Here is a 101,294-nt window from a genome sequence, read left to right as displayed (position 1 = left end):
ATTTAATCTCTTTTGTATATACAGTTTTTTTGCCCACGCAAAAACACCTCCGAATAATGTCACAATACTTATCTCAAGTATTGCCATTTTGGAGGTGTTTTATATTGTCTCACTATTTTAGGTTAGTCCAAAAATCAAAAAACTTTCTCTTCCTTTTTTCTATGTTATAGCTTTTCTCCATTCGATTGAATAACCTCTTTATACCAATAAAAGGAGTCCTTTTTCGAACGATTCATCGAACCGTTTCCTTTATTATCACGATCAACATAAATCATTCCATAACGCTTTTTCATTTCTCCTGTTGTAAAGGAAACAATATCAATAATTCCCCATGGTGTGTAGCCAATCAAATCGACCCCATCATATAATACAGCCTTTTCTAAAGCTTCAATATGAGCCTTTAAGTATTCAATTCTTTCTTGGTCATGGATAGCTCCATCTTCTTCAATCGTATCGATTGCTCCAAACCCATTTTCTACTATAAACAATGGGATTTGATAGCGATCATATAGACGATTTAATACATATCGAAGACCTGTCGGATCAATCGACCAGCCCCAGTCACTTGCTTTGATAAAGGGATTTTCTACCGCATTCGGCAATGCTCCATTTACAATATCCCCTGCATTATCATTTGCCACATCACTCTTAACTGTTGTAGACATATAGTAACTAAAACCTAAATAATCCACTGTCCCATTTTTTAAAATATCTTCATCACCAGGCTCAATTTTAATAGAATAGCCTTCTCTCTCAAATTCTTTTAAAGCATATTTAGGATAATATCCTCGAACTTGAACATCTGGGAAAAAATATCTTTGTCTCATTTCCTCTTCAGCTAGCATAACATCCGCCGGATTGGAAGAATATGGATATATAGGAATATGAGAAACCATTGCACCAATGTGAAATTCTGGATTTATTTTTTTCCCAACGGACACAGCTAATGCACTTGCAACTAGCTCATGATGGGCGGTTTGATACATTACCTCTTTTGCATTTTCCCCTTCTTGTATGGTTACTCCAGAATTTGTCCATAAAAATAACGGGCCAGAGACATCCATTTGATTATTAATTTCATTAAATGTCATCCAGTATTTCACCTTATCTTTGTAGCGATGGAAGCATGCTTCTGCAAATCGCACGAAACAGTCTATTACTTTCCTATTTCTGAAACCTCCATATTCTCTCGCAAGATGTAACGGCATTTCAAAATGAGATAGCGTAATAACTGGCTGAATGCCATACTTTAATAATTCGTCAAATACTTGATCATAAAAGCGTAACCCTTCTTCATTTGGCTCTAGCTCATCCCCTTTTGGAAAAATTCTGCTCCATCCAATCGAGGTTCGTAAACACTTTAAGCCCATTTCTGCGAATAAAGCAATATCTTCCTTGTATCGATGATAAAAATCAATCGCTTCATGGTTCGGATAAAATTGTGCTTCTTCAATGGTGTCTGTTATTTTTCTTGGCACTCCATGAGCACCTGCTGTCATAACATCTACAACACTTGGGCCTTTTCCTCCCTTGTTCCATCCCCCTTCAAATTGATGGGCGGCTAAAGCACCACCCCATAGGAAATCCTTTGGCATTTTACTCATCGCTTCTTCCTCCTTCTAATTTATCATGCATTATTCGTATGTTTGTTACTCTTCTGTATCACATTCAAAACACCATACCTCAACACTATAATTGTACCGGTATAATATTATAAATACAATATTATATTTTTATACCCTGTTAATTTTAATGAGTTTTTATAACAGATATGCTATAATCCAGCTATAAAGTTTAAAGATATTGAGGTATGTACATGTTAAAATACCAGCAAATTGCAGAAAAAATAGAAAGATATATTGAAGAAAATGGACTTAAACAAGGCAGCAAGCTACCAGTCATTGAGGCTTTAATGAAACAGTTTGGGGTTAGTAAAAGCACCATTATAAAAACCTTGGAGCTTTTAGAAAAAAAAGGGATTATTTTTCAGGTAAGGGGCAGCGGTATATTTGTAAGAAGGCAAAATCGAAAAGGCTATATTAGCTTACTTTCAAATCAAGGATTTAAAAAGGATTTAGAAGATTATGTACTAACTTCGACGATAATTGAATTAGAGGTAAGAAAACCAACAGAAGAAGTCTCTATAAATTTAAATATGGAGCTTAACGAGGATGTTTATTATGTGAAAAGAATCCGCTATATAAACGGACAAACCCTTTGCTTAGAGGAGTCTTGGTATAATAAATCGATCATTACCTATCTAAATAAAGAAATCGTTTCTGAATCCATTTTCCATTACATAACAGAAGGATTGGGATTAAAAGTTGGTTTTTCTGATGTCTATTTACAAGTGGATAAGTTAAATGAGGAAGAAGCAACTTTTTTAGGATTAGAAAAAGATGCTCCTAAATTATTAGTAGAAAGCATCTTTCATTTAACGAATGGCCAGCCATTTGACTTTTCAAAAGTCACTTATAATTATCAGCAGTCCCAGTTTTTTATTCAGGCAAATAGCCATTTCTTTTAATTAAATTCGGCTGTTTTCGTAAAGTTTGTTGCTATGACCCACAGCCTGAATACACTTTTCTTTCCATGGGGCTACGCTTGAGCCTCCTCAGCTTCGCCTGTGTGGTCATACCTTCCTCGCTAACCCATGGGAGTCTACATGTATTCAGGCTGCTAAGTATTTTCTAATTAATTAATTTATTTTTCTTATTAAAAAAGCAACAATCTTTTAGAAAACAGCCTTAAATTTAAATTAATAAATGAGAAGTCACAAAAAGTGCTCTTCTTTTATTTCTAAAAAAAGTTACTTTTAAAATAAAAAGTGTTCTTCCTTAAATTTTAAATCGAGAGACTAATTGCTGAAGTTCTTCTGACATTTTAGATAATGCAATACTTGAGCTTGATATTTCTTGGAAGGAAGCGGTTTGCTCTTCTGTTGCTGCAGCAACACTCTCTGTTTTTTCTAACGTTTCACGAGAAGTATGAGCAATTTCCCCAACAGACTCTTGTACCTCTTGAACTTCTGCCGTAATTTCTTGCGTTGTTTCAGCCATCTTTTTAATATGATCTGCGATGGATTCTACACGATCTAGGATTTCCTTTATATGTTCATTTGTAGTATCAGATAATTTCGTTCCAGCATCTACATTTTCTTTTACTAATGACATATTTTTTTCCGTCGTATTGGAATGATTATGAATCGAGCTAATAAGTGAATGAATTTGACCAACTGAAGTACCTGTCATTTCTGAAAGTTTTCGGACTTCTTCTGCAACAATTGCAAAGCCTTTTCCATGTTCTCCTGCTCTTGCTGCTTCAATCGATGCATTTAATGCTAGCAAATTCGTTTGATTTGATATATCTTCAATGCTTGCTAGTACCTGATCGATTTCATTTGTACTTAAAACAAGGGACTTTAACCCATCGCCAGCCAAGTCAACAGATGCATGAATTGCCTCCATCTGTGTTTGCATTTCTACCAACGCTAATTCCCCATCTTTTGCTTTTTCTTTAATAAGTAGGGACTCAGTGGCAACTTCACTAGCGGTATTTGCTACATGCTTAATATTTTCCAAGGAATTATTAACCTCTATTAAACTGTTTTGAGTAAGTGAATCTTGCTTATTTCCATTCTCTGCAATGGTTTGTATAGCATACGCCACCTGCTCTGCAGCTACAGTTGATTGTTCCATACTAGAAGCTAATTCATCTGATGCAAGTGCCACGTTTTTAGAAGTTTGACCTACACTGCCTATCATCATCTGAAGCGATCCAACAAATGTGTTAAACGAATTTGCTAAATGACCGAATTCATTTTTCCCATTTACGTACACTCTTTGTGTTAAGTCACCTTCACCGGATGCGATATTTTGCAATTGACTATTTATTTTATTTAATGGACCCAAAATAGATTTGAGTAAAATAAAGCCTAAAACGATACTTAAACTAGTTGCAATAATAATAATAACGATCAATATCATTTTTGTTATTTCACTATTTTTTTGATTTTGTTCTTCAAGTAGAATGACATCTTGATTGATATGTTCTACTAATTCATTCACAGCTGGATCCAGTATTTCTTTTCTCAATGTACGTAAATCCTCAAAATGGAGCTTTTCTGCTGAAGCTTTATCCTCGCTATAAGCCGCGGGGACCTGATCACTTGTCGTTAAATACGATTGAAGACTAGAAGAAATAGCCTGGATACCTTCTTCATATACACGATAATTCGAGAGATTTTCCATTGTTTTTAACGTCTGATTTATATCCGATTTTTTGCTATTAATTCCATCGATATATTCATTATTTCCTGTAAGAAGAAATCCACGTTCATCATTAGAAATACCAGCAATACGATATTGCAAATGCGTAACGAGACGCTGCATCTCTTTTGCATCTGTAAGCTCTTTACTGTTTATTATTAAAGCTTGCAGGCTAGTATTGGTATATATGCCTATTCCTAACATAGATATAATTAAAATGAAGAAAATTAATGCTAATTGATATTTTATTTTCATTTTATCCCCCTGAGTTTTACTTGTCTTTCACAAAGCTATTTTATTTATCAATTATTTCTTAGCTATGTCCCTACTATATATCGGAGACATTTATTATTTATATAGTTTGTATACGATACCAATTTTCTTAAATAATTATTTTTTATAAAAGGTGTTCCAATACTTTTCTGAACATACAAAAATAAAAAATTGTTGAAGTCAGCCATTCGTTTGGGGTATCAGTCGAAGGAGAATTAGGGACAATTGGTAATACAGGTACCTCGGTCGAGGGAGGGGTATCTGAGGTAATTTATACAAGACCAGAAGATGCCCAAGAATTTGTAGAAAAAACGGGGGTAGATACATTGGCTATTGCAATTGGAACTTGTTATGGTATTTATCCAAAAGATATGAAGCCAAAGTTAAGAATGGATATTTTGAAAGAAATTAAAGAAATTGTCGACATTCCGTTAGTATTGCATGGGGGTTCAGCTAATCCAGATGAAGAGATTGCAGAAGCTGTTCAAATTGGAATTAAAAAGTGAATATTTCGTCGGATTATAAGTACGCTTTTTATAAAAAATGCCGTGAAATTTTGGCCGAAACAGAACTGTGGGATCCAAACGCTATATATCCAGCGGCGTGTATTGATGCAGCTAAAGAAATAGTAAAATATAAAATGAACTTGTTTAAATCCATTGGAAAAGAAGAAACTTACAGAGAAGAAAACGTGACAGCTTGGCGTAGAGATTGGTTATAGGTTAAAAAAGGGGAGGGAATGTTTCTCTCCTTTTTTTCTATATAGCTAAATTTACTCCAAAATGTTAATGCTACCGTTATCGACTTGGACAACAAAAGTGACATTTGTCGGCTCATTTTCTGTTTCAATTTCGATTCATCCATTATTCGTTTCTAATTGAATGGGTTGATTTAATGTAGTTGTTTTCATGGATATTCTTCCATTATTGGACTTTCCTTCAATGGTACCACTCACATGCTCCCATCAGACCATCGCTACTGGGAAAGATTTAGTTAAATATTATATTCAAGTGGCAGGATCTGAAGGGAAATCTTTATAAAATTAAGGAAAAGAGGAGTATATTATGTTATTAAATATGAAGCAATTATTAGAAGTTGCGCAAAAACATCAATTTGCTGTTGGAGCATTCAATGTAGCGGATAGTAATTTTCTTAGAGTAGTAGTAGAAGAGGCAGAAAGTAATAATTCTCCAGCTATTATTGCTGTACATCCAACTGAATTGGATTTTGTAAAGGATGAGTTCTTTGCTTATGTGTTATCAAGAATAAAGAATAGTCATGTCCCATTTGTGCTACATTTAGATCACGGTGGGAATTTGGACGATATTATGCGGGCTATTCATGTAGGATTTAGTTCGAACCTTATGTCCCATTTCTTGACCAGCTTTTATCAATTTTTCTTTAGCTATATACGTATGGGCAATTCCAGAAGTGCACGCAGATATTCCAACAATATTCATCCTAATCCTCCTCCAATAAAAAAGTATTTATCAAGATTTTCCCTTATTATTAATTTTTAGTTAATACCTTTAAAAATTTACTCTTCGTTTGAAGTGTTTGAAACTTTGCAATTGTCTCTTCTTCAGCTAACAAGACAGCGACCTTTTGCAATAATTTTATATGAATAGTTGTTCTATCAGTGTCTTTGACTGCAAATAAGATAATAATATTAATAGGATTCCCATCTAGTGATTCCCATTCTATTAATGTTTTTGTTCTACCAATTGCAATGGATGTCTTTAATACATGCTCAGATTTGCCATGGGGGATGGCTCCCCCCTTTTCTAGACCTGTTACTCCTTCATTTTCGCGAAACATCACATCCTTTATAAATCCTTCTTTATTAGAAATACAACCGTTTTTAAATAATAACTCGGCTAACTCGTTAAGTACTTCTTCCTTCGTATTGCCTTGTAAATTTAAGTCTATAAGGTCTTCAGTTACAACCCTATTAAAATCCAATTCTTCTATTCTCATGTCCACTTTACACTCTCCTATCTTTCCATTTTCAACCGTTATTACTTTGTTGGTTGTAATAGTCCTTAATGAATTGATCTATTTTAAATTTATCTTCTTGGTTTAAAATAGGACTCACAAGAATGGTTGGTTTATCAATAATACTATGTGTTTTCACAGTCGAAATCACTAGTTCTACATCTTCGTAGTCTGTCTGTTTTATTCGTTGTTGAGCTATAATTTTCTTTATATGGATATCAGGAAAAGTTCTTCTTATTTTTTCACTTAACAAATGAGAAGTACCAATTCCACTTGTACATTCTATTAATAAAGGAATCTGGTTAGCAAAATGATCATCATAAGATATCTGAAAATATAAAGTAATATAGCCGATTTCTTCATCCGTTATATACCTCACCCAATGCCCTTCTTCTATTAACTCATTTATGCTAACCTTTATTAAGCCAAATATATTGGTAAAGTTAGATTTAATCGACTTTAAAATTGGATTAATAATATTTATCCGATGACTTAGTCTATATATCATTGCATGCATGTGCAAATTTAATCTTTCTAATAAAATAACTCATCATCTGTATCAAATTGGTACCCACTATTCTCTGTAACTCTCGCTATTAACCTATTTGCTAAAAGAATTACCTGTTCATTTTGGTAATGTTCTGTATCTTGATTCAATAAAAAGCGTGAATTAAGTTTATGCGCTTTCAAAATATAGTATAGAGAATAAATATCATATGCTTTTAATTGGATAGAAAAGCACTTTTCTATATCATCAACCAAATCTTTACATACATAATAGATACTAGCGTTATTATCTATCTCTTCAAATACTACTTCTTCGTTTAATATAAGCTTATTCCTTTGTTTTTCTATGATCGAGAGAAGGGAACAAAATAATGTTAAATAATAGGGCTGATCTAAACTTAAATCATGCTGTACTTGTATATCATGTAGTAATTTCTTAATTTTTAATAAATTATTATTTTTCACTTTTACTTTTTTTATAGAATCAGGAATATCATATTGACTAAAAGGATCTCCCATTTGAGTTAAGTATTTTTCAATAATCACCGCCATTAACCGATAAATCGATAGTTTATCTCCCTTTATAAATGTTCCTTCATTTGTTCTTATTAGTCTTAAGTTATATGGCATTAATTCTTTTTCAATATGTTTAAAGTCATTGAGGATAGAACTTTGGCTTACGATGTATTTCTCTGATATTTTCTGAATTGAGGTTTTACAGGGTGCAATCGACAGAAGGAATAATAATAGATTCAAACGACGTTCATCTGGATAATCAAATACTGTAGTTTCACTTTCTAGTATTTTCTTATTATTTTCTAAATAATAACCAAAATTTTCTTTTTTTATTATCCGAAACGGCATTGAATTTGCATCAATTATTTGTTGGATATCTCTATAAATTGTTTTTTTGGAAACTTCTAGTACTTCCGCTAACTCAGCAGCTGTTACATAACATTTCTCCTTTCTTAAGATATTAAGAATCATTTGATGACGCTCATTCATGACCTCACTCACGAATTACTTCACCTCTTTTCTAATCTCTATGCTACTATCTTATTCGATTGAAAACGGATACACAATTACAAAATTATGATGGATTTTGTGTCCCTATTAAGACGGGATTTTTTGTTTTAAGCTACTACATTGTATCTATCGGAATACTTAGGGAAACATTCTTCCTCTTTTTACGTATTGAAAAAAGTTTCCATTCTATCAAAAAAAAAGCAAGGAAACATAAAATCCCCCTGCTTCATTGCTTTTTAAACCATCACTTTCATCGCCTCACTATAATGACAAGCAACCCATCTACCTTCCTTTACCTCTCTCCACTCCGGTACTTCCTGACACTTTTCTGTAGCAATCGGACATCGAGTCCGAAATCGGCACCCTGTTGGGGGAGCAATCGCACTTGGAAGATCACTATTTAATACAATACGCTCTCTCCGTCGTTCCACTTTAGGATTTGGGATTGGGATTGCAGATAATAATGCCTTTGTATATGGATGGAATGGTTCAGTATATAACTCCTCTGCAGGAGCAAGCTCTACAAGGCCCCCTAAATACATCACGCCTATTCGGTCACTGATATATTTCACCATTGATAAATCATGGGCAATAAACAAGTAAGTTAATCCTTTTTCCATTTGGAGCTTTTTCAATAAATTGACTACTTGTGCTTGAATAGATACATCCAAGGCAGAAATAGGTTCATCTAATATTAGAAATTCTGGATCTACTGCTAAGGCACGAGCAATTCCAATCCGTTGTCGTTGTCCACCTGAAAATTCATGGGGATATCTACTCGCATGCTCTTTTGGAAGACCAACCAATTCCAGTAACTCTTTCACCTTTTCCGTTCTTTCCTCTTTCGTCTGATATAATTGATGAATATCCATTCCTTCAGCAATTATATCTTCCACCGTTTTTCGAGAATCAAGAGATGCATATGGATCTTGGAATACCATTTGCATTTTCCGATGAATTGCCTTTTTTTCTTCATTCCTTACATTACCATTAATTTTCTTTTTTTGAAAAATAACCTCTCCATATGTTGCCTCATATAACTTTAATATGGTTCTGCCTGTTGTAGACTTTCCACAGCCTGATTCACCGACAAGCCCAAGTGTCTCCCCTTTCATAATATGGAAGCTAACATCATCTACTGCTTTTAGTGTTTGATTTTTATCTATTTGGAAATACTTTTTAAGATTATTCACTTCCATAATTGGTTCACTAGAAAGAAAACGCTTCTCCCTACTTTCTTCTATTTCCACAGATTTCTGAACTAACGAAATTCCCTTTTCATTTACACTAACAGGAGGAGCAATTTTAGGAGCTTTTTCATGCAGTAACCAACTTTCTGCATAATGTGTATCAGTAATTTGATACATTGGCGGTTCTAATTGATAATCAATAGCCATAGCGTATTCATTTCTTGCAGCAAATGGATCACCCTTTGGAGGGTTCATTAAGTTAGGTGGTGATCCTGGAATAGAGATTAATTCTCCTTTTGTATCTAAGTTTGGCATTGAACTTAACAACCCCCAATTATAAGGGTGCCTTGGGTCGTAAAATATTTCATCAACCGTTCCTTTTTCAACAATTTTCCCGGCATACATAATAGCAACAGAGTCTGCAATATTAGCAACAACTCCTAAATCATGTGTAATTAATATGATTGCAGTACCTGTTTTCTTCTGTATATCTTTTAATAGATCAAGAATTTGTGCTTGAATAGTAACATCTAGTGCAGTAGTCGGCTCATCTGCAATTAAAATTTTCGGATTACAAGCTAATGCCAATGCAATCATTATCCTTTGTCGCATACCGCCTGAAAATTGATGTGGATATTGATTATATCTAAGCTCAACATTGGGGATTCCAACTAGCTCAAATAGTTCTAATGCAATTTTCTTTGCTTCCTTTTGGGCTATTTTCCGATGCTTTCTGACGCTTTCTACTACTTGTAATCCAACTTTCATCGTTGGATTAAGGGCAGTCATTGGATCCTGAAAAATCATCGAAATTTCCGAACCACGTATGTTTTGCATTTTTCTTTCAGATAAGGAAACTAAATCTTGCCCATAGAATAAAATCTCTCCTTTACTGATATTCGAGATTCCTTCTGGTAACAATTTCATTATCGCTCTTGACGTCACAGATTTTCCTGATCCAGATTCTCCTACAATTGCTAATGTTTCCCCCTTCTTTAAAGTGAAATCAACTCCTCTAATTGCTTGAACTATCCCGGCATATGTTTTAAAGGAAATATGTAAATCCTTCACTTCTAAAATTGTCTCCATTTTCTATGCCTCCCCAAAAAGTCTATCTTCTTCATTATGTACTGCGCTCTGAAACTACTTTCTCAATTTGGGATCAAAAGCATCTCTTAATCCATCTGCTAAAAGATTAAAGCTCACCATTAATCCGGTGATGACAATAGCCGGATATATCAATAAATAAAATTGATTCCGCATGGAGTGGAAACCATCATTTATCAAAACTCCAAGGGAAGCTGCCGGTTCTTGTAATCCTAGTCCAATAAAACTTAAAAATGCTTCAGTAAAAATAGCACTCGGAATGGTAAACATCATATTAATAATAATTAAGCCAATCGTATTAGGAATCATGTGATTGACAATAATACGTTTATTGCCTGCTCCTAAAGAACGGGCAGCAAGAACGAACTCTTGATTTTTATATTTTAAAATCTGTGCTCTTACAATCCTAGCCATATTAACCCAACCTGTAATAACCATCGCAACCGTGATGGTAAAAATCCCCGGTTTCATCATCATGATTAATAGGATGACAATAACTAAGTGGGGAATTCCCATAAGAATTTCAATAACTCGCTGCATGAAGCTATCCACTTTCCCACCGATTAATGCAGAAATCGAACCAAAGGTTACTCCAATTGCTAAGTCAAGAACACTAGCTAAAAGGGCAATATATAAAGATATTCTGGTCCCTTCCCAAATTCTTGTCCATTGATCTCTTCCAAACTTATCTGTCCCAAGCCAATGTTCTCCATTAGGAGGTTGATAGGTTTTATCATAATCCGTTTGATAATAGGTATAGCCGTTCAGATAGGGGCCAAAAATCGCAAGCAAAAGAATTAGTAATAAAACAACTAAGCTAGCAATAGCCGCCTTGTTCTTTTTTATACGAATCCAAGCATCTTTCATAAAAGAAAAAGAGTGCTGCGATATTTGTTCTAGCTCCTCCTGTTTCCTTCCAACGACTTCGAAAAGTTCATCGGGCAGCTGATCTATTTTACGATTTGGTTCTGCCATTTATCTTCACCCCTTTAATCCGCTAATTCGAATTCTTGGATCTATCACACTATATAATAGATCGATAACAAGCATTGTTAGAATAAAAAAGGCACTGTAAAATAGTGTTACTCCCATAATGGTTGTATAATCATTAAACTTAATAGAGTCCACAAAGAGACTACCAATACCAGGAATACTAAAGATATTTTCAATAACCAATGAACCAGTTAAAATACTAACCGCAACCGGCCCGAGAATCGTGATAACTGGAATCATCGCATTTCGAACAGCATGTTTGATAATAACTCCCCATTGGCTGAGCCCTTTCGACTTAGCAGTTAAAATATAATCTTGCTGCAGAACATCTAGCATTTCTGTTCGCGTAAACCTGGAAACAAGTGCGATAATCATTAAAGATAAGGCGATCGATGGAAGAATAGAACTATCGTATCCTTCCCAAAACGCCACTGGAAACAACCCCCATTTCAAGGCAACTACATATTGCAATAGGGCAGCAAATACAAAGTTGGGAACAGAAACACCAATTACTGCAACGAACATCGTGACATAATCCCAAACCGTATTATGCTTTAAAGCTGCAATCATCCCTAGAATTAACCCAATAGATAATCCAAGTATGATAGCTTGCACACCAAGGAATGCAGAAGGGAGAATACGACTAGATAAAAGCTCGTTAACCGACTGTCCTTTGTAATAATAGGAAATTCCTAAATCCCCTTTTACTAGATTCACTAAGTATTTTCCATATTGTACATAAACAGGCTTATCTAATTCATATTTTGCAAGAAACTCCATTCTTGCTTCATCAGTGAGACTCGATAATTTTTCTTCATTAAAAGGAGAGCCCGGCAACAGCTTCATCAGAAAAAAAGTGATTGTTGCAATAATCCATAATGTAATGATTATATTTAAGATTTTTATGCCAATAAATTTCCCCATAAAAACACCTCTTCCCATGAAAAGATACTTAGTTTCTTCTAAAGAAGTTCCTCCTTAACTAGTTGGAGAACAATCTAATAGATTAGGAGGGAAAAAATTCTCCCTCCTATCTCCATTTTTATTTTTCAATTGTTACATACTTCAATTCTAATGAACCACCAGGCGGCAATTCTAACCCTTTTACTTTCGGATTGATCATAAACGCTCTACCATCAAAATAAAGTGGGCCAACAATCCCTTTATCAATCAGAATTTTCTCTGCTTCGATAAATAAATCAATACGTTTATCTACATCTGTTTCTTTTTGAGCAGCTAGTACTAATTCTTGATACTTGCTGTCTTCAAAATAGCCGCGGGATGCGGAAGCTGGCTGTCCAAGCCATTCATAGATAAACGTCATCGGATCATTATAATCTGCTCCCCATCTATTTACTGCAATCATGAAATCTCCGTCACGCATTGCTTCCAATCTTCCACTAAACGGTTTTGTTACGATAGATACATCCACACCTAAATTCTTCTTAAATTCACTTTGTAAAAATGTTGCCGTGTCCTTTGAAACAGAATCGTCTGATGCTAATAATTCAATTGGAGGTAACTCCCCGCCCTCTTTAATTCCTTCTTTAAGCAACTCTTTTGCTTTAGCTGGATCTGGTGTAAATACATCTCCTGCTAGTTCACGATAAGTGGAGGAGCTGTTTCCGCTAATACCAGCTGGTACTACTCCAGTACCTGGAAGGGAACCATTATTTAAAATAGTTTCGGTTAAAATTTTCGGATCAAATGCTAATTGAAATGCTTTTCTAATTTTCTCATTATCAAATGGTTTTTCTTGTAAATTTACTTGTGTAAAATAAGTACGGAACATCGTTTCTGTTCCATAGCCTTCTTTATCTTTATAACTATTTACATCCGATGATTGTAAATAGACTTTATCCAGTTTCCCAGAATCATATAAATTTAGTGCCGTACTTGCTTCTTTAATAACATCTAAATTTACTTTATCTACTGCGACATTATCCTTGTCCCAATATTCTTTATTTTTTTCTAAGGAAACGCCTTTTCCTTGATCATAAGAGGTTAATACATAGGGGCCATTATAAAGAATGCTGTCTGCTGTCAGTGCATATTTGTCATATCCTACTTCCTCCACAAACTTTTGATTTAGTGGGAAATAAGTTACAAATGTAGTTAAATCAAGAAAGAATGGCGTAGGCTGGTTTAATGTCACAACCAGTGTTTTATCATCTGGTGCATCTACCGCAACAGCTGATTCATCTGCTTCGCCAGCATTATATTCTGCTGCTCCTTTTACAAACTGAGCAATAATGAAAGCATACTCGCTTGCTGTATCAGGATCTAACGTTTTTAACCAAGCATATTTGAAATCTGCTGCTGTAACAGGTTCTCCATTACTCCATTTAATTCCCTCTCTTAAATGGAAGGTATAGGTTAATGCATCCTCTGATATATCTACACTTTCAGCCATAGCAGGTTGAGGTTTATTATCCTTATCAAGTCGATAAAGCCCTTCAAGTACATTATTTAAGATGGTAAAAGATGTTCCATCCGTTGATTTCGTTTGATTTAAATCTGGTATATCTGATTCTAATGCCAGATTCAATGAACTAACTTCTTCGTTGCTAGATTTTTCTTCTTCACTTGAGCTAAAGCCTGCACAACCACTAAGCAATAGCACTAATACTACAAGTACTGACACATTTAACATCCACCATTTTCGCATTGTTTTCCCCCTTATTATGTATATAGCATGTACACAACAAAAAAATGTTATATTTTCTGACAAAAACAAAATCAAAAAATGGATGAAAGTCATTAGATGTTACTTCTTATAACATAAAGTTATTATACTGCCCCTCATTATGGAGGTCAATTATAATTTGTAATATTTTGAAAATTAAAACTTCAGTCTAAGTAACCATACATTCTCCCCTATACACACCTAAATATTTGTCTCTATAACAAACCTCAGGATTTTACTCATAAGAAAAAAGGCGATTTACCAATGCTCGCCTTTTTAACCTGATAACTATTCATTTTTCCTACTAAGAGATATATGAATCTCTAAAACTACTTGTGGGGTACAACCACTGTATAAAAATATAAGGGGGCAATAATAACTTTTTCTCTTGGTGTTCTGATACAAAATCCGCTATTGCAATAGTAGATTCTACTCCTCCATGCAAGGATAGGAAGTAATTTAGCTGTTTCATTACCTTAATTAAGGTATCCAATGTCTCTTTATCTTTTCTTAAAAGTTTATAAGAAATTCCTAAATTAGACTTGATACCAAGCTGCTTTTGATGGACTGCAACCTCTTGAAATTGATTACTCTCAATCTGGTCTAGTTGCACAAAAATTTCATTATCTGCGTCTAACTTATAAACTCCATTATTAGGTATTCCTGTAACAACATCTTGGTTCAATTTAATAATCAAGGGCGATATAGCTTGAATAAATTCTGGTTCAAACTTGTCAAATACCTCAAATAAAATCTGCGCAAGCGTATTTTTGTGAAAAAGGGAATTTTGTGTTTTCCCTATGTTTTTATGATGTTTTTCAATGGAACACGAGACAATATGAGAAGTTGATGGTTGTAAATAATCTCGATTCATTTGATCTTGATAGGTTCCAAATATCCGTTGCATTAATTGATTATTCATCTCCATCATTAATCTGTTACTCCGTTTCTTGGTTTCCAATACTAAGTGCCCCAGGTTGGCATTCATGTCCTGCTAATGCATTGCCAAGATTTACTCCCAATGTTAAAGTAACGAGAACAACTATAGATACTATCATTTTTTTCATTCTTTGAAACACTCCTTTTCTTTTATCTATTTGTATTTGTTAATGAAAGTTTATCTCAAATAACCTATTTATAAAAATAGGTAAAATTATACTATTTTTTCTATCATTTAATAAGTAATTTTAACCTGCAATTTTACTACTTATCTGCTAAATCATTCCTCATATTCTAGCGCCTTCATTAAATAGTCGGCAGCCTTTTTATATGCTTTCTTATCATAAAAATGATTACCAAGCTCTTTCGTAATTCTTTTAATCAAAATTCCTTGATTTAAATGAATAGCAGAATCTAGCATTTTTTGCATTCCTTTTTCATATAAACTTTCATTTCCCTGTAATTTCTTCACTGATAACCTTAATAAACATAATAAAATATTGTCATGCTTAAGCTGAAATTTTTCTGTAATCGTTAATGCTTTTTCTAAATATTTATCCACTAGTACCCAATCTTTTAGTTCAATATAGATTTCCACTAATCTTCTTAGTGGGTGAACAATTTGTAAATCTAATGAAGGGTCTTCAAAAATATTAATACTATTTAAATAATAGTTAATCGCTGACCCATATTCCTTTTTTCTTTCATAGACTCTCCCTATATTATGCTGTATCATCCCTTTGAAGCTAGTAAGTTTTTCATGTCCTTCCATTTCTATGATAATACGCTCTGCTTTTTTTAAACATTCCATTGAATTATCTAAATCATTATTTAGTTGATACTGAACGCCTAATGTAATTAATGCAGTAATGATATATTCTTTTTCCTCATATTTTTCAAAAATCTCATATGCTTTATTAGAATAATACATACTAATTTCTTGATTTGCGTGAGTTCTTTGCTTTATCAAACTAATATTATAATAAAGCTTTGCAGCATCCAGACTATCCCTTTCTTTTAATAAATGATCTGCCTTTGTATAATAATGAACCGAATAATTAAAATCTTGAAGATAGTAAAAGAAGTTTCCACACGCCAGAAAATAGTAAAAGTATTCATCCTCTAACCCTTCACTCATTTCTCCTGAAATAAATCGTTTGGATAGGCTATAAATACTTCTTGCCTGCTCTATTTCACCTTTTGTCGTATAGTACCGTAACAGTACACCATAAAGGTGAAGGTTTACTTTTGTAGAGTTCAATTCTAGCGTTTGTATATGTAAATAAGAGAGATCTTCTTCTGTTATTTCTCCTTTCTGCTTATAACTTTCTACAATTCCCAACGTTTTTTCGTCTCTATTCGGGCTACTTAACTCGGTTAAATCATACCCTAGTCTTTTCGAAACTTTTCTTAGAAACTCTGCAGAAGGATTAATTTGTCCATTTTCAATTCGACTTAAATAAGTGATGGAACATATCCCTTCCGTAAGCTCTTTTTGCGTTAACTGTTTATGTATTCGCAGCTGCCTTATTCTTTCACCTACCATTTTGACCCCTTCTCTCCAAAGATCTATCTCTATTTTTCTATTATATATTATATCGCGCTTATACCATTCTTTTGAAATATAATAGCGTATGGACATTTTTTAATTTAGCTATACATTATGACGCTTTAAATTGGTTATTTCTATTAAAAATAACCAACCATCCATACGAAACTATTCGTGTGAATGGTTGGCTTTCTTCGGCTGGAATACTTATTATGTCCTCAGCATTTTTTTATCGTGTTTTCAATTTTACGCTATTGTAGACAGATGAGAAGTACTATTCCCTTTCCACATATGAACTATAAGCGCAAGTATCGGAAAGGCAATAGCAAAAAGCAGGGAAATTTCTGGACTAAATTGATAATAGCTATAGCTTCCAATCCAGGAACCAAAGGCTCCTCCTAAAAAGAAGATTGTCATATATAAACCGTTCAATCGATTCCTGATTGATGGGTTTAAGCTATAAATAACCTTTTGTCCTAATAGCATATTACCTGATACACCGATGTCTAGCACAATTCCTGAGATTACGATAAGACCTATACTTATATAAGAATGGTCCTTTACAAAAAAGAGGAGAAGGATAGAAAAAATAACTAGCCCCATTGAAACATTTGTCATTATATAAATATATCCTTTATCTGCTAACTTCCCAATATAAGGTGTCAATAATGCACCTGCAATGGCAACAAAACCAATGAGTGCAATTTCATTATTGGAATAATGCAAAGACTCAGATCGTAAGAGTATCGGCATCACTGTCCAATATAGACTGAATGTAGCAAATACACAGGCATGATAAAATGCTCGTTGCTGTAGAGGTGCTGTATCAAGTAATACTCTTACCATCGAACGCAATAAACCCGGATAGGTTATAGCAAGGCTGGATTCTACTTCAAAGTCTGGTAAAAATTTTAATAGTAATAATAAAATAGTAACTAAGAGCAGAAAAGAAAATAGATAGACCATTCTCCATCCTAGCCAATCTGTAATAGCAATAGAAAATGGGCGCGCAATCATAATTCCGATTAAAAGCCCACTCATTACTTTCCCGATATAATTTCCTGCTTCTTCTCTTGGTACAATTTTCATCGTTAACGGAACCAACATTTGTGCTGCACTTGCACCAATCCCAATAATGGTAACAACGAACAAAAAGAGAAAGCCATTTGTTGAGAATAAAGCGCCAATTAATGAAAGGATTGTCACTCCTAATAGTAAGATGATTATTTTCTTACTTTTGTATAAATCTGCCATTGGGACTAAAAAAAATAAACCAGCACCATATCCTATTTGGGTTAAAGTTGTTAAAAGTCCGGAAGAATTAGAAGATATATGTAGATCTGCAGAAATAAATTGGATAATTGGCTGAGCATAATAAATATTAGCGACAACCGCTCCACAGCTAATCGCTAAAAGAAAGATGAGAAAGTTTGTTTTATTATTCATTTACCATAATTCCTTTCATTAGAATAGATGGTATATAATATAATTATTTTAAAAGGAAAAGTCTAGAAAAACAACTTCACTTTCTTCATTCTATGCTCAGTAATTTCTAATTAGAGATCAGCCTTTTCTTCAGGGCTAGCATCACCAAAGGAGCTTTACAAGTACATATCCTAAGATAGATAATACTATTGAACCAATCAAACCAGCTATAAACGGTTTTATACCGAGTTTTTTAAAGGTTTTTATATCTACATAGAGCCCCAATCCAGCCATTGCCATCCCAATAAAAATATATGCTGAATCGACTAAGTTTGCAGTAATTGTTTTGGTAACAATACCAAGCGTATTTATTCCACTCATAAATAGAAATCCAAAAATAAACCAAGGGAAAACAGAAAGAGATATTTTTTTCGATGTGCTTCCTTCTTTTTTATCAGAGAAGATCATTCCAATAATAATCGCTACTGGTACTAATAAGGCGACACGTGTTAATTTTACAATAACCGCTATATCCACCGTCGTTTTCCCCCCGATGGAAGCTGCAGCGATAACATGAGCTACCTCATGAAGTGTACTGCCTGCGAATATTCCATATTCTGTTGGAGTCAAAGGTAAAACAGAATAAAGAGCCGTATAGATTAATGTAAAAATGGTACCTAAAATAGCTACAGTAGCTGCTGCAACAGACGTCTCCTCCTCTTTCGCTTTTAATGGAGCAGCAATCGCAACTACAGCTGCTGCCCCACAAATAGCGGTACCACAGGCGGTTAATATTCCTAATTTTTTATCCACTTTAAAAAATCGAGTCAAACCATATACAAAACATAGGGTAAAGATAATTACAACTACTGCTACAATAACAACATTTACTCCAGAGTGATAAATATCAACTAAGTTAAGTCGCATTCCCAAAAGAATGATTCCTAGCCGCAGTAACTGCTTATTCGAAAATGCTATCCCTTTTTCGAATTTTACCTTTAACCCAAAGATTGCCCGCCAACCCATGCCTATCAATATCGCAAGCACTAATGGTCCCATAATAGATAGGATTGGCAGTGCATCTGCTAAATATTTTGCAAAAATAGCAATGACAAAGGTGATTCCAACCCCCATTATCCATCCACTTGGTTTTACTTGTGCCTTTTCGTTCGTCTCCATATGGACCCTTCCTTCTAAATTAGTTCCTTCATACTTACCTTATAAGAATTTTTATTATTAGTAAAATATATATTAATGATAACTATTATTATAAATACTAATTATAAAACAAGGAAAAGACCTGCTATTTGGATTACACATTAGCAGGTCTTCTGTTACTAAGATTTATTTGCAATTGCCTTACATCACTTTTTGGTGGTAGTCCAAAAAGCTTGCTATATTCTCTACTAAACTGAGATGGACTTTCATAGCCAACCTGAAAGGCTGCTTCTGCAGCTTCTAATCCTTCAGAAAGCAATAACCTACGCGCTTCCTGTAATCGAATCACTTTTTGAAACTGCAAAGGAGACATTCCTGTAATTAATTTAAAATAATGATGAAAAGAAGAAACGCTCATATTAGCAGATTTAGCTAATTCCTCTATGCGAAGGGGCTTCGCATAATTATGATTAATCACTTGTATTACCTCTTTTATGGATTGTGAATGACTTCCTAAAATCGCATATTGCTTCATCTGATAACCATCCTCTGTTTGCAAAATACGATATAATATTTCCTTTTGATAGAGTGGTGCAAGCACAGAAATATCTTTTGGGGAGTCGAGAAGCTTCAGCAATCTACTTAAGGCATCTGTCATATCTGGGGTAGTTTTATTTACTAGCATTGCCCTTTTAGGTAGAAGGGAGTCTCCTTCCTTTTGAGTGACTGCTTCTAAAATCTGTTCCGTCGTAAATCCAAGCCTTATACAATAATATGGATTATCTTTCGAAGCGTCTGTAATTTTCCCACTAATAGGCAAATGAACAGATGTGATAAGATATTGACTGGAATTATAACGAAATATCTCCTCACCGAGCATGACTATTTTGGCCCCTTGTACGATGAAACAAACCGATGGATCTATTATAGAATGCAGTGGCTCTGTTAAGGTAGAAGCTCGAATAATACTTAAATGGTCAATCTTTGTTTCATGTGTGCCATCTATTTTAATATGCTTTTCTATTAATTGTAATAGCTGGCTTTGTGGATTTTCCATAAATCCTCCTTCGATTTTTCATTCATTTTACATCTTATTTGGAGAATTAGGCAAAGATGAAACATGAATCTTCTATCCATCTTGTCTCATGCCTATATATAATTAACTCACATCAGCCTAAAGGATGAAAGAAATAACTAATGGAGGAATCATATGAATCAGTTAAAAGACAAAGTTGCCATTATTACTGGTGCATCTAGAGGAATCGGTAGGAGTCTTGCAGAAGAACTTGCTCAATCAGGGGCTAAGGTAATTATCAACTATGCAAATAGTGATGAGAAAGCAAGAGAAGTTGTTGCAACAATCGTGGAAAAAGGGGGAGAAGCAGTAGCAGTTCAAGCAGATGTCAGCAAAATCAAAGAAGTGGAACGTTTATTTACAGAAAGTCTTCATCATTTTGGAAAAATAGACATTTTAGTTAATAACGCAGGGGTTATGCATACAATTCCTTTAAGCGATGTTACAGAAGAAGAGTTTGATCTCCATTTCTCCATCAATGTGAAAGGAACTTATTTTGCATGCCAGCAAGCACTTAAACATATGGAGCCAAATGGAAAAATCGTCAATTTCTCTACCTCTGTAGCTGGAATGATGTTCCCTGGATATAGCCTGTATGCTGCAACAAAGGGGGCTGTTGAACAGATTACAAGACAATTATCAAAGGAATTTGGGCAAAAAAATATTACGATAAATACCGTTTCTCCCGGCCCTACAAACACTGAGCTGTTTATGAATGGCAAAAGTCCTGAACAACTAGAAAATCTAAAAAGACTCAATGCATTTGGTCGCTTTGGAGAAACAGAAGATATTGCCAAAGTTGTTGCCTTTCTAGTAAGCGACGACGCTCGCTGGATTACTGGACAGACAATTCGAGTAAATGGTGGAATGGTTTAATAGATAAAAAATCGATTGAAAGAATAGGATTCACACTGAATGGTGTAAATCGATTCTTCCAATCGATTTTTTTCTTTGGCCGCTTTCATAAAGATTGTTGCTATGAATACACTTCATATTCTATGGAACGTGGGACGTGCCGCTTCTCGTTCACTTCTGCAGTCTCGGACTTTCTCACCTTCTAGGTTGTGGTGCTTTTTCCTATTGAAAAACAACAATCTTTAAAAACAGCTTTTATTTAAATCATTGTTGTATTAATGTGATGGATGATCTACTTTCACTCGTTTGATAAAGAATGATAGAACAAGACCAATGATGGCCACAATAATAGCAAAACTAAATGATTTTTGGACACCTGCTGTAAAAGCAAGCAATGGATTTAACGGATTTGTTAAATTTGTTGTACTACTTAAATATTCAGCAGAACCTGAAGCTAAAAGAGAAATAGCAATTGCTGTTCCGATTGCACCACCAACTTGCTGCAAAGTATTCATAATTGCTGTTCCGTGTGGATATAATTCAGGCGGCAATTGGTTTAAACCATTTGTTTGTGCCGGCATCATTACCATGGAGACACCAATCATTAATACAATCAGAAGAACAATGATAAAGCCTGATGATGTATCAATATCAATCTTTGAGAATCCGAATAATGCAAGTGTCGCTAGCGCAAGACCTGGAATAACTAGCCATTTTGGCCCGAATTTATCAAAAAGACTGCCCATAATTGGTGAAAGCAATCCATTGATTAGACCACCTGGCAGAAGTAGCAATCCTGCAGTGAACGTGCTTAATGCTAGAACATTTTGTAAATACAGTGGCAATAAAATCATGGATGAAAGCATCACCATCATAATCATGATTACAAGCACTAATCCTATAACAAACATTGGATATTTAAATGCACTTAAATTCATCATAGGCTGCTCCATTCTTACTTGGCGAATAGCAAACAAAATTAATGCTATTAGTCCGATAGCAATAGAAGTAATCACTTCTATGCTTCCCCATCCACCGCCTTCTCCTGCATTACTAAATCCATAAACAATGCCACCGAATCCAATTGTTGACAATACAATAGATAAAATATCGATCTTCGGCTTCGTTAATGTTGTTACATTTTGCATAAATATACTACCAAAAACAAGAGCAACCAAGAGAAGTGGCAATGAAATCCAGAAAATCCAATGCCAAGTAAGGGAGCGCAGAATTAGTCCAGAGATAGTTGGTCCCACTGCCGGAGCAAAACTAATAACTAACCCCATCATTCCCATTACTTTTCCGCGCTTATGCGGTGGGATTAATACAAGAATTGTATTAAACATAAGAGGTAATAATAGCGCTGTGCCAATTGCCTGAACAATACGTGCAATCATTAAAATCGTAAAGGTTGGCGCGATTGCCCCGATTATCGTTCCTGAAATCGAGAAAATAAGAGATGTAATAAATAACTGCCTTGTCGTAAACCATTGTAGAATAAGACCAGATACAGGAACTAAAATTCCAAGTGTTAATAAATAACCTGTTGTTAGCCATTGTACGGTTGTTTCGTTAATACTAAAATCCGTAATGATTGTTTTTAATGCCATATTCAGTGCCGTTTCACTAAATAAACCAATAAAGCCCGCAATTAAAAATGATGCAATAATTGGAACCGTTCTAAACTCCGATTTCCCAATTGTATTGCCTTTAGCAGGAATATCCATTGTCATATTGCTTTTCCTCCTTTAAATCTAAAAAATTACTGTTTTAACAGCACTGCTATTTGATTCGAAATACAACGCAGAGGGATACTACTCTTATTTGTTAATGATAGCATGCATCCGCCTTCTATCATTGCATTTAGCGTAATGCCCAGCTCTTTTGCCAGACCTTTTTCAAAGCCAAACTCCTCTAACCTATCTGTATAAAGCGCCTGCCAATTAGTAAAGGTAGCATCACATGCCAAGCGCAGCGTTTCGTGAGTTAACGCCGTTTCCGAGGCAATCAGACTAATTTGCAATCCTTCTAGTGCGCTACAGCCCATTTGATCAAATTCATTCGCAACGGCATTGACATGTAGCTGAAAAGCAGACACAGGTGTATCGCCACCATATAAGTCTTCTTTCATTTTTTCCACTACTAGCTCTCTCATCCGATTGATTGCCTCTAAAGCTATTTCTTCCTTCCCATTCGGAAAATGATAGTACAAGGATCCCTTTGGTGCACCACTCTCATCAATAATTTGATTGAGTCCTGTAGCATGGAATCCTTGCAACTGAAATAATTTCGTTGCAGTAGTTAGAATTGCTTCTTTTTTATTGTTGCCTTTTTTCATTTAGAATCATCTCTTCTTAAAAAAATTATAACAACTGGTCTACATAATATTAATGTGGGACTCTAGAAGTGTCAAGAAAATAATATGTGATTTTTACTCGTTTTTATACAAAAATTACTGATTCTTTATCTATTTTTAAAAGTAAGTGTTTTCAAACATATAGGAAAAGTTCTTATTAAAAATCATCAAACAAATTCTTAGAAAGTATTCTTAGCTTTTGATATACTCTTTCCTAAATTGGTTATCTTAAAAGAGGAAAAGGTAGGTAATCAAAGTAGGTATATTGGAAGGAGTACTAGAATGCGTAATAAAGAAGAGCTAAAACAAGAAATTCTTGACGCTTATCATTTTCGTCATGCTACAAAGGAGTTTGATCCAACGAAGAAAATTCCAGAAGATGACATGCACTTTATATTAGAAACAGGCCGTCTTTCCCCAAGCTCATTTGGTACAGAGCCATGGAAGTTTCTCGTGATTGAGAAACCGGAACTACTAGAAAAAATCAAACAATCCGCTTGGGGAGCTTATACAAAAATTCCAGCGGCAAGTGCGTTTGTTATCTTATTAGCACGTACAAAAATCGATACAGTATATGATTCTGCCTATTTAAAAGATCAATTGACAAATGTATCAAAGCTTCCTGCAGAAATAATTCCTAAAATGATTGAACGAATTGCAGAATTTCAAAAAGATGATTTTCATTTATTAGACGGAGATCGGGCATTATTCGATTGGGCTTCTAAACAAACATATATTGCGCTTGGGAATATGATGACTGCAGCTGCTCAAATCGGTATCGACTCATGTCCAATTGAAGGGTTTAATATCGAAAAAATGAATCAATTATTAGATGCAGAAGGGCTTTTAGAAGACGGGCATTTTGGAATATCTGTTATGGTAGCATTTGGCTATCGTGCAAAAGAGCCTTATCCAAAAACACGTAGAGCGTTTGATGATGTGGTGAAATGGATTTAAAGGCTTAGTTTAGATTATTCTACTAAAAATACCACTGCTTTATTGTCATAAATCCAATACAACAGTGGTATTTAGCTTTTCTAAGCTGACCTAATAGATGGAGTTCTTTAAGGTAGATTTTATATCATTTGGTAGTTGGGGAGTTTGGTCATTATTCATTATCCTATAAAGACACCTTTTCTATAGCTAAGTTCTAATCATTCTTCCTATATTGATGACTATACCGGTTAAAAGGAGTGAAATAGGAAACAGAGTAATCTAAGTTTATCATTTCACTATATTCGAAAACGGTGCCATTTTGTAGAATTCCTCTATTAAAAATTTTCATCGCGGCGACACCTTTTTTGCAGTTTAGTAGCTCTGCATCTTCCTTACTGACATTTATTGCACTGTAAGTAGTAATAAAATGAGAGATTTGATAACCACATTGCTGAACGTATTCATGAACGGAATTTTTAACTGCTTCTTCCTCTAAATCTGGAAAATACGCACAAGGAAGTCTTGTTGTTTCTATTTGCATTTTTTGAAAATCTACAATCCGAACTCGTTTGTATTCCCACACTTTTGTTTTTCTTCCGCTTATATCAAATATTTTCTCTAAAGCATGATCTGCCTCTATCTTTTTAAAATAGACAATTTTAGATTGGATATCCTTAAACTTTCTTTCTGTAAGTGAATTATAAATTAAGGGGCTTTTATATCGTGTTTCATTTACAAATATACCTGAACCTTGAATGATTTTTACACACCCTATGTTCACAAGCTTTTTTAGTGCTTCACGAATGGTATATCTTGATACCTCATAATGTTTTGCAAGCTCCCTTTCCGTTGGAATTTTTTCGCCTGCTTTATATTTATTTTGATAAATCTTACTTAAAATATCCTCTGCTATAAAGTCTTTTTTTTTCATCATATTACCCCTCAAACAGAATAGGTTTAACCTCCTCCTCATTCTAACACATATTTAAATTTTCAAAATTAAAGAAAGAGATCTTTTCTTCCTAGACCTCTCTCTTCTCTCCTATTAAGGTGTATGAATAGAACCATTTGGTATTCGCGCTTGTGTCCATTCATGTTTGCGATAGATAACAGGATATGTTTTTGCCATCTCCTCATCAAATTCTACACCAATCCCTACTTTTTCGATTGGATAGATATAGCCATCAAGCACTTCAACAGAATGTGGAAACATTTTCTTTGTTGTTTCATCTGCTTCTTGAATTTCCTGAATAGCTGCACTATGAAGATGAATATTTAGGTGCGTATTTACCGCTACCCCAATCGGTGTCATATCGGAAGGACCGTGCCAAGCAATGCGTACACCAAAATTATCACAAAGGGCTGCTAGCTTAAGTGCTGGGGTGATTCCGCCAATTTGCGAAACATGACAGCGTATATAATCAATTTGTCTATTAACGATGAGATTTCTCCACTCCATTGGATTATTGAAAAGTTCTCCCGTTGCTATTGGTGTCGTACATTGTCCCTTTAAATGGGAAAGCCATTCATTTTGATCAGGTGGCAAAATATCTTCTAAGAAATAAAGCTTATATGGCTCCAGTTCTTTTGCTAACTGAAGTGCTTGATTAGGAAATAACCGTTCATGAACATCATGTAAGAAATGAATAGAATACCCATATTTTTCACGGAGTGCTTTAAACATGGTAATAACATCATTCATATAAATATCTGGATCGAAATATTCCCCTTCACTTACCTCATTTGTCAAATGCATTTTTTGATTTTTCCCACCATATTTCCCTAACTGACAACGAATATGCCGATAACCTTTTTTTATTAAATCGTCAACATTAGTAAAAAGTTCATCGAGTGTTAATCCGTCTGCATGTGTATATGCTGCAATTGCATTTTTAGACTTTCCACCAAACAACTGATAAAGGGGCATATTGGCAAGCTTAGCCTTTATATCCCATAACGCCATATCGATACCAGCAATCGCGTTATTCATTACTGGCCCATTTCGCCAGTAAGAATTCACCATCATCATCTGCCATAAGTCTTCAATATGATTTGCATCTTTATTTAGTAATAATGGTTTTAAATACTCATCAACGATGGATTGGACAGCTAAAGGTCGCTGCTGAAAGGTTGCACAGCCATATCCAAAAATTCCTTTATTCGTTTCCACTTTAACAACTACTAGATTGTGCCTATGTGGATTAGTTACAAAAGATTTTATATCTGTTATTATCGTCGGTTCCACCAGTGAATCTCCTTCTCTCTTTACTTCTTCTTGTCAAATCAAAGCAAACCAATACCTAAATTTAAACATAGGAAAAATACACCGTCAATTTGGTTAGGCAAGTTATAATATATCGTTAATTTACCATACCAATTTCTCAACTAAATCATATAAAACCCTTATTTTATAAGGATTAATTCATCATTTTGGTTATATTTAAATCGTTTTCAAAAATGAAAAAGCTGTGCTATTATTTCCTTGTCAAATCAAAGTGCAATTATACGTTTTCCGGATTTATTAAAAAATGGAAAGGATGCTATTATACTATGAGGGAAAAAGAAACGATTTCAAAAATCATTGAATATGTTGGTGGCAAAAATAATATCAAAAAAGTTTGGCATTGCATGACTCGTTTACGTTTCGATTTATATGATCATTCATTAATAAAAAGAGAGCAAATAAAAGGACTGGATGGAGTGATTGGAGAACAGTTACAAAGTGATCAATACCAAATTATTATTGGTACACACGTCCAAAAATTTTATACAGCAATTATCGAAGAGTTAGGAATAGATGAGGATAAACAAGAAGCACATGAGAGTGACAAGAAAAAAGGTGTTTTCGGAAGATTACTAGATGTTGTTTCAGGGGTTTTCGGTCCAATTGTTCCTGCCATTGCTGGGGCTGGAATGATTAAGGGGATATTAGCCGGATTAATTGCGTTAAATATTCTTTCCAAAGAAAGTGAAACAGTAACCATTTTAGATTTAATTGCAAGCGGTGTCTTTTACTTTCTTCCCTTCTTTTTAGCAGTATCAGCAGCAAAAATATTTAAAACAAATCAATATCTTGCCATTGCAATTGCTGGTGGACTGATGTATCCAACCTTATTGGATGCAGCTAAATTAGGAGAAATAAGTCAGTTTCAATTTATTGGGTTACCGATTCCAGTTATTAATTATTCTGGTACAGTCATTCCTGTCATCCTTTCAGTTTGGGCGTTAAGTCATATTCACAAATGGGTAGACCGCTTTATGCCTACTGTTTTGAGAACGGTATTCACACCTACATTAGCGTTATTTATTGCTATTCCGTTCTCCTTAATTGTTACTGGTCCATTGGGAGGCTATGTTGGAAAGGCATTGGCTTATGTAATCGAACTTTTATTTGATATTTCGCCTATAGTAGCTGGTGTAGTAATGGGGGGAGCAAGGCCAATTGAAATTGTATTTGGAGTGCACCATGCCATCACACCAATCGCCCTGCAAAACTTCGCCGATAAAGGCTATGATATGTTAATGCCAATGATGTTCATGACTAATATGGCAATTGCCGGAGCAACCTTTGCTATGTTCTTTAAAGCAAAAAATAAAACGGAGAAATCCATTATCATATCTGCAACCATTTCAGCCTTACTTGGCATTACAGAACCTGCTTTATTCGGTGTACTAATTAAAAATAAAAAAGCATTTATTGCGTGTACAATTGGAAGTGCCATTGCTGCAACCTTCTTCGCTGCTACAGGAGTAAAAATATATGGCTATATCCTATCCAGCATCGTAAGCCTAGTTGCCTATGTTGGACCTTACTTCCCTTATGCCATTGCTGGAATTATTATTGCCATTGGATCATCTTTCTTGATTGCTTACTTTACGATTAAGAAGAATGGTTCTAGTGAATTAAATGAGCATGTTTCTAATGCGCAGAAGATTTAAGTAAATAATTTTTCGATGGGACCTCTCAAAAAGTATGTAATCCTAGCTTATTGGAGGTCCCTATTATTTTTTTAAACTCTCAAGTCACTTACTTTTTTTGTTATGGATTTATTTTTTTAGTTCCCATGAGGCTCAACAACTTTAGGGTGTAAAAGGAGTTCTTCCCAAATATGAAGTATCATTAAGATAGAATGATGTCCTACTTGCTTGGTTTATACTTTTTTCATTATGCCTCCTTAACCTTCCTGCCCTGAAGACGATACTTTCGAGGCGTTACCTTCTTAACTTGTAGAAATTTTTTTATAAAGTAATCTGGATTTTGGAAGCCTATATTAGTTGCTATTTGATAAATCCGATCATCTGTTTGTTCTAATAGCTGACATGCCTTTTCTATTCTATATTCATTTAGATAGTCTTTAAACGCTATCCCATACTTCTTACTAAATAATTGACCTAAATATACACTGTTTATATTATATTTATCTCCTAATTTCCTCAAACTTAACTTTTCCATATAACACGCTTCAATATCCTGTTCGATTTTCACTAAGATATCTTTAGAAGAGTAATTCTTGATACTATATAAATAATTGGCAAAAGTTAAGGAGTAAGTTAAAAACTCATCCATCGAAACTCTCCCAGATAACAGATTTTTCTGATTATGAATAAACAGGGAGTATTCATCATCAGAAAAATGCTTATTACTATTCTTATTCCATAAGTCTGATAGTTGGTAAATTAATAGAGTTAGATTGTTTTTTATCAATTGAGGATGTAAACATTTCTGATGAAATTTATCGTATATTTGCTCAATAACACTTTTTATTTTTTGTTCGTTATTTTCAGTAATGCTATTAATATATTGATTTATCCATTTTTGGGACAAGTGATATTGCTCTAAAGAGAAGGTAGGTAATTTCTTGCAATCGATAATTTCTTTATCTGCACAATAAAAATATTCATATTCTTTTCCTAAAACTACATTATTATAGGAAGCGTTGATGTCTTCTATGTTTTCTACCGTACTCCCAATATATATTTTCACCTTGAATGGCACTTCACTCATTAATTTTTTTTGAAGTTTTGCTAAATAATTCGTTCTATAGACCTCTGAACGTAAGCATTGCCATATAACACTTACCGAGAATTCCATATTCGTATTTTCTATATCATAAAGAATAAGAAAATTCTCTTCCTGTACTGTATTTTCTATTACACTATATAACCTATCTTTCCATTTCTTTTTTTGTTCTACTGTAACACGTTCCTGTTTATTTTCAGGCACGACATCCATATTAATAAAGGTGTAGTTTTTAAATTCCCCATGTCTACCCTTGATAAATTCAATATCCTTCGATGTAAATTTATCATATAAGATATTTTTCATATGATAATCAACGATTGCTTTATTCTTTTTCTCTTCCTCTTTTTCTTTTCTCTTTAGTAACATAAATCCTTTATTAATCGTTTCTAGTAAATCAATTAACTCTTTTTCCTGAATTGGCTTTAGCAAGTAATCTGTGACCTTATATTGAATCGCTTTCTTTGCATATTCAAATTCATAAAATCCACTTAAGATTACAAATCGTATCTCCTTATCAACGCTTTTCTTTACCTGTTTAATTAATTCTATCCCACTCATAACAGGCATTTTTATGTCAGTCAAAACAATGTCAACTTCATGGCCTAAAATAATTTGAAGAGCATCTTCTCCATTTCCTGCTTCATAACAAATTTCAAAACCATAGTTCCCCCAGTCAATCATGACTTTAATTCCTTCTCGAATATATGGTTCATCATCAACAATAAGGACTTTTAACATTATTCATTCCTCCTAAAATGATCTTTCGCATGCCAACTGGATTGTGAAAGAAACAATGAATCCCTAAAAGCTCCAATACCATACCTTCCAATTCATTATTAGAGATTTTTCTATATAATTGGTAGCTTAATGCATACTTCGGTACCATTATGCATCTGACTTTCCATTACTAATTCTACCTCCTGTTGATAATGCATTTTCAAGCGTAAATACGCATTTAAAATTCCCGTGCTTTCTTCCCAATTGGATGTTGTTATATCATTTTTCTCCAGACTTTCTTTTATTTTCATTAATCTCTTTTCATCCATTCCAATTCCACTATCTAAAATTTCTATATAAATAGCTTCGTCTTGTTTAGAGACGATAATACTAATTTCCCCGCCATCTTTCTTTTTCTCAATTCCATGAATACAAGCATTCTCCACAAACGTTACTATCAGCATCTTTGGAATATAATAGGCCTTACACTCTTCTTCCACATAGATAGAAAAATTCAATCTATCTACAAAACGATACTTTTGAATATTCAAGTATCTTTGTACATATGCTATTTCTTCCTCTACAGTAACAAAATAAGAATCGCTCCATTTCGTCATTCTTCTAAAAAGTAGTGCTAATTCATTAATAACCGTTGCACTTTCTTTATCACCATTTAATAAATTCCTCATGCGAATACTATCTAGTGTGTTATACAGAAAATGTGGGTTTACTTGGCTTTGAAGAGCATTCAACTCCGCTTTCGTTTTGGCCAGTTCTATTTTCTGCTGTTCTCTTTCTTTCTTATATACTTCACCTAATAATTCATCAATCTTCACCACCATGAAATTATAACTCCGTATTAAATCACCTATTTCGTCCTTTCCTTCATTGATATTTATTCTTTCGAATATCCCTTTTTCTACTTTTAATAAATGTTGTTCCGTGAGAGCAATTCTATCTTGAAACGATTTATTAATAAGCAAAATAATAAGTGTAGGAAACAAAAAATTGAAGATGATTAACACAAGGAGTACTGTTTTCTTATTTTCTATTAAATCCAAAATATTGGTTTGATTGTTAGATATATAGATATCCCACCGATCATTAATTGCTAGAAAAGAATCGGATAGATTAAAGGCACGCTTTTCATTTGATTCTAATGGACGAAACATTGCATTTTTATTCTCATAACCATGATTGCTAAATATAATCTGATCCTTATAGGCTATTACAATAGTATTACTTAGATCTTCATTTTTAATATTTGCCAATAATCGATAATAATTAATATTTATTTTTACAATACTTTTATATCCATTGTTCCCATTTGGTAATTCTCTAATAAAACTGATCGTTCGACTTGATTCTAACTTTGGAGGGAACTGCTTATTTTCCTCATAATAAGGATATAAAATCATGTTTTGATTATTTTCTTTGTATATTTTATACCAATCCGTGTTCTCGACCGCTCGCAAATCCCAAAAAACACCACCGTTAACAATAGTTGGATTATTAGTATATATTTCTATACTTTCCAAAGCTTGAGATACATAAAAACTATTAATTATATTTTCTTGAATAAGAGATATATAGTCACTATAATAATCTACATTATCCTTATATTTTTTCTGAAGAAATTCATTAATCTTCATGTCTCTACTAATATAATTCGAAACTTCCGTAATCTCATTTAGGCTTTCGTTAAGATGATATTTCATCCGTTCTATCGTAATTTCCATTAATTTATTTTGTTGGATATTCTCATTTTCTCGAATGGAATGAATAATGATTAAATTGGTAAGAACGATAGGAATAACGACAGCTAATAGATAAATTAAAAACATCTTTTTACTTATTTTAATGTTATTCAGTAGCAAAGCAAGCAAGCTCTTTTCCCATCCTTCCAAACCAAGCTCCACACATCATGCAAAGCAAAAAGGCTACTATCTATTGCAATCAAAAGTAATAATGAACAATAGCATCTATTATATTTATACCTCAATCGCAAACGCTTTCTACAATCCACATTCTACCATTATTTCCCATTAAAATATAGAGATTTTTCAATAAAAATCATCTTTTACTATGAATCCATGATATTTAGTTATATCATCACTTCTTTTACCTTTTTTTTGCATCAATCTCTTATTATTTTTCTTGCAAATAGCTAGAAAATATTTTTTCCATATAGCAACCGACATTATATGCGAAGAAAGCAGGAAGGATTACAATTAAGATTGGTAATAACCATATACTAAATACAAAAATCACAAATAGTATTAAAAAAAATAGTGATCTAGGCAAATTGCTAATAGCTAATATAGCTGCATTTTTCCAAATAATTTTTAATGGGGAGTGAAACCTTGCTATATAGGAAATAGCATAGATAAAACAACAACATAAAAATGGAATAAGAAGAAGAAAAAATGTTTGCCCTATTATAGCTACTATACCGCCATTTGCCTGTGCTCCTAAAAATAGGCTATTGAAATAAAACACAGAAATAGCAGTAGCAAACAATAGCCAAGTAATAGTAGCCTGTTTAAAGCTACTTTTCATCGCTTTCCAAAATTGCGGAAATATATATCCCTCTTCCTCTCTAACAGCATGATGGGCTGCATAATACAATGCAGCCGTTGATGCCCCAATCGTAATGATAGGTAAGGAGAAAACTGCCCAAAGAATGCTTAAATATAATAAATTGGCTATCTTCGTCAATCTTCTCATATATATTCCATTCGTTAATCTATTCATGTAGTTTCACCTTTTCTGTTTTCTGTGATTCCGATTCCATGTTTACTTGCTTCAACCATTGAAAGTCTGCATAACAACTGTTTGTTACATCCACTTTACTAGTAACATAGACTCCCATGGTACATCCAACAAACCCTCCTGCTATCTCCGTGCTTAGGAAGTGTGCATCTATATTTTTTGCTACTTCTATATCTTTTCCATCCTTAGAATAATAGAAATGTAGATTTTGACAATCACCTTGTATGTTTAAGATTAGACTATTAGAGTCCTCTACTACTCGTGCCCCCAGCCTATCTTCCCCGTCATAATTTGTTATGACTCTTAATTCTCTTTGTCCATCAAATAACCCCGCTACAAAGCGAATAGAGTAACGATCATTTTGAAGAATCACAAGCCCAGCTTCATCTCCATTATGCTGCGGGACAAAATCAAATTTAGTTGTAAGTGTATACAACATTGATTGTTGTCTAACACCTATATACGAAGGAGACGCAATATCAGCAATCGTATGTTGTGAAGCATATATTCTTAACCAGCCATCTCTTTCATCAAAAGCGTACTTTTCCATATTCGGATTTCTTAAAAATAATAATCGCTTATCTAAAGGTTGTTCCAATTGAATTTGTGGATTTAGCGATTCTACTGGAGAAAGTGGAAGTTTGTGTTCCTGCTCTTGCTTGAGCCTTCCTATTCCTGGATTAACTACTGGCCAATCATTTTCCCAAATCACCTCTGCTAAAAAGGTTTCTCTTCCTAAATTGCTATATCCTTCAAAAACACGACTAGCAAGACAAGTCATATACCAGCTTCCATCAGATGTCTCAACCAAGTCGCCATGTCCGACATTCCTTACAGGATAATTACTTCCTAGGTGCCTATGGGTAAGAATTGGGTTACATGGATTCCCTATATACGGACCATCAACTTTCTTACTTCTTGCAATCGTAACACAGTGATCAAATCCAGTGCCGCCTTCCGCAATCATTAAGTAATAATAACCGTTCCGTTTATATAAATGGGGTCCTTCTGGCCAAATTGCATCCCGCAATGCGCCTTTCCAAAGTTTTGTACTGACTCCTACTAATTTCATGGAAGATAGATCTAATTCCTGTTGCCATACCTCCCAATCCCCATTATAGCGAACTCCCTTAGGATTAGGTCTAGTTCCCACATAATAGCATTTTCCATCTGTATCAAAAAACAAACTTGGATCGATTCCCTCTGCTCCATCTAAATAATATGGATCTGACCATGACCCTCTTGGATCAGTGGCAGTTACAATAAAGTTACCGCCTTTTGGGACATTTGTTGTTATCATATAGAAAGTACCATTATTGTATCTGATGGATGGAGCAAAAATACCTTGAGAATGCGTAACATCTGCTAAAGGAAGCTGTGATTCTCGCTCTAAGATATTTCCAATCAGTTCCCAATTAACAAGATCCTTACTATGATAGATTGGAACACCTGGAAAATAAGAAAAAGTAGAAGTTACTAAATAATAATCTTCTCCAACAACACAAATAGATGGATCTGGCGAAAATCCTTTTACAATCGGATTCTGAAAAGCCGGCACTACTAATCATCCCTTCTTATTAAATAAATTTACCAAATTCTAAAATTTCCACTTAACGCTAAAAATGCAAAGCTGTAAAGAAAGTTATCATAATATCTGCGATTTCCTGTTCTAAGAGGTGTGTTCCATAGCTTTTCTACACATTCTCTTGCATAGTCGTATTTCCCCTCTGTCGCAAGTGAGGCCATAGCATTTGTTGCCAATAACCCTACAGGATGTAATACCTTCTGTTCTACTTTTGTTCCATCTATGGCGTAGACATAATCTACTTCTCCTTTAACTGTTTCACAAAAGAACTTTTGGATATTTGCCACACAAATTCTTAGCTTTTCCTCTTTTCCAAACCATTCATAATCAAGACCAATATTAGCCGCCACTCGATACGAATCGCTGTAAAAATGAAAATGCTCACTGTCATAATAAGGATTCCCATCATAATCAGCATACTCTGCTGTAAGTCCTGTGGCTGGATGGCACGCCTTTAATAAATAGTTTCTACTAGCTTCAGCAGCTTCCTTCCAAAAGTCGCAGTCCTCATCATTTGCCCAGATGGAAAAGAGTTCGTAAAAGTGAGGCAAATGATAGGATGGATCAGAGTATTCCACTTCTGGAATAAATTTAATGAGTTTATTTTCAGGATTCCACATAGGAAAACCATCATTGTTTTCTCCTTTATGAATACAATGGTGTAAAATATCTTTTGCTTGCTCAGAGTATTGAAAAATTCCTCTGCCATCTCCCCAACGATGGGAAGCAAAGAATAAAGCCATTGCAAAATATTCCTCTCCATCTGGAGCAGGACCGTAAGCATTTTTTACTCCTTCAGGTGAAACAGACCAAGCAAAATAGTTTGCATGAACTCCCGAATCCATCCACATATACGTTTTCGTCCATTTCCACAATCGATCAAATACTTCCTTTTGATCTAATTGCACACTTAGCATCATTGCATAGGACATTCCTTCTGTTCTAACATCATTATTCCCTGTGTCCACAACATATCCCATCTCGTTATCCGTCTCATAATAAATACGTTCATCATCTTTTCCAAAAAATAATGTTTGCCAAATCAGTGCTAAACGATCATTAATTTCCTGTTCCTGATAACCATATTTTGCAAATAAATTTGTATATTCCCCAGTTTGAAATGCTTTTCCCATACTAATCTACCGAACTATCACTCCCTGATAGTCAAGTAGTGTCACCTCCACTATTTCTTTTTTTAGCTATTATTCTTTTACTCCACCTATTGTTAATCCACTCATAAAATACTTTTGTAAGAATGGATAAAGACAGACAATCGGCAATGCGGTAATAATTGTAGTAGCTGCTCGGATCGATGTAGGAGTAACCATTGAAGACGAGTTTTTCATAGAATCTACATTTGCACCTTGACTCGTCACAGATGAAAGCAGTTTCATTAATTCATATTGTAATGTGGTCAATCTGTCATTAAATCCGTTATATAACATGGCATCGAACCAAGCATTCCATTGATATACTGCTATAAATAATGCAACAGTTGCTAAAACTGGTTTGCACAGTGGCATTATAATACTTATGAATATTCTAAAATGCGATGCCCCATCCATTTTGGCAGATTCCACCAAACTCTCTGGTAATCCATTAATATACGTACGGATGACCAACATGTTAAATGCACTGATCATTCCTGGGATGATATATACCCAAAAACTATTTAACAATCCTAATTTACCCATCAATAAATAATTGGGAATCAAACCTGCATTTAAATACATGGTAAAGATATAAAGCAATGTGATAGATTTTCTAAATACAAATTCCTTTCTACTTAAAATATAAGCTAAAAGAGCTGTTAGAAATAATTGGACGATGGTGGCAATTACTGTTCGGGAAACAGTAATTATAGAAGCTTGAATAAGCGAATCTTTTTGGAATACAGTGATATAGTTATCAAGTGTTAATTCTCTTGGAAAGAGGTAAATTCCTCCTTTAATCGAATCTAATCCGTCATTAAAGGACACTGCTAGCGTGTTTAAAATTGGGTAAAGTGTTGCAAGAATAAAAAATAGTAAAAAAATCCATTTGAGTATATCAAAAAGAACATCAGAATAATAGACCTTTTTCATCGCTTCGAGCCTCCTTTAGAATAGTCTTTCTTCTCCTGCCATTTTCGCTAAATGGTTGGCAATAAAGATTAAGGTAAGACTAATTATCCCATTAAATATTCCAGCAGCTGTAGCTAAAGAATAGTTATTTAAGCTAATTCCATATTTTAAAACAAAGATATCAATTGTTTGCGATACTCCTTGAACTAATCCATTTCCTAATAGATATTGAACTTCAAATCCAGCATTCAATATATTTCCAATATTAATTAATAAGAGTATAAAGATAGTTGGTTTAATACCTGGCAAAGTAACATGCCAAATTTTTCTTAAGCGATTCGCTCCATCAATAGATGCAGCTTCATATAATTCATCATTAATGGATGCCATTGCTGCTAAATAAATGATACTTCCCCATCCAGTTGATTTCCACACATTCGCAAAGCCTACAATCCACCAGAAGTATTTAGGGTCTGCAAAAAAGTTAATTGGTGTATCAATTACTCCAAATAGTAATAATAGTTGATTGATAATTCCTGTTTCAGGAGATAATACTTCCATTACAATTCCTGTAACGATAATCCAAGATAAAAAGTGAGGAAGATATGACACGGTTTGCATAAACTTTTTGACCGTTTTATTTCTTACTTCATTTAATAGAATGGCAAATCCAATTGAAAAAACAAATCCTAGCACAAGGTTTATAATACTCATTGCTAACGTATTACGAACTACATGAATGAATGTTGGATCGGAAAAAAGAAATTTAAAGTTGCTTAACCCCACCCATTCTTGATCCAATATCCCTCTTCCTGGCCGATAATTTTGAAAAGCCATTAACCAACCACTGAGGGGGGCGTAATAAAAAATTAATGCATAAATAACAAAAGGGATAGACAGTAACACTAATTCCTTTTGTTCTCGACATTTCTTAAATAGTTTTTTTAATGAACTTACCTTTTTGGGAGATGGCTGAACGACAGATTCTAACATCACCGGTTTCTCCTGCTGCAACGTTAACACACACCTTTCATTAAAACGAAAAGGAATGGGAAAACGCCCTAAATTCTAGGCCGTATCCCCAAATAATTCGTTATCTAATATTTTTATTTGTTAATTAGTAGATTCAGCCACTTCGATTCTTCGCTGTACTTCCTTCGTTAAGGCATCTTCATATGCCTTTACATCTACTTGAGAATCATAAGCATCCATATAATCATTCCATGCACTTTCAAACTTATCTGGTGATGTCATAATAACTTTCGGTAACCACTGTTGCTTTACTTCCGTCATTTTTTCTTTTGAAATTCCTTCTGGTGTGCTTGCAGTCCAACCATTAGTTGCAGAATAGATCGGATACCAAGGTGCATTTTCCTCCACTGGTGTTAAGAAATCCGTCCATTTTTTATAGCCATAAGCATCTAGAATCTTTCTATCCAAATCAGATAAGGTGGCATAGAATTCATCCGGTTGCTCCCCAGGTGAAACAGCATTGATTCCGTCTTCCATCATTCCACCGTAAGTTGGGAAATAATTATAATCAGAAAAATTATTTGTTACATAATTTTGATCTTTTGCGTTATTACGTTGCTCTTCTGTACGATAGAATACTCCCTTATCATCTACTTCATAATCAACACCTTCTTCTCCCCAAGTTCTCATAACCATTACTTCTGGATCAAGTAAGTCATTTAAGAACTTCAGAGAGCCTTCCACATCCTTATTACTAATGCTAATACCAAGGCCATTTGCAACATTTAATGTTGGTGGGCTAAAATATTGTGGTGTAACACTTTCATCTAAAACTAAATCAAGGGGAACATAAGTAAGCTCATCTAACCCTTGTGACTTAAGTGAATTTTCAGCATCCTGGAATTGCCAATGTTGATCAACCATTCCCAATACACGTCCAGAAGAAATTTTAGCAATATATTGGTCATAAGACATCGTAAAAGTCTCTGGATCAATTATTCCATTCGCAAATTTCTCACTAAGAATTTTGTAATATTCTTTTGCTTCAGGAATCTTATCATAAACTTTTGCTTCCTTTGTTACAGGATCAATAACGGCAGCTCCATCATTCGGATATCCAGCTAAAAATTGCGGTGGGTTTTCTAAACAGAAATATCTCCAGTCATCAGACAAAATAGAAAAGCCAATATTCTTCTGTCCATCATCCAAAGTAGGATTTTCTTTCAAATAGCTCTCAATAAGGTCAAAATATTCATCTAAAGTGGTGATTTCTGGATAATCAGCCCATTCCAAAATACGCTTTTGGATCCAAAATGCTTCATCATTATGTTGTACAGCCATATTTTCCCCTTTGACGATACCGAATTGAGGAATAATGTAGATATGACCATCCTCATTTCTAATTTGATTCCATTGAGCATCTGTATACAAATTTTTAATATTTGGATAATCGTCTAGATAGTCTTCTAATGGAATTAATGCACCAGCATTAATTAACGCAGCTGTTCCATCCGAACCATCAATGAAATCAGGATATTCTCCTCCTGCAATCATTACACCGATTCGTTCAGAAGCTGTTTGTCCTGTTAACCAGGTAACATCTGCTTTTGCTCCTATTTTTTCAGCAATTTTATTCATCATTCTATTATCATCAGGCAATTCCTTACCAGGAACAGCCATAAATGCAGTAAAGGTCTTTATTCCATTTTCGTCCACATTAGATGATGTTTCTTTATCAGATTCGCATCCTGAGAGCACTAATAAACCTATTAAAAATACAGATAAAACGGATATTATCTTCTTCATTTTTACACCCCCATATAAAATTTCAGACAATAAAATTAATAAAGGCTTTCATTCAGATAAAATAAAAAATAGGACTTTCTTATCCTCCTCCTTTTCCTAATCACAAAGAAAACGCTTTCTTTACATTCTTACCATAACAAATGTAAGCGCTATTTTCATCCATACATTCTATAGAGATTTTACTAATTTTGGGGGATATATTTAATTTGTCTTATTTTTTTGAACTCCAACTAGTAATAGTTCCCATCATTCTAATAATATTTCTCTTTAGTTTGATTGTATAATGGTTAAAATGATGAATGATTCATTATCTAAAAAGGCAATATTTGTATTTTTACCCACATCAAATTCCTATATTACCATTGAAAAAGATAATGATACGTTTATAAAGAGCTAAAAAAAGACACAATTCCCACTAAGAATTGTGTCTTAAATTGCAATCATATTAAGTATATTAACTAAAGCTTCTCTCTATAGAACACTCACTTATTTATTCCAGAACTCAGAAATACTTTTATATCGACCACCTAAACCTAAAACAATAGCCAACTAATTATGCCAATTAACACAAGTAATAGGATGCTATATTTTATGGTGATATTAAATAATTTACTTTCTTGTCCTGAAAGTCCTACTGCTGCAGCTGCAACGGCAATAGACTGTGGAGAAATCATTTTTGCCATTGTACCGCCCATTACATTCACTGCAACCATTTTTTCAGAAATTATCCCAATTTGAGATGCTGTTACGGCTTGCAATGGTGCAAATAACGAACCACTATTTACAACCGAACCAGTTAAAAATACACCTAACCATCCTAAAACAGGAGAAAATAATGGGAAGATATTTCCAGTAGAAGCAAACGCCAAACCAAGAGTGGAAGACATACCCGAATAAGTACAAATATAAGCAAAAGCTAACACACTACATATTGTTAGTACAGGAGAAAATAATTCTTTTGCAGTTTCTGTCAATGTTTCTCCCAATAGCTGTTTACTACATTTAAAAAGAAAGCATGCAACTATAATAGTTATAAGGATTGCCGTAGTTGTTGATGAAAATAAATCAAATTTAAATACTGCAGGATATGGTGTTTCCACAGGAACAATAGGAGGTAACTTTATAACATTATTATTTAAAAATGGAATGGGAAGTAAAAAAACCAGTTTTTCTAATGGACCTCCCGGACTAAATAAGTCTTTTACAATGGATAGATTAAATAACGTAACAATAATCGTTAAAAAAATAAAAGGCAACCACGCGTAAGCAATGGAACCGAAAGAATAGCTCTTTTTTTGCGAATCCCCTTCTTCTTTTATTCGATATATTTCTTTTGGCTGCCAGACTTGTAAAAATAATGCAAGAGCTATCAAACTGACAATCGCAGCAAAAATATCGGCTAAAGCAGCACCAACAAAGTAAAGCACCACTGCCTGTGTGAAAGCAAATGACATACTACTGACTAAAATAGCAGGAAAAGTTTGCTTCATTCCTTTCCATCCATCGATTATACCTATTAATAAGAACGCAACAAGTATACTAATAGCCGGAATAACCATTGCAGTGTATCTACCAACCATTAAGCTATCTAGCCCTGTTAGTATAGAAGGGACGGTAACTGGGATTCCCATTGCTCCAAATGCACCACCAGCTATATTTGCGATTAAACAGAGACTTGCTGCATATACAGGACTAAAGCCTAAACCTACTAAAATTGCTGCTGTAATAGCTACTGGAGCTCCAAAACCAGCAGCCCCTTCTAAAAATGCTCCAAAAGAGAAAGCTACAATAAGTACTTGTAATCGTTGATCAGAAGTGATAAAAGAAATACTATTTTCAATTATTTTGAATTTTCCTGTTTTAACCGTTATTTTATAAAGAAATATTGCAGCAAATACGATAGAAGCTACCGGCCATATGCCAGCTATGATTCCATAAAAAGCTGCCATTATCACAAGGATTATTGGCATCTTATAAAGAAAAATAGCCACTAATGCAGCAATAACCATACTATATGCACCAGCGATATATCCTTTTAGTTTCATCACCGTCAATAATAAGATAAAGCTTATGATGGGAATTGCAGCAACCAATGCTGAAATCCATAAATTATTTAATGGGTGATATACTTGATTCCATGGTGTCATTTTACTTTTTCTCCTCCTTCACGATTAACTACAGTTTGCAAGGCAACTAGAGTAAATACTCTTACTAAAAATTTATATCTTCCTTCTTTTTCCCTTATCGCTTCCTAATTATTCGTTACAATTAGCAAAAAGGACTGTTTCATATTTCCTAATTGGAAATATGAAACAGTCCTTACGCATTTTTTGTCCTCTAACCCAGTATTATATTTTGTTATATTATTAATGAATAATCTCGCTTGCTTTTGCCTTTTCTGTCATTTTTTTCGTTCCTTTTTCCAATGGCTTTTTTAAAAAGAGAGCAATAATGAAGGCAATTGCACTAAAAACGAGAAGCATACTAATTGAAAATAGTACTGTTTCTTTCACCATGCCGCCTACTGTTTCTCTTAACAGATTAATAGCATGTGTAAAGGGCAGGAAGGGATTAATGGTCTGGAAAAATGGTGGTGCAACTTGAATAGGGAATGTACCGCCAGAACCAGATAACTGCAACACAAGAAAAATAATCGCTAATCCTTTGCCAAGATTGCCAAAAACAGAAACCAATGTGTAAACAATAGTCATAAATATTATGCTAATAAACATGCTGAACAACACAAATGCAACTGGTTCTGCTACATATGCCTTTAAGATAAATATATCTCCTAGTGTAACAATCAAACTCTGACATAATCCGATTGTTACAAAAGTGAGCCATCTTCCAAAGTATATTTGATTAGACGTGTACATGCCTTCAGGATTTCGAACATCCACTCTTAATAAAGAAATGAGCAATAAGGCACCAACCCATAAACTTAAGGTTGTATAAAAAGGAGAATTCGCTGAACCATAATTAGGAATTGGAAACAGAGAATTTTCATTTAATACAATAGGGTCAGATATAAAGTCACTTTCTTGCTGTATATCATTTTTCAACAAAGAAATAATCTCACTTAGATCGTATTCATCTTCAAAAGTCCGAATAGAATCTGCTGTTTTAGTCAATGTAGCTTCTAAATTTGGCAGTTCATTTTGGACCATATCTGCTGCTTTATGAACAGCATCTTCTACTCTTGGCAAATCATTCTCAATAAATGCAGCCACTTTAGAAATATCTTCTTCAGCCGCAGGAAGGTCATCACGAACAAAGTCTGCTGCTGCATGAAGCTTTTCCTTTAAAGCTGGAAAGGAATCTTTATAAAAATTTGCTGCGTCATTAATACCTTCCATAACTTTATCCATATTTTCCTGTATTAGATTTGTCGCTTCATGAATTTCTTTTTCTATTTTAGGTAAATTAGCGTTTAGCTTGGATAATTCTTCCTTTGCGAAAGTTAGTGACTCTTCTGTATTTTTTATTATCTCTTCTAGCTTTGGTATATTCTCTTGTGCACTTTCTAAATCATTCATTGCATTTTGCGCAGAATCCTTTATCCCTTCTAATGTACGATTAATCGCTGGTTCTGTTTGCTGATCATATCGATCTATGAGGGTAGTACTAAGCTCTATTGCTTCTTGTGATAATGCCATTAAAGTGCTTGCTTCTTCCTCATCATCTGCCTTAATCGTCTGAAGCTTCTCTTTTTCTTGCTGAAAATTTACTTGCAATGCTTGTAAGTCTTCTATTTCTGTTAATAAAGCTTCCTCTCCATTTGAGGTTGCACTGTTTAGAGTAGTAAATAATGAAATCGACCGTGTTAAACTATCGATGCTTGTTTGCACTTGTGCCTGTAAAGTCAATGCCGTTTTTGAAACTTCTTCTTCTGTTAGTGCTCCTGCCTTTACTGACGCTGCAAATTGATGAACAGCATCAGCTGTTTTTTGATAAAGCAGAAGATTTTGCTTATAAACTGGACCAACAGCATCAAGTGCTTGCCCATTTGCTTCCATAAACGCTGGGAGTACGTCTGCAATTTGCTTACCATTATTTATCCCTTGCTCTATTTGCTCTAATGAACCACTTGCTGTTTCAAGAAAGGATTGCATATCTTCTACATTCGATAATGCACTTGTTACCATTTCACTAATATCAGCAAAGTGAGCATCTAGCTCCGTTACTCGATCACCTAGTTTTTGTATCTCTGGCGCCTTTTCCTGTAATAGAAGTACACCTTCTCCTACCTTTTCTAGTTCCGGAATCTTCTCTTCTAATAACAGGATATTTTTACTGGCTTCATTAATTTCCGGAAATGCAGCTTCTAACGCTAAGATTTTTTGCGCTTGTCTATTGATTTCCGGCAATTTACTTTCAAGCTTTACCACCTTTTCTCCCAGTTCATTTATTTTAGGAACTTCTTTTTCTAACGCAAAAATTTTCTCTTCTATATTTCGAATCGTCGGCAATTCTTCTTCCAGTTTAATTCCAGCGTCATTAAAAACACTCAAAACAGACTCACTTACGGTATGTATAAAGTTTTCTTTCACTTGTTGTACAATGGTAGAAGCACCAGTTGATGTCATTTTTGGCGCGATTGCGTTTAATTTTTCGTTAACACTATAGTCAATTTCAGGCTTTACTTGTTTGTCATCTAAAATCGTGGCAATTTTAGCAGAAAAATCATCTGGTATGTATAGGCTTGCATAATAGTCTCCTTGCCTAACCCCCTGCTTCGCTTTTTCTTTACTTACAAATTCCCAGCCAAGCTTATTATTTTCCTTTAAGCTCGCTACAATTTCATCACCAATATTGACAGAATTATCGCGAATAACCGCTCCATCATCTTCACTTGTCACAGCAATTTTAATCCCACTCGTATTGGAATATGGATCCCATGAAGCTTTCAAATTAAACCATGCGTAAAGAGAAGGCAAAATCATAAGAGCCACTATTAAAAAAGCAGCTACTGGAGCTTTAAAAATACGAATCCAATCATTTCGATAAATAGTAAATGCATTCTTCAAAAAACAGACCACCTTTGTTAAAACTTAATTTATTGTATGGAAATGATTATAATACCATTCATAATTAAATAGAAGAATAATTCGATACATTTGAAATTTGACCGGCTTAAAATAAATTGCTCTTTTGTTTTCTGCTACTGCATGAATCTCTAAAACAAGCTTGCCAGGTCCCCTCTTTTCTGCCTTGTCACCATAAGTTCTTTTGCCTCACAAAAAATAATTAGAAAGTATCATCCCTTTGTTTTTATTTTGGTATTTTTTTCTACATTCCCTTTTAAATAATGCTATATTTCTTCTTGGCATAAAGAGGAATAGAATGTATATGGAAAAACTAAAATCATTATTGCCAGTATTTATCTTACTTCTATCTACTGTTTTTGTATCACCTGCATCTGCTGCTAATAAGCTGCAGGTACACCTTATTAATGTAGGACAAGGAGATAGTACGATATTATTTTCAATGGAGGGAATAGCGATGGAAGTGATGTTTCAACAGGGACTAAAAGATATGGAGACAAGGCACGATTATCGTGCTTGGGAAGATTAATAGCAAGGCGGTTCTTTTGCATCCATTTTGGGAGCAGGAGAATTGCCTTTTTCTATTATAATAGAAGAAAATAGCATTTCATTTGAACTCGCTTCCGCTCCAGCTGTTCTCTCACTCTTCTAATTCTCCTTCCCTAGTTTTTTTGAAACTTTTCCCAATAAAATCCGTAAACATCGTTAAAAGGAGTGATAGGGCAATGTTGGAAGTTAAGGTAAAAAACACAACGACCATTTACACATAAAATGGCAACTAAGCACCATTGAAATTCCCTTATCAGACATTACAGCAGTAGCAAATGACGAAACATATGCTGGGAAAGAAATAACCGGAATAAGAATTGGTTTTCCTTATGGAAACACAGACAGGTTCATCATACATACCAAAACAGATAATTATATTATTTATACAAGTATCGGAAATTTGCAGAACAAGATTACGAATTTCATTAAGGAAAAATAAATTTCTTTGACACCACAAAATTAGCCGATTTGTGGGTTTTTTTGACTAAAGTCATTTACTCGAACTTAATCAAACAAGTGATTAAAATATACTACCATTTTTAAGGAGAAACTAATCTCTTTTAAAAATACTATCTATCTCACGACTTCATTTATATAATGATCATATAGTAAATTCAAACAATTCTATCAATAGAAATAAATGGAAGGAGTTTTATTACAGTGGATAAAATAAAGAAAATAGCCATTCCAAATCACCAGCGTATCATCGTTATTTCCGATATACATGGAGAAGTCGGTCTATTAAAAAAGCTCCTACATAAAGTGAATTATCGTCAAGACGATTACTTAATGATTAATGGAGATATGTGTGAAAAAGGACCTAATAGTAAAGAAGTAATTCGTTATATTATGGACCTTTCTAGTAATCATCCAAATGTCTATGTAACAGAGGGGAACTGCGATGCGTTGATAGAGGAACTTTTGAATGAGAATCCTGCTCTATTAAAATATCTTGCAAGACAAAAACATTCTCTCGTAAATGAGTGGTTGGAAGAACTAGATTTTATTATTACAGAGCAAACAACAGTTCAAGAAATAAAACAGCTACTAATGAAACATTTTAGCCATGAAATCGATTGGCTGGTAAATCTCCACACCGCTATTGAAACAGAACAATTTATCTTTGTTCATGCAGGCTTAGAGAATATCAAGAATTGGCAGGAAACAGATAGAGAACTCGCCATTTCGATTCCTTCTTTTTTAGAAAAGAACCATCAAGCGAATAAATACGTTGTTGTTGGACATTGGCCAGTTGTAAACTATTCAACTGAGTTTCCTTCTGACAATCCAATTATTAATGAGGACAAAAAAATAATCGCCATTGACGGTGGAAATATGGTGAAACCAACAGGACAGCTAAATGCATTAATGATAGAAGGAGATACACTTTCTTATACATATGTTGACCATTTCCCTACTAGGAAAGTCCGCCAAGACTTTTATGCCGATTCTACTAAGTTTGGTGCGATTAATTATCCCTATTACTCTATTCAGCCATTAGCAAAAAATGATTACTTTACACAATGCAAGCAGTTAGAGACAAATCGCGTCATTTTTGTGAAAAACGAATACATTCACCTACTTAACGATGGAAAATACCAAGTAAAAACGGACGTATCCTGTGCTCAGCTTACCGTACATAAAGATGATCATGTATCCATTATTGATGACACTTGCACAGGATATACATTGATTAAAAAAGATGGCATGCTAGGATGGATAACGAAAGATAGTTTATAAGGGGCGGATATCCGCTCTCTTTTTTATTTTGAAAAACGCAGTAGATTTTATCGAGAACCCAATGCATTATCAGAAAAGGTTTTTTAGGGGATGTTCCATTTCCGATAATTGAATACGCTATCAATTAATGGTATAGTTTAATTATATCAAAAGTCTATACAATAAAGGCGGAATTTATTTATGCTAGTGATTCGAGAACTACCTATTGAAGCAATTACTATTTATCCATCCAATAGCTTTGACGGAATGGAGATATTATTTCGCGTTAGCAATCATAATTATCAATTTCTAATTGGTTATTCCAAAAATCCTTTTCCTATAAACGAAAAACATGTATTTAAGGAAAAGGCTATCTGTCCATTTTGCCAGAAAAAGATTTTACCCGTACCATTAGGCCAGCAGCTTTGCATAGCATTTCAAAAAAATCAGTCTGCCCTTTTGCAATATTTCCAAGAAGAATATCCGGATGCTTTTTGATGGACAGGTAGGGACAATTCTCCCCCCTTCCAGTTTTTCAAAAAGCAAAGTCGTCCCTCTAATTAATTTCTGAATATTAGAAATATAATTATTTATGAATGCGTTTTCATTATTAAAGTGCTGGGAATCATCGCCATTTTTCAGTTTGGCTAGATGCCTATTCTTCCTTGCAAGCTTTTTCAATTGTTGTTAAGGTAGGTAAATGTATCAGATACAAGAATACAAAAGACAGCTGTCAACACTTTAGTATTCAAGACTTATAATTTGTAAGGGAGAGATTTGGTGCAGGTAGAAGTATTTATTTCTTTAGGAATTTATTTAGTAGGTATGTTGTTAATCGGTTATTATTCGTATAAAAAAACATCTGATTTGAATGATTATATGTTAGGAGGGCGTGGTCTTGGGCCGGCTGTAACTGCATTGTCTGCAGGCGCTTCTGATATGAGTGGTTGGATGTTAATGGGATTACCAGGTGCGATGTACGCTTCTGGAATTTCAAGCTTATGGTTAGCAATCGGATTAACAATTGGTGCTTATTTAAACTATCTAATCATTGCCCCACGACTTCGCACTTATACAGAAGTGGCGAACGATTCTATTACCATTCCAGATTTTTTAGAAAATCGCTTTAATGATTATTCGAAAATACTCCGTTCTGTTTCAGCGCTCGTTATTTTAATCTTTTTTACTCTTTATACATCATCAGGCCTTGTGGCTGGTGGCCGATTGTTTGAAAGCTCTTTTAATACCGACTATAAAGTAGGCTTATTTATAACAGCTGGGGTTGTTGTTGCCTATACTTTATTCGGCGGATTTTTAGCAGTAAGCATGACTGATTTTATTCAAGGTGTCATTATGTTTATTGCGCTCATATTAGTTCCTGTTGTAGCTTTTACAGATATAGGTGGCGTACAGGATACCTTTCAAGAAATTAAAAATGTGGATCCTTCCCTCTTAGACTTTTTTAAAGGAACCTCCTTTTTAGGAATACTATCTTTATTAGCATGGGGTTTAGGTTACTTTGGGCAACCACATATCATTGTTCGATTTATGGCTATAGGTAGTATTAAACAATTAAAGACAGCACGTCGAATTGGTATGGGATGGATGATTGTTTCTATCATTGGTGCCATGTTGACTGGTCTTATTGGGATTGCCTATTACTCTATTCAAGGACAGGAGTTAGCCGATCCTGAAACAGTTTTTATTGCTTTTTCTACTACTCTATTTCATCCATTGATTACTGGATTTTTATTAGCTGCAATTCTAGCTGCTATCATGAGTACCATTTCTTCTCAGCTACTGGTAACTGCTAGTTCGTTAACAGAAGATTTTTACAAGACATTTTTCCGTCGAGATGCTAGCAATAAGGAACTTGTTCTTATTGGACGTATAACTGTATTGATTGTAGCATTGGTTGGAATCTCTCTTTCTATCAACCCAAATGATACGATTTTAGGACTGGTTGGTTACGCATGGGCAGGCTTCGGTTCAGCATTTGGTCCTGTAATCTTGTTAAGTTTACATTGGAAGAGGATGACAAAATGGGGAGCTTTAGCAGGAATGCTTGTGGGAGCTGTAACGGTTCTCATCTGGGCAAATATTTCCGTCTTACAAGAAACACTTTATGAAATGATTCCCGGCTTCCTATTAAGCACCATTGCAGTCATACTAGTCAGCTTAGCAACTGAAAAGCCATCAAAAGAAATAGAAGAGCAATATCATCAGATGGAAGATGTGATGAAAAAGTAAGCATTGTGACGGTTCTTCCTCTTTGGAAGAACCGTCCATTTATTTCCCCTACTGAAAAAATGTTAAAAAACCTTACAAAACACTAGTAATATCAAAGATAATATAATAAGGTTATGAATATATATAATTTTAGCAATATTCCATTAGCCCTCCATCACTTCCCTTATTAATATTCCTCCATAAATCAAAAGTTCGTTTTTTACTATCCAATTCTTACAATATACGACAAATTAATATTTTTTTCGTCAAAATCCGCACATTCTATTGAAATAACAAAAAATAATATGTATAATAACCAATATCAATAGTTTGGCAGGTGATTTATCATCGATGCAAATGAAATGAAGAAATTTTTATCTCATGTGTATAACAAGATTTCTAAGGAGTTATTTGGTGCTGGTACAACATTATTAAAGGTAACAATCGAACAAAATGTTATCACCCTTCACGCAAAGCATCCTCGTGCATCACGCTCTGCTGCTCTGGAAGGAGAAGTACCCAGCCTTAAACAAGAAGTTGACTTTCATCTGTCCTTACTTTTTAAGAAAAAGCTTAAAGAACAACTAGAAGAAACAACAAATTGGAATATCGAAGCGATTCTTAGGGATTATGATTCTTTCACACAGCTTGCTTTTACAAACATTGTATTATCTAAAAATTAAACTTGGATTTCTTCTTGGATTTATCTAAGCAGAACGCCGACATATACAAAAGATAAGTTTAATCTTTGTTTACAAAGAAAAGACAATCTTAAGTAGAAGGATAATTCTATTTAAGATTGTCTTTTTTTATTAGGCTGTTTTCTAAAAGATTGTTGTTTTATCAATGGGAAAAAAGAATTAGTTGGAAACAATTAGCAGTCGGAATACACGTAGACTCCTGTGGGATTAGCGAGACAGTCTTAAGACCCTGCAGGAGCGTAGCGACGAAGCGGCTCAGCGCGAGCCCCACGGAAAGCGAAGTGCATTCCGGCTGCGGGCCCAATCTTTAGAAAATAGCCTTTTATTATTATCAACGCTAGCAAAAAAGATAGTCTTTTAACCATTAACAAACAAAATCATTTGGAGGGTTCAAAAATGAAAATGAAAAAATTAGTTAGTGCAGTTACAGCTTCATCCTTCTTACTATTAGCCGCTTGTAGTTCAGATGACACAGCAAACAGCAGCAAAGAAACAAAAGAAAAATTAGTTATCTCCACTTGGGGATTTAACGAAGATTTCTTCCGCAACGAAATATATGCACCATTCGAAGAAGAAAATAATGTAGAAATCGTTTTAGATACTGGCAATAATGCAGATCGATTAAATAAAGTAAGACAAGGAAATTCAGATATAGATGTCATTTTCCTATCTGACTATTATGCACAACATGGAATTGAAGATGATTTATTTGAAACAATTGATCGCAGCAAGCTTTCTAATCTAGATAATATTTACGAAGCAGCAAAAGCTCCACTAGGCGAAGATTATGGCCCAGCCTATACCATTGCTCAGTTTGGAATTGCTTATAATCCTGATGAAGTAGCACAGCCAATTACTTCTTGGAAAGACCTATGGAGTGAGGATTTAAAAGGAAAAATAACCATTCCTAGCATTACATCCACAACAGGACCAATGATTGTAGATGCTGCATCCCTAGTTAGCGGCGAACAAGCTTTTAACGAAGATAAGGCTTTTGAACAATTAAAGGCATTAATGCCAAGCATCGTGAAAGAATATGGACAAACTTCTGAATATGTAAATATGTTTGCTCAAGGTGAAATAGCTGCAGGACCAATCATGGAAATGTATTTTGCTGATTTACAGGAAGCAGTGCCTAATGCTGAATTTGTTACACCAGCTGAAGGCGGGTATGCTGTTATGAACACAATGAACGTAGTAAAAGATACCGATCAAAAAGAACTTTCCGAAAAATTCATCAACTATATTTTAGGAAAAGAAGCACAAGAAAAATCTGCAAAGAACAAAGTCGATTCACCTGTTAATACACAAGTTGAATTAACCGAAGAAGAAGCAGAAGGTTTAACATATGGAGAAGATGTTATCGCAAGCTTACACACATTAGATATGAAATTTATCAACGACAATTTAAAAGATTGGATCGATCGCTGGAATCGTGAGCTAGTTCAATAATAGAAAAGAGGGTCATCATGAAAGAGAAGCTAATATTGGATGTAGACACTGGCATTGATGATGCAATTGGTATTCTACTAGCAGTAAAGAGCAACGCATTTGATATTTTAGGGATTACAACCGTTAACGGCAATGTCTCTCTAGACCAAGCAACAACAAACACATGCAAAATACTAGATTTATTAAAAGCAGATCATATTCCTGTTATCAAAGGTGCCGCCACTCCTCTACTTCGGGAGCCCTTCTTCGAACACCGCATCCATGGAGAAGATGGTTTAGGCGGAGCACTAAAGGAGGCAGCTGTCACTCATCCTGTGAGTGATGGCTTCGCTCCAGATTTTTTGATTAATTCAATTCTTAGCTTTTCCGGCGAGGTGACATTAGTGTTCACTGGACCATTAACAAATTTAGCATTAGCTGTTAAAAAATGTCCGCAAATTACGAAACACGTAAAAGAGGTTATTTTCATGGGTGGTGTAGTAAAAGGACCAGGCAATGTTACCCCAACAGCTGAATTTAACAGTTATGTGGATCCAGAAGCTGCCAAAATCGTTTTACATGCAGGCTTTCCTTCTATCACGCAAGTTGGTTTAGATGTAACAAGAAAAGCATTATTGACGAAAGAACATCTCGAATTCATTAAAGATGACACATTAAGAGAATATATTAGTCAAAGCACAAACGATTATCAACAGAAGTATTTTGGCCGTTATGGTATTCATGCTTGTGCTATGCATGATCCACTAGCTGTTGGAATTGCGATAAATAAAAAAATCGTGGAAACGGAAAAGTATTTCGTCGATATAGAAACCAAAAGCGAATTATGTGATGGTCAGCTTATTTGTGACTTTCAAAATCGCCTTAATAAAAAAGCAAATTTACTAGTTTCCTTAAAAGTGGATGATCATGCCTTCTTCCAGATGTTTATAGACATTTTAAATGGTCACTTTGAGGAAAGGGAGTGACGTCTTGAAGAAACGATATTTATACTTACTCTTACTACCGGGTGTATTATTTTTAACAATATTTTTAGTGATTCCTATTCTTTCGATGATTGGTACAACCTTTCACGACGAAGGAACCTTTAGTTTACAAGGATATATCGATTTCTTTAAAGATAAATATTTTATCGATATCCTTCTTACTACTTTGCGAGTAAGTCTACTAACTACCTTTATCTGTATATTAATTGGCTTTCCAGTTTCCTATTATATCGCTAAGCTTCCTAGCAAAAGAAAAGCCATACTCTTGTTGTTTACCATTTTTCCATTGCTGACAAGCCCTGTCGTCCGCTCCTTTAGCTGGATGATTATCATTGGAAAAAATGGTGTGTTAAATAAAACGTTATTGAGCCTAGGGCTTATCCAGGAGCCTTTAAACATTTTATATACACCAAATGCCATTATTATCGGATTAATTCACCTTTTTCTTCCATTAATTATCGTAACACTTGTTGGTGTAATGGAGAATATCGACGGTGATTTATTACGCGCATCGGAAAGTCTAGGCGCTTCAAAGATTGCGACCTTTATGAAAATTATTGTGCCATTATGTGTTCCAGGTCTTGTTATTGGGAGTATTTTAGTATTTGTTGGCAGCTTTACCGCATATACAACACCAGCCTTACTAGGTGGTAAGCAACGAGTGATTTCCACTTTTCTTTACCAAAATGCCATTACACTAAATGATTGGAAACTTGCCTCTATTGTGGCAACGATAATGATTGTTGTTACCTTTATCATTATCTCTATCATGAATGGTGTTGCAAAAAAACTAAATCCAAAGGGGTAAACGTGTATGCAAGAGAAACATAGAGGATTGGCCCTCTTTACAATCCTCGTCTTTATTTTTTTACTTGGGCCACTTGTAATAATATCGATTACCTCTTTTGAGAGTGGAAGCATTCTGAAATTCCCTCCAGAAGAGTATTCCTTTAGATGGTATGAAAATATTTTTAAGGTAGAGATGTTTTTAAGCACTTTTAAGACATCTATTATCGTATCTATAGCAGGAAACATTCTAGCATTATTGCTTGGCGTCCCAGCAGCTTATGCGCTTAGTCGTTTCCACTTTGCTGGCAAGGGCATTATCAATGCTATCTTTGTATCTCCAATTCTTATTCCAGGAATTGTTCTAGGTTTTTCCTTTTTACGCTATATTGTTGTGACCTACAACCTTCCTATTTATTTATCCCTATTTATCGGGCATACGGTCATCATGCTACCATTTATTATTCGCGTTATTTCTTCTAGTCTGGCAAACTTTGATTTTTCTATAGAAGAAGCAGCACTCAGCCTTGGCGCGACTAGAATTGGGACATTCTTTAGCGTAGTATTGCCAAATATTAAATCAGGCATTATTGCAGCAGTCATGATTGCCTTTTTAGAGTCCTTCAATAATGTGGATATTTCTGTTTATATGACTGGACCTGGTGTAAGTACGTTTCCAATTCAAATGCTGCTATATGTAGAAAATTACTTTGATCCTACTGTTGCAGCAATCTCTGTTCTATTAATGTTCCTTACTGCCATCTTTATGTTTGCAGTCGAAAGATTAATGGGCCTGTCTTATTTCACGAAAAGATAATGGAGGATAAAAATGGCATTATTTACTTTAGAAAATGTATCTGTCGCTTATGAGAAGAAAAATATATTAGAAGATTTTAATTTAAGTATCGAAAAAGGGCAGCTTGTTTCCTTATTAGGTCCCAGTGGCTGTGGAAAAACAACAACCCTTCGCTTGATTGCTGGGTTTTTAGAAGCAAGTAATGGAAAATTTATTTTCCAAGATAAAGATTATACGAAGGTTCCTGTGAACAAACGGAACTTTGGCTTTGTTTTTCAAAACTATGCCCTATTCCCCCATCTTTCCATCTTTGACAACATTGCGTACGGCTTGCGCTTACGTAAAATTAGCAAAAAGGAAATCGAGAAACGTGTTCTTACTATGCTGGAAATCGTTAATCTAAGAGGATTCGAACAACGGTTTCCTGGAGAGCTATCTGGCGGACAAAGACAACGCGTGGCAATTGCGAGAGCTTTAGTTATCGAACCCGACATTCTATTATTTGATGAGCCATTAAGTAATCTAGATGCAAATCTAAGAGTCAATATGAGAGTCGAAATACGCAGAATTCAACAAGAACTAGGAATTACGACTGTTTACGTATCCCATGATCAAGAGGAATGCTTCTCTATTTCCGATCAAGTTGCAATTATGAATAAAGGGATTATTGAACAATTAAGCGACCCTGCGACCATTTATAAATATCCAGAAACGAAATTCGTCGCTGACTTTATTGGCTTTAAAAACTTTATTTCTTTTGATAAGCGAATAGATCACAAAGATTATATCGAACTTGAAAAAGCTGGATTGGTATTTACGATAGACCGTCATGAACATATGGAAAATCTAAATAAAATGATTGGTGCAATCCGTCCCGATGATTTCATCATGGAGCAAAGCACAACAGCTATTCCTACAAATGGGATGACTGGAACAATCAAAATCACAACATTCCTCGGTAGAAGCTATCAATATGTTGTGCAAACCGCTCTAGGTGATTTTACAATCAATAAAGAAATGGTCCAGCCATTTAAAAATGGACAAGAAGTAACGGTGATTATTCCAAAGAATCAAATGGTCCTTGTGGAATAGAGGAGGGTTTTTCATGCAAGTAGATACACTTGTATTAAATGGAACGGTGTATAACAGTTATTTTAAACAATTTAGAAAAGAAAATATTGCCATCAAAGATGGAAAGTTCTTTTATATCGGAAAAAAAGGCAAAGACTATTTCCAAGCAAACGAGATTGTTGATGCGAATGGAAAATTTATTGTACCAGGCTTAATTGATATTCACTTGCATATCGAAAGTACAATGGTAAGCCCTGCGACTTTTTCCTATGCTTTAATTAAAAATGGGGTAACAACGATTGTTCCAGAACCACATGAAATGGCCAATGTGTTTGGCATTGATGGTGTAAAAGAAATGATAAAGGCAAGCAAAACGGAAAAAGTCGATATGTTTTATGGTATCCCTAGCTCCGTTCCTGCAACTTCTATGGAAACAACGGGAGGCGCAATTGAAATAGAGGATATTGAAGAATTACTGCAGACAGAATCAATTAAATGCTTAGGAGAAATCATGAATTACTATGATGTTCTCACAAAGCCTGATTGCAAAACCAATCAAATCCTCGCATATGTTCGCAAGCACTATCCAGAACTAATTATCGAAGGACATGTACCAAAGCTATTGGATGATGAGCTACAAGGAATCGCATTTGCCGGAGTAGGCTCTGATCACACGCACCAAACAGTCGAAGGAATGAAAGAAAGAATCGCAATCGGCATGTTTTTAGAAATCCAAGAGAAATCAATGACTCCAGAGGTAATCGATTATCTCATTGCAAATCCAGTAAAAGAGCATTTTTGTTTTGTGACAGATGATGTGATGGCAGATTCACTTCAAAGAAGAGGTCATTTAAATGTATTGCTAAAGAAGGCTATTTCAATGGGAATGTCTTATGAAGATGCGATTTATGCATGTACTTATACTCCTGCCAAGCGAATGAGAATGTACGACAGAGGTGTCATTTCACCAAGTAAAACAGCTGATTTTGTAATAGTTAGCAATTTGGATGAATTTTCTATTGATGCTGTTTATAAAAACGGCCAGAAGGTCTTTGATCAAAAACTACCATATGTACAGGATACAGTTTCTAAACAATTCCCTGCATCCTTCTATGAAAGTGTGAAGCTATCTCCATTAAATGCAGAAAACTTCGAGATTCAAATGGATACAGACAAAAAGAATGTGACCGTTCGCACCATTCATGTACAAAACGGCTCCACTTTTACAGAAGAAAAACAAGACACACTGCCTGTCCATGCTGGTAGATTACAATGGGCAGATAGCGTTTATAGTTTAGTAAAAACCTTTGAGCGCTATGGGAAAAATGGAAATGAAGCATCTGCATTAATCGGTGGAGACATCCTAAAACGAGGTGCTGTCGCGACTACCTACTCCCATGACAATCATAACCTATTAGTTGTAGGGAAAAATAAAAAGGACATGCAGATTGCTGCAAATGAAGTCATTAAAAACCAAGGTGGTATCTGCTGTGTGCATAATGGAGAGATCCTTTCGATGGTCCCATTACCAGTCGGCGGCATCCTCTCTGAAGAACCATTAGAAGTGATTGCAGGGCAAGTTGAAGAATTAACACTCTCTTTAAAATCGCTAGGCTACGAGCATTACAATGTAATCATGTCCCTCAGCACCCTTTCCCTTCCAGTAAGCCCAGCCTTAAAGATTACAGATTATGGGTTAATTGCAGTAAATGAAGGAAAAGTTGTTTCATTTGAGGTTTAAGGGAATTGGAGTTATTGTGACAAAGGATAACTTCTGTTGTACTTTTGTGATTTTACCCCATATCAATTTTCAAGAGAGTTCTCATGACTTTGAGAACTCTTTTTTGCGGTCTTTTTTCTGTAGAGATTTAGATGATTCTATATTAATTCAGCTATCCTTCTCTTCTTACATTCATGAATAATTACTCTTTCGTACTAAGACAAACTTCAGATTACATATATTGTTAGAAAATACATGGAGGGATGCGAATGCAAGTTGATGGGATTCTTCTGGACAACGTGCAATTTACTTCAATACAACCTATTTATTTAGAAGAAATTTCAAAAAGTAAATTAAATAAGCTAGTACGCATTCTTAATGCTGGTGATTCCTTAACTAGTTATATGATTCTCGAAAAAGATCCAGTAGAAAATTTTTATTGGCTAGTAGGAGGATATCCAGAATATCTAGCATACAAATCTCTAATGAATAACAAAAAAACTTCTAGCTACATCCCTTGTATTATTCGCAATTATACTGATACAACCGAACAAAGAATAACATTACTCAAAAGAATGTTCCATCACCAGGTCACCAAATGGATGGATAAACATCAATTAATCGCAGAATTAATAGATCAAAATAAATCTACTAAAACAATTGCCAACAAACTAGGAATTAGTGAATCTCTTGTAAAATCATATTTCATACATCCTGATATTCCAAAGGATATTATTCAGCTAGCAAAAAAGAATCATAGAAGCTTTATTAATCTAGAAAAAATTCGGAGACTTCCTCTTAGCTCCTGTATTCAATACAATTTATTTAAACAAGCTGTATTAAAAACTCGCCATCCAAACCGACTAACTACGGATAAACTTGAAAAAATAAAATGGTTAATTCAACTTGATGACTTTTTTGAGCTAGCAATAGATGCCCAGTGGAAACTTATTCAAAAGGCAATGAAGTATAAAGATCTTCTAAAGCATTACTGGAGAAACGATATTGAAAGAATTCTAGATAAGAATAGAGAGAACCTTTCATCAAATCTAGCACTCTACAATGCTACAATTTTTATTAACGATTCAACTGTATCTAATTTCGTATCTTAAAATGTATGGGTTAGGAAATAAGATTCAAAATGAATATAAACCCGAGAACAATTATACGGAGATGTTAATAAAAATCCCTATAATTGTTTGCGTTTATAAATTATTAAGAAAAGACGATTTTAGGATATCACCTGCAAACAGAATGCACTTCACTTTCCATAGGGCTTCCCTTATGCCTCCCACTTGAAATTATTGGAATATCAACTTTCAAGCCGTTTTATGACTCCTTATTGCGACTATGGAGGTCACTGAAAAAGTATAGATTTTCCAAATTAAATAAGGATTTATTTATATGAGAGCAAATATTAAGTTGGTTTGGAGAGGCGATAGCTCGACTCCTATGGGAGCAGCGAGAAAGTCCGAGACCCTGCAGGAACGCAGTGACGAAGCGGCTCGGCGCTCGCCCCATGGAAAGCGAGCTGTCGCCTCGGAAAACAAATGAAATACCTAAATTTAAAAGTCAGCCACCAACAATTATAATGATATTGCAGTTTTTCAGTGGTCTCCTTTTAGTCGAGAATGCTTAGGTTGCTCCTCTACTCATCTAGTGTCTGTATCGCAATGGAACGAATTGGTTTCTCGACTTGTTTTTTTAAACAAAAATAACCATATCTAAATATCTAAAAATTAGCCATTATTTATATAGAGATTGTTCGACTTTAACCATTCTATATTTTGTTTTATCCCAGCCTTTTACTCTTATGTATAAATTCATTTTTCTTCTTACCAGTAAATACCCAATAAAGTTAACAACTCGTCCAAAGAATCAATAATAGTTCCCCGTCACTATAGCCTTCCAATAATATAAGACAGTACTTTCTCGTTCTTCTATAAAAAGTAGAATAACCTTCCTATGTTTCCATCCAATTAATTGCTATAATGGAAATAAAGTTAAATATTACTTAAATTACATATATGTATTGGTGATGATCTAATGAACAGAATATTATGGGCTACTTTTATATTTATTGTATTATTTTCAGGATTGGCAATAATTGGTGCAGCAGAAATGTTAAATCAATCCGCTGTCAAAGGCATTTTCTCGATTTTACTTTCCATTTTTATTATTTTTCTATTAGATAGCTTTTTACATTTACTCTCTAATAGAGAAACTAGTTGGAAAAAAAAGCATTATAAAAGCCTTTTAGAATGGATGGATAATGGAGGAATTGGGGATAAGAGGCTAGAACAAAGTCTTTTTAAGGACATCAAGCCAAAGTTTAATCTAATCGATAATCTCGAGCTTATCCAAGAGACATTTACAAAAATTGATAAGGAAAAAAGAGAACTATTACTAGCATACTTCAAGGCACAAAGAAACGCGGTCACTCTTAACACTACCTTTATGGCTATCTTTTCTACGATATTTAGTGGAATCCTTTTATACCTTATTCAAAATCCGGGACTATTTAACACAGAAGTAATGGGAAATGAAACATTCGATTTTATTGTAAAACTATTTACGTGGTTATTCTTTTTTATTATTGTGATGTATCATCTAGTCAAAATGAATGAGGGTACATCCACTAAAAATGAGCTATATATTGAAATATTAGAAAAACTATAAAAAACCTACCCATCAGTGGAGGGACCTTTAATCTCAATGATGGGTAGGTAATCCAATCAGACCTCTATGGACAATTAATTTCCCACCAATCTTCCTCGAATTTTCATTAGCAAAAGAGATTATTAACAGGAAAAAAAGCAAAGATACTATTTTACTATAAAAAAGCTACTTTCATTTTAAAACGGGGGAAATATGGATACTATCACACATACTTTATTCGGTGTCGGAATTTACCAAAGTGTTAATAAGGAACAAATGAGTAAAAAAGAAAAATATGCTCTTCTCCTTACCTCCATAGGAGCAAGTCAAATTCCTGATATTGACGTTATTTCACAACTATGGGATACCACTGGTCAATACCAATTGTGGCATAGAGGAATTACGCACTCTGTTTTTCTAGCTCCAATATGGGCATTATTGTTTTACATCATCAATCGTTATATTTTTAAAATCAAAGGAATCCAATCGTTCTTTATCGCACTTCTTGCCGTATTCATCCATAATACTAGTGATGTGTTTAATGCATGGGGAACAGGCTACCTTGAACCCTTTTCTACTGTTCGACTAACCTTTGGAACAATTCCAATCGTTGATTTAGTTATCTGGTTTATCTTTTTACTTGCTTTTGTCGCGACTAAGATTTATCCAAAAGTAAAGACACATCTATTATTCCGCATCGGTTGGATATTAATTGTGCTCCATATCGCCCTTCAATCTATACAAGGCTCTATTTTATACAAATATTATCAAGAAGATTATCAAGATCTAGCACTTTCCGCCAGCTTTATCCCATGGCACTTTACTATTGTTGGCAAAAATGGTGATACAGTAGATATAATTAATGATTCTCTTCTATCAAATGCTGAATTTGTGGAGCGAATTACCTCTAGCAATAATGTTGATCTTGATTTGTTATTTGCAGAAAATCCTGCTGCAGCTACTCTATATCAATGGTCACCATTTGTTGTAGTAGTAGAGGATAATAATAGAATTGGTATATATGACCCACGATTTTACCGTAACGGTGAATCTTTTTTAGGGGAGTATTTGGAAAAGTAGTTTCTTTTTTCTCTCTGACATTGTTTTCTGCCCAAAGACCAATCAGTAATAGAAGTTCCGAGTTCCTCACTGATTGATCTGATTTTACCATTATTATGCTTCTATTAAAAATATATCAAAATAATTAAAATATTATTGACGTATACAAGAACTGCTGAATCAACATCTATCAAATTATCAGAATGCAAAAAAAGGGGACAGCTCTTTCATTCTGATTCCCTTTGTCTATAACTTTGAGGCTTTTTATCTGTTTCTTATTTTCTAATTAATAGTGCTCCATGAGCGTTTACTATTTGTTCTTCCAATCGAATATCTTTTTTTCCCCACAAATCTCGCACTACTTTACTCTCCCCTATAAATCTATCAGATAAATCTCTGGGGATATCCAGATTAGCCTCACCTATATTAAAGAAAGCGACGTATTCCTCTTTGTCACTACGCCCTTCCCAAACAACCCAATTATCATCACGATAAATTTGTCGACGATAATTTAAGGTATGATACATATTTAATACTTCTTCATTTGTAAATAAGCTTAAAGTAAAACCATCAATATCTGGCAATGTTCCTCCATACATTAATGGAGATTGAAAATGGTCCATAAACTCATTAACAAATACTGTTCGTCCTTTGTAAACCTTGTCCAGTTATCTCCCCCGCCTCCATCAACAGCACGAATCCCAATATGACCTAATGGCAACATATCACAATCTGGCCAATTTCCTTTTCGAACATAGGAAACCCACTCTGCTGCTCGATCAAACATACAATATAAAGCATCCCAGTGATCCCAAAAGTCATCCGTTAATCTCCACATATTAGCATGATCTTGCAAAAATGTTCCATTTTTTACTTGTGCTGGACCAGGTGATAAAGAAAGAACAATCGGTCGTTTTGTTTTGTCTATTGCTTTACGAATAGCCGCGATCTCTTTTTTATGGGCATCATCATATAATCTTGAATAAGCAATATCATCCACTTTAATGAAATCCACTCCCCAAGAGGCATAAAGCTCCATTAAAGAGTCATAATAAAGCTGTCCTTCTGGCAAATCAACGTTAACCCCATACATATCCGAGTTCCAAGGACAAATATTGTTCATGGCAATATCTCTAGCCCGTTTATCTGTTCCCTTAATAGCAGTATTTTGATGAACAGCTTGCCGAGGAATTCCACGCATGATATGAATCCCAAATTTCAATCCTAATTGATGAATATATTCCCCTAAAGCCTTAAAGTCCTGACCCTGCTTAGAGGAAGGAAATCGATTCTCTGCAGGAATTAACCTTGAATATTCGTCCATATTTAACGGGAAAAATTGATTATACTTAGTCGATTTAGCTTCTGGCTCTGCCCATTGGATATCAACTACGATATACTCCCACCCAAACGGTTTCAAATGCTTGCTCATAAATAAAGCATGTTCTCTCACTTCTTCTTCTCTAACAGAAGCACCATAACAATCCCAACTATTCCAGCCCATAGGCGGAGTCTTAGCAAAATCTAAAAATGTCATATGTTTTTCACCCCAAAATATTTTGATAACGATTTCATTAACAATGATATTATAATAGAAGAAAAAAGGCTTAACCTATTTTTTAAATAAACGCTAAAAGAAAGATATTGTCGCATTTTTTATTTAGAAAGGTGATCATATGAGTATCTATAGAAAAGATTGTCGTTACGCAAGACTGACTGCATTTTATGCTCTTAATTTATCAAGTTTTAATATGGACACACATCAGCATTCTTCCTGCGAAATTATGTATGTAACGACTGGTAGTTGTGAAATAACAGTAAATGATCAAACATTTTTATTAAAGGAAAAAGAGTTTATTTTCCTTGATTCCTTCATTCCTCATAAATTATTAGTTACCCAACCCTGTACTGTACTAAATATTGAGTTCTCAATTGGATCTGAGGTTAGTGACTTTGATTTAGAGCCACTAAAGAATGCCTCTGAACCATATAAAGAAATTTCATTAACAAAGCCAATATGTATAGTATCGAACGATTCTCGAAGTTTAGGCTATGCTATTAAAGATTTAATTAATCTCATGACCAATACTCATGCTAAAACATCTGAATTTACTTTTTTAACAAATATTCTCTTTCAAAGAATGATACTGGAGCTATTTCACGCACTTACCATAGATAATAATGCAAAAGGAATGCGCTACATTAATAAGGCAATTACATTCATTCATGCTAATTTAGAAGACGACCTCAATGTTCCTAAAATAGCCGAAGAAGTGGGGATTAATAAGTCTTATCTCCACAAGCTTTTCAAAGATTATACAGGCTATTCTATTAATGAATTTATATCTAAAAAAAGACTTGAACGAGCCTGCTTTTTACTAATCAACTCAAATAAAAGGATAACGGAAATCGCCTTTCAAGCTGGTTTTAATAGCAGACAGTATTTCAGCAATACTTTTGAGAAACATTTTTCTATGTCTCCTCGAGATTACAGAAAGCTTCATGGACAGACTATTGAAAGTTCAACCATTAGCGGTCAATTAAGATTAGATGGTAATAACAACTGGTTATTGTCTAAAATGAAGTAGGAAATGAATCATCTAAAAATATATTTGAGTTTAAATCATCACAAAATAAAAACAGTAGAAATAGCCTGGTCGCTTTTCTACTGTTTTTATTAAGAGAAAAGATTATTATCGGAACTGTCTCATCTCTCTTCTTATTTCACTAAGCTTTCGACAACATCGTCAATAATTTGCTTATTCGCAATTGGTCCAGAGTATAGCCAGCTTGTATCTGGTCCATATTCGTAGATATTTCCATTTTTCACAGCCGGGATATTAGACCATAAGGAATCTTTAAGTAATTCTGCTCCTTCTCCGTCACTGTTAATTAAGAATAAGTGATCTGCATCAAGTTGTGCTAATTTTTCTAATGAAATGGCAGACCAGTTACCTGTAGCTGTAGCTGAAATTTCTTTTACTACTTCTGGTACCTTCAATCCCAAATCTCCATATAGTACAGCGCCACTAGATACATTTTCTCCAACAATAAATAATTGATTAGAGACAAGCCAGATTGCTGCAGCTGATTCATCCTTAATAGATTCTTGAATTTTTGTTTTTGCCTCTTCAGCTTTTTGGTTATAGTCTGATAATACCTTCTCTGCTTCTTCTTCTTTCCCTACAACTTCACCAATTGTTTGTAATCTTGTGCGCCAATCATTATTATTTTCTTTGGCAACTACATACGTTGGAGCAATCTTCGCATATTGATCATATTTCGCCCCTTCCACTGCTGATGCGGAAGACATTAATACTAAATCAGGCGTAAAGCTAGATACTGCTTCATATGGTAGAGTTGAGTCAATTGTTGGAACTTCCTTTAAGTATTCTTGTAGGTAATCTTGAACTCCATTACCTTCTTGAATAGACCATTGAGCTACAGGTGTCACACCTAATGCTACTAAATCATCTTCCAAATAGGAGCCGATAATACTTTTAGGCTCTGCTGGAACCGTCACTTCATTTCCAATCGCGTCAGTTAGTGTACGTTCCGAAGATCCGTTCTCTGTATTGTCATTTTCTTCTTGACTATTATTATTTCCACATGCTGCTAGAACAGTGAAAACCAGTAGTAAACAAATAAATAATATTGATTTCATGTTGCGATTTTTCATTATGTATCCTCCTAATTGGTTATAACTTGATTATAATTGAAAACGATTATCACTTTCAATATTAACATCGATTTCCAACTAATTTTATAGTAAAATTAGTTGATAAGTTTACCACAGTTATTTATTATTCAACAATTTACATATTTTATTATCTCTATTTATCGGAAAGTGGGTTCTTCATGACTAAAAGCCATTCTTTAGAAAGTGACAAAGCGACAATATATAGACCAAAATCTGCAGCATTAGTTCTCGTAATCGGCATCCTTTTCCTTTTAATTTCTATTTGCTTGTCCATTATTTTAGGCGTAGCAGACATTAATCTATCAACCGTTTTACAAGGAATTTTTCATTTTGATAGCACTTCAACTGCCCATCAAATCATTTATCGTTTGCGTTTACCGAGAGCACTTGCAGCCACTTTTATCGGTGCAAGTCTTGCTGTTTCTGGTGCAATCATGCAAGGGATGACGAGAAACGCACTTGCTTCCCCTTCTATTATGGGGGTTACTTCTGGTGCTATGTTCACGGTATCTATCGCATTTGCCTTTATCCCTGTTGTTTCAAATACGGTTATTATGCTATTTGCTTTTGTCGGTGCAGGTTTAGGCGCAGCCTTAGTTTTTTTAATTGGTGCTCTTTCAAAAAGAGGATTAACGCCTATGAAATTAGCTCTTGCAGGTACAGCCATTAGTGCACTTCTTGGGTCTATTTCAACAGGAATTGCCCTTCGTTTTGATGTCGCAAAAGATATTAGTTTTTGGTATGCAGGAGGAGTGGCAGGAGTACAATGGATTAATGTCCAATTGCTTATCCCTGTAGCAATTATAGGATTGATCTTGGCGTTTTTCATTAGCAAATCGATTACAATCTTAAGCTTAGGAGAGGACGTTGCTTCTGGTTTAGGGCAAAAGGTCGGTTTTGTAAAGCTATTAGGCACCATTGTAGTCTTGCTTTTAACTGGAGCTGCCGTTGCAGTCGGCGGAACCATCGGTTTTGTTGGACTTGTTGTCCCCCATATCGTTCGTTTTATTGTAGGATCAGATTATCGATTAATCATTCCTTGTTCTGCAGTCGTAGGTGCTCTTCTATTAGTATTGTCCGATGTAGTCGCCCGTTTGGTTCACCCACCTTTTGAAACACCTTTAGGGGCAATCACCGCAATAATTGGAGTTCCTTTCTTTCTTTATTTAGCACGTCGAGAAGGGAGAGGTCTATAATGCTTTCTTCCAAATCAAGTAAGACTAAATTATTTATCGTTAGTACGATTCTTATTGTGGCGATTATTTGCGTATTCTTTCTTAGTCTAAATATCGGCACGATTAAAATTAGTCCGATTGAGATTATCGATGCCTTTACAGGCACAGGCTCCACCCAAACTTTTAATATTTTATATAATTTTAGGCTACCCCGATCAGTAATCGCGATTTTAATTGGAATCGGAATGGCTATTGCTGGGGCAATTTTGCAAGGAGTATCGAGAAATAGTTTAGCGGATCCAGGGATTATTGGTATTAATTCTGGAGCCGGTTTTGCCGTTATTCTTTATATCTTCTTTATTCAAGGAAGTGTTTTTCAATCAGGACCTTTATCTGTTTATATTATGCCATTTTTCGCCCTTGTTGGAGCATTAATTGCTGCTGCATTAATTTATGTGATCGCTTGGAAGGATGGGGTTACACCAGTTCGATTAGTATTGGTTGGTATAGGAATTAACGCTGCATTTGGTGCCTTGATTATTATTTTTCAATTGATGATGGATCCTCGCGATTTTACACAAGCGACTATTTGGCTATCGGGGAGTATATGGAGTGCTAGTTGGAGCTATGTTCTTGCTCTTTTACCTTGGATACTAATTCTTGTTCCGATTGCTATAAGTAAATTTCAATCCATCAATTTATTGCAGCTAGGAGATAATCTCGCCAAAGGGCTTGGTGTATCCATTGAAAGAGAACGAGGATTACTTTTACTAATTGCTGTAGGACTTTCAGGCGCTTGTGTTTCTGTTGGTGGTGGGATATCCTTTTTAGGACTCCTTGCCCCACATTTAGCAAGAATGCTGGTTGGCCCAAAAAACCAACGTCTCCTGCCAGTTGCAGCTTTAATAGGAGCCCTTCTCTTATTAACATCAGATATAATCGCAAAAAGCCTAATGGTTGGCTCAGAAATCCCTGTCGGCCTTGTGCTCTCCTGCTTAGGAGCACCTTATTTTATCTATCTTCTTATTAAGGAGTAATAGTTATTAACTCTTTTTGGAAAAAATTATAGTTTGGTACAAATACTAGAGGTCGTTATCATTACACGTTGAATATGTTATACTATTTTTGTCCTTTATAGGATATGCCTCCTTCCTTGGTGAGATATTGTGGTCGGGAAACCAACTTTATCCTACCATGGAGTGAGGCATTTTTTGATCGATACTACATGCTTTTGGAATCCTCTGGAGTTTCTAGAGTTAGATTCGTCCTTTTTTACACCTCAAGCCCCTCTCTTTTTCTGTAGTTCACGGATAATTTGTTGTTCTTGTTTGTCAAATTTATAAAATAGTAGTGCGATAATGGCTAGAGTACTACAGATTGCTGGTAGCCATATAAAGTTAAATTCTATGGCATGTAGAGAGGTCGCTGTTTGTTGTTGATTAGCAACATAACCACTTGCAGAAAGGACTGCTGCAGTTATAGCACCGCCTATTTCCATGCCAAATTTAGTACCAAAGCTCGATGCAGATGTTAACAGTCCTGCTGCGCGCACATTATTTTTCCACTCACCAAGGTCTACAGTATCTGCTAGCATCACGGAAATTAATCCTAAGATGAATCCGGTTCCAAACTGATAGAAAAATTATCGATATCTCAATGGAAGTTGGCTTTGACACCCCAAGCTATTTCATCAAAATGTTTAAACGCCAAAAAAAATACACACCTTCCAAATTCCGCAAAGGCGGGGAGATAGAGGGACGTCTTTTGTAAGAACTATTTATCCAAATCTTTTGACCTTTTACATAGTTTGGATCACTTATTTCAACGTCGTAGAAGAAAATATATATTAGAAGGGATTAGTTGAACAACGTTCCTCAGTAGAACCGTCTCTCTGTGGATATCCTAACCCTTACCTAATCAAAAGCGCATGAACTTTGCGGATTTTTAATTTTGAAATGCCTGCTGACTTATTGGTTCCTTTGAAATAGCTTAGGTAGGATTCACCAAATAATTCGATGCGTTCGACTTTTTTTAGGTTTATCAGGAAGGAGCGATGGGTACGGTAAAAATACCATGGCAATCGGTCTACAAAGGATTGGAGGGTATCAGTTGTTTCATACATATTATTGACTGTATGTATGATCGTTTTCCTTGCTATTATTTCTATGAATAATATATCTTCCAACTGTATGTAGACAAAACCATTGTTTAATTTAATCAGGATTCTATTATCCGTTGCATTCTGTAAATTCATAGAAAGAAAGTCTTTTGCTTTATATAAGCAGGAAATTAATCGGGAAAAGTCAATTGGTCTTGGTAAATAACCAATTGCCGAGTAATTAAATGCTTCAATTGCAAGGCTCTTATCCCTTCCTATTAGGATTAGTTGAAAAGCGGGAAGAAACTCTTTATATTCGCTGTTAAAAAGAGTGGAATGGATGGATGGCAAGTCATAGTCGACAATAACTACATTCGGTTGTTTTAAAAAAATCAATTCTACTAAATCTTCACCAGTTTTTTCTTCACCTATTATTTCAAAATTAGAATGTATAGCAATAGATTCCCTTATAGAAACAATTATATCGGAATCCTTATCAGCTACCGCTATCGTTAGCGTTTCCATTCTCTCTCCTTTCTATAAAAGAACACTTCCCATTCATCTTGTACTTAATGTTTAGGTAAGGAATTACTAATGGAGCAAACCATCTTTACATCATAAATCCTTATTCCAATTCACAAGAAACAGGATGCGTTTCCAATCCTCCTCTCTTGTAAATCCACTAAATGAATTATAACTAATTTTGTAACTTTTCCAATGACGATAGAATAAATCGCTAGTTTCTCCCATATATAATATAATATTTTCTTTTGTTCCATCCCAAAACTTAGCTAGTTGATAGTCTGATCATTCTTCTGTTTTATTTCTAAACCAGTATATTAAACAAGAATTTCTGGTTTCCCCAACAAAAAACCTTGTGCAAAAGGAACCCTTAACACCTTTGTCATTGCTAGATCTGTTTCTTCTTCAATTCCTTCTAAGATAATTTTCGTCTTTTCATCTGCAATATTTAATAAATGATTAATAAATTTTTGCTTTTCCGGTGAAAATGCTAAATTATTTGAAAAATAGCGATCTATTTTAATAATGTCAGGAGTTATCTCCATAATACATTGGAAATTTGCCACCCCTTTTCCAAAGTCATCAATAGCTATTTGAAATTGATTAGCCTTTAGAATCGAGAGTCCTTCCTTAAATAATGGCATATCCCATAATGCTCTTTCTAAAATGGTTTCATTTATTTCAAAGACTATCTTTCCTTTCATCGTTGGAAAATTCCTTATTAAAGTTGAAACAAACATATTAAATCCTTTATTTAAAATGGTAGATGGAAAAATATTTACAAATAGGGGCCTTTTTCTTCTTGGTGAAAGAGATTGGAAGTTTTCAATTGTATTATTGATTAGAAAGGTATCTAATTCAAATAGATGATTTTCTTCTCTCGCCTCTTCAAAAAATGTTTCAATCGACATTTCTTGATTTGCAATTCGAAATAATGATTCATATCCAATTATTTCCCACTTTTTAATATTCCAGATCGGTTGATACACATGATAATAGTTTTTATCCTTTAATACGGTTAATTCATCCACGTAGGTTTCCTCCAAAATAGGGCAAAAATCATGATTATTTCCATTTTTCTATCCTATCTGTAAATTTACCTACTTTGTCATTAATTGTCTATTTAATATGTAGCATTTCAGACATAAATAGAGCCATTTTGGAATCCAATAAGTACTTTTTAAACAGGATAATAAACATTTTAAACCTTCTGCAAAATATGCTATTTTTCGACATAAATGTCCACGATTTGTCATATCATAACTAGATTCGATTCCTATTTAATAGGCAAAAGGAATTACATTTTTAATTGTATGCCCATTCTTCTTTTTACTTCATTAATTTTTAGCTTTGATATTTTCGCACCTCTTTTTACCCCATTAAAAGATGCGATAAAAGATTCTTTGGAAGAACGAACCTCGGCTACTTTTTCTAGATTAATAATATAAGAACGATGTGATAGTAAAAAGGTGTCATTTAATTGATATAGCAAATCACCGATGTTTTCCTGTGTTTGAAATACTTTATCTGTTGTGTATATATAAGATTTCCTTTCTATCTTCTCAATAAAAAGAATGTCCTCCTTTTTTATATAATGCATCCCTTTACTAAATTTAACTGGTAAATTATTAAAAGAAACCAGTTCCTTATTCTTATTTTTCCAAGCTATTTTTCGCTTGGCTTTTTCAGTTGCTTTATATAATCGGGATTTCTTTATTGGTTTTACAAGATAGTCCGTTGCTCCTAATTCAAATGCAGAAAATGCAAATTCTTCAGAATCTGCAAGAAAAATAAAAGGAATATTCAAGTTTTGTACACTACATCGTTTCATCACTTCAAGTCCATTTAATAATGGTAAATCTATTTCTGTAATAACTAAATCTGGCTGCCACTGCAAAAGCTTATCCACTAACTCCATTCCATTGTCACATTCATCAATGACTTCTATTTGTTTATAAGCCTTTAGATAATAACGAATACATGCTTTCATTCGGTTGTCTTCATCAGCTATAATCGTCCTTATTGACATAATTTCTCCCTTCATAAAGTGCAGCATTGTACTAGCAAAATGCTACATCAAATGAGACGAGCATCCTCTCTAGATATTTTACTTTTATGAATAATTTAGCTAATATTAATATAACGTAATTCTTGCATTTAGTTAAGTGACTGAACTATTTTATCATCTTCCTTTGCTTTGAACCAGTTAAATGCCTTTCTCCATACTTTTCTTCATGAAAAGCAGTTTACCGGGAAAATCTTTGACAAAAAAGTTAATTGATATAAAAACTTGTGATGAATAGTACTCATTGGTTAAACCTCCTTACACAAAAACTAATACCATTTGTTTTTGCAAGTTCTATTTAATATAAAAAGAGCCAGACCCATATAGAGTCTTGCTCTGTCAAAAAATATTATCCAATAGCTGATTCAACATTTAAACTTTTCTTTTTTTTCCGCATCGTACACATTTATTGGAGTAATAGCTAAATTTATGGTGTCTTTTAAAAAAACAAATAATAGCACCAAATTTCATTTCCTCATCTCCATTCCAATAATCTGGTAATCCAGCCATCATAGCTGTTGCCTTAGATCTGTGACTTTGCGTCCCTCCTTTTCAGGAAAGTTTGCCTTTATACTGACTATTTTATATTCTTTGTACTATTTTATTATAAAAATATGGATGAAGAAAGAAAGTATGTTCAACAAATTCCGATTATTTTTGAAAAATTTTTAATTTTTTGAACATATTTATATTTTAATCTATCTTACAAAACTCTTTTGCCGCGAAAAACTATATATTATGAAAAGACATCATCTATTTCCTAACATTCTAGCTGCTTATTTACTATCCTTAACAACATTTTTCCTTCTAAATATCATTATAAATTCTGAAAAAACATCGCTTCTCTACTAACACTAACGGAATAAATCCATTTAATATTAATTGCATATATCCAGTGTTTGGTTTGGTTGTTCTCTTCCAATATCCCAGTGTACTATTATTACCTGGGAAATTTCTTTGTATTTCGACAAACACTCATCTAGAACGGATCAACTATAATAAAGATTGGTCACTTGTTCTCAATCACTATTTTCCATTTGCAAAGCTTGTTTATTACTTCGGTTGGTTTTTACCTACTTGGTAATACTACTATTCTATCTTTCTAATTCTTTTTGGATATTCCCTTCATTTGTTATAGTAAAAGGATTTATACCTCTCTCTTAATGTTGGTAGCTGATAAAAGCAATGTAATAAAAATGATGGTTGTCGACTGTTAAACGAATTTGTTACATTTTTTTGTACATAATAGTTCTGTAAAAACATCATCTAAAAGCATAATAGTTGAAATACGCTCTAGCTGGTGGTACCGTTTTAGACAAACAATATAATTTTCAATGAAAGAAGGCTTGGTTATGAAGGATTTATTTACTCCTTTTTCATATAAAGGACTAGAATTAAAAAACCGTGTTGTAATGCCTCCAATGTGTCAATATTCAGTGGAGAAAAAGGACGGAATCGCAACAGATTGGCACTATGTTCACTATGTAAGTCGTGCAATCGGTGGTGCTGGGTTAATCATTATTGAAATGACAGATGTAGAACCGGATGGTCGCATTACAGATAACGATTTAGGTTTATGGTCTGACGAGCATATTGCTCCATTAAAACGAATTGTTGATGCTTGTCATCAATACGGTGCAAAAGTGGGTATCCAAATTGCTCATGCTGGCAGAAAGGCAGAAGATGCACCACAGCCAGTCTCTGCATCAGCTATTCCATTTGATGATAAATCGAAAACACCAAGAGAATTAACTACTGCAGAAATTGAAGAAATGGTAGAAAAATTCCGCCAAGCGACTGTTCGTGCGATTAAAGCTGGTTTTGATACAATCGAGTTGCATGGGGCTCATGGGTACTTAATTCATCAGTTCCAGTCTGCATACACTAACAAGCGTGAAGATGAATATGGCCAAGATTTAACGAAGTTTGGTGTGGAAATCATTAAAGCAGTTAAAGAAGAAATGCCAGCTGATATGCCGTTAATCATGCGAGTTTCTGGAAAAGAGTACGTTGAAGGCGGATATGATATGGAAGAAAGTGTTGCATTTTCTAAAAAATATGAAGAAGCTGGCGTAGATATTTTCCATGTTAGTGCAGGTGGAGAAGGTCCAATTGCTGCAGCGGGACGACCTGGCACACACGTTGCCTATCAGGTTCCTTTAGCTCGTGCCTTTAAACAAGAGTTAAGTGTACCAGTTATCGCTGTTGGAAGATTAGACTCAGCAGAATTAGCAAACTCTGTCATTGGCAATGAAGATGCTGATCTTGTTGCAGTGGGAAGAGGCATGCTTCGTAATCCATATTGGACAATTGAAGCTGCTGCACAGCTACGCAAAGAAACAGAAATGCCTAAGCAATATGCTGTTGCATTTCCAAAGAGATAATTAATTAGTGTACTCTCGCCAAAAGATAAAGTGCCAAAAAGCGTTCATGCAAGCGGCACTTTTTCCTTTGGCAATCATTTACCGAACCGACAACGTCATCCCCCTATTATTGTTCGTCTTTTACCATGACTTCCCCTAAGGTTGTTGAATAGATATAGGCCAATCTTTTCGCCATTTCCTCTGGTGTACTTTGAAAATCTGTTTTTATCCAATAAATAAATAATCCTAAAAGCGCATATGTTTCATACAAATTTAATGCCTCTATATCAAACCATATTTCTTCTTTTAAAACTAAGTCTCTACGACTGATATTCGCAATGGTTTCACAAAAAATATTTTGAGAACCAGGGATAACTTCGCCCATTAGCATTAATGAGAAAACAAAGGAATTATCATAGATAAATTTAAATATGGCAATATTACGAGACGGATCCGATAGCGAGAAAGTCTTTTTACCAGCAAAACTCTGTTTATAATTCATGGTCAATTGCTCTAAATAATCTCGAAAAATATCTTCCAATAACTGTGTACTACTTTCATAATGAGAATAAAATGTTACTCTATTACAGTTTGCTGCTTTCGCTATTTCCGTAATGGATATATCTTTAAATTCCTTTTCCTTTACTAATTCAAGCATAGCCCTCTTCAAATTATTACGTGTTCTCACAATTCTCCGATCAGCTTTTATCACTATTTATTACCACCCTACAATTTTTTTAAATTATACCATACATAATTTTCGGAGTATCTCTCTTAATTATAGTTAAAACTATTAATAGCGTATTATCTTTGACAACACTATAAATTTCTGTTAATTTACATATGTAGTTTAAATGTTTTGCCATATTACCATCGTTTTTCTTTGCTGCTGATTTTTTAATAGATTGTTGTTTTCCTTAGAAAAATAGATATCCAAAATTATCGGGAGACTAAATAAACGAAGAATCCTGTGGTATTAGCGGAAATAAAGTAGTATCTCCACAGAAGCAAGTATATTCAGACTCCGTTAAACAACAATCCATACAGAAACAGCCTTCTTAAACCAAATTTATCACTTTAGGAGGAATTTTTATGTCTCGATTGGAAGGAAAAATTGCTATTATCACTGGGGCAGCTCAAGGAATGGGAGCTTCTCACGCCCGTCGCTTTATTAAGGAGGGTGCAAAAGTTATTTTGACCGACCTAAATGAAGAAAAAGGACAAGCATTAGCTATGGAATTAGGTGAAAACGCTTTATTTTTTAAACAGGACGTTACAAAAGCCGAGGAGTGGGAATCAGTAATTGCTATAGCAGAAGAAAAATTTGGTTCTGTGAATATTTTAGTAAATAATGCTGGAATTACAGCTGCTAAATCAATCTTGCAAATGACAGAGAGTGATTATCGTCGAATTGTCGATATTAACCAAGTATCTGTTTTTCTCGGTATAAAAGCCGTAATCCCTTCTATGCAACAAGCTGGTGGTGGGTCGATTATTAATATTTCTTCTATCAACGGAATAGTCGGTGGAGCAGTAGGATATACAGATACCAAGTTTGCTGTTCGAGGAATTACAAAAGCTGCTGCAGTAGAATGCACTCATTATGGGATTCGCGTAAATTCCGTACATCCTGGAGTTATTGCGACACCAATGGTTATTCAAGAAGATACGAAAGCTGCTGTAGAAGAATTTTCGAAGCATATACCACTAAAGAGAGTTGCCCAACCAGAAGAAGTAACTAATATAGTCCTATACCTAGCATCTGATGAATCTAGTTACTCAACAGGTTCAGAGTTTATTGTTGATGGTGGCTTGACAGCAATATAAGTGATTTAATATTAAGGGACGGGACTAGGTAGCAGGAGAACCGTCCCTCTGCATTACATGCCTGTCTTATACTTTTTTTCACTCGAAGATGTATTTTTTGTATCATGTTTCGCCTTTTCTTCTCGAAGTTCTTCTTTTAAATCTTCCATAGGAATTGGATCAACTGTTTGTTCTATTTCAAATTTATCAAACAAGCTTTCATTCTCAGTGGGGTATTGCTCTGGATTATCCATATTCATCTGTTTATTATTCGAAGTCGCCTTTCCTATGTCTTCAACCATTCACAATCACCTCCATACTATTATTTATACCCGATTTTCAGCAAAGTACTCGAGGGGACGATTCTTCTGTTTCCTTTACAAAGTATAAAAAAAGAAAGCAGGAGGATCTCCCCCTGCTAGTGGTTCACTAGATTTAAAGCAGTTTCTGCTGTATTTAAATCCATTTGTGCTTGTTTTTCTGTGTCGTATGGATGGTAATAGCCTTTATTAATCATATAAGTTGAAATTTGCTCATGAAGTGTAATGGCTTCCTCCAATTGCTGTTTTAATAAATTTCTAACCTCAGGTGTCGCCGTTTCTGTAATTGCTAAAGCATAGCTTTTAATCCCTGACTTTGCAGCTATTAATAGGTCTGTTGCAATCACTTGATCTGATAAAGGAGCCATTCCTGTTAGTTTTCCAATAAATCCATTCACTCTTATATACCACCTTTAAGAAATATAATTTTTCAAAGCTTCAATATGTTTAGATGAAACTTCCACATCCTGCTGCATAATTGTTTTTAATTCTTCATCAGAAACTAACAATTGCATAATTGATGCCTTTGTAACACATAGACTCTTAAACGTAATTAATTCATGAAGCTCTAATCCTTCATGCGTACCTAGGTTTTCCTGCATCTTATACACCTACTTTCCAAAGATATATGTAACTTTATTGATTTAAGGAACGTTCTGCGTAAGCCAAATCCTTTTCTAACTGTTGGGGGACATTATAAGCATTGTATATTCCTCTGTCCTGTAAAAAGCTATAGATTTGTTCATGCTGATCAATTGCATTTCTTAATTCTTGTTTGAGAAAAGTACGTATCTCTGATGTAGTTGACTCCGTTAATGCAGCTGCTATATCTTTAACAGCCGCTTTTGTTTCAAATAACATATCAGTTGCAATAACATGATCAGAAAAGCTTAATTCTTTTTCAATCATATGAACCCCTCCTAGTTACTGAGTAATTTGTGTAGACGCTTTGCTTAAAAGATTCTTCATTTGATTTAAAGAAGTTGTTCCTAACTGAGCACTTTTTTCAATCAGTAATTTTAGTTCCTCGTTCTCTACCTTTTCTAATCTCTCTTTTGACTGAGCAAGGCAAGATCCTTTGAAATTAATTATTTCACGCATATCGGTTACTTCATGCACTCCAAACTCTTGACTTTTCATCCTCACACCTCCTTCCTGACTAATTCTATTGTTCTTTATTCGATATAATTTTATCCTTCAAAATTCAAACATATAAGTAATACCATTAATCTCCTATTTCATTAAAATTACTATTAAGTTATAATAATTATTATAAAAGGAGGCTGAATAATGGCTAAACAAGCACTTATCAATAAACAAAAACGTACTGCTAAATATAAAGTACAAGAATATACACGATGCGAACAATGCGGAAGACCTCATTCTGTATACCGCAAATTTAAACTATGCCGCATTTGCTTAAGAGAATTAGCCTACAAAGGCCAAATTCCTGGACTAAAAAAAGCAAGCTGGTAATAAGCATGGGAATCAGAGGACGGTTCTTCTACTTCCCTTTCGTGGTTCTCTCAAAAAAAGATACGGTAGAACCGTCCCTTCACTTCCCTCCTCTTTACTTTTCCTTTCTTACTGCCCATCCAAAAATAATTTCTATTATCCCAAAGATAAGATAAACTGGCTGCATCCAACTTATCAAGCCCATCCAATATACTTGTGCAGAAATCCAAATTATCATGGCAATCCCTAAAACAATCGTTACTATTCCGGATAACTCATGCCTTTTGAAAGATAAAAAAGCGCCAAAGAAACTACCAAGTCCATTAATTAAAAATAATATAATTCCTGGAAACCAAAAACTTTGAAACGGAGAATCCTCTAGCAGCTTAACCGACATTCCTATCGCACTACCATTAGGCTCGGAAACTAATCCTATGCCAGCAGCCACAGCTCCAATTCCTATAAACACTAATAATGAGCCAATCCAATTATAAAATCCATTTCTTTTATTCCTCATCTTTCCACATCTCTTTCTATCTCAAATTGATGTTTATCCATTCGAAGAAAAAAGCCTCTTTCCTTTATTCTACTAAGGACAGGACAAAATAAATTTGTACTTTGTGTGAAATAGTAAGATGTAGAATCTTTCCCAAGATTCTTGTTCTATCCAAACTTAGAAAAAATATTAGATGAACATTGCGATTCTCCCACTTGGCATGGCATGATTCACGCATGTGAAGTTGAAACCTCTTTAATGTTAGCAACTAATGAACATTTAGTACAAATGGATAAAGCCGTTAGAGAATATCCTGAAAAGTCTACTCTCTATGGGAAATCTACTTTATCATTAGGTAGTATAAGTAAAAGTGGAGTATATGGAGATGCCACTTTGGCTACTAGAGACAAGGGAAGAAAGATGCTCGAAGCATTTATAGAAGAAATGACAGATATAATAAACCTTGCTTTTCGAGAATTAGTAGAGGGCAAATAAAAAGATAAAGAGCCTAGAAGATTTTATTAGTAACCTTCTTAGCTCTCTATCTTTTTTATTTAATCTTGATTTTATAAATTGGTTTTCTATAATTCAAATAGTGAATATATAAAGTCAGATTTCCTACTTATAATCTAATCTTTTTCTCATCGTTAATGACAGGATGTCCATTTGTCGGCCATTTTCAACGATTCTCCTTGAGATTACTATTTCTTCTTTTTTCCTTATATCATGCTTTATTTTGAATCGTATACATTTATGACCATTTTTCTTACCGGTTCTATTATTCAAGTGATAATGAGTGAAACCGTAGACAGTTCAACACTTACACGTCTTCTTTCTTCTTAATTCTAAAATATTAATATAGAAAAATAAGTTTAACTTACTTCAAAACGTCTATATAAAAGAAAAAAAGGAGGCGTTACTTGTTATGGTTAAAAGTGAGGATTTAAAAAACAAAACGGTGGATCGTGATTTTAAAATAACAGAAGAGCAGAAAGAGAAGCAGCAGGAAAAGAAAAAAGAGGAAAAAGAAGATAAATAATATAAAAGGGTACTGACTTTAACAGATAAGTCAGTACCCTTTCCATTTTATGAAACAATCTAGATATGTTTAAACTTACTTTCCCTCTACTACTTCTCTCAATATTTCATAAGAGCGTTTCTGTTTTTCCTCGTCAAAAATATAAGAAACGGCCATAATTTCATCCACATTAAATCGTTCTTGGAATGCTGTAAGCTGTTTGCGAACAGAATCTTTACTTCCTAAAAGAGTCACACTGGACATCGATTTTGCCATTTCTTCCTCCTGTGAGTTCCAAAGACCATCTAAACTTTCCACTGGTGGCTGAAGGGGCATTTGCGTGCCACGAACTACATTAAGGAAAAATTGATGAGTGGATGTCTGCAATACTGCAGCCTCTTCATCGGTTTCAGCAGCAATTAAATTCAAGCAAACCATCATATATGGTTTGTCCAAATATTTTGAAGGCTTGAAGCGCTCACGATAAATCTTAATAGCATCTGCCATATATCTTGGTGCAAAGTGAGATGCAAAAACATAAGGTAAACCCAAGCTCGCCGCTAAATAAGCCGAATCAGTGGAGGAACCAAGAATATAAATTGGTACATTCGTTCCAACGCCTGGATGTGCTTTTACATACCCTTGGTCTTCTTCAGGTCCGAAATACGTAAGAAGTGCATTAACATCCTCTGGAAATGTATAAACAGAATCCTTTTGCGATCTTCTTAGCGCACTCGCAGTCAGCATATCGGTCCCAGGTGCTCTACCAAGGCCTAAATCAACACGATTCGGATAAATCGTTGCCATTGTTCCAAATTGTTCTGCAACAACTAATGGAGAATGGTTAGGTAGCATCACTCCCCCAGATCCTACAATAATGCTATTAGTATGTTCAAGTGTATGCTTAATTAAAATGGCCGTCGCCGAACTGACAAGTGTAGAAGTGTTGTGATGCTCAGCTATCCAATATCGTTTATAACCCATTTTCTCGGTTGCTTGAGCTAAATCTACCATGGATTCAATTGCTTCTTTAGACGTTTGTCCCTCGCGAATTGGAGCAAGGTTTAGTACAGATAAAGGTATATTTAAATTTGCCATTCTGCAAGATCCTTTCTTGTTTGATTCATCTTTATCATACCAATTGATATCATGGAAACAAACTTATCTGCTTGAAGAAAGGCAGAAGAGAGTTCAGCATCACATTTTTCTATGAAAGGCTACGCACACCAGATGAGCCTTTACATATAAGATGCTCTCTCTTCTATTCTTCCAATACAACTCCGTTCAATATAACACAAGAAAAAGGAAGCAAAAGAATTGCTCCCTTCTGCTTCCCTTTACAACATATACTGCTTCTCAAAATAATTCTGATATTCCCCGCTAATAATTTGCTCCCACCATTCTTTGTTGTCCAAATACCATTGGATGGTTTGAGCAATTCCAGATTCAAATGTATAGGTCGGTTTCCAACCTAACTCTTCAAGTTTAGTTGGATCAATCGCATAGCGTTTGTCATGACCTAAGCGATCGGTTACGAATTCGATTAAGTCTTCTGACTTGCCTAGGGTGCTAATGATGGTCTTTACAACTTCTAGGTTTGTGCGCTCGTTATGCCCACCCACATTGTACACATCGCCATCTACGCCTTCATGAAGCACTAAATCAATTGCTGCACAGTGATCCAGTACATGCAACCAGTCACGAATGTTCTTTCCGTCTCCATAAACAGGAATCTTTTGATCATTTAGAACGCGTGAGATCGTTAATGGAATTAACTTTTCTGGGAAATGATAGGGTCCATAATTATTCGAACAACGTGTAATATTGATTGGCAAGCCAAATGTTTCATGGTATGCACGAACAAGCATATCAGAAGATGCTTTACTTGCACTATATGGACTATTTGGCTGTAATGGCGTATCTTCTGTGAAGAAAGTTGTTGGATCGAAATCTAATTCTCCATACACTTCGTCTGTCGATACATGAACAAATTTCGTTACACCGATTGCCTTTGATGCATCTAATAATACTTGCGTACCGAGCACATTTGTCACGACAAAGATTTCCGGATCTGTAATCGAACGATCCACATGGCTTTCTGCAGCAAAATGAGTCACATAATCAAACTTTTCTTTTTCAAAAAGAGCTGTTATTGCGTCTCGATCGGCAATATCAGCCTTTACGAAATGATAGTTATCCTTCTTTTCGATTTCCTTATGCTTCGTTAAATCACCTGCATAGGTTAATAAATCTACATTATAAATATCGTAATCTGGATATTTATTGACCATATATTGCACAAAGTTTCCGCCGATAAAGCCTGCGCCACCTGTTACTAACACTTTCTTTCTTGCCACCTTAGTTCACCTCTTCTTGTAATTCAGCGATATATCGCGTTAATGCATCCTGCCATGCAGGAAGACGGGGAAAGCCATTCTTCTCTAGCTTGTCTTTTGACATGCGAGAGTTCTTTGGTCGAACAGCTTTAGTCGGATATTGTTCCGTTGTAATACTATTTACTTTCACCTTTTTTCCTGCCACTTGAAAAATCTCTTTCGCAAAGTCAGCCCATGTAGTAAATCCTTCGTTCGATGCATGATAAACTCCGTACTTCTCTGTTTTTACCATATCTAACAAAAGCTTCGCTAAATCAAAGGTGTACGTAGGCGAGCCATATTGATCCCCTACTACATTTAATTCGTCTCTTGTTTCAGCCAGACGAAGCATTGTTTTAATAAAGTTATTGCCATTGATGCCAAATACCCAAGAAATACGAACAATAAAGTACTTGTCCAATAGGGACTGAACAGCTTTTTCCCCTTCATACTTTGTTAATCCATAGTAACCAACAGGATTCGCTGCATCTTCTTCCGTAAAAGGCTCTGTGCCTGTGCCTTCAAACACATAGTCTGTGCTAATATAAATAAATTTAGCATCCATACCTTTTGCCGCAGCTGCCAAATACTTCGTCCCATTCACATTGACATCGAAACAGGTTTCTTTATCGTCCTCTGCATGGTCCACCGCCGTATAGGCTGCACAATGAATAATCGCATCTGGCTTCACGGTATGTACATAGCTTTGCACTTGTTCTTCCTTTGTGATGTCCAGCTCCTTGTGGCCAACACCAATCATTTCATATCCACGTTTTTTTCCTTCTAAAACAACATCATAGCCTAATTGCCCAGAATAGCCTGTTACTAAAATCTTCATTTATTTGCACCAAAAGTAAAATTGTGTTCAGCGTCTTTTAGTAATGGCGCTTTTTCATCTTTCTCCGAAAGAACTGGCTTGATGTCTAGTGGCCATTCAATGCCAATGGTAGGATCACTCCAAAGGATGCCTCGGTCACAATCTGGAGCATATAGGTTATCCACTTTATACTGCACTTCTACATCGTCCGTAATCGTCATAAATCCGTGTGCAAACCCTTGTGGGATTAATAGCTGTTTTTTATTTTCGGCAGAAAGCTCAATCCCAAACCATTTTCCAAATGTTGGACTATTTTCACGAATATCAACCGCTACATCATAAATAGCCCCTTTTGTACAACGGACTAATTTTGTTTGTGCCTTCGGGTTTAATTGATAATGCAAGCCTCGAAGTGTTCCCTTCGTTGCCGAAAAGGATTGATTATCCTGTACAAATGAAATATCGATGCCTGCTTTATGGAAGCTCTCTTCATTGTATGTTTCCATAAACCAACCACGATGGTCTCCGAATACTTTTGGTTCGACTACTTTTAGCCCTTCGATAAATGTTTCTGTTATTTGCATGGTAAAGCACCTCAAATCTAGTTAATATTTAATGTCGCCTTTTGCCACTTTTAATAAATATTGCCCATACCCTGTTTTGGAGTAGAGATTTCCTTGTTCGATCAGGGAATCATTCGTAATCCAGCCATTAATATAGCCAATTTCTTCTGGTGCAGCAATTTTAATTCCTTGATGGTCTTCAATAGTTCGAACAAAATTAGATGCCTCTAATAAACTTTGATGGGTTCCTGTATCTAACCATGTAAAGCCTCTGCCTAATAGCTCTACTTCTAATTCTTCTAATTTCAAGTACGCTTCATTAATGGAAGTAATCTCTAACTCCCCACGATGAGAAGGCTCCACATTTTTCGCAATCTCTACGACACGATTATCATAAAAATATAATCCTGTTATCGCGTAATTAGACTTAGGAGCTTCCGGTTTTTCTTCTACGCTCAAGACTTTTCCATCTGCATTAAATTCCACTACCCCAAAACGCTCGGGATCCTGTACATGGTAGCCAAATACCGTTGCCCCTCTCTCCTTTTGAGCAGCACGCTGCAGAAGTTTTCTCATCCCGCTGCCATAATAAATATTGTCCCCTAAAATCATCGCAACGGAATCATTCCCGATGAATTCTTCACCAATTATAAAAGCCTGCGCTAATCCTTCTGGCTTCGCTTGCACTTTATATTGTAAGGTAATGCCGAATGGAGAACCATCCCCAAGCAGTGCTTCAAATCGAGGCGTATCCTCTGGTGTAGAAATAATTAAAATGTCTTTGATTCCCGCTAACATTAAGGTGGAAAGTGGATAATAAATCATTGGTTTATCGTTAATTGGTAGAAGCTGTTTACTTGTCACTAAAGTAAGAGGATAGAGCCTTGTGCCACTTCCGCCAGCTAGTATAATTCCTTTCATTTAAGAAATTCTCCTTTTCTTTTAAGCATGCAATTTATTTTACCCTAAATATATGACAACTTATATAAATGTAATCAAAATATAATGTTTAACTTGTAAATATAGATAAAAGTTGAAATACTACATATAAAAAAGTAGCAATAATGATAGAAAAAGTCAAAAATCTTACTAGATTTTCAACTTTTTTCTAAGCAAAATAGTATCGTTTGCTTAAATGTTTTATATTGGGACAAACTTACGAGGTTGAAATTTTAAAACTCATGAATAAAACAAAGATTGGGAACAAATAAGAATCCTTCTGGAAACGTAGTTTATCTTTCTATTACAATTGATAGTAATGGTAGAAATTGCAAAGAAATAGTATTATACTATTTCTTGATTTATATATTAACAAAAAGCAAAAATAAAAAGTTCCTAAAACATTGTAAAATAGATGAAACCTACTACTAGTTAAAAGTATGGTATGATATTTCTTATTGACTAAGGAAACAAGGTATGTGGAGGGGTAAAAATTGAAGGTAACAATAGCAATTCCAATCTATAATGCTGCTAGACATTTAAATGTTACATTGGATTCATTAATGAACCAAACAATGGACTCCAGCGATTTTGAAATTATTTGTGTAAATGATCGCTCAACAGATAAAAGTATAGAGGTTATCAATGAATATAAAAAGAAAATGAGTAATTTAATCTTGATTGACCGGGAGGAAAACTCAGGTGGCCCAATGATTCCTCGAAATGATGCGATTGAAGCAGCGAGAGGAGAGTATATTTTATTTTTAGATAATGATGATTTTCTCGGTGAAGAAACATTAGAAAGGTTTTATCGTGCTGCAACAGAACATAAATCAGATGTCATTTATGGAAAATATGTAGGCGTAAATGGTCGTGGAGTGCCTAAATCTATGTTTAAGAAAGGCAATAGATTTCATGCAGATATTATAGAAGATAATTTAGTGTATAGTCTAGCTCCACATAAGATGTTCAACTTACAGTTTGTTAAGGAGAATGGCTTCCGATTCCATCCAAAAGCTGTAGTAGGAGAAGATCAATTATTTGTAATGCAATGCTATATTAATGCAAAAGTAATAACGGTATTATCAGACTATGATTACTATTATGTAGTAGCTAGAGGAAATGAAAATTTAAGCTTAAAATACTTTCCTGCAAATGAATTCTTCTTTTCCTTTAATAGAATTATGGAATTCCTTGAGAACAGTAGCTTGAACGCTCTTTATAAAAGAGAGCTAAAAATCGCCTTTTTAAATCGCTTTTTACATGCAAGTAGATTAAAGGGGCATTTACTTTCTGGATTGCTAAATAAGGAACAAAAGATAGATTGGTTAAATGAAACTAAATTATTTATTGATAACCATGTGGAAGATGATATTATTTCATCTATGCATTCTAGATTCCAATATTTATTAAGGGTAGCGAAGGAAAATAATATAGATAAATTATTAGCTCTTCATGAACAAATTAACAAAGTAACTGCAAATGATGTGACTAAAATAGAAAATAGTTTTATCTATGCAAGATTACGTAAAATCACCAAAGAAGTTGCATTTGATGAAGAACATGTAGTAAACCAATTTAACACCTCTGATGTGTATATTAATGACATGGAATTTGATGATAAGACATTTACAATTAATGGCCAAATGACACAAAGCCTATTAATTAATCAAGACGTAAAATATGAACTTCGCATGGTTCACAGGGCTACAGGATTAGAAATACATCATAAGAATCGATCTCCAGAAGTGCAAAATATGTTTACTTTTTTGGTGAATTATCAAGAAATACTTTTTGATGAAGGGCTTGTGGGTACATGGGATCTTTTTGTAGAAGCATCCATTAATGGTTATGTGAAAAGAAGAAGACTTGGCTCATCAAGGGCGGAGTATCTAAAAGAACATGATATCATTACCTCTTTACAATCATTCGGAAAGGTATACTCTATTCAACCGTTTTATACAAATCCTCGTAACAATATTTCTTTAGAGGTAGTACTCGAGGAAACAAAATAGTAATGAGAAAGGGAGTATATAGATGAAAAAAGTAAAAACATTAGAAAATGTGACAACATATGCTCGTCCTTCTGTTAATGCCATAAAGGTAAACCACTATGAAAAAGCAGGGGTAGAGTTAACAGTTTGGCCTAGCATTAAAGGTTGGTTTGAATTACGTCCAGTAGATTTTGATGGCATAATGAATACAGAATTCATTCAAAAAAAAGATATAACTAAATAAAGATATTAAAAAATACCACATTTTATTTTGTGGTATTTTTTAATATAATATTCATGAAAAAAGCTCTATAAAGTAGACTCTTGTTTATAAGAAAAACTATTTCCACCTTTTTCTTTCACTTTATATAATTCTTTATCCGCCTGTTTAAATAAGTCCTCTATATTACAAGGGGTATGGGGGTCGTAAAATGAAATTCCTATACTTGTCGAGATCTCCAATTCATTTCCACTTATCAAGATTTTTTCATTCACTATTCTGAGAATTCTACCAGCTATCTCGAAAACATCCTCGAGTTTACTTAATTCCGGCAAGACAATCGTAAATTCGTCTCCACCTACTCTTGATAAAGTATCTCTCTTGCGTAGCGAGCTTTTCACTCTTTGCGCGAATATCTTTATCACTTCATCCCCTACATCATGACCAAGCGTATCATTGATATTTTTAAATTTATCGCAATCTAACACCATTATAGCAGTCAACTTTCCTGTACGGTCAGATGTATAAAATGCCTGCTGCAGGCGATCAAGAAATAATCTTCGATTCGGGAGACCCGTTAAATGGTCAGAGTAAGCCATTTCAGATAAATGTTTCTCTTTTCTTCGCATTTCCGTAATATCTGCCGAAATAGAAACAATTCTCTCAATCCCCCCTTCAGAATTTATAACTGGAACGAAACCAGTATTTAACCATACTGAATGGCCATCTTGATGTATTCTCCGTAAATTCACCTGAAAGTACTCTTTCGTTTCAAACATCTTTTTAAATTTTTCTTTAATCTCTTGCAGATCTTCTGGATGAACATTGATAAAAAATTCTTTTCCAATCATCTTTCTGATCGGATACCCTAATATTTTTTCTAAAGAAGGGGAGGCATATAGTATTTTCCCTTGTGGATTTAGTACCTTAATAATATCCATAGAATATTCTGCAATAATTCGAAATCGTTCCTCGCTTTCTCTCATCGCTTTCTCTGCTCTTTTTTTCGTCGTACTGTCTCTAAGCATAACGACAACGGATACTTCTCCATGGTCCTTAATAATGGCAGATGTCGTTTCTGCATAAATAGTATCGCCTTCTAAAGTATAAAATTTTAGTTCTGCCGTCTCCTTATTCACTTGATATTGAGCATGCTTCATTTTTTCTACCATTTGGTTTTGATCACTTGGATAGACAAGATCCAAAAACGGTTTTCCAATTACTTGATTCTTATTTTTCGCCTTTAGAAGTTCTAAACCAGTTTGATTAATAAAGCTTATTTTTTCGTCAGTAAGTATGACGATGGCTTCAGGGGCAGCTTCTACCACACGTTCAAACTTTTCCTCGCTTTCCTCTTGTTTTTTCAAAACTTGTGTATATTCCGTTACATCCTTGTAAGTGCCAACAGCTAAAATAGTTCCTTTATTAACAGGTCTATACGTAGCAACTACGTCAATAAGAGCACCATCTTTACGCATTCACTGTGTTTGAAAACTCGGAATTCTTTGCCCACTCCTTAAATCCTCTAGAAAGTAATTTACTTGTTTTAGATGAAATTCTGGATAAATAGGGGATGTAGATAGCATAATCATTTCTTCTACTTTCCACCCAAGCATCTCCTCAAAGGCTGGATTTCCCTTTAGAATTTCTCCATTTGATTAATCATAAAGATTTCCTTGAATTCTTATTGATTGCACATAGTTTCTCTATAATAATATAAGAAAAATTTCCTAATTATTGAAGCTTTTTAAGATAGCTTATTTTTTCCTCATTTATAAAACTACAATTGGTTAATAAAGGATTTTTACGATATTGCACTGAAAATTTATTTAATAGTTTGGCAAAATAATCTCTTTCTTTATTCTTCATTACAAATTGGATACCATATTGGTAAATATCATTTACTTCATGTTTCCAGACAATATGTCCAGACAATTCTACATGCTCATTTAATATAAATGTTTCAAATTGTAAGTCAATATCTGGTCTAACAGGTAAATCTATATGCGAGAGAATTCTTAATCCACCAATTCCTATATCTTCAATAAGAATTTCAGTTTTCCCTAACTTAACTTTTTTCCCTTTAATGGATACTAAAGACATCGTTGCCTGTAAGGGACGCAGTAAATTAATCCGATAGAAATTCCTTCTATTTGTCATATCTTCCCTCTCCCATTGTGGATCTATTGGTTTTAAAATCTTGTTTTGCAAAAAGGATTGAAATACTTCTTCTCCAACTGATTTACTAAATAAAAATCCTTGTATTTCATCACATTCTTGTTGCTTTAATAAAGATAATTGCTCCTTTGTTTCTACGCCCTCTGCGACAATTTTCATATCCAATCCTTTTGCTAAAAAGATCATCGATTTGACAATCATTGCATCCTTTTTGGAATCAGTTATGTTCCTTACAAAAGACCGATCTAACTTGATCGTATCAATTGGATATTGTTTTAAATAAGTTAACGAAGAATAACCCGTTCCAAAGTCGTCTAATGCAATACGAATTCCAATTTTTTTCAATTGTTGAACAGCTAATGTGACAATTTCTTCATATTGTATTAAAGTAGTCTCTGTTATCTCAAATTCGATTAAGGAAGGATCTGTATTCGTTTCTCTTAAGGTGTGAATAACATTTGGAATAAAATCACTTTTCAATAATCTTTGCGCTGAAATATTAATAGAGATAGGTACAATAGGTAGGTTCATGCTTCTCCAAATGGAGATTCTGTTACAAACCTCTCGAAAAACCCAATCACCAATAGGTAGAATCAACCCATTTTCTTCGGCAATGGGAATAAATTCTCTTGGAGAAACATATCCCCATTCTGGATTTGCCCATCGTACAAGCGCTTCTGCACTTACCATTTTACCAGAAGACGCCTCTACTCTAGGCTGAAACTGAAGAAAAAATTCTTTTTGATCTAGTGCTTTATATAAATCTCTTTCTAGCTGAAATTGCTTGAAGGAAGATATATTTAACAAAGTAGAATAAATTTGATAATTGTTTTTGCCCATTTCCTTTGCTCTATGCAAAGCAGCGTCTGCTTTTTTTACTAGTTCTTCTTTTGTTTGTCCATCAATTGGAAAAGTACTGATACCAACACTTGTCGTTACAAACAATTCATATTCATCGATTATAAAAGACAGTTTCATGGAATCGATAATTCTCTTTGCAATCGTTACTGGAAAGTCTGGTTGCTCAAAATCCCAAAGCAGAATACCGAATTCATCTCCACCAAGTCTTGCAAATAAATAATTAGTCATTTTCAGCTTCCGATCCAACCTTGTTGTAAATTGTTGTAATAGCTTATCGCCAATAACATGACCTAGTCTCTCATTAATCTGTTTAAATCTGTCTAGATTCAAATATAGAACAGAAAAATTTTGATTATTTCGTTGGGAAGTCTGAATTATTTCTTCCATCTTTTCATCAAACATTCGTTTATTAGACAAATCAGTTAAATAATCGTGATAGGCTAAATGCGTTATTTTTTCCTTACTTTTCTTTAAAAAAGTGATGTCTGAAACAATTCCATCTAATCTTTTTACATCTCCTGCCTTATCTAAAACAGGTATCGTTTGATCTTGCACCCATTTTATTTCTCCTTGTTTGGAGATAATTCGATAGGTATGAGTAAGGGATTCACCATGCGATAATTTTCCCCTTAATTGTCTATAGTCTGATAAATCATCTGGATGAATAATAGACTCCCATTCCATTTCCCTCATCTCTTCTGTGTTATATCCCGTAACAAATTTAACACCTGGGGAAGTTAGCAGAAATTTATTTTTTACAACATCAAAAGACCAAATGCCAACCTCTAAATTATCATAAATATTTCTAAATCTCTCTTCAGCTTCTACTAACTTATTTTCTGCAACTTTTCTTTTTGTTATATCTTGAATAACTCCTACATATTTTATCGGACGGGAATTTTCATCCAAAATCAATTCTGCTTGAACAAACACATAAATAGTATTACCATCCATTCTTCTAATTCTATATTCCATTGTGCAGCTTTCTCTATTCTTAAGTGCAGTTTCGTAGATGGAATCGAAATATAGACGATCTTCTGGATGAACGAAGGCCACTATTTTCTTATAGGTAGGAGTAAACATTTTCTGATCAATTCCATATATTTCATAAATCTGCTTTGACCAATAAACTTGATCTTTGACAATGTCATATTCCCAACTTCCGATCTTTGCTACTTGTTGGGCTAATTCAAGATTCTCTTTAACTTTCAATAACTCTTGTCTATTCTTTGTCAACAAGGTTATATCTTTTGCAATTCCATAAATGCCAAGGACTTGCTCTTTTTCTCCCATAATTGGAATATATGTAATTTCAAATGTTAGTGTTTGACCATTCCTATGGATTATTTTAGCTTTGAAATTTTGACTTTCTCCACTTAATGCCTTATTTATATAACTTTTTCTAAGATGTTGATGCTTTTTTATATAAATTTTACTAACGTTTTTATCCAAGTCCTTTTTTTCATAACCAAGTATTTGTTTAAACGATGGATTATAATGCAATACTTTTCCATGGATATCCAATGTAAATACAATATCCGGATGTTTTTCAAATATGGCATAAAACGTTTCCTTGTTTAATAAATATTCTAAGTTGCCTAATTTTATAGGGTGCTCCTCTAATTCTATTTTTTTATCTTTTAAAAAATTAAATCTCGCCATCCCAAAACCATCCTCCAATCTTTATCTTTCCATTTCATTAAAGTGAAAATTTTCATTCATGCCTTTACTGATGGCTAGTTCATCGAATCATTATGGATAGTTGATCTGGTTTGGTCTAATTGAAGTTTAGAATTGGACCAACTATTACTTTTTACCTATTCCTTTCCATCTTACTAAATATACGAAGGGGGTTGTATTAGCTCTCCTTCCTATTTTTCAAAAAAAAGAAATTAGGAACATATTCCTAATTTCTTTTTTATTTACTCCTATTTATAGCAAGGAGTTTCACCAAAGCTATTTTATCTTTCTATACAGCTTTTCCTGTCTGCTTATTTCTTCATAACAACCTGCTATATCGGTAAATAAAATGGATTCTCGATCACCAAGTCCTAAAAATCCAAACATCCCTAAACTATCATAAAAAAGCTGATGTACTTTATTTTGAAGGGCTTTATCAAAATAGATTAATACATTTCTGCAAAAAATAACATGAAACTCATTAAAAGAGCGATCTGTTACTAAATTATGCTGAGCAAACACAATATTTTTTGTTAAATTTATATCAAACTTTACTGTATCGCCTTTTACATCGTAATAATCAGAAAATGCTTTGGCACCTCCCGCTTTTAAATAATTGGTCGTAAACTTTCTCATATTTGCGATTGAAAATACGCCCGTTTTTGCAACCTTTAAAACATCTGCATTAATATCCGTTGCATATATTTTCGTTTTCTCATAAATACCTTCTTCTTGGAGGAGAATTGCCATAGAATATACTTCTTCCCCCGTTGAACAGCCTGCATGCCAAATTCGAATCGAGGGATATGTCCGTAAAAAAGGAACTATCTTTTCTCGAAATGCTAAGAAAAAAGCTGGATCACGAAACATCTCTGTCACATGGATAGAAAAATCTTGAATCAATCTTTTAAGGCAGTCCGAATCATGCAGAATTTTTTCTAATAAACCAGTGATACTTCCTAATTTCTCTGCATGCACACGATGCCATATTCTTCTTCGAATCGAATTATATGCATAATTCCGATAGTCATATCCACACCAGGCGTATAAGCCCTGTAATAGTAATTCAATTTCAATTTTTTCCTTATCTTTTCCATTTACTTGTTGATATTCTTTCATCATCTCATGGTCCGCCCATTATCCATTATTCTCTTCCTTCTACTGGGTAGAGCCACACACTGATTAAAGAAAGAAGTTGATCAGATTGGATTGGTTTCGTAATATAATCAGATGCTCCAGCTTTCAAACATTTTTCACGATCCTCTTTCATCGCTTTTGCTGTTAGCGCAATTACAGGAATTTCTTTTAATTTATCATCCAGTCGTATTCGTCTTATTGCTTCATACCCATCTATTCAGGCATCATAATATCCATTAACACTAAATCAATTTCTTCCATTTTATCTAGCATTTCAAGTGCCTCTCTACCATTCTCTGCAAATAGTATTTTCATCCCATGCATTTCTAATACACTTGATAATGCATAGACATTCCGAACATCATCATCCACAAGAAGAATCTGCTTTCCCTCTAACGCTTTCGTTTTCTGGAATTTATCGGAATCTTGGTTTTCTTCTATATAATATTCTTGGTTTACGCTTAAATATAACTCCAATTCCTCCTTTAAGCGATGTGGTGCATGTGAATCTTTAATAATGATAGTATCAGCATATTTATTTAAAAATAACTCCTCCTTAGAGGTAAGGGAACGAGCAGTATATATAAAAACCTTTAAATCTTTATTTGTATGATCTTTTTTGATTTCTTCTAATAAAGTAAACCCACTTGTATCTGTTAAGCCCAAATCAAGGATGATACAGTCAAATTGATTTACTTTTAACTCTTCTATCGCTTCAAAGCCAGTTGATACCGCTTTAATTATTACATTTTTATCGCCTATATATTCCATTAAATAATTTCGTTGAATGCTATCATCATCCACAATTAATAGTCTTTTAATATCAGTTTCTTGCACAACGCTATATTGCTTATACGGAACCTCTACACTATATGCTTGTTCCTTCGTAGCAGCTATTTCCTCCTCCATCACAAAGGTGGAAATATCCTTCTTCTCTTCCTGATAATCGCCAACAATAAAGGTAAACGTGCTCCCCTTCCCTTCCTCACTTTCCACCTCAATACGACCACCTAAAAGCTCAGAAAGCTCTCGGCAAATAGACAGACCTAATCCAGTCCCTCCAAATTTCCTGTTTGTTGTGCCATCAGCCTGCTGAAATGCTTGGAAGATTAATTCTTGTTTTTCTTTCGGAATGCCAATTCCTGTATCTCTAATAGAAAATCTAAATTCATCCTTTTGATTCGCTTCAATCTCGAATACGATTCCACCTTGCTGGGTAAATTTAAACGCATTAGATAATAAATTCTTTAAAAGCTGTTTCAATCGCTGTTCATCATTATATAAATAGGAAGCCTGATTATCCTTTAATACAATATTAAATCGTATGTTCTTTTGAATTGCTATTGGTCTAAAATTATTTTCAAGAAATTCTACTAATTCATCCATCTGGATATGACTTGGGTTCACATCCATTTTTCCTGATTCAACCTTTGCTAAGTCTAAAATATCATTAATCAAGGTTAATAAATCATTTCCTGAAGAATAGATAGTTTTCGCATATTCTATTTGTTTTTCTGATAAATTGCCTTCATGATTGTCGGATAGAAGCTGTGATAATATCAATAGACTATTTAACGGTGTTCGAAGTTCGTGAGACATATTTGCTAGAAATTCAGATTTATACTTTGAACTAAGCACTAACTCCCTGGCTTTGTTTTCTAACTCTGCACGGGCATGTTCTACCTCTCGATTTGATTTTTCAAATTGTCTATTCTGATCTTCTAAAATAAGCGCTTTTTCTTTTAACTCTGCATTTGTTTGCTCAAGCTCTTCTTGCTGTGCTTGCAGGTTTTTCTCAGATTGTCTCAGCGCCTGTGTTTGTTCTTCCAATTCTTCATTAGAAGCTCTTAATTCCTCCTGCTGGGATTGCAATTCTTCACTTTGAGCTTGTACTTCTTCTGTTAATGCTTGGGATTCTTCTAATAGCCTCGCCAATTGGATTCTTCCCATCACACTATCAATGATAATACCTAATCCCTTGACCACTTCTTCTACAAATTCCTGCTGCTGTGTGCTAAATGGTCGGAAGGATGCCATTTCTAAAACTGCTTTTACATCCCCTTCAAAAAGAATTGGAATGACATATAGATTCAGTGGAGTTGCTTCACCAAGTCCAGACTTTACACTTACATAATCAGCAGGAACGTTTGTAAGAAGAATAGGTGTCTTTTCAAGAACTGCTTGCCCAATCAAACCTTCTCCGCCTTCAAATTCAATTGTCATATGCTTTCTCTCTTTATATGCATAGGACGAAAGCAGATTATACTTTTGTTTACTTGCTTGTGGAGTAGATGATTTTATATAAAACACTGCATGACATGCCTCCACTAAAGGCACTATTTTGGAAAGGAATGTACGAGATAATGATTCTAAATCATGATTCCCACTTAAGCTTGTTGTGATTTCAGCCATATTGGATTTATTCCATAGTAATTTCTGTTCTCTCTCCATTTGTTCTTCTAAAGACTGGGTCATGCGATTAAATGATTTTGCAACATCGCCAATCTCATCTTTAGCAGTATCCTCCACCTTTTTAGATAGATCTTCCTTTCCGTTAGCAACATTGGCCATAATACTTGAGACTTTATTTAAGCGTGTAGATATAGACCACACATTTTTAAAGACAAATCCAGTAATAATTAGAAGAGAGACCATAATAAAAATACTGCCAATTAAAATCCGCTTAAATGTATTGCTTGAAACCTCTTCAAAAGAAGTAAGTAAATTCGTTTCAAAATGATCGGTGATAGTGGAAATTACTTGAAAAAAATCCTCATGTATCGAATTCGATTTGCTGTTCATTAATGTGCTAGCACCCTCTATATTTCCCGACTCTACCATTTGCACAAACTGATCTTTATATATATTAAACTCTTGATTGATCGCTTTTAATTCTTCCATCAGTTTTTGTTGTTCCGCTGTGGTCACTTTTGCATTCAGTGCAGCTATATCCTGAGAAATCGAATTACTTTCTGTGTCTAAGTTGGATATTTCATTCTCGATTGCAGTTTCATCACTTAAAATAAGTAAATTTCTTATACTGATTGCCTCATTCTTAACCTCTCTATGAATATGCTCTGCTAAAAAGGATAGCTCATAATTCGATTGTGATGAGGTTTTTATTTTGCTGATAGAGGAAAGCTGGTACCATACAATGGCAATCAATAGAAAAAATAAAACAGGCAATATGCTAAGCAGTAAGATTAATTTTGATTTTATTTTCATAAATAGGCTCCTATAAGTCTATATTTCTAGATAATAGTCAGATTTTACGCTTGTCGAAATTTCCCTTCTTCCATACAGGCATTGTATACCTTTGCCATAGCTTGTAAGCGGTCCGTTACCATCAGTTTTTGAAAAATTCTTGTTATATGATTTTTAACCGTATGCTCACTAATAAATAATTTGTCTGAAATCTCCTTATTACTTAAGCCTTGTACAATCAACTCAAACACATCCATTTCTCTCTTGGAAATAGAATAGATCTCTTTTGTTTTATTTAAAGCAGCAGTTAAGATTTCCTGATTTTCATCAAAACTTCCATTCAATGGAGAAGCCTTTGTATACGGGACTCTTTTTTGTTTCAATAGGGGCTCACTCTCTAATAAAGCATCTTTTTTGAGAAGTGCCTTTTCTCGATTTATCGTTAATAAATATTCAAGTTTCTCTGAAGGAATAGGAGGGCTAAATAAGTATCCTTGGACTTCTTGGCAATGAAGTTCTTTTAATAGATTTAATTGTTCTTCTGTTTCCACACCTTCTGCAATGACAGACATACGCAAAGCTTTTGCCAAAGAAATAATCGACTGTATTAAAGCAATGCCTTCTGTATTTTTGTTGGATAATTCTTGAATAAATGTTTTATCAATTTTTATTGTCTGAAATGGGAAGCGTCTTAAATAGTTTAAGGAAGAAAAGCCTGTCCCAAAGTCATCAATTGTTAAATGGATCCCCATTTTTTTAAAATGATGAAATAGCTTGCCGATATAGGTTTCGTTCCCTAATAGAACCGACTCGGTGATCTCTATCTCGATAAGATTCGGATTCGTGTCTGTTTCCATTAAAATATCTTTCATTTTTGTTAATAAATCCTTCTGCAGAAACTGTCGTGCCGAGAAATTGACTGCCACTCTTATTGGAGAAATACCTTTCTTTTCCCATAGTTTAATTTGTTCACATGCTGACCGAAATACCCATTCTCCAATTTCAATGATGGTTCCTATTTCCTCAGCTAGTGGGATAAATTCACTTGGCATAATAATTCCCCAATTTGGATGTTCCCAGCGAATCAATGCTTCAGCACCATTAATTTGGTTTGTCTTTAAATCGATCTTTGGCTGATAAACGAGTTTTAGCTCATTTCTTTCCACTGCCTTACGCAAGTCATTTTGCATAATAAATTTCCGATAAGTTTGTAGATTCATTCCTGAATGAAAAACATTATATTGATTTTTTCCTGCTTCCTTCGCTCGATACAAAGCAGCATCAGCATTTTTTGATAATATAGAAGTTTCCCCTCCATCATAGGGAAAAATACTGATACCAATACTAGTCGTAATAAATAATTCGTAATTATCTATATGTATTGGCTTCTTAAATGCTTGTAAAATATATTCTGCTTTTTCTAAGGCCGTTTCTCTATTCGTATTTGGAAGAATGATATTAAATTCATCCCCACCAACTCGTGCAACAAAATCATGATTACGCATACATTGTTTTAATATTTTCGAGATTTCACACAGCACTCTATCCCCAATATAGTGGCCAAGGGAGTCATTTATATATTTAAAACGGTCCATATCAACATATAATAATGCCAGCGGTTCAAAATTATCTTTCGCTTTATCCACCAATTTCTGTAATTGATCGTTAAACAGTCTTCTATTGGGTAAATCTGTTAGCCCATCATGATAGGCCATATGTGTAATCCTGTGCTCATCTTCCTTTTTCTTCGTAATATCACGAATCGTACAGGCAATTATACATTTCTCTTGAACATACCTTTTACCTAATTGAATGTCAGCAGGGAAAGTGGTTCCGTCCTTTCTCGTCAGCTTCATTTCTTTGCTATTTTCGTAAATACTATCTAAACTACGTATTACTGGTAAAATAGCATCTAGACATTTTTGCGACTTTCCACCAGAAAATAACGTTGTAATATTTTCGTTTAGCAATTCTTGCTCTTGATAAAGAAACATCTTTTCAACAGTTGGATTCACTTTCAAAATAATTCCATCTTTATCTAAAACTAGCATAGAATCAATAGATGTATCACTTATTACATTAGCCAAAGCTTCAGAAACTAATAATTCAGAGGAAATTCTCCTTAATTCTTTATTGGCTTTCTCTAATTCTAGTTTCTTTTCTTCTAAACGTTCTGCTTGCTGTTTTAACAGTTGATTCATCTTATAAATTTCTACAAGACTTTCCACTTTTGCTTTTAGAATAATCGGATCAAAAGGTTTTAGAATATAATCGATTGCTCCAAGGGAGTAACCTGTAAAAATATGCTCTGAATCCATATTATTTGCCGTTATAAACAGAATGGGGATATTTTTTGTTTTTTCTCTTGCTTTAATAATCTTCGCTGTTCCAAAACCATCCATTCCTGGCATTTGGACATCTAATAAAATGGCTGCAAAGTCATACTTTAGTAAATATTTCAACGCCTCTTCCCCAGAAACGGCCTTTATCAAATTGTAATCTTTCTGTTCAATAATCGCCTCTAAAGCCAGTAAATTTTCCGGTCGATCATCTACTAATAATATATTTATACTATCATCACTTCTCAATTTTTCTTCACCCCTTAGGAATAAAGTCTGAATTTTAGTTATTATTACTTGTATATACTAAGAATATAGTAAAATCCTATTAATTCCAATAGAAGTTTTTGCAAATGAAAGGGGCATATGAGTGACTTTTATCCTAATAAACTAAGGCTAATGTGGAAAGTTCTCTTTGAAGTTCAAAAACGAAGTATTAACCGGAAGACCAAATTGGTGAGTTTCTTTATCGTCCAGAAAAAATAATATCCATTAACTATGACTAAGCTAATAAGTTCCACAGAAACCTTGATACATAAAGAAAAGACGTATGCCAATTCATACGCCAACTCTTGTTTCACTTATTAACAAAAAACGGAACCCATTGCTGGAAGCGTTCATGTCCTTTTTGTTCACTTATTACTGCATATTCCCCACTAACATATCATGTACTTTAGCCTTCTCTTCCTCTGAAACATTTAAATAGTATGTTTGTCCAGGAGGAGTGCCCTGTCCGCTAACTTCATACTGCTCGACAGATTTACGGACGCTTCGATAATTCTTCTGTATATCCATCATTTGATCAAAAGTAATATTGGTTTTTACATTATCTCCAAGCGTATCGAGAATCTCACCGAAATGCGTAATAGTAGATATTCCTGTTGCTTTATCTATTATTGCACTAATGACTTTGCGCTGTCTTTCATTCCGACCAAAGTCGCCTTGAGGATCCAAGTGACGCATTCGTACATATCCAAGTGTTTTGGGCCCATCTAGTGTTAATTTACCGGTTTTATAATGATAGCCTTTTTTATAATACCCTTCATCAATCCAGTCCAACTCATTATTTACGGTAATTCCACCAATGGCATCAACCAAGTCACTTAGTGCTTCCATATTAACTTGGATATAGTAATCCATCTTCACATCAGTGAAAGCTTCTACCGTATCCTTCGCCATTTTAACACCGCCCCATGCATATGCCGCGTTAATTTTTGTCACTCTTCCATCCCCTATGATTTCTGTTTTCGTATCACGTGGAATACTTACCATTTGCATTTTTTCTTTTTGGGGATTCAAAGTCATGACAATAAGTGTATCTGATCTGCCGACATCCCCCTCTCTTTCATCTACTCCCATAAGTAGAATGGAGATTGGCTGTTTATTATTAAGTTCTTCTTCTCTTTCTTTTTTTTCGGAACTAGAATCTTCTTCGAGAGGATTATACATCTTGTTAGCTGTCTCTTCTACACTATGAAATAGATAAAACAAATAAGATCCTAACCCAATGACAAGTATTCCAAAGATTGCCCCTAAAGTAATCCATATCTTTTTCTTTTTACTTTTCCTTGTTCTCATTCCCGCTCTCACTTTCTATTGAATTGTCTTTACATCATAATATTACAATACAAAAATGAGAAAACAATGAAAACAGAGACAGCGTTTCAGGTCATTGAAAAACTCGGAGCTATTGTTTATTGCTCGTTCTCATTTCCTAGTTTAGATATTAATTTTTTCTCTGTGGAGACCATTTCCCTAATATACTCGCTTTGCTCCAACATAATACTGGGACCAATAGGAGTTATCCATGGAATAGGCAGCAATTCCTTTTGAGCTTGTGGCAGAAATAAATTGATTGTCACCCATATAAAACCCTACGTGGGAAATCGTTCCAGTTGAGTTTACGGCAAAGAAAACTAAGTCGCCAGGCTGCAAGTTAACCCTTTGAATGGCAGTTCCTGTATTATACATACCTGCAGAAGTATTGCGAGCCATAGAGACACCATGTTGGTTAAACATATAGGAAACAAAACCAGAACAGTCGAACCCTTTTGGCGTTGTGCCTCCCCATACATATGGGACTCCAAGATAGTTATTGGTGTCACTTATTAGTGCTTTTTTGACAATGGCATGGTTGATAGCTGTCGTTGTTGCTTCATCCGCATTTCCTGTTACAGGCAGAAGATAATCCATTTGGAAATGTTGAATTGCCTCTTTGGCGGTCACACTTGGATTACCAGTTGTTGCTGGTACAGCATAGTAACCAAGCGTTTGTAAATTTTTCTGGACGGTTGCTAAATTTGTATTTGAAGTAGTTGTATCTACTGCTTGTCCATTCGGAATGGTCAATACTTGCCCAACTCGGATTATGTCACTAGTAAGCTTATTGGATTCTTTTATTTGGTCTACAGTTACATTGTATTTATTGGCTATTAAAGATAAAGAATCACCGCTTACTACTGTATATGTTTGGCTTGCACCACTGCCAGCGGTTGAATCAGTTGCTGAGACGGTTAATACTTGGCCAACATAAATGTTATTAGAAGATAATCCATTCATATTCTTAAGATTATCGACAGTTGTACCGTATCGGGTGGCAATTGCAAAGAGTGAATCTCCTGATACAACAGTGTATTTGCTCGTTTGGTTCTTTGAAGCGGCAGGGGTGGAATTGGAATTGCTCGTAGTACCTGTATCGGCAGTTATTAGTTTCGGAATAATTAAGACTTGCCCAAGTGTTGTTCCATCACTGGTTAAGTTATTTGCTTCTTTAATTGCAGCTACACTCACATTATATTTTTTGGCCAAAACGGTTAAATAATCTCCAGTTCCAACTTTATGAAAAGTTTGCGGAATAATAAGCTTTTGATTAAGATTGAGTGAGTCTGATGATAACTGATTTGCTTGTTTCACTTGATCCACAGTGGAATTATACTTTTGGGAGATATTCCAAAGTGTATCGCTTGATTTAACTACATAATAAACAGAGCTTGTAGTTTGTGTTTGAACAGTTGTGGTACTTAATCCTGCTGCTTGTGCAGAATTTGGTGGATCCATCATAAAAGGAATGGCAGTTACCGCAATACCCCCAACCACCACTTTAATCATCTTGACCTTTAGATTTGGATAGCGGTCATGCAACATTTTCTTTGCAGCAGCTAAAATAGAAGTCTTTTCCTTATGAATGGTTCCCAGTTCCTCACCAAACTCTGCTAAATAATCGTCTGCAAAAATAATTAATGTATATTCATTGCTTTGGTCATCCTTCTTCAACTCATACCTTTGAAATGCTTCCATGATTTCTCTCCTTTGTATTATGAGGACTAGAGACCAATAGATCACAAGAGGACAGGTAATCGTTTCTTTTTATAAAATAACTTGAACCTCTGTCCTCTTCACTCAAAGTATCCTAATTCCCTTATTTTATAAAGAGTTCTGTATTTGTTTTTGCTGGGGTAAGTACCTTTACATCTATTTGAGAAGTGGTGCTTTTCATTTTGTATGGAACCGAAAATGTTTGCCAGTCATTGGTAAGCTCTATTGGCATTTTTTTCTCATTGATAAAGGTTCCTCTAGCATCTGTTTCTTGTATTACTATTAGATACTTTCCATTCCCCTTTAAATTTATGCTAGGTTGAATTTGGAGAGAAGAAAATTCCCCAGGCAATGTATAGACAAACCCCTCTTCCTTTTTCTCGCCTTTTGTCTTTACTACGTATTCCTCTTGATTAATCTTTTCTACTGTAGCATTTATCCCAAAATACTTTGGAGCTTCTTCTATTGCCATAAACGAAGTAGGAAAAGAGAATAGAAATAGAAGAAATGTGATTAAAAGAAATTGTTTTTTCATGCAAATCACTCCTATTTAGATTTTGTAACACTATCCAATTTAGCCAGTGTAACGGGCCCTGCGATTCCATCAGCTGTCAGCTTATATTTTTTTTGAAAAGCAATCACTGCTTTCTTTGTGGCTGTGTCATATTTACCGAGCGCCTTTCCTTTATAGATTTTTGTTTTTATTAATTTATTCTGCATATCTTTAACAGCTGTTCCTTGAGAGCCTTGTTTTAAGGTAGGATATTTTTTCACGGCTACTGTAGTCGTTTTAGTAGCAGCTATAACACTATCCAATTTTGATAATGTGGCAGTTCCTGCAATTCCATCCGCTTTTAACTTGTATTTTTTTTGAAAAGCAATAACCGCTTTCTTCGTAGCAGTATCATAAACACCATTAACTTTTCCTGTGTATAGTTTCGTTTTCTTCAGCTTATTTTGCATATCCGTAACTGCTGCCCCTTTAGAGCCAGATTTAAGAGTCGGATATTTCGTTTGTTTGGCCGACGTTACGGCTTTTGCAGTCGCTGTACTTTTCGCCGCAGTCACAGATGTCGTAGTCGTTGTCTTAGCTGGAGGAACAACTTTCATCCCACGACTATGCATTTCCTTTACAAAGGTTGAATCATATTGTGTCGTTATTTTTAAGGACCCATCTGCGTTTATATCAAAATAACTTGGAGAAACTAGGCTTAAATTCCCCTGTGTTTTATCAATTTGCGAAATATACGATTTGGTATTGCCAAAATAAAGATAGGACATATTAAAGGTCACTTCATGGGCTTCTGCCTTTTGAAAAGGAAAGCTTGCCAAAATAACTGTCCCAACCGCCAAAATAATGGTCGCTTTTTTGATCTTAGGAAATTCTTTTTTTATAAACTGTTCGGTTGCAGTAATTAGCGTTTTCCCATTCTTCTTTGTCGTGTAAAAAAATTCACTTCCAAACTCTGTATCATAGGAAGGTTGCTCGTCCTCTTTCATTCGCAAAATAAGTGTATACTCTCCATTTACTTCTTTTATATCTACTTGGTCAAAATTTCTCAGTTTCACTTTTTCACCCCCTGCAATTAGTATGGATTCAGGGGGACCGTTCTACTGCCGATATGCCAATGCCAATTGATGGAAAATACAACGAGAGATACGTCTATACATATTTTCTTTTAATTCCCATATGTAATTTTGTTTAAAGTTGAAAAAATAAAAAGGTAAAAACTTAATAAATAAAAAGGAGCAAATCATAATGAAGGTTAAAAATATATTTTCTATCCTAGCTTGTATGCCTTTTCTAGTGCTTGCTGGATGTAATAATACTGATCGAGAAGCGATGGATTGGGATTCCAACCATCGTTACAATGAGGATACAATTTCTAGCTTAACGACAAATGTAGATAGTAAAAAATATCCACATACACAGCCAATAAAGGTTCAAGATGCAAAATATGAATTCCGTACAATTGTAGGAACTTACGAACCAAATGCAGCAAATAGACAAAACCAAAAAGCTACGCCAAAACAACAAACGAATCAAGGGGCTCAGCCTGCACCACAGACTACCCCTTCTACTAATGCAGACGATAAGAAAGAACCAAGTAACTTTGTTGCATCTGTTATTGACCTAACAAATGCGGAAAGAAAAAAACAAGGTCTTCCAGCATTACAAGCATATCCTGAATTAAACAATGTAGCTGATATGAAAGCGAAGGATATGAATGACAAAGGATATTTTTCTCATACTAGTCCAACCTATGGCTCTCCCTTTGACATGATGAGAGACTTTGGAATCACTTATCAATCCGCTGGCGAGAATATCGCCCAGGGACAGCGTTCTCCTGAAGAAGTAGTAGAAGCGTGGATGAACAGTGAGGGACACCGCGCAAATATCCTAAATGATAAGTACACACATATTGGGGTTGGCTTTGATGAAGGTGGTTATGAATGGGTACAGATGTTTGTAAAGAAGTAAGTATCCGCCGGTAGAATCGGCGGTTTTAATTTCGCCCTATAAGGGCACTTTACCAACGAAGCCCCTAAAGGGACCTCTAAATTGACCGCCAACCGTTTACTCTCCCTACTTTTCTTTAAATGGATCGA

84 protein-coding genes, 7 pseudogenes and 1 riboswitch are annotated in these 101,294 nt (G+C 34.6%); of the genes and pseudogenes, 32 read left to right on the top strand and 59 right to left on the bottom strand.

What is annotated here, in order from left to right; translation table 11 throughout:
• Nucleotides 1–164: 164 nt before the first annotated feature.
• Nucleotides 165–1,604: a 6-phospho-beta-glucosidase BglA gene (bglA, locus tag ACTQ5K_RS10145; protein ID WP_441993899.1), complete on the bottom strand. Its 1,440-nt coding sequence runs from the start codon at nt 1,602–1,604 to the stop codon at nt 165–167.
• Nucleotides 1,605–1,816: 212 nt separating this feature from the next.
• On the opposite strand from bglA, the gene ACTQ5K_RS10140 reads away from it, so the two are divergent.
• Nucleotides 1,817–2,527, top strand: a complete 711-nt coding sequence (locus ACTQ5K_RS10140) for a GntR family transcriptional regulator (protein WP_441993898.1) — start codon at nt 1,817–1,819, stop codon at nt 2,525–2,527.
• A gap of 310 nt (nt 2,528–2,837) precedes the next feature.
• On the opposite strand, the gene ACTQ5K_RS10135 is transcribed toward ACTQ5K_RS10140, so the two are convergent.
• Nucleotides 2,838–4,523 carry a methyl-accepting chemotaxis protein gene (locus ACTQ5K_RS10135; RefSeq protein ID WP_441993897.1) on the bottom strand — a complete coding sequence of 562 codons (1,686 nt, stop codon included), beginning with the start codon at nt 4,521–4,523 and terminating at the stop codon, nt 2,838–2,840.
• Between the two features lie 185 nt (nt 4,524–4,708).
• Between ACTQ5K_RS10135 and ACTQ5K_RS10130 the strand changes: the two are divergent.
• A pseudogene (locus ACTQ5K_RS10130) lies at nt 4,709–5,262 on the top strand (class II fructose-bisphosphate aldolase); the annotation flags it as partial.
• Nucleotides 5,263–5,605: 343 nt separating this feature from the next.
• Nucleotides 5,606–5,929 (top strand): annotated as a pseudogene (locus ACTQ5K_RS10125) (class II fructose-bisphosphate aldolase); the annotation flags it as partial.
• Here the strand turns inward: ACTQ5K_RS10125 and ACTQ5K_RS10120 are convergent.
• From ACTQ5K_RS10120 to ACTQ5K_RS10050, 15 genes and pseudogenes are all read right to left on the bottom strand, one after another.
• A pseudogene (locus tag ACTQ5K_RS10120) lies at nt 5,888–6,001 on the bottom strand (PTS fructose transporter subunit IIB); the annotation flags it as partial. The pseudogenes ACTQ5K_RS10125 and ACTQ5K_RS10120 overlap by 42 nt on opposite strands.
• Nucleotides 6,002–6,050: 49 nt before the next feature.
• Entirely contained in the window at nt 6,051–6,518 is a 468-nt protein-coding gene (locus tag ACTQ5K_RS10115; RefSeq protein WP_031537255.1) for a PTS sugar transporter subunit IIA, read from the bottom strand.
• 31 nt (nt 6,519–6,549) lie between these two features.
• Nucleotides 6,550–6,915: a hypothetical protein gene (locus tag ACTQ5K_RS10110; protein WP_031537256.1), complete on the bottom strand. Its 366-nt coding sequence runs from the start codon at nt 6,913–6,915 to the stop codon at nt 6,550–6,552.
• Between the two features lie 9 nt (nt 6,916–6,924).
• Nucleotides 6,925–7,044: pseudogene (locus ACTQ5K_RS10105) on the bottom strand (hypothetical protein); the annotation flags it as partial.
• Between the two features lie 26 nt (nt 7,045–7,070).
• Nucleotides 7,071–8,060, bottom strand: a complete 990-nt coding sequence (locus tag ACTQ5K_RS10100; protein WP_349204973.1) for an HTH domain-containing protein — start codon at nt 8,058–8,060, stop codon at nt 7,071–7,073.
• Between the two features lie 245 nt (nt 8,061–8,305).
• Nucleotides 8,306–10,348: an ABC transporter ATP-binding protein gene (locus tag ACTQ5K_RS10095; protein WP_441993896.1), complete on the bottom strand. Its 2,043-nt coding sequence runs from the start codon at nt 10,346–10,348 to the stop codon at nt 8,306–8,308.
• A gap of 54 nt (nt 10,349–10,402) precedes the next feature.
• Complete coding sequence (locus ACTQ5K_RS10090; RefSeq protein WP_031537259.1) at nt 10,403–11,341, bottom strand: ABC transporter permease; 939 nt, start codon at nt 11,339–11,341, stop codon at nt 10,403–10,405.
• A gap of 6 nt (nt 11,342–11,347) precedes the next feature.
• Nucleotides 11,348–12,283: an ABC transporter permease gene (locus ACTQ5K_RS10085; protein ID WP_031537260.1), complete on the bottom strand. Its 936-nt coding sequence runs from the start codon at nt 12,281–12,283 to the stop codon at nt 11,348–11,350.
• 118 nt (nt 12,284–12,401) lie between these two features.
• Complete coding sequence (locus ACTQ5K_RS10080) at nt 12,402–14,027, bottom strand: peptide ABC transporter substrate-binding protein (RefSeq protein ID WP_441993895.1); 1,626 nt, start codon at nt 14,025–14,027, stop codon at nt 12,402–12,404.
• Nucleotides 14,028–14,349: 322 nt separating this feature from the next.
• A complete protein-coding gene (locus ACTQ5K_RS10075) occupies nt 14,350–14,976 on the bottom strand; it encodes a hypothetical protein (RefSeq protein WP_031537262.1) in 627 nt (208 codons plus the stop codon).
• A 7-nt stretch (nt 14,977–14,983) separates the two neighbouring features.
• The gene (locus ACTQ5K_RS10070; RefSeq protein WP_268817860.1) at nt 14,984–15,112 is read right to left on the bottom strand and encodes a hypothetical protein; all 129 of its coding nucleotides are present in this window, start codon (nt 15,110–15,112) and stop codon (nt 14,984–14,986) included.
• 152 nt (nt 15,113–15,264) lie between these two features.
• The gene (locus ACTQ5K_RS10065) at nt 15,265–16,530 is read right to left on the bottom strand and encodes a helix-turn-helix domain-containing protein (protein ID WP_441993894.1); all 1,266 of its coding nucleotides are present in this window, start codon (nt 16,528–16,530) and stop codon (nt 15,265–15,267) included.
• A gap of 249 nt (nt 16,531–16,779) precedes the next feature.
• Nucleotides 16,780–17,979, bottom strand: coding sequence for an MFS transporter (locus tag ACTQ5K_RS10060; RefSeq protein WP_235251611.1), 1,200 nt, complete (start codon nt 17,977–17,979; stop codon nt 16,780–16,782).
• A gap of 141 nt (nt 17,980–18,120) precedes the next feature.
• Nucleotides 18,121–19,137: a YeiH family protein gene (locus ACTQ5K_RS10055; protein WP_031537265.1), complete on the bottom strand. Its 1,017-nt coding sequence runs from the start codon at nt 19,135–19,137 to the stop codon at nt 18,121–18,123.
• A gap of 133 nt (nt 19,138–19,270) precedes the next feature.
• The gene (locus tag ACTQ5K_RS10050; protein ID WP_235251613.1) at nt 19,271–20,173 is read right to left on the bottom strand and encodes an AraC family transcriptional regulator; all 903 of its coding nucleotides are present in this window, start codon (nt 20,171–20,173) and stop codon (nt 19,271–19,273) included.
• A gap of 153 nt (nt 20,174–20,326) precedes the next feature.
• On the opposite strand from ACTQ5K_RS10050, the gene ACTQ5K_RS10045 reads away from it, so the two are divergent.
• Nucleotides 20,327–21,067: an SDR family oxidoreductase gene (locus ACTQ5K_RS10045; RefSeq protein ID WP_441993893.1), complete on the top strand. Its 741-nt coding sequence runs from the start codon at nt 20,327–20,329 to the stop codon at nt 21,065–21,067.
• Between the two features lie 254 nt (nt 21,068–21,321).
• Here the strand turns inward: ACTQ5K_RS10045 and ACTQ5K_RS10040 are convergent, their stop codons facing one another.
• On the bottom strand, nt 21,322–22,779 hold the full coding sequence (locus ACTQ5K_RS10040) for a DHA2 family efflux MFS transporter permease subunit (RefSeq protein ID WP_441993892.1): 1,458 nt from the start codon (nt 22,777–22,779) through the stop codon (nt 21,322–21,324).
• A 29-nt stretch (nt 22,780–22,808) separates the two neighbouring features.
• On the bottom strand, nt 22,809–23,384 hold the full coding sequence (locus ACTQ5K_RS10035; RefSeq protein WP_441993891.1) for a TetR/AcrR family transcriptional regulator: 576 nt from the start codon (nt 23,382–23,384) through the stop codon (nt 22,809–22,811).
• 300 nt (nt 23,385–23,684) lie between these two features.
• Here ACTQ5K_RS10035 and ACTQ5K_RS10030 point away from each other — a divergent pair, with 300 nt between their 5' ends.
• Entirely contained in the window at nt 23,685–24,359 is a 675-nt protein-coding gene (locus ACTQ5K_RS10030) for an NAD(P)H-dependent oxidoreductase (protein WP_441993890.1), read from the top strand.
• Between the two features lie 193 nt (nt 24,360–24,552).
• Here the strand turns inward: ACTQ5K_RS10030 and ACTQ5K_RS10025 are convergent, their stop codons facing one another.
• Together ACTQ5K_RS10025 and ACTQ5K_RS10020 are read right to left on the bottom strand one after the other, a co-directional pair.
• Nucleotides 24,553–25,269, bottom strand: a complete 717-nt coding sequence (locus ACTQ5K_RS10025; RefSeq protein WP_031537272.1) for a GntR family transcriptional regulator — start codon at nt 25,267–25,269, stop codon at nt 24,553–24,555.
• Between the two features lie 114 nt (nt 25,270–25,383).
• Complete coding sequence (locus ACTQ5K_RS10020) at nt 25,384–26,583, bottom strand: enolase C-terminal domain-like protein (protein ID WP_031537274.1); 1,200 nt, start codon at nt 26,581–26,583, stop codon at nt 25,384–25,386.
• 305 nt (nt 26,584–26,888) lie between these two features.
• Between ACTQ5K_RS10020 and ACTQ5K_RS10015 the strand changes: the two genes are divergently transcribed.
• A complete protein-coding gene (locus ACTQ5K_RS10015) occupies nt 26,889–28,277 on the top strand; it encodes a PTS transporter subunit EIIC (protein WP_441993889.1) in 1,389 nt (462 codons plus the stop codon).
• Nucleotides 28,278–28,503: 226 nt separating this feature from the next.
• Here the strand turns inward: ACTQ5K_RS10015 and ACTQ5K_RS10010 are convergent, their stop codons facing one another.
• The 10 genes from ACTQ5K_RS10010 to ACTQ5K_RS09965 form a co-directional block, all read right to left on the bottom strand.
• The gene (locus tag ACTQ5K_RS10010) at nt 28,504–30,099 is read right to left on the bottom strand and encodes a response regulator transcription factor (protein WP_441993888.1); all 1,596 of its coding nucleotides are present in this window, start codon (nt 30,097–30,099) and stop codon (nt 28,504–28,506) included.
• Nucleotides 30,100–30,209: 110 nt separating this feature from the next.
• Complete coding sequence (locus ACTQ5K_RS10005) at nt 30,210–31,985, bottom strand: sensor histidine kinase (RefSeq protein ID WP_441993887.1); 1,776 nt, start codon at nt 31,983–31,985, stop codon at nt 30,210–30,212.
• A 241-nt stretch (nt 31,986–32,226) separates the two neighbouring features.
• The gene (locus tag ACTQ5K_RS10000; protein ID WP_441993886.1) at nt 32,227–32,832 is read right to left on the bottom strand and encodes a YesL family protein; all 606 of its coding nucleotides are present in this window, start codon (nt 32,830–32,832) and stop codon (nt 32,227–32,229) included.
• Nucleotides 32,825–34,408 carry a glycoside hydrolase family 43 protein gene (locus ACTQ5K_RS09995; protein WP_441993885.1) on the bottom strand — a complete coding sequence of 528 codons (1,584 nt, stop codon included), beginning with the start codon at nt 34,406–34,408 and terminating at the stop codon, nt 32,825–32,827. The genes ACTQ5K_RS10000 and ACTQ5K_RS09995 overlap by 8 nt, the downstream gene beginning before the upstream one ends.
• A 29-nt stretch (nt 34,409–34,437) precedes the next feature.
• Nucleotides 34,438–35,568, bottom strand: coding sequence for a glycosyl hydrolase family 8 (locus ACTQ5K_RS09990; protein ID WP_031537282.1), 1,131 nt, complete (start codon nt 35,566–35,568; stop codon nt 34,438–34,440).
• Nucleotides 35,569–35,637: 69 nt separating this feature from the next.
• Entirely contained in the window at nt 35,638–36,519 is an 882-nt protein-coding gene (locus ACTQ5K_RS09985) for a carbohydrate ABC transporter permease (RefSeq protein WP_031537283.1), read from the bottom strand.
• A 15-nt stretch (nt 36,520–36,534) separates the two neighbouring features.
• Nucleotides 36,535–37,491, bottom strand: coding sequence for an ABC transporter permease (locus ACTQ5K_RS09980; protein ID WP_031537285.1), 957 nt, complete (start codon nt 37,489–37,491; stop codon nt 36,535–36,537).
• A 120-nt stretch (nt 37,492–37,611) separates the two neighbouring features.
• A complete protein-coding gene (locus ACTQ5K_RS09975) occupies nt 37,612–39,276 on the bottom strand; it encodes a sugar ABC transporter substrate-binding protein (protein ID WP_441993884.1) in 1,665 nt (554 codons plus the stop codon).
• 533 nt (nt 39,277–39,809) lie between these two features.
• On the bottom strand, nt 39,810–41,423 hold the full coding sequence (locus tag ACTQ5K_RS09970) for a lactate permease LctP family transporter (protein ID WP_031537288.1): 1,614 nt from the start codon (nt 41,421–41,423) through the stop codon (nt 39,810–39,812).
• Between the two features lie 219 nt (nt 41,424–41,642).
• Nucleotides 41,643–44,303: a YhgE/Pip domain-containing protein gene (locus tag ACTQ5K_RS09965; protein ID WP_031537289.1), complete on the bottom strand. Its 2,661-nt coding sequence runs from the start codon at nt 44,301–44,303 to the stop codon at nt 41,643–41,645.
• Between the two features lie 316 nt (nt 44,304–44,619).
• Here ACTQ5K_RS09965 and ACTQ5K_RS09960 point away from each other — a divergent pair, with 316 nt between their 5' ends.
• From ACTQ5K_RS09960 to ACTQ5K_RS09890, 15 genes and pseudogenes are all read left to right on the top strand, one after another.
• A complete protein-coding gene (locus tag ACTQ5K_RS09960) occupies nt 44,620–44,850 on the top strand; it encodes a hypothetical protein (RefSeq protein WP_031537291.1) in 231 nt (76 codons plus the stop codon).
• Nucleotides 44,851–45,075: 225 nt separating this feature from the next.
• Nucleotides 45,076–45,309, top strand: a pseudogene (locus ACTQ5K_RS09955) (SunI/YnzG family protein); the annotation flags it as partial.
• A gap of 221 nt (nt 45,310–45,530) precedes the next feature.
• Nucleotides 45,531–46,610 (top strand): metallophosphoesterase, encoded by a 1,080-nt coding sequence (locus tag ACTQ5K_RS09950; RefSeq protein WP_441993883.1) that lies wholly within the window; start codon nt 45,531–45,533, stop codon nt 46,608–46,610.
• A 180-nt stretch (nt 46,611–46,790) separates the two neighbouring features.
• Nucleotides 46,791–47,087, top strand: coding sequence for a hypothetical protein (locus tag ACTQ5K_RS09945; protein WP_441993882.1), 297 nt, complete (start codon nt 46,791–46,793; stop codon nt 47,085–47,087).
• Nucleotides 47,088–47,369: 282 nt separating this feature from the next.
• Nucleotides 47,370–48,839, top strand: a complete 1,470-nt coding sequence (putP, locus tag ACTQ5K_RS09940; protein ID WP_441993881.1) for a sodium/proline symporter PutP — start codon at nt 47,370–47,372, stop codon at nt 48,837–48,839.
• A gap of 341 nt (nt 48,840–49,180) precedes the next feature.
• Nucleotides 49,181–49,501, top strand: coding sequence for a Na-translocating system protein MpsC family protein (locus ACTQ5K_RS09935; protein ID WP_031540043.1), 321 nt, complete (start codon nt 49,181–49,183; stop codon nt 49,499–49,501).
• Between the two features lie 420 nt (nt 49,502–49,921).
• Nucleotides 49,922–50,971, top strand: a complete 1,050-nt coding sequence (locus ACTQ5K_RS09930) for an ABC transporter substrate-binding protein (RefSeq protein WP_441993900.1) — start codon at nt 49,922–49,924, stop codon at nt 50,969–50,971.
• Nucleotides 50,972–50,988: 17 nt separating this feature from the next.
• Entirely contained in the window at nt 50,989–51,936 is a 948-nt protein-coding gene (locus ACTQ5K_RS09925; protein ID WP_031540041.1) for a nucleoside hydrolase, read from the top strand.
• Between the two features lie 4 nt (nt 51,937–51,940).
• Nucleotides 51,941–52,762, top strand: coding sequence for an ABC transporter permease (locus ACTQ5K_RS09920; protein ID WP_031540040.1), 822 nt, complete (start codon nt 51,941–51,943; stop codon nt 52,760–52,762).
• 6 nt (nt 52,763–52,768) lie between these two features.
• The gene (locus ACTQ5K_RS09915) at nt 52,769–53,557 is read left to right on the top strand and encodes an ABC transporter permease (RefSeq protein ID WP_031540039.1); all 789 of its coding nucleotides are present in this window, start codon (nt 52,769–52,771) and stop codon (nt 53,555–53,557) included.
• 12 nt (nt 53,558–53,569) lie between these two features.
• Complete coding sequence (locus tag ACTQ5K_RS09910) at nt 53,570–54,628, top strand: ABC transporter ATP-binding protein (protein WP_235252296.1); 1,059 nt, start codon at nt 53,570–53,572, stop codon at nt 54,626–54,628.
• 13 nt (nt 54,629–54,641) lie between these two features.
• Entirely contained in the window at nt 54,642–56,348 is a 1,707-nt protein-coding gene (locus ACTQ5K_RS09905) for an adenine deaminase C-terminal domain-containing protein (RefSeq protein WP_441993880.1), read from the top strand.
• A gap of 248 nt (nt 56,349–56,596) precedes the next feature.
• On the top strand, nt 56,597–57,439 hold the full coding sequence (locus tag ACTQ5K_RS09900; protein ID WP_441993879.1) for a hypothetical protein: 843 nt from the start codon (nt 56,597–56,599) through the stop codon (nt 57,437–57,439).
• A gap of 934 nt (nt 57,440–58,373) precedes the next feature.
• Entirely contained in the window at nt 58,374–59,006 is a 633-nt protein-coding gene (locus ACTQ5K_RS09895) for a hypothetical protein (protein WP_031539889.1), read from the top strand.
• Between the two features lie 192 nt (nt 59,007–59,198).
• A complete protein-coding gene (locus ACTQ5K_RS09890; RefSeq protein ID WP_441993878.1) occupies nt 59,199–60,065 on the top strand; it encodes a metal-dependent hydrolase in 867 nt (288 codons plus the stop codon).
• Between the two features lie 254 nt (nt 60,066–60,319).
• Here the strand turns inward: ACTQ5K_RS09890 and ACTQ5K_RS09885 are convergent.
• Nucleotides 60,320–61,581 (bottom strand): annotated as a pseudogene (locus ACTQ5K_RS09885) (glycoside hydrolase family 27 protein).
• A gap of 139 nt (nt 61,582–61,720) precedes the next feature.
• Here ACTQ5K_RS09885 and ACTQ5K_RS09880 point away from each other — a divergent pair.
• Nucleotides 61,721–62,632 carry an AraC family transcriptional regulator gene (locus tag ACTQ5K_RS09880; RefSeq protein ID WP_441993877.1) on the top strand — a complete coding sequence of 304 codons (912 nt, stop codon included), beginning with the start codon at nt 61,721–61,723 and terminating at the stop codon, nt 62,630–62,632.
• Between the two features lie 131 nt (nt 62,633–62,763).
• Here the strand turns inward: ACTQ5K_RS09880 and ACTQ5K_RS09875 are convergent, their stop codons facing one another.
• Nucleotides 62,764–63,723, bottom strand: coding sequence for an iron-hydroxamate ABC transporter substrate-binding protein (locus tag ACTQ5K_RS09875; RefSeq protein ID WP_441993876.1), 960 nt, complete (start codon nt 63,721–63,723; stop codon nt 62,764–62,766).
• A 179-nt stretch (nt 63,724–63,902) separates the two neighbouring features.
• On the opposite strand from ACTQ5K_RS09875, the gene ACTQ5K_RS09870 reads away from it, so the two are divergent.
• Nucleotides 63,903–64,940, top strand: coding sequence for a FecCD family ABC transporter permease (locus tag ACTQ5K_RS09870; protein WP_031539882.1), 1,038 nt, complete (start codon nt 63,903–63,905; stop codon nt 64,938–64,940).
• Complete coding sequence (locus ACTQ5K_RS09865; RefSeq protein WP_048719023.1) at nt 64,940–65,956, top strand: FecCD family ABC transporter permease; 1,017 nt, start codon at nt 64,940–64,942, stop codon at nt 65,954–65,956. Before ACTQ5K_RS09870 ends, ACTQ5K_RS09865 begins: the two co-directional genes overlap by 1 nt.
• 242 nt (nt 65,957–66,198) lie before the next feature.
• Here the strand turns inward: ACTQ5K_RS09865 and ACTQ5K_RS09860 are convergent, their stop codons facing one another.
• Nucleotides 66,199–66,513: an MFS transporter gene (locus ACTQ5K_RS09860; protein ID WP_235252287.1), complete on the bottom strand. Its 315-nt coding sequence runs from the start codon at nt 66,511–66,513 to the stop codon at nt 66,199–66,201.
• A gap of 62 nt (nt 66,514–66,575) precedes the next feature.
• Here ACTQ5K_RS09860 and ACTQ5K_RS09855 point away from each other — a divergent pair, with 62 nt between their 5' ends.
• Nucleotides 66,576–66,689 carry a helix-turn-helix domain-containing protein gene (locus tag ACTQ5K_RS09855; RefSeq protein ID WP_235252286.1) on the top strand — a complete coding sequence of 38 codons (114 nt, stop codon included), beginning with the start codon at nt 66,576–66,578 and terminating at the stop codon, nt 66,687–66,689.
• A 139-nt stretch (nt 66,690–66,828) separates the two neighbouring features.
• Here the strand turns inward: ACTQ5K_RS09855 and ACTQ5K_RS09850 are convergent, their stop codons facing one another.
• From ACTQ5K_RS09850 to ACTQ5K_RS09840, 3 genes are all read right to left on the bottom strand, one after another.
• A complete protein-coding gene (locus ACTQ5K_RS09850; protein WP_048719021.1) occupies nt 66,829–67,542 on the bottom strand; it encodes a LytR/AlgR family response regulator transcription factor in 714 nt (237 codons plus the stop codon).
• A gap of 314 nt (nt 67,543–67,856) precedes the next feature.
• Complete coding sequence (locus tag ACTQ5K_RS09845) at nt 67,857–68,570, bottom strand: EAL domain-containing protein (RefSeq protein WP_441993875.1); 714 nt, start codon at nt 68,568–68,570, stop codon at nt 67,857–67,859.
• Between the two features lie 266 nt (nt 68,571–68,836).
• A complete protein-coding gene (locus tag ACTQ5K_RS09840) occupies nt 68,837–69,568 on the bottom strand; it encodes a LytR/AlgR family response regulator transcription factor (protein WP_441993874.1) in 732 nt (243 codons plus the stop codon).
• A 529-nt stretch (nt 69,569–70,097) separates the two neighbouring features.
• Nucleotides 70,098–70,181, bottom strand: a riboswitch (cyclic di-GMP riboswitch).
• 775 nt (nt 70,182–70,956) lie between these two features.
• Here ACTQ5K_RS09840 and ACTQ5K_RS09835 point away from each other — a divergent pair.
• Nucleotides 70,957–71,988, top strand: coding sequence for an NADH:flavin oxidoreductase/NADH oxidase (locus ACTQ5K_RS09835; protein WP_441993873.1), 1,032 nt, complete (start codon nt 70,957–70,959; stop codon nt 71,986–71,988).
• A gap of 106 nt (nt 71,989–72,094) precedes the next feature.
• On the opposite strand, the gene ACTQ5K_RS09830 is transcribed toward ACTQ5K_RS09835, so the two are convergent.
• Nucleotides 72,095–72,679, bottom strand: coding sequence for a TetR/AcrR family transcriptional regulator (locus ACTQ5K_RS09830; protein ID WP_441993872.1), 585 nt, complete (start codon nt 72,677–72,679; stop codon nt 72,095–72,097).
• Between the two features lie 380 nt (nt 72,680–73,059).
• Between ACTQ5K_RS09830 and ACTQ5K_RS09825 the strand changes: the two genes are divergently transcribed.
• Complete coding sequence (locus ACTQ5K_RS09825) at nt 73,060–73,794, top strand: glucose 1-dehydrogenase (protein ID WP_441993871.1); 735 nt, start codon at nt 73,060–73,062, stop codon at nt 73,792–73,794.
• Nucleotides 73,795–73,847: 53 nt separating this feature from the next.
• On the opposite strand, the gene ACTQ5K_RS09820 is transcribed toward ACTQ5K_RS09825, so the two are convergent.
• From ACTQ5K_RS09820 to ACTQ5K_RS09800, 5 genes are all read right to left on the bottom strand, one after another.
• Nucleotides 73,848–74,075, bottom strand: coding sequence for a hypothetical protein (locus ACTQ5K_RS09820; RefSeq protein WP_441993870.1), 228 nt, complete (start codon nt 74,073–74,075; stop codon nt 73,848–73,850).
• Between the two features lie 116 nt (nt 74,076–74,191).
• Complete coding sequence (locus ACTQ5K_RS09815; protein WP_441993869.1) at nt 74,192–74,491, bottom strand: spore coat protein; 300 nt, start codon at nt 74,489–74,491, stop codon at nt 74,192–74,194.
• 15 nt (nt 74,492–74,506) lie between these two features.
• Nucleotides 74,507–74,695, bottom strand: coding sequence for a hypothetical protein (locus tag ACTQ5K_RS09810; protein WP_441993868.1), 189 nt, complete (start codon nt 74,693–74,695; stop codon nt 74,507–74,509).
• A 34-nt stretch (nt 74,696–74,729) separates the two neighbouring features.
• On the bottom strand, nt 74,730–75,002 hold the full coding sequence (locus ACTQ5K_RS09805; RefSeq protein ID WP_441993867.1) for a spore coat protein: 273 nt from the start codon (nt 75,000–75,002) through the stop codon (nt 74,730–74,732).
• 15 nt (nt 75,003–75,017) lie between these two features.
• Nucleotides 75,018–75,233 carry a hypothetical protein gene (locus ACTQ5K_RS09800; protein WP_441993866.1) on the bottom strand — a complete coding sequence of 72 codons (216 nt, stop codon included), beginning with the start codon at nt 75,231–75,233 and terminating at the stop codon, nt 75,018–75,020.
• 150 nt (nt 75,234–75,383) lie between these two features.
• On the opposite strand from ACTQ5K_RS09800, the gene ACTQ5K_RS09795 reads away from it, so the two are divergent.
• Nucleotides 75,384–75,569 (top strand): type Z 30S ribosomal protein S14, encoded by a 186-nt coding sequence (locus tag ACTQ5K_RS09795; protein ID WP_047944445.1) that lies wholly within the window; start codon nt 75,384–75,386, stop codon nt 75,567–75,569.
• Between the two features lie 94 nt (nt 75,570–75,663).
• On the opposite strand, the gene ACTQ5K_RS09790 is transcribed toward ACTQ5K_RS09795, so the two are convergent.
• Nucleotides 75,664–76,065, bottom strand: coding sequence for a hypothetical protein (locus ACTQ5K_RS09790; RefSeq protein ID WP_441993865.1), 402 nt, complete (start codon nt 76,063–76,065; stop codon nt 75,664–75,666).
• Nucleotides 76,066–76,206: 141 nt separating this feature from the next.
• On the opposite strand from ACTQ5K_RS09790, the gene ACTQ5K_RS09785 reads away from it, so the two are divergent.
• Nucleotides 76,207–76,539: a creatininase family protein gene (locus tag ACTQ5K_RS09785; RefSeq protein ID WP_441993864.1), complete on the top strand. Its 333-nt coding sequence runs from the start codon at nt 76,207–76,209 to the stop codon at nt 76,537–76,539.
• 619 nt (nt 76,540–77,158) lie between these two features.
• Here the strand turns inward: ACTQ5K_RS09785 and ACTQ5K_RS09780 are convergent.
• The 5 genes from ACTQ5K_RS09780 to rfbA all read right to left on the bottom strand — a co-directional run bounded on the left by ACTQ5K_RS09780 (nt 77,159) and on the right by rfbA (nt 81,738).
• On the bottom strand, nt 77,159–78,160 hold the full coding sequence (locus tag ACTQ5K_RS09780; RefSeq protein ID WP_441993863.1) for an LLM class flavin-dependent oxidoreductase: 1,002 nt from the start codon (nt 78,158–78,160) through the stop codon (nt 77,159–77,161).
• Nucleotides 78,161–78,399: 239 nt separating this feature from the next.
• The gene (gene rfbB / locus ACTQ5K_RS09775) at nt 78,400–79,419 is read right to left on the bottom strand and encodes a dTDP-glucose 4,6-dehydratase (protein ID WP_441993862.1); all 1,020 of its coding nucleotides are present in this window, start codon (nt 79,417–79,419) and stop codon (nt 78,400–78,402) included.
• 1 nt (nt 79,420) lies between these two features.
• Nucleotides 79,421–80,275, bottom strand: coding sequence for a dTDP-4-dehydrorhamnose reductase (gene rfbD, locus ACTQ5K_RS09770; RefSeq protein ID WP_441993861.1), 855 nt, complete (start codon nt 80,273–80,275; stop codon nt 79,421–79,423).
• Complete coding sequence (gene rfbC, locus ACTQ5K_RS09765; protein ID WP_441993860.1) at nt 80,272–80,838, bottom strand: dTDP-4-dehydrorhamnose 3,5-epimerase; 567 nt, start codon at nt 80,836–80,838, stop codon at nt 80,272–80,274. The genes rfbD and rfbC overlap by 4 nt, the downstream gene beginning before the upstream one ends.
• A 21-nt stretch (nt 80,839–80,859) precedes the next feature.
• Nucleotides 80,860–81,738: a glucose-1-phosphate thymidylyltransferase RfbA gene (rfbA, locus tag ACTQ5K_RS09760; RefSeq protein WP_441993859.1), complete on the bottom strand. Its 879-nt coding sequence runs from the start codon at nt 81,736–81,738 to the stop codon at nt 80,860–80,862.
• A 512-nt stretch (nt 81,739–82,250) separates the two neighbouring features.
• On the opposite strand from rfbA, the gene ACTQ5K_RS09755 reads away from it, so the two are divergent.
• Nucleotides 82,251–83,771: a glycosyltransferase gene (locus ACTQ5K_RS09755; RefSeq protein ID WP_441993858.1), complete on the top strand. Its 1,521-nt coding sequence runs from the start codon at nt 82,251–82,253 to the stop codon at nt 83,769–83,771.
• A 22-nt stretch (nt 83,772–83,793) separates the two neighbouring features.
• Complete coding sequence (locus ACTQ5K_RS09750) at nt 83,794–83,994, top strand: hypothetical protein (protein WP_441132145.1); 201 nt, start codon at nt 83,794–83,796, stop codon at nt 83,992–83,994.
• A gap of 65 nt (nt 83,995–84,059) precedes the next feature.
• On the opposite strand, the gene ACTQ5K_RS09745 is transcribed toward ACTQ5K_RS09750, so the two are convergent.
• The 10 genes and pseudogenes from ACTQ5K_RS09745 to ACTQ5K_RS09700 form a co-directional block, all read right to left on the bottom strand.
• The gene (locus ACTQ5K_RS09745; RefSeq protein WP_441993857.1) at nt 84,060–85,448 is read right to left on the bottom strand and encodes a diguanylate cyclase domain-containing protein; all 1,389 of its coding nucleotides are present in this window, start codon (nt 85,446–85,448) and stop codon (nt 84,060–84,062) included.
• Nucleotides 85,449–85,586 carry a hypothetical protein gene (locus ACTQ5K_RS09740; RefSeq protein WP_109769103.1) on the bottom strand — a complete coding sequence of 46 codons (138 nt, stop codon included), beginning with the start codon at nt 85,584–85,586 and terminating at the stop codon, nt 85,449–85,451. It abuts the gene before it with no gap.
• A 118-nt stretch (nt 85,587–85,704) separates the two neighbouring features.
• Nucleotides 85,705–88,671: an EAL domain-containing protein gene (locus tag ACTQ5K_RS09735; RefSeq protein WP_441993856.1), complete on the bottom strand. Its 2,967-nt coding sequence runs from the start codon at nt 88,669–88,671 to the stop codon at nt 85,705–85,707.
• A gap of 294 nt (nt 88,672–88,965) precedes the next feature.
• On the bottom strand, nt 88,966–89,811 hold the full coding sequence (locus ACTQ5K_RS09730) for a CheR family methyltransferase (protein WP_419181463.1): 846 nt from the start codon (nt 89,809–89,811) through the stop codon (nt 88,966–88,968).
• Between the two features lie 22 nt (nt 89,812–89,833).
• Nucleotides 89,834–93,051 (bottom strand): annotated as a pseudogene (locus ACTQ5K_RS09725) (response regulator).
• Nucleotides 93,052–93,095: 44 nt separating this feature from the next.
• Entirely contained in the window at nt 93,096–95,618 is a 2,523-nt protein-coding gene (locus ACTQ5K_RS09720; RefSeq protein ID WP_235251481.1) for an EAL domain-containing protein, read from the bottom strand.
• Nucleotides 95,619–96,008: 390 nt separating this feature from the next.
• A complete protein-coding gene (locus ACTQ5K_RS09715; RefSeq protein ID WP_441993855.1) occupies nt 96,009–96,947 on the bottom strand; it encodes an LCP family glycopolymer transferase in 939 nt (312 codons plus the stop codon).
• A 177-nt stretch (nt 96,948–97,124) separates the two neighbouring features.
• Nucleotides 97,125–98,666, bottom strand: coding sequence for a LysM peptidoglycan-binding domain-containing protein (locus ACTQ5K_RS09710; RefSeq protein ID WP_441993854.1), 1,542 nt, complete (start codon nt 98,664–98,666; stop codon nt 97,125–97,127).
• 121 nt (nt 98,667–98,787) lie between these two features.
• Nucleotides 98,788–99,219: a hypothetical protein gene (locus tag ACTQ5K_RS09705; protein WP_441993853.1), complete on the bottom strand. Its 432-nt coding sequence runs from the start codon at nt 99,217–99,219 to the stop codon at nt 98,788–98,790.
• A gap of 11 nt (nt 99,220–99,230) precedes the next feature.
• On the bottom strand, nt 99,231–100,253 hold the full coding sequence (locus tag ACTQ5K_RS09700; RefSeq protein ID WP_441993852.1) for a peptidoglycan-binding domain-containing protein: 1,023 nt from the start codon (nt 100,251–100,253) through the stop codon (nt 99,231–99,233).
• Between the two features lie 190 nt (nt 100,254–100,443).
• On the opposite strand from ACTQ5K_RS09700, the gene ACTQ5K_RS09695 reads away from it, so the two are divergent.
• Entirely contained in the window at nt 100,444–101,166 is a 723-nt protein-coding gene (locus ACTQ5K_RS09695; RefSeq protein WP_441993851.1) for a CAP domain-containing protein, read from the top strand.
• The last annotated feature ends 128 nt before the right edge of the window (nt 101,167–101,294 follow it).

Origin of the sequence: Niallia sp. Sow4_A1 (genome assembly GCF_052116745.1) — a bacterium.
In the GTDB taxonomy this organism is placed as follows: Bacteria; Bacillota; Bacilli; order Bacillales; family Cytobacillaceae; genus Niallia; species Niallia hominis.
Note: the sequence above shows the minus strand (reverse complement) of the source record. Positions and strands in the feature narration are given on the sequence as shown.

What these genes read in the sequence shown, in the direction of transcription:
- ACTQ5K_RS10035 (WP_441993891.1), bottom strand. Translation starts at nt 23,384, where the DNA reads ATGAAAAAAGGCAACAATAAAAAAGAAGCAATTCTAACTACTGCAACG.
- ACTQ5K_RS09865 (WP_048719023.1), top strand. Translation starts at nt 64,940, where the DNA reads ATGCTTTCTTCCAAATCAAGTAAGACTAAATTATTTATCGTTAGTACG.
- ACTQ5K_RS10080 (WP_441993895.1), bottom strand. Translation starts at nt 14,027, where the DNA reads ATGCGAAAATGGTGGATGTTAAATGTGTCAGTACTTGTAGTATTAGTG.
- rfbA (WP_441993859.1), bottom strand. Translation starts at nt 81,738, where the DNA reads ATGAAAGGAATTATACTAGCTGGCGGAAGTGGCACAAGGCTCTATCCT.
- ACTQ5K_RS09870 (WP_031539882.1), top strand. Translation starts at nt 63,903, where the DNA reads ATGACTAAAAGCCATTCTTTAGAAAGTGACAAAGCGACAATATATAGA.
- ACTQ5K_RS09915 (WP_031540039.1), top strand. Translation starts at nt 52,769, where the DNA reads ATGCAAGAGAAACATAGAGGATTGGCCCTCTTTACAATCCTCGTCTTT.
- ACTQ5K_RS09730 (WP_419181463.1), bottom strand. Translation starts at nt 89,811, where the DNA reads ATGATGAAAGAATATCAACAAGTAAATGGAAAAGATAAGGAAAAAATT.
- ACTQ5K_RS09945 (WP_441993882.1), top strand. Translation starts at nt 46,791, where the DNA reads ATGCTAGTGATTCGAGAACTACCTATTGAAGCAATTACTATTTATCCA.
- ACTQ5K_RS10010 (WP_441993888.1), bottom strand. Translation starts at nt 30,099, where the DNA reads ATGTTAAAAGTCCTTATTGTTGATGATGAACCATATATTCGAGAAGGA.
- ACTQ5K_RS09825 (WP_441993871.1), top strand. Translation starts at nt 73,060, where the DNA reads ATGTCTCGATTGGAAGGAAAAATTGCTATTATCACTGGGGCAGCTCAA.
- ACTQ5K_RS10050 (WP_235251613.1), bottom strand. Translation starts at nt 20,173, where the DNA reads ATGGAAAATCCACAAAGCCAGCTATTACAATTAATAGAAAAGCATATT.
- rfbC (WP_441993860.1), bottom strand. Translation starts at nt 80,838, where the DNA reads ATGCAAATAACAGAAACATTTATCGAAGGGCTAAAAGTAGTCGAACCA.
- ACTQ5K_RS10055 (WP_031537265.1), bottom strand. Translation starts at nt 19,137, where the DNA reads ATGGAGACGAACGAAAAGGCACAAGTAAAACCAAGTGGATGGATAATG.
- ACTQ5K_RS09695 (WP_441993851.1), top strand. Translation starts at nt 100,444, where the DNA reads ATGAAGGTTAAAAATATATTTTCTATCCTAGCTTGTATGCCTTTTCTA.
- ACTQ5K_RS09925 (WP_031540041.1), top strand. Translation starts at nt 50,989, where the DNA reads ATGAAAGAGAAGCTAATATTGGATGTAGACACTGGCATTGATGATGCA.
- ACTQ5K_RS10025 (WP_031537272.1), bottom strand. Translation starts at nt 25,269, where the DNA reads ATGAAAAAAAAAGACTTTATAGCAGAGGATATTTTAAGTAAGATTTAT.
- ACTQ5K_RS09850 (WP_048719021.1), bottom strand. Translation starts at nt 67,542, where the DNA reads ATGGAAACGCTAACGATAGCGGTAGCTGATAAGGATTCCGATATAATT.
- ACTQ5K_RS09970 (WP_031537288.1), bottom strand. Translation starts at nt 41,423, where the DNA reads ATGACACCATGGAATCAAGTATATCACCCATTAAATAATTTATGGATT.
- ACTQ5K_RS09705 (WP_441993853.1), bottom strand. Translation starts at nt 99,219, where the DNA reads ATGAAAAAACAATTTCTTTTAATCACATTTCTTCTATTTCTATTCTCT.
- ACTQ5K_RS09880 (WP_441993877.1), top strand. Translation starts at nt 61,721, where the DNA reads ATGAGTATCTATAGAAAAGATTGTCGTTACGCAAGACTGACTGCATTT.
- ACTQ5K_RS09985 (WP_031537283.1), bottom strand. Translation starts at nt 36,519, where the DNA reads ATGAAAAAGGTCTATTATTCTGATGTTCTTTTTGATATACTCAAATGG.
- ACTQ5K_RS10015 (WP_441993889.1), top strand. Translation starts at nt 26,889, where the DNA reads ATGAGGGAAAAAGAAACGATTTCAAAAATCATTGAATATGTTGGTGGC.
- ACTQ5K_RS10095 (WP_441993896.1), bottom strand. Translation starts at nt 10,348, where the DNA reads ATGGAGACAATTTTAGAAGTGAAGGATTTACATATTTCCTTTAAAACA.
- ACTQ5K_RS09990 (WP_031537282.1), bottom strand. Translation starts at nt 35,568, where the DNA reads ATGGGAAAAGCATTTCAAACTGGGGAATATACAAATTTATTTGCAAAA.
- ACTQ5K_RS10075 (WP_031537262.1), bottom strand. Translation starts at nt 14,976, where the DNA reads ATGATGGAGATGAATAATCAATTAATGCAACGGATATTTGGAACCTAT.
- ACTQ5K_RS10090 (WP_031537259.1), bottom strand. Translation starts at nt 11,341, where the DNA reads ATGGCAGAACCAAATCGTAAAATAGATCAGCTGCCCGATGAACTTTTC.
- ACTQ5K_RS09835 (WP_441993873.1), top strand. Translation starts at nt 70,957, where the DNA reads ATGAAGGATTTATTTACTCCTTTTTCATATAAAGGACTAGAATTAAAA.
- ACTQ5K_RS09715 (WP_441993855.1), bottom strand. Translation starts at nt 96,947, where the DNA reads ATGAGAACAAGGAAAAGTAAAAAGAAAAAGATATGGATTACTTTAGGG.
- ACTQ5K_RS09855 (WP_235252286.1), top strand. Translation starts at nt 66,576, where the DNA reads ATGGAAGTTGGCTTTGACACCCCAAGCTATTTCATCAAAATGTTTAAA.
- rfbD (WP_441993861.1), bottom strand. Translation starts at nt 80,275, where the DNA reads ATGAAGATTTTAGTAACAGGCTATTCTGGGCAATTAGGCTATGATGTT.
- ACTQ5K_RS10070 (WP_268817860.1), bottom strand. Translation starts at nt 15,112, where the DNA reads ATGAAAAAAATGATAGTATCTATAGTTGTTCTCGTTACTTTAACATTG.
- ACTQ5K_RS09800 (WP_441993866.1), bottom strand. Translation starts at nt 75,233, where the DNA reads ATGAAAAGTCAAGAGTTTGGAGTGCATGAAGTAACCGATATGCGTGAA.
- ACTQ5K_RS09905 (WP_441993880.1), top strand. Translation starts at nt 54,642, where the DNA reads ATGCAAGTAGATACACTTGTATTAAATGGAACGGTGTATAACAGTTAT.
- ACTQ5K_RS09795 (WP_047944445.1), top strand. Translation starts at nt 75,384, where the DNA reads ATGGCTAAACAAGCACTTATCAATAAACAAAAACGTACTGCTAAATAT.
- ACTQ5K_RS09890 (WP_441993878.1), top strand. Translation starts at nt 59,199, where the DNA reads ATGGATACTATCACACATACTTTATTCGGTGTCGGAATTTACCAAAGT.
- ACTQ5K_RS10135 (WP_441993897.1), bottom strand. Translation starts at nt 4,523, where the DNA reads ATGAAAATAAAATATCAATTAGCATTAATTTTCTTCATTTTAATTATA.
- ACTQ5K_RS10060 (WP_235251611.1), bottom strand. Translation starts at nt 17,979, where the DNA reads ATGAATAATAAAACAAACTTTCTCATCTTTCTTTTAGCGATTAGCTGT.
- ACTQ5K_RS09975 (WP_441993884.1), bottom strand. Translation starts at nt 39,276, where the DNA reads ATGAAGAAGATAATATCCGTTTTATCTGTATTTTTAATAGGTTTATTA.
- ACTQ5K_RS10045 (WP_441993893.1), top strand. Translation starts at nt 20,327, where the DNA reads ATGAATCAGTTAAAAGACAAAGTTGCCATTATTACTGGTGCATCTAGA.
- ACTQ5K_RS09895 (WP_031539889.1), top strand. Translation starts at nt 58,374, where the DNA reads ATGAACAGAATATTATGGGCTACTTTTATATTTATTGTATTATTTTCA.
- ACTQ5K_RS09820 (WP_441993870.1), bottom strand. Translation starts at nt 74,075, where the DNA reads ATGGTTGAAGACATAGGAAAGGCGACTTCGAATAATAAACAGATGAAT.
- ACTQ5K_RS09875 (WP_441993876.1), bottom strand. Translation starts at nt 63,723, where the DNA reads ATGAAAAATCGCAACATGAAATCAATATTATTTATTTGTTTACTACTG.
- ACTQ5K_RS10065 (WP_441993894.1), bottom strand. Translation starts at nt 16,530, where the DNA reads ATGGTAGGTGAAAGAATAAGGCAGCTGCGAATACATAAACAGTTAACG.
- ACTQ5K_RS10140 (WP_441993898.1), top strand. Translation starts at nt 1,817, where the DNA reads ATGTTAAAATACCAGCAAATTGCAGAAAAAATAGAAAGATATATTGAA.
- ACTQ5K_RS09790 (WP_441993865.1), bottom strand. Translation starts at nt 76,065, where the DNA reads ATGAGGAATAAAAGAAATGGATTTTATAATTGGATTGGCTCATTATTA.
- ACTQ5K_RS09960 (WP_031537291.1), top strand. Translation starts at nt 44,620, where the DNA reads ATGTATATGGAAAAACTAAAATCATTATTGCCAGTATTTATCTTACTT.
- ACTQ5K_RS09745 (WP_441993857.1), bottom strand. Translation starts at nt 85,448, where the DNA reads ATGCGTAAAGATGGTGCTCTTATTGACGTAGTTGCTACGTATAGACCT.
- ACTQ5K_RS09935 (WP_031540043.1), top strand. Translation starts at nt 49,181, where the DNA reads ATGAAGAAATTTTTATCTCATGTGTATAACAAGATTTCTAAGGAGTTA.
- ACTQ5K_RS10000 (WP_441993886.1), bottom strand. Translation starts at nt 32,832, where the DNA reads ATGAATAGATTAACGAATGGAATATATATGAGAAGATTGACGAAGATA.
- ACTQ5K_RS10115 (WP_031537255.1), bottom strand. Translation starts at nt 6,518, where the DNA reads ATGAGAATAGAAGAATTGGATTTTAATAGGGTTGTAACTGAAGACCTT.
- ACTQ5K_RS09810 (WP_441993868.1), bottom strand. Translation starts at nt 74,695, where the DNA reads ATGCAGGAAAACCTAGGTACGCATGAAGGATTAGAGCTTCATGAATTA.
- ACTQ5K_RS09740 (WP_109769103.1), bottom strand. Translation starts at nt 85,586, where the DNA reads ATGCTTGGGTGGAAAGTAGAAGAAATGATTATGCTATCTACATCCCCT.
- ACTQ5K_RS09980 (WP_031537285.1), bottom strand. Translation starts at nt 37,491, where the DNA reads ATGTTAGAATCTGTCGTTCAGCCATCTCCCAAAAAGGTAAGTTCATTA.
- ACTQ5K_RS09930 (WP_441993900.1), top strand. Translation starts at nt 49,922, where the DNA reads ATGAAAAAATTAGTTAGTGCAGTTACAGCTTCATCCTTCTTACTATTA.
- ACTQ5K_RS10030 (WP_441993890.1), top strand. Translation starts at nt 23,685, where the DNA reads ATGCGTAATAAAGAAGAGCTAAAACAAGAAATTCTTGACGCTTATCAT.
- ACTQ5K_RS10040 (WP_441993892.1), bottom strand. Translation starts at nt 22,779, where the DNA reads ATGACAATGGATATTCCTGCTAAAGGCAATACAATTGGGAAATCGGAG.
- ACTQ5K_RS09710 (WP_441993854.1), bottom strand. Translation starts at nt 98,666, where the DNA reads ATGGAAGCATTTCAAAGGTATGAGTTGAAGAAGGATGACCAAAGCAAT.
- ACTQ5K_RS09840 (WP_441993874.1), bottom strand. Translation starts at nt 69,568, where the DNA reads ATGTCAATAAGGACGATTATAGCTGATGAAGACAACCGAATGAAAGCA.
- bglA (WP_441993899.1), bottom strand. Translation starts at nt 1,604, where the DNA reads ATGAGTAAAATGCCAAAGGATTTCCTATGGGGTGGTGCTTTAGCCGCC.
- ACTQ5K_RS09805 (WP_441993867.1), bottom strand. Translation starts at nt 75,002, where the DNA reads ATGATTGAAAAAGAATTAAGCTTTTCTGATCATGTTATTGCAACTGAT.
- ACTQ5K_RS09860 (WP_235252287.1), bottom strand. Translation starts at nt 66,513, where the DNA reads ATGCTAGCAGATACTGTAGACCTTGGTGAGTGGAAAAATAATGTGCGC.
- ACTQ5K_RS10085 (WP_031537260.1), bottom strand. Translation starts at nt 12,283, where the DNA reads ATGGGGAAATTTATTGGCATAAAAATCTTAAATATAATCATTACATTA.
- ACTQ5K_RS09735 (WP_441993856.1), bottom strand. Translation starts at nt 88,671, where the DNA reads ATGGCGAGATTTAATTTTTTAAAAGATAAAAAAATAGAATTAGAGGAG.
- ACTQ5K_RS09750 (WP_441132145.1), top strand. Translation starts at nt 83,794, where the DNA reads ATGAAAAAAGTAAAAACATTAGAAAATGTGACAACATATGCTCGTCCT.
- ACTQ5K_RS09910 (WP_235252296.1), top strand. Translation starts at nt 53,570, where the DNA reads ATGGCATTATTTACTTTAGAAAATGTATCTGTCGCTTATGAGAAGAAA.
- ACTQ5K_RS09900 (WP_441993879.1), top strand. Translation starts at nt 56,597, where the DNA reads ATGCAAGTTGATGGGATTCTTCTGGACAACGTGCAATTTACTTCAATA.
- ACTQ5K_RS09780 (WP_441993863.1), bottom strand. Translation starts at nt 78,160, where the DNA reads ATGGCAAATTTAAATATACCTTTATCTGTACTAAACCTTGCTCCAATT.